Source organism: Arthrobacter sp. Leaf337, assembly GCF_001423745.1.
GTDB lineage: Bacteria > Actinomycetota > Actinomycetes > Actinomycetales > Micrococcaceae > Arthrobacter.
This window is the reverse complement of record NZ_LMPC01000004.1, coordinates 1-114,333: the sequence shown is the minus strand read 5'-3', so window position 1 is coordinate 114,333 and position 114,333 is coordinate 1. Positions and strand designations below refer to the sequence as shown.

The 114,333-nt window shown below is 66.4% G+C and carries 110 protein-coding genes and 1 pseudogene (1 of these 111 only partly in view); 85 read left to right on the top strand and 26 right to left on the bottom strand.

What is annotated here, in order from left to right:
* The 6 genes from ispG to ASF98_RS05265 all read left to right on the top strand — a co-directional run.
* Window positions 1-280 carry the end of a flavodoxin-dependent (E)-4-hydroxy-3-methylbut-2-enyl-diphosphate synthase gene (ispG, locus tag ASF98_RS05290; RefSeq protein WP_028272164.1) on the top strand. It extends 887 nt beyond the left edge of the window, so 280 of the gene's 1,167 nt are visible here — the last part of the coding sequence; the start codon falls outside the window, past its left edge; the stop codon is at window positions 278-280.
* Window positions 243-1,130 (top strand): GNAT family N-acetyltransferase, encoded by an 888-nt coding sequence (locus ASF98_RS05285; protein ID WP_055798483.1) that lies wholly within the window; start codon window positions 243-245, stop codon window positions 1,128-1,130. Before ispG ends, ASF98_RS05285 begins: the two co-directional genes overlap by 38 nt.
* A 41-nt stretch (window positions 1,131-1,171) precedes the next feature.
* The gene (locus ASF98_RS05280) at window positions 1,172-1,921 is read left to right on the top strand and encodes a hypothetical protein (protein WP_156372288.1); all 750 of its coding nucleotides are present in this window, start codon (window positions 1,172-1,174) and stop codon (window positions 1,919-1,921) included.
* 406 nt (window positions 1,922-2,327) lie between these two features.
* Window positions 2,328-4,139, top strand: coding sequence for a proline--tRNA ligase (locus ASF98_RS05275; protein WP_055798476.1), 1,812 nt, complete (start codon window positions 2,328-2,330; stop codon window positions 4,137-4,139).
* Window positions 4,140-4,156: 17 nt separating this feature from the next.
* Window positions 4,157-4,951 (top strand): sulfite exporter TauE/SafE family protein, encoded by a 795-nt coding sequence (locus tag ASF98_RS05270; protein ID WP_055798474.1) that lies wholly within the window; start codon window positions 4,157-4,159, stop codon window positions 4,949-4,951.
* A gap of 65 nt (window positions 4,952-5,016) precedes the next feature.
* Complete coding sequence (locus ASF98_RS05265) at window positions 5,017-6,441, top strand: pyridoxal phosphate-dependent decarboxylase family protein (protein WP_055798470.1); 1,425 nt, start codon at window positions 5,017-5,019, stop codon at window positions 6,439-6,441.
* Between the two features lie 27 nt (window positions 6,442-6,468).
* Here the strand turns inward: ASF98_RS05265 and ASF98_RS05260 are convergent, their stop codons facing one another.
* The 3 genes from ASF98_RS05260 to ASF98_RS05250 all read right to left on the bottom strand — a co-directional run bounded on the left by ASF98_RS05260 (window position 6,469) and on the right by ASF98_RS05250 (window position 9,504).
* A complete protein-coding gene (locus ASF98_RS05260; protein ID WP_055798467.1) occupies window positions 6,469-7,476 on the bottom strand; it encodes an aminoglycoside phosphotransferase family protein in 1,008 nt (335 codons plus the stop codon).
* A 43-nt stretch (window positions 7,477-7,519) separates the two neighbouring features.
* On the bottom strand, window positions 7,520-8,251 hold the full coding sequence (locus ASF98_RS05255; RefSeq protein ID WP_055798464.1) for a VIT1/CCC1 transporter family protein: 732 nt from the start codon (window positions 8,249-8,251) through the stop codon (window positions 7,520-7,522).
* 83 nt (window positions 8,252-8,334) lie between these two features.
* Window positions 8,335-9,504: a ferritin-like domain-containing protein gene (locus ASF98_RS05250; RefSeq protein ID WP_055798461.1), complete on the bottom strand. Its 1,170-nt coding sequence runs from the start codon at window positions 9,502-9,504 to the stop codon at window positions 8,335-8,337.
* Between the two features lie 105 nt (window positions 9,505-9,609).
* Here ASF98_RS05250 and rimP point away from each other — a divergent pair, with 105 nt between their 5' ends.
* The 5 genes from rimP to rbfA all read left to right on the top strand — a co-directional run bounded on the left by rimP (window position 9,610) and on the right by rbfA (window position 15,582).
* Window positions 9,610-10,227: a ribosome maturation factor RimP gene (gene rimP / locus ASF98_RS05245; protein WP_055798458.1), complete on the top strand. Its 618-nt coding sequence runs from the start codon at window positions 9,610-9,612 to the stop codon at window positions 10,225-10,227.
* The gene (nusA, locus tag ASF98_RS05240; RefSeq protein ID WP_028272174.1) at window positions 10,227-11,207 is read left to right on the top strand and encodes a transcription termination factor NusA; all 981 of its coding nucleotides are present in this window, start codon (window positions 10,227-10,229) and stop codon (window positions 11,205-11,207) included. Before rimP ends, nusA begins: the two co-directional genes overlap by 1 nt.
* Before the next feature lie 217 nt (window positions 11,208-11,424).
* Window positions 11,425-11,766, top strand: a complete 342-nt coding sequence (locus ASF98_RS05235; protein WP_055798455.1) for a YlxR family protein — start codon at window positions 11,425-11,427, stop codon at window positions 11,764-11,766.
* 152 nt (window positions 11,767-11,918) lie between these two features.
* A complete protein-coding gene (infB, locus tag ASF98_RS05230; protein WP_055798451.1) occupies window positions 11,919-14,825 on the top strand; it encodes a translation initiation factor IF-2 in 2,907 nt (968 codons plus the stop codon).
* A 247-nt stretch (window positions 14,826-15,072) separates the two neighbouring features.
* Window positions 15,073-15,582 carry a 30S ribosome-binding factor RbfA gene (gene rbfA / locus ASF98_RS05225; protein WP_055798448.1) on the top strand — a complete coding sequence of 170 codons (510 nt, stop codon included), beginning with the start codon at window positions 15,073-15,075 and terminating at the stop codon, window positions 15,580-15,582.
* Window positions 15,583-15,649: 67 nt separating this feature from the next.
* Here the strand turns inward: rbfA and ASF98_RS05220 are convergent, their stop codons facing one another.
* Complete coding sequence (locus tag ASF98_RS05220) at window positions 15,650-16,765, bottom strand: ScyD/ScyE family protein (protein ID WP_055798445.1); 1,116 nt, start codon at window positions 16,763-16,765, stop codon at window positions 15,650-15,652.
* Between the two features lie 180 nt (window positions 16,766-16,945).
* Between ASF98_RS05220 and ASF98_RS05215 the strand changes: the two genes are divergently transcribed.
* From ASF98_RS05215 to ASF98_RS05205, 3 genes are all read left to right on the top strand, one after another.
* The gene (locus ASF98_RS05215; protein WP_055798442.1) at window positions 16,946-17,431 is read left to right on the top strand and encodes a nucleoside deaminase; all 486 of its coding nucleotides are present in this window, start codon (window positions 16,946-16,948) and stop codon (window positions 17,429-17,431) included.
* 83 nt (window positions 17,432-17,514) lie between these two features.
* Window positions 17,515-17,988, top strand: coding sequence for a thioredoxin (trxA, locus tag ASF98_RS05210; RefSeq protein WP_055798439.1), 474 nt, complete (start codon window positions 17,515-17,517; stop codon window positions 17,986-17,988).
* Window positions 17,989-18,071: 83 nt separating this feature from the next.
* A complete protein-coding gene (locus ASF98_RS05205) occupies window positions 18,072-18,410 on the top strand; it encodes a CU044_2847 family protein (protein ID WP_055798436.1) in 339 nt (112 codons plus the stop codon).
* 74 nt (window positions 18,411-18,484) lie between these two features.
* Here ASF98_RS05205 and ASF98_RS05200 read toward each other — a convergent pair whose 3' ends face one another.
* Window positions 18,485-18,694 (bottom strand): hypothetical protein, encoded by a 210-nt coding sequence (locus ASF98_RS05200; protein WP_028272182.1) that lies wholly within the window; start codon window positions 18,692-18,694, stop codon window positions 18,485-18,487.
* A gap of 146 nt (window positions 18,695-18,840) precedes the next feature.
* A complete protein-coding gene (locus tag ASF98_RS05195) occupies window positions 18,841-19,995 on the bottom strand; it encodes a pyridoxal phosphate-dependent aminotransferase (protein ID WP_200939309.1) in 1,155 nt (384 codons plus the stop codon).
* 131 nt (window positions 19,996-20,126) lie between these two features.
* Here ASF98_RS05195 and truB point away from each other — a divergent pair, with 131 nt between their 5' ends.
* The 5 genes from truB (at window position 20,127) to ASF98_RS05170 (ending at window position 24,564) form a co-directional block, all read left to right on the top strand.
* Window positions 20,127-21,047 carry a tRNA pseudouridine(55) synthase TruB gene (gene truB, locus ASF98_RS05190; protein ID WP_082506723.1) on the top strand — a complete coding sequence of 307 codons (921 nt, stop codon included), beginning with the start codon at window positions 20,127-20,129 and terminating at the stop codon, window positions 21,045-21,047.
* Between the two features lies 1 nt (window position 21,048).
* Window positions 21,049-21,402, top strand: coding sequence for a hypothetical protein (locus ASF98_RS05185; protein ID WP_055798430.1), 354 nt, complete (start codon window positions 21,049-21,051; stop codon window positions 21,400-21,402).
* A gap of 18 nt (window positions 21,403-21,420) precedes the next feature.
* Window positions 21,421-21,891 (top strand): hypothetical protein, encoded by a 471-nt coding sequence (locus ASF98_RS05180; protein WP_055798743.1) that lies wholly within the window; start codon window positions 21,421-21,423, stop codon window positions 21,889-21,891.
* Between the two features lie 281 nt (window positions 21,892-22,172).
* A partial coding sequence (locus ASF98_RS05175; protein WP_235505613.1) for an HNH endonuclease signature motif containing protein occupies window positions 22,173-23,792 on the top strand: 1,620 nt, incomplete at its 5' end.
* A 187-nt stretch (window positions 23,793-23,979) separates the two neighbouring features.
* Entirely contained in the window at window positions 23,980-24,564 is a 585-nt protein-coding gene (locus tag ASF98_RS05170) for an adenylate kinase (protein WP_082506717.1), read from the top strand.
* Between the two features lie 62 nt (window positions 24,565-24,626).
* Here the strand turns inward: ASF98_RS05170 and ASF98_RS05165 are convergent, their stop codons facing one another.
* Window positions 24,627-25,460 (bottom strand): DUF937 domain-containing protein, encoded by an 834-nt coding sequence (locus ASF98_RS05165; RefSeq protein ID WP_055798423.1) that lies wholly within the window; start codon window positions 25,458-25,460, stop codon window positions 24,627-24,629.
* On the opposite strand from ASF98_RS05165, the gene ASF98_RS24680 reads away from it, so the two are divergent.
* The 8 genes from ASF98_RS24680 (at window position 25,450) to ASF98_RS05130 (ending at window position 33,850) form a co-directional block, all read left to right on the top strand.
* Entirely contained in the window at window positions 25,450-25,617 is a 168-nt protein-coding gene (locus ASF98_RS24680) for a hypothetical protein (RefSeq protein WP_235505612.1), read from the top strand. The two genes, ASF98_RS05165 and ASF98_RS24680, sit on opposite strands and share 11 nt — an antisense overlap.
* Before the next feature lie 87 nt (window positions 25,618-25,704).
* On the top strand, window positions 25,705-26,688 hold the full coding sequence (locus tag ASF98_RS05160) for a bifunctional riboflavin kinase/FAD synthetase (protein WP_055798420.1): 984 nt from the start codon (window positions 25,705-25,707) through the stop codon (window positions 26,686-26,688).
* A 30-nt stretch (window positions 26,689-26,718) separates the two neighbouring features.
* The gene (gene kynA / locus ASF98_RS05155; protein ID WP_055798418.1) at window positions 26,719-27,573 is read left to right on the top strand and encodes a tryptophan 2,3-dioxygenase; all 855 of its coding nucleotides are present in this window, start codon (window positions 26,719-26,721) and stop codon (window positions 27,571-27,573) included.
* Entirely contained in the window at window positions 27,570-28,814 is a 1,245-nt protein-coding gene (gene kynU, locus ASF98_RS05150) for a kynureninase (RefSeq protein WP_055798413.1), read from the top strand. Before kynA ends, kynU begins: the two co-directional genes overlap by 4 nt.
* A 189-nt stretch (window positions 28,815-29,003) precedes the next feature.
* Window positions 29,004-29,273 (top strand): 30S ribosomal protein S15, encoded by a 270-nt coding sequence (gene rpsO, locus ASF98_RS05145; RefSeq protein WP_028271969.1) that lies wholly within the window; start codon window positions 29,004-29,006, stop codon window positions 29,271-29,273.
* Window positions 29,274-29,519: 246 nt separating this feature from the next.
* Window positions 29,520-31,760 carry a polyribonucleotide nucleotidyltransferase gene (locus ASF98_RS05140; protein WP_055798739.1) on the top strand — a complete coding sequence of 747 codons (2,241 nt, stop codon included), beginning with the start codon at window positions 29,520-29,522 and terminating at the stop codon, window positions 31,758-31,760.
* Window positions 31,761-31,948: 188 nt separating this feature from the next.
* A complete protein-coding gene (locus ASF98_RS05135; RefSeq protein ID WP_055798410.1) occupies window positions 31,949-33,292 on the top strand; it encodes a M16 family metallopeptidase in 1,344 nt (447 codons plus the stop codon).
* A gap of 72 nt (window positions 33,293-33,364) precedes the next feature.
* Window positions 33,365-33,850 (top strand): DUF1579 family protein, encoded by a 486-nt coding sequence (locus tag ASF98_RS05130; protein ID WP_055798406.1) that lies wholly within the window; start codon window positions 33,365-33,367, stop codon window positions 33,848-33,850.
* A 74-nt stretch (window positions 33,851-33,924) separates the two neighbouring features.
* Here the strand turns inward: ASF98_RS05130 and ASF98_RS05125 are convergent, their stop codons facing one another.
* A complete protein-coding gene (locus ASF98_RS05125) occupies window positions 33,925-34,206 on the bottom strand; it encodes a hypothetical protein (protein WP_055798403.1) in 282 nt (93 codons plus the stop codon).
* A 116-nt stretch (window positions 34,207-34,322) separates the two neighbouring features.
* On the opposite strand from ASF98_RS05125, the gene ASF98_RS05120 reads away from it, so the two are divergent.
* Window positions 34,323-35,441, top strand: coding sequence for a helix-turn-helix transcriptional regulator (locus ASF98_RS05120; protein WP_055798400.1), 1,119 nt, complete (start codon window positions 34,323-34,325; stop codon window positions 35,439-35,441).
* Here the strand turns inward: ASF98_RS05120 and ASF98_RS05115 are convergent.
* Together ASF98_RS05115 and moaA are read right to left on the bottom strand one after the other, a co-directional pair.
* On the bottom strand, window positions 35,438-35,704 hold the full coding sequence (locus ASF98_RS05115) for a MoaD/ThiS family protein (protein WP_055798396.1): 267 nt from the start codon (window positions 35,702-35,704) through the stop codon (window positions 35,438-35,440). The two genes, ASF98_RS05120 and ASF98_RS05115, sit on opposite strands and share 4 nt — an antisense overlap.
* A 4-nt stretch (window positions 35,705-35,708) precedes the next feature.
* Complete coding sequence (moaA, locus tag ASF98_RS05110) at window positions 35,709-36,830, bottom strand: GTP 3',8-cyclase MoaA (RefSeq protein WP_200939308.1); 1,122 nt, start codon at window positions 36,828-36,830, stop codon at window positions 35,709-35,711.
* Between the two features lie 288 nt (window positions 36,831-37,118).
* On the opposite strand from moaA, the gene ASF98_RS05105 reads away from it, so the two are divergent.
* From ASF98_RS05105 to ASF98_RS05075, 7 genes are read left to right on the top strand one after another with little or no spacing between them, the layout of a single operon-like run.
* A complete protein-coding gene (locus tag ASF98_RS05105; RefSeq protein WP_235505615.1) occupies window positions 37,119-38,570 on the top strand; it encodes a molybdopterin-dependent oxidoreductase in 1,452 nt (483 codons plus the stop codon).
* A 37-nt stretch (window positions 38,571-38,607) separates the two neighbouring features.
* Complete coding sequence (locus ASF98_RS05100) at window positions 38,608-39,837, top strand: molybdopterin molybdotransferase MoeA (protein WP_055798390.1); 1,230 nt, start codon at window positions 38,608-38,610, stop codon at window positions 39,835-39,837.
* A complete protein-coding gene (moaC, locus tag ASF98_RS05095; protein ID WP_055798386.1) occupies window positions 39,825-40,319 on the top strand; it encodes a cyclic pyranopterin monophosphate synthase MoaC in 495 nt (164 codons plus the stop codon). The genes ASF98_RS05100 and moaC overlap by 13 nt, the downstream gene beginning before the upstream one ends.
* Window positions 40,316-40,840: a MogA/MoaB family molybdenum cofactor biosynthesis protein gene (locus tag ASF98_RS05090; RefSeq protein ID WP_055798383.1), complete on the top strand. Its 525-nt coding sequence runs from the start codon at window positions 40,316-40,318 to the stop codon at window positions 40,838-40,840. The genes moaC and ASF98_RS05090 overlap by 4 nt, the downstream gene beginning before the upstream one ends.
* On the top strand, window positions 40,830-41,285 hold the full coding sequence (locus ASF98_RS05085) for a molybdenum cofactor biosynthesis protein MoaE (protein WP_055798381.1): 456 nt from the start codon (window positions 40,830-40,832) through the stop codon (window positions 41,283-41,285). The genes ASF98_RS05090 and ASF98_RS05085 overlap by 11 nt, the downstream gene beginning before the upstream one ends.
* A 54-nt stretch (window positions 41,286-41,339) precedes the next feature.
* Window positions 41,340-42,098, top strand: a complete 759-nt coding sequence (gene dapB / locus ASF98_RS05080) for a 4-hydroxy-tetrahydrodipicolinate reductase (protein WP_055798377.1) — start codon at window positions 41,340-41,342, stop codon at window positions 42,096-42,098.
* A 5-nt stretch (window positions 42,099-42,103) separates the two neighbouring features.
* Entirely contained in the window at window positions 42,104-42,586 is a 483-nt protein-coding gene (locus ASF98_RS05075) for a hypothetical protein (RefSeq protein WP_055798375.1), read from the top strand.
* Here the strand turns inward: ASF98_RS05075 and ASF98_RS05070 are convergent.
* Window positions 42,583-43,818, bottom strand: coding sequence for a heparan-alpha-glucosaminide N-acetyltransferase domain-containing protein (locus ASF98_RS05070; protein WP_055798372.1), 1,236 nt, complete (start codon window positions 43,816-43,818; stop codon window positions 42,583-42,585). The two genes, ASF98_RS05075 and ASF98_RS05070, sit on opposite strands and share 4 nt — an antisense overlap.
* Window positions 43,819-43,887: 69 nt before the next feature.
* On the opposite strand from ASF98_RS05070, the gene ASF98_RS05065 reads away from it, so the two are divergent.
* From ASF98_RS05065 to ASF98_RS05035, 7 genes are all read left to right on the top strand, one after another.
* Window positions 43,888-44,328 carry a hypothetical protein gene (locus ASF98_RS05065; RefSeq protein WP_235505611.1) on the top strand — a complete coding sequence of 147 codons (441 nt, stop codon included), beginning with the start codon at window positions 43,888-43,890 and terminating at the stop codon, window positions 44,326-44,328.
* Window positions 44,329-44,407: 79 nt separating this feature from the next.
* Complete coding sequence (gene dapA / locus ASF98_RS05060) at window positions 44,408-45,316, top strand: 4-hydroxy-tetrahydrodipicolinate synthase (RefSeq protein ID WP_055798365.1); 909 nt, start codon at window positions 44,408-44,410, stop codon at window positions 45,314-45,316.
* Between the two features lie 43 nt (window positions 45,317-45,359).
* Complete coding sequence (locus ASF98_RS05055) at window positions 45,360-47,051, top strand: ribonuclease J (protein WP_055798363.1); 1,692 nt, start codon at window positions 45,360-45,362, stop codon at window positions 47,049-47,051.
* Window positions 47,052-47,251: 200 nt separating this feature from the next.
* On the top strand, window positions 47,252-50,182 hold the full coding sequence (locus ASF98_RS05050; protein WP_055798360.1) for an FtsK/SpoIIIE family DNA translocase: 2,931 nt from the start codon (window positions 47,252-47,254) through the stop codon (window positions 50,180-50,182).
* A 9-nt stretch (window positions 50,183-50,191) separates the two neighbouring features.
* Window positions 50,192-50,833 (top strand): CDP-diacylglycerol--glycerol-3-phosphate 3-phosphatidyltransferase, encoded by a 642-nt coding sequence (pgsA, locus tag ASF98_RS05045; protein WP_055798356.1) that lies wholly within the window; start codon window positions 50,192-50,194, stop codon window positions 50,831-50,833.
* The gene (locus tag ASF98_RS05040; protein ID WP_055798352.1) at window positions 50,830-51,324 is read left to right on the top strand and encodes a CinA family protein; all 495 of its coding nucleotides are present in this window, start codon (window positions 50,830-50,832) and stop codon (window positions 51,322-51,324) included. The genes pgsA and ASF98_RS05040 overlap by 4 nt, the downstream gene beginning before the upstream one ends.
* Window positions 51,325-51,464: 140 nt before the next feature.
* A complete protein-coding gene (locus ASF98_RS05035) occupies window positions 51,465-51,917 on the top strand; it encodes a helix-turn-helix domain-containing protein (RefSeq protein WP_055798349.1) in 453 nt (150 codons plus the stop codon).
* Between the two features lie 73 nt (window positions 51,918-51,990).
* On the opposite strand, the gene ASF98_RS05030 is transcribed toward ASF98_RS05035, so the two are convergent.
* Window positions 51,991-52,500, bottom strand: a complete 510-nt coding sequence (locus ASF98_RS05030; RefSeq protein ID WP_055798346.1) for a MarR family winged helix-turn-helix transcriptional regulator — start codon at window positions 52,498-52,500, stop codon at window positions 51,991-51,993.
* A 41-nt stretch (window positions 52,501-52,541) separates the two neighbouring features.
* Between ASF98_RS05030 and ASF98_RS05025 the strand changes: the two genes are divergently transcribed.
* The 6 genes from ASF98_RS05025 (at window position 52,542) to dapF (ending at window position 58,237) form a co-directional block, all read left to right on the top strand.
* Window positions 52,542-52,766, top strand: a complete 225-nt coding sequence (locus ASF98_RS05025; RefSeq protein ID WP_055798343.1) for a DUF3046 domain-containing protein — start codon at window positions 52,542-52,544, stop codon at window positions 52,764-52,766.
* Window positions 52,767-52,978: 212 nt separating this feature from the next.
* Entirely contained in the window at window positions 52,979-54,034 is a 1,056-nt protein-coding gene (recA, locus tag ASF98_RS05020) for a recombinase RecA (RefSeq protein WP_055798340.1), read from the top strand.
* Between the two features lie 151 nt (window positions 54,035-54,185).
* The gene (locus ASF98_RS05015) at window positions 54,186-54,677 is read left to right on the top strand and encodes a regulatory protein RecX (RefSeq protein WP_082506722.1); all 492 of its coding nucleotides are present in this window, start codon (window positions 54,186-54,188) and stop codon (window positions 54,675-54,677) included.
* A gap of 17 nt (window positions 54,678-54,694) precedes the next feature.
* Entirely contained in the window at window positions 54,695-56,263 is a 1,569-nt protein-coding gene (gene miaB / locus ASF98_RS05010) for a tRNA (N6-isopentenyl adenosine(37)-C2)-methylthiotransferase MiaB (RefSeq protein WP_200939307.1), read from the top strand.
* A gap of 3 nt (window positions 56,264-56,266) precedes the next feature.
* Complete coding sequence (gene miaA, locus ASF98_RS05005; protein WP_235505610.1) at window positions 56,267-57,283, top strand: tRNA (adenosine(37)-N6)-dimethylallyltransferase MiaA; 1,017 nt, start codon at window positions 56,267-56,269, stop codon at window positions 57,281-57,283.
* 9 nt (window positions 57,284-57,292) lie between these two features.
* A complete protein-coding gene (gene dapF, locus ASF98_RS05000; RefSeq protein ID WP_055798337.1) occupies window positions 57,293-58,237 on the top strand; it encodes a diaminopimelate epimerase in 945 nt (314 codons plus the stop codon).
* Here the strand turns inward: dapF and ASF98_RS04995 are convergent.
* The gene (locus tag ASF98_RS04995) at window positions 58,218-58,832 is read right to left on the bottom strand and encodes a class I SAM-dependent methyltransferase (protein WP_055798336.1); all 615 of its coding nucleotides are present in this window, start codon (window positions 58,830-58,832) and stop codon (window positions 58,218-58,220) included. The two genes, dapF and ASF98_RS04995, sit on opposite strands and share 20 nt — an antisense overlap.
* A 447-nt stretch (window positions 58,833-59,279) precedes the next feature.
* Here ASF98_RS04995 and hflX point away from each other — a divergent pair, with 447 nt between their 5' ends.
* Window positions 59,280-60,848 (top strand): GTPase HflX, encoded by a 1,569-nt coding sequence (gene hflX, locus ASF98_RS04990; protein WP_055798333.1) that lies wholly within the window; start codon window positions 59,280-59,282, stop codon window positions 60,846-60,848.
* Window positions 60,841-62,913: an ATP-dependent DNA helicase gene (locus ASF98_RS04985; protein WP_055798330.1), complete on the top strand. Its 2,073-nt coding sequence runs from the start codon at window positions 60,841-60,843 to the stop codon at window positions 62,911-62,913. The genes hflX and ASF98_RS04985 overlap by 8 nt, the downstream gene beginning before the upstream one ends.
* Before the next feature lie 83 nt (window positions 62,914-62,996).
* On the opposite strand, the gene lexA is transcribed toward ASF98_RS04985, so the two are convergent.
* Window positions 62,997-63,746, bottom strand: coding sequence for a transcriptional repressor LexA (gene lexA, locus ASF98_RS04980; RefSeq protein WP_055798725.1), 750 nt, complete (start codon window positions 63,744-63,746; stop codon window positions 62,997-62,999).
* 410 nt (window positions 63,747-64,156) lie between these two features.
* Here lexA and ASF98_RS04975 point away from each other — a divergent pair, with 410 nt between their 5' ends.
* From ASF98_RS04975 to ASF98_RS04945, 8 genes are all read left to right on the top strand, one after another.
* Window positions 64,157-64,531, top strand: coding sequence for a LysM peptidoglycan-binding domain-containing protein (locus ASF98_RS04975; RefSeq protein WP_055798328.1), 375 nt, complete (start codon window positions 64,157-64,159; stop codon window positions 64,529-64,531).
* Between the two features lie 77 nt (window positions 64,532-64,608).
* Window positions 64,609-65,727, top strand: a complete 1,119-nt coding sequence (locus ASF98_RS04970) for a histidinol-phosphate transaminase (RefSeq protein WP_055798325.1) — start codon at window positions 64,609-64,611, stop codon at window positions 65,725-65,727.
* 88 nt (window positions 65,728-65,815) lie between these two features.
* A complete protein-coding gene (gene hisB / locus ASF98_RS04965) occupies window positions 65,816-66,442 on the top strand; it encodes an imidazoleglycerol-phosphate dehydratase HisB (protein WP_028271935.1) in 627 nt (208 codons plus the stop codon).
* On the top strand, window positions 66,439-67,200 hold the full coding sequence (gene hisH / locus ASF98_RS04960) for an imidazole glycerol phosphate synthase subunit HisH (protein WP_055798323.1): 762 nt from the start codon (window positions 66,439-66,441) through the stop codon (window positions 67,198-67,200). The genes hisB and hisH overlap by 4 nt, the downstream gene beginning before the upstream one ends.
* The gene (locus ASF98_RS24510) at window positions 67,201-67,359 is read left to right on the top strand and encodes a hypothetical protein (RefSeq protein ID WP_200939306.1); all 159 of its coding nucleotides are present in this window, start codon (window positions 67,201-67,203) and stop codon (window positions 67,357-67,359) included.
* 56 nt (window positions 67,360-67,415) lie between these two features.
* Window positions 67,416-68,162 (top strand): bifunctional 1-(5-phosphoribosyl)-5-((5-phosphoribosylamino)methylideneamino)imidazole-4-carboxamide isomerase/phosphoribosylanthranilate isomerase PriA, encoded by a 747-nt coding sequence (gene priA / locus ASF98_RS04955; RefSeq protein WP_055798320.1) that lies wholly within the window; start codon window positions 67,416-67,418, stop codon window positions 68,160-68,162.
* A gap of 13 nt (window positions 68,163-68,175) precedes the next feature.
* Entirely contained in the window at window positions 68,176-69,075 is a 900-nt protein-coding gene (locus tag ASF98_RS04950) for an SseB family protein (protein ID WP_055798318.1), read from the top strand.
* 57 nt (window positions 69,076-69,132) lie between these two features.
* The gene (locus ASF98_RS04945; protein WP_055798317.1) at window positions 69,133-70,434 is read left to right on the top strand and encodes an MFS transporter; all 1,302 of its coding nucleotides are present in this window, start codon (window positions 69,133-69,135) and stop codon (window positions 70,432-70,434) included.
* Window positions 70,435-70,611: 177 nt separating this feature from the next.
* Here ASF98_RS04945 and ASF98_RS04940 read toward each other — a convergent pair whose 3' ends face one another.
* Window positions 70,612-71,010, bottom strand: coding sequence for a DUF1844 domain-containing protein (locus tag ASF98_RS04940; RefSeq protein ID WP_055798310.1), 399 nt, complete (start codon window positions 71,008-71,010; stop codon window positions 70,612-70,614).
* 276 nt (window positions 71,011-71,286) lie between these two features.
* On the opposite strand from ASF98_RS04940, the gene infC reads away from it, so the two are divergent.
* From infC to ASF98_RS04920, 4 genes are all read left to right on the top strand, one after another.
* Window positions 71,287-72,462, top strand: a complete 1,176-nt coding sequence (gene infC, locus ASF98_RS04935) for a translation initiation factor IF-3 (protein WP_082506715.1) — start codon at window positions 71,287-71,289, stop codon at window positions 72,460-72,462.
* A 116-nt stretch (window positions 72,463-72,578) separates the two neighbouring features.
* Window positions 72,579-72,773 carry a 50S ribosomal protein L35 gene (gene rpmI, locus ASF98_RS04930; RefSeq protein WP_009358635.1) on the top strand — a complete coding sequence of 65 codons (195 nt, stop codon included), beginning with the start codon at window positions 72,579-72,581 and terminating at the stop codon, window positions 72,771-72,773.
* Window positions 72,774-72,891: 118 nt separating this feature from the next.
* Window positions 72,892-73,350 (top strand): 50S ribosomal protein L20, encoded by a 459-nt coding sequence (gene rplT / locus ASF98_RS04925; protein WP_028271928.1) that lies wholly within the window; start codon window positions 72,892-72,894, stop codon window positions 73,348-73,350.
* 47 nt (window positions 73,351-73,397) lie between these two features.
* Entirely contained in the window at window positions 73,398-74,294 is an 897-nt protein-coding gene (locus ASF98_RS04920) for a TrmH family RNA methyltransferase (RefSeq protein WP_055798305.1), read from the top strand.
* A 90-nt stretch (window positions 74,295-74,384) separates the two neighbouring features.
* On the opposite strand, the gene ASF98_RS04915 is transcribed toward ASF98_RS04920, so the two are convergent.
* A complete protein-coding gene (locus tag ASF98_RS04915; protein WP_043480193.1) occupies window positions 74,385-74,651 on the bottom strand; it encodes a GlsB/YeaQ/YmgE family stress response membrane protein in 267 nt (88 codons plus the stop codon).
* 230 nt (window positions 74,652-74,881) lie between these two features.
* Here ASF98_RS04915 and ASF98_RS04910 point away from each other — a divergent pair, with 230 nt between their 5' ends.
* Window positions 74,882-75,799: a cation diffusion facilitator family transporter gene (locus ASF98_RS04910; RefSeq protein WP_055798300.1), complete on the top strand. Its 918-nt coding sequence runs from the start codon at window positions 74,882-74,884 to the stop codon at window positions 75,797-75,799.
* A gap of 62 nt (window positions 75,800-75,861) precedes the next feature.
* Here ASF98_RS04910 and ASF98_RS04905 read toward each other — a convergent pair whose 3' ends face one another.
* Window positions 75,862-77,073: an MFS transporter gene (locus ASF98_RS04905; protein WP_055798297.1), complete on the bottom strand. Its 1,212-nt coding sequence runs from the start codon at window positions 77,071-77,073 to the stop codon at window positions 75,862-75,864.
* 180 nt (window positions 77,074-77,253) lie between these two features.
* On the opposite strand from ASF98_RS04905, the gene ASF98_RS04900 reads away from it, so the two are divergent.
* The 4 genes from ASF98_RS04900 (at window position 77,254) to ASF98_RS04885 (ending at window position 80,433) form a co-directional block, all read left to right on the top strand.
* Window positions 77,254-77,706 carry a (deoxy)nucleoside triphosphate pyrophosphohydrolase gene (locus tag ASF98_RS04900; protein WP_055798293.1) on the top strand — a complete coding sequence of 151 codons (453 nt, stop codon included), beginning with the start codon at window positions 77,254-77,256 and terminating at the stop codon, window positions 77,704-77,706.
* 158 nt (window positions 77,707-77,864) lie between these two features.
* Entirely contained in the window at window positions 77,865-78,845 is a 981-nt protein-coding gene (locus ASF98_RS04895) for a methionine ABC transporter ATP-binding protein (RefSeq protein ID WP_055798290.1), read from the top strand.
* Window positions 78,842-79,543, top strand: coding sequence for a methionine ABC transporter permease (locus ASF98_RS04890; RefSeq protein ID WP_055798287.1), 702 nt, complete (start codon window positions 78,842-78,844; stop codon window positions 79,541-79,543). Before ASF98_RS04895 ends, ASF98_RS04890 begins: the two co-directional genes overlap by 4 nt.
* Before the next feature lie 86 nt (window positions 79,544-79,629).
* A complete protein-coding gene (locus tag ASF98_RS04885) occupies window positions 79,630-80,433 on the top strand; it encodes a MetQ/NlpA family ABC transporter substrate-binding protein (RefSeq protein ID WP_055798284.1) in 804 nt (267 codons plus the stop codon).
* Window positions 80,434-80,554: 121 nt separating this feature from the next.
* On the opposite strand, the gene ASF98_RS04880 is transcribed toward ASF98_RS04885, so the two are convergent.
* Window positions 80,555-81,688 carry an Rv2578c family radical SAM protein gene (locus ASF98_RS04880; protein ID WP_055798283.1) on the bottom strand — a complete coding sequence of 378 codons (1,134 nt, stop codon included), beginning with the start codon at window positions 81,686-81,688 and terminating at the stop codon, window positions 80,555-80,557.
* Window positions 81,689-81,766: 78 nt separating this feature from the next.
* On the opposite strand from ASF98_RS04880, the gene pcp reads away from it, so the two are divergent.
* Entirely contained in the window at window positions 81,767-82,417 is a 651-nt protein-coding gene (gene pcp / locus ASF98_RS04875) for a pyroglutamyl-peptidase I (RefSeq protein ID WP_055798282.1), read from the top strand.
* A 63-nt stretch (window positions 82,418-82,480) separates the two neighbouring features.
* Here the strand turns inward: pcp and ASF98_RS04870 are convergent, their stop codons facing one another.
* On the bottom strand, window positions 82,481-83,125 hold the full coding sequence (locus ASF98_RS04870) for an SIMPL domain-containing protein (RefSeq protein ID WP_082506714.1): 645 nt from the start codon (window positions 83,123-83,125) through the stop codon (window positions 82,481-82,483).
* Between the two features lie 163 nt (window positions 83,126-83,288).
* A pseudogene (locus ASF98_RS04865) lies at window positions 83,289-83,687 on the bottom strand (eCIS core domain-containing protein); the annotation flags it as partial.
* 277 nt (window positions 83,688-83,964) lie between these two features.
* Here ASF98_RS04865 and pheS point away from each other — a divergent pair.
* The 3 genes from pheS to ASF98_RS04850 are packed head-to-tail and all read left to right on the top strand — an operon-like array spanning window position 83,965 to window position 88,293.
* On the top strand, window positions 83,965-85,026 hold the full coding sequence (gene pheS / locus ASF98_RS04860; protein ID WP_028271917.1) for a phenylalanine--tRNA ligase subunit alpha: 1,062 nt from the start codon (window positions 83,965-83,967) through the stop codon (window positions 85,024-85,026).
* A gap of 2 nt (window positions 85,027-85,028) precedes the next feature.
* Window positions 85,029-87,572 (top strand): phenylalanine--tRNA ligase subunit beta, encoded by a 2,544-nt coding sequence (gene pheT, locus ASF98_RS04855; RefSeq protein ID WP_055798275.1) that lies wholly within the window; start codon window positions 85,029-85,031, stop codon window positions 87,570-87,572.
* Window positions 87,573-87,612: 40 nt separating this feature from the next.
* A complete protein-coding gene (locus ASF98_RS04850) occupies window positions 87,613-88,293 on the top strand; it encodes a 4'-phosphopantetheinyl transferase family protein (RefSeq protein WP_055798273.1) in 681 nt (226 codons plus the stop codon).
* Between the two features lie 10 nt (window positions 88,294-88,303).
* On the opposite strand, the gene ASF98_RS04845 is transcribed toward ASF98_RS04850, so the two are convergent.
* The 4 genes from ASF98_RS04845 to ASF98_RS04830 form a co-directional block, all read right to left on the bottom strand.
* Window positions 88,304-89,671: a M1 family metallopeptidase gene (locus ASF98_RS04845; protein ID WP_055798270.1), complete on the bottom strand. Its 1,368-nt coding sequence runs from the start codon at window positions 89,669-89,671 to the stop codon at window positions 88,304-88,306.
* 51 nt (window positions 89,672-89,722) lie between these two features.
* Window positions 89,723-93,661 carry a Pls/PosA family non-ribosomal peptide synthetase gene (locus ASF98_RS04840; RefSeq protein ID WP_055798721.1) on the bottom strand — a complete coding sequence of 1,313 codons (3,939 nt, stop codon included), beginning with the start codon at window positions 93,659-93,661 and terminating at the stop codon, window positions 89,723-89,725.
* A gap of 144 nt (window positions 93,662-93,805) precedes the next feature.
* Complete coding sequence (locus ASF98_RS04835) at window positions 93,806-94,771, bottom strand: quinone oxidoreductase family protein (RefSeq protein ID WP_055798267.1); 966 nt, start codon at window positions 94,769-94,771, stop codon at window positions 93,806-93,808.
* Window positions 94,772-94,916: 145 nt separating this feature from the next.
* On the bottom strand, window positions 94,917-96,005 hold the full coding sequence (locus ASF98_RS04830) for a fatty acid desaturase family protein (RefSeq protein ID WP_028271911.1): 1,089 nt from the start codon (window positions 96,003-96,005) through the stop codon (window positions 94,917-94,919).
* Between the two features lie 202 nt (window positions 96,006-96,207).
* On the opposite strand from ASF98_RS04830, the gene argC reads away from it, so the two are divergent.
* The 10 genes from argC to ASF98_RS04780 all read left to right on the top strand — a co-directional run bounded on the left by argC (window position 96,208) and on the right by ASF98_RS04780 (window position 106,329).
* Window positions 96,208-97,239: an N-acetyl-gamma-glutamyl-phosphate reductase gene (gene argC, locus ASF98_RS04825; RefSeq protein ID WP_055798264.1), complete on the top strand. Its 1,032-nt coding sequence runs from the start codon at window positions 96,208-96,210 to the stop codon at window positions 97,237-97,239.
* The gene (argJ, locus tag ASF98_RS04820) at window positions 97,236-98,402 is read left to right on the top strand and encodes a bifunctional glutamate N-acetyltransferase/amino-acid acetyltransferase ArgJ (RefSeq protein WP_055798261.1); all 1,167 of its coding nucleotides are present in this window, start codon (window positions 97,236-97,238) and stop codon (window positions 98,400-98,402) included. Before argC ends, argJ begins: the two co-directional genes overlap by 4 nt.
* Window positions 98,403-98,437: 35 nt before the next feature.
* Window positions 98,438-99,370, top strand: a complete 933-nt coding sequence (gene argB, locus ASF98_RS04815) for an acetylglutamate kinase (protein ID WP_055798258.1) — start codon at window positions 98,438-98,440, stop codon at window positions 99,368-99,370.
* Window positions 99,367-100,647: an acetylornithine transaminase gene (locus ASF98_RS04810; protein ID WP_055798255.1), complete on the top strand. Its 1,281-nt coding sequence runs from the start codon at window positions 99,367-99,369 to the stop codon at window positions 100,645-100,647. The genes argB and ASF98_RS04810 overlap by 4 nt, the downstream gene beginning before the upstream one ends.
* A complete protein-coding gene (gene argF, locus ASF98_RS04805; RefSeq protein ID WP_055798252.1) occupies window positions 100,644-101,651 on the top strand; it encodes an ornithine carbamoyltransferase in 1,008 nt (335 codons plus the stop codon). Before ASF98_RS04810 ends, argF begins: the two co-directional genes overlap by 4 nt.
* Window positions 101,651-102,211 carry an arginine repressor gene (locus tag ASF98_RS04800; RefSeq protein WP_055798249.1) on the top strand — a complete coding sequence of 187 codons (561 nt, stop codon included), beginning with the start codon at window positions 101,651-101,653 and terminating at the stop codon, window positions 102,209-102,211. Before argF ends, ASF98_RS04800 begins: the two co-directional genes overlap by 1 nt.
* A 12-nt stretch (window positions 102,212-102,223) precedes the next feature.
* A complete protein-coding gene (locus ASF98_RS04795; RefSeq protein WP_028271904.1) occupies window positions 102,224-103,429 on the top strand; it encodes an argininosuccinate synthase in 1,206 nt (401 codons plus the stop codon).
* A gap of 5 nt (window positions 103,430-103,434) precedes the next feature.
* Complete coding sequence (argH, locus tag ASF98_RS04790) at window positions 103,435-104,862, top strand: argininosuccinate lyase (protein ID WP_055798246.1); 1,428 nt, start codon at window positions 103,435-103,437, stop codon at window positions 104,860-104,862.
* A gap of 128 nt (window positions 104,863-104,990) precedes the next feature.
* Window positions 104,991-105,560, top strand: a complete 570-nt coding sequence (locus tag ASF98_RS04785) for a pyridoxamine 5'-phosphate oxidase family protein (protein WP_055798242.1) — start codon at window positions 104,991-104,993, stop codon at window positions 105,558-105,560.
* Between the two features lie 31 nt (window positions 105,561-105,591).
* Window positions 105,592-106,329, top strand: a complete 738-nt coding sequence (locus ASF98_RS04780) for a maleylpyruvate isomerase family mycothiol-dependent enzyme (protein ID WP_055798239.1) — start codon at window positions 105,592-105,594, stop codon at window positions 106,327-106,329.
* A gap of 78 nt (window positions 106,330-106,407) precedes the next feature.
* On the opposite strand, the gene ASF98_RS04775 is transcribed toward ASF98_RS04780, so the two are convergent.
* Together ASF98_RS04775 and ASF98_RS04770 are read right to left on the bottom strand one after the other, a co-directional pair.
* Entirely contained in the window at window positions 106,408-106,902 is a 495-nt protein-coding gene (locus tag ASF98_RS04775; RefSeq protein WP_055798238.1) for a methylated-DNA--[protein]-cysteine S-methyltransferase, read from the bottom strand.
* 62 nt (window positions 106,903-106,964) lie between these two features.
* Window positions 106,965-108,569 (bottom strand): DNA-3-methyladenine glycosylase 2 family protein, encoded by a 1,605-nt coding sequence (locus ASF98_RS04770; protein ID WP_055798235.1) that lies wholly within the window; start codon window positions 108,567-108,569, stop codon window positions 106,965-106,967.
* Window positions 108,570-108,664: 95 nt separating this feature from the next.
* Between ASF98_RS04770 and ASF98_RS04765 the strand changes: the two genes are divergently transcribed.
* From ASF98_RS04765 to tyrS, 4 genes are all read left to right on the top strand, one after another.
* Window positions 108,665-109,342 carry a DNA-3-methyladenine glycosylase gene (locus tag ASF98_RS04765; protein ID WP_055798232.1) on the top strand — a complete coding sequence of 226 codons (678 nt, stop codon included), beginning with the start codon at window positions 108,665-108,667 and terminating at the stop codon, window positions 109,340-109,342.
* Between the two features lie 31 nt (window positions 109,343-109,373).
* Window positions 109,374-109,931 (top strand): adenine phosphoribosyltransferase, encoded by a 558-nt coding sequence (locus ASF98_RS04760; RefSeq protein ID WP_055798229.1) that lies wholly within the window; start codon window positions 109,374-109,376, stop codon window positions 109,929-109,931.
* A 152-nt stretch (window positions 109,932-110,083) separates the two neighbouring features.
* Window positions 110,084-112,312, top strand: coding sequence for a HelD family protein (locus ASF98_RS04755; protein ID WP_055798226.1), 2,229 nt, complete (start codon window positions 110,084-110,086; stop codon window positions 112,310-112,312).
* A 153-nt stretch (window positions 112,313-112,465) separates the two neighbouring features.
* Window positions 112,466-113,779 (top strand): tyrosine--tRNA ligase, encoded by a 1,314-nt coding sequence (tyrS, locus tag ASF98_RS04750; RefSeq protein ID WP_055798223.1) that lies wholly within the window; start codon window positions 112,466-112,468, stop codon window positions 113,777-113,779.
* The last annotated feature ends 554 nt before the right edge of the window (window positions 113,780-114,333 follow it).

The following is a 114,333-nucleotide window of genomic DNA, read 5'->3' as shown; positions in this document are numbered from 1 at the left end:
GCAGGTCACGGCCGGCCTGGAAGGGATGGAGATCCCGCTGCGTGTTGCCGTGATGGGCTGCGTCGTCAACGGACCGGGCGAGGCACGCGAAGCTGACCTGGGCGTGGCCTCGGGCAACGGCAAGGGACAGATTTTTGTGAAGGGCGAGGTCATCAAGACTGTCCCCGAGAGCGAAATTGTTGAGACACTGATCGAAGAGGCCATGCGAATCGCTGAAGAGATGGGGGAGGCCGATGGCGAAGATGCTGTCAAGGGTAGCCCCGTGGTTAGCGTCTCGTAGGGAGACCGCAGGATCCGGCATCTCAATCCGGGTCCTGTCCGGTCCGGACACTGCCATGCTGCGGGAGCTGGCCAGGACGGACGCTGTAGCCAACGTCTTCATCCTGTCCCACCTGGCGGCAACGGGAACGGCCGCGCCCACCACGGGCGGGGCCAGCATCTTTGGAGTGTTCGACGGCGACACCCTGGTGGGCGCGTGCTGGGCCGGGGCAAACCTCGTTCCCGTGCAGCTGGACCCGGAACTTGCCGGGCTAGTGGCCGAGCATGCGCAACGCTCCGGCCGCCGGTTCGCCTCCATCTTCGGCCCCGCCGATACGGTTCTGGCCATGCACGAACAACTGGAGCAGCTGGGGCAGCCGGCCCACGAGGTCCGTGCGGACCAGCCGCTGATGACCATCGCCGGGCCGCCCGCCGTGCCCGCGAACACGGAACTGGGTGTCGGCCAGCTCGCCGACTTCGACAGGATCCTGCCCGCCTGCGCCGCCATGTTCGAAGAAGAAGTGGGATATTCTCCGTTCCTGGGCGGCCGCGAGTTCTACAGCAGGCGCGTGGAAGGCCTCATCAGGCAGGGCCATTCCCTTGTTCACCTCGATGAGGACGGCCAGGTCATGTTCAAGGCCGAACTCGGCGCCGTCACCCCCGAGGTGACCCAGGTCCAGGGCGTCTGGATGAACCCCTCCTTCCGCGGCCTCGGACTCAGTGCCGGCTACATGGCCGCCGTTGTCATGCTGGCGCAGAAGCTCGCGCCCGTCACCAGCCTGTATGTCAACGACTACAACGCCCGGGCGAGGGCCACCTACGAGCGGGTGGGCTTCCACCAGGTGGGCACGTTCGCTACAGTTCTGTTCTAGCTGGCCGCAACCGGCCGGCGTTCGAACTTATTGGGGGATAAATGAATACGTCCGTTGTGCGCTTTTTCGGGGCCTCTGCCCTCCTGGTGCTTGGCCTGTCCGCCTGCGGCGGTCCAGCCGCCCCTGCCGACGCAGGGGCTTCCCCGGCAGCGTCCGCCGCATCTGACACCCCCAGCCCCACGCCGACGGAAGCTGCCTTCACCATGCTGACGTCCGACGAACTTGCGGAGATCGCCGGAGCCGTGAAGGACTCAGACAGTGTGGCACTCTCCGTGCTGCCTGCGGAGAAGGTCTCGCAGGCGCTGGAACAGATGATGTCCCTCATGACCGAGGTGCAGGTGGAGCCGGCCGAGTGCAATTCCATCGCCACCGGAACCGCAATCAAGCCGGACAGCAACACCACCATGGCGGTGGGTGCCTCCACCTCTTCAACGGCAGAACTCACCCAGACGCTCTCCCTGGTGTCAGGCGTGGAGAAGGAACAACTGGACCAGACGCTTGCCAGGCGCAGTAGCGAGATCGCAGACTGCAGCAGCATCAGCATGAACATCAAGGGAATGTCCATGACAGCCGAGACCATCCGGCTTGACAGCGGCGCCGGCACCGAAGGTGCGATTGCCATGCAAACGGACGTCACCCTGCCTACAGGTGGCACGCAGAGCACCGTGATGGCCTTCGCGGTCAAAGGCGGAGTACTGATCTCGGCGCAGGCGACAGGCTCCGGCGTGACGTCGTCCGACCTTGCCGCTGCGGAAGCCATGCTGGACCAGGCTGCCGCCCTTATCGACTAGCCGGGCGGCCTCCAGGGAGCATGCGGTAACACAGAGTCAACTGCCGAAAACTGCGTGACGACTCTTGTAATGGTGCCGTGAATCACATAGGTTCTTCCTAGCCGCGCCGATGGGGTGCGTGCGGTCTCAGGGGGAAATCAGCAGATGGCACTGGACGTTGACCTTCCCAGCAGGCACGCCTAGCGCTTCCTCCGGACTTCTGGGTCCGACGGGCCGTAAGAGCCACGCCAAAACAGGATGACCAGCCGGAAACGGCCAGGGGCTTCCTTTCAGTTCTGGCGTGGCTCTTCTCCGTCCCGGGCGGCCGGGAACCCGGCACCCGCCGCGCCACGGTAGATTAGTACCCAGACGAATTTGCCCAGCCCGTCATCTGAACAGGCACCTCCCAAGAAACGGATTCCTACCCGTGGTCCTTCGACTATCCAAGCTTTTCCTGCGCACCCTGCGTGAAGATCCCGCCGATGCCGAGGTGGCGAGCCACCGGCTCCTGGTCCGTGCCGGGTATATCCGCAGGGCAGCGCCGGGCATCTACACCTGGCTGCCGCTTGGCCTGAGCGTGCTGCGGAAAGTGGAGAAGATCATCCGCGAGGAAATGACCGCGATCGGCGCCCAGGAAGTCCATTTCCCGGCTCTCCTGCCCAAGGAGCCCTACGAGGCCACCAACCGGTGGACCGAGTACGGCGAGGGCATCTTCCGGCTCAAGGACCGCAAGGGCGGGGACTACCTCCTGGCGCCCACGCACGAGGAAATGTTCACCCTGCTGGTCAAGGACCTGTACTCCTCGTACAAGGATCTTCCGCTGAGCATCTACCAGATCCAGAACAAGTACCGCGATGAGGCCCGGCCGCGTGCGGGCCTGCTGCGCGGCCGCGAGTTCATCATGAAGGACTCCTACTCGTTCGACGTCGACGACGCCGGCCTGGACGCGAGCTACAACGCGCACCGCGCCGCCTACCTGAAAATCTTCGAGCGCCTCGGCCTCGAGGTGGTTCCGGTGGCTGCCACGGCAGGTGCCATGGGCGGCTCCCGGAGCGAGGAGTTCCTGCACCCGACCGAGATCGGCGAAGACACGTTCGTGCGGTCCGCCGGCGGCTATGCGGCCAACGTGGAGGCCGTGACCACCGTGGTGCCCGCGGACATCGACTTCACCAACGCGCCTGCCGCCGAGATCCGGGACACCCCGAACACTCCCACCATCGACACGCTCGTGGACGCAGCCAACGAGCTGGTTCCCCGCGGGGAGAACGACGGCGGCGCCTGGACGGCCGCTGACACGCTGAAGAACGTCGTCCTCGCCATCACCCTGCCCACCGGCGAGCGGCAGATCGTCGTCATCGGCGTGCCCGGTGACCGCGGCGTGGACCTGAAGCGGGTTGAGGCCAACATCGGCGCCTACCTGCCGGTCGCCGGCGAGATCACCGTGGAGGCCGCCGGCGAGGAAGACCTTGCCCGCAACCCTCTGATCGTCCGCGGCTACCTGGGCCCCGGCATGTCACTGAGCGCGCCGCTCCTCGGACTCGAAGGTGCCGCCAAGCTCCTGTACCTGGTGGATCCCCGCGTTGTCAGCGGCACCGCCTGGGTCACCGGAGCCAACATGGCCGGAAAGCATGTCTTCGGCCTCGTGGCCGGCCGGGACTTCGGCTGGGACGGTGTGATCGAGTGCACCGAAGTGCGCGCCGGTGACGAGGCCCCGGACGGATCCGGTCCCCTGGAGACCGCCCGCGGCATTGAGATGGGCCACATCTTCCAGCTCGGCCGCAAGTACGCCGAGGCCCTTGAACTGAAGGTCCTGGACCAGAACGGCAAGCAGGTAGTGGTCACCATGGGGTCCTACGGCGTCGGCGTTACCCGTGCTGTCGCGGCCCTGGCCGAGTCCAACCACGATGCCAAGGGCCTGGTCTGGCCCCGCGCAGTGGCTCCCGCCGATGTCCACGTCGTGGCTGTGGGCCGGGGCGAGGAAATCTTCGCGGCGGCCGAGAAGCTCTCACTCGAGCTCGAAGCCGCAGGCCTCGAGGTCATCTACGACGACCGCCCCAAGGTGTCCCCGGGCGTCAAGTTCGGCGATGCGGAGCTCGTTGGCGTGCCCACGATCCTGGCCGTTGGCCGCGGGCTGGCGGACGGCGTCGTGGAAATCAAGGACCGCCGCAGCGGCGAGGCGGAGAACGTGGCCGTGGAGAAGGCTGTTGACTATGTGGTCAACGCCGTCCGCAGCAAGTAACCCGCTCGGCTGAAGGAGTGATCTCGGGATTCGAGTCGCTGGAGCCCGCCACGCTGATCCTCATCATCGTGGCGGGCTTCGCCGCAGGGTGGATTGACGCAGTGGTGGGCGGCGGGGGACTGATCCAGCTCCCGGCGCTGCTGCTGGTGCCGGGCATCAGCCCGGTCCAGGCTCTTGCCACCAACAAGATGGGTTCCATTTTCGGGACCACCACCAGTGCCGTGACGTACTACCGGCGGGTCAGGCCGGACCTGCGGACCGCCATACCCATGGCCGTCATTGCGCTGGCCGGGAGCTTCGGCGGCGCGGTCCTGGCTGCCACCCTGCCTGCGAGCGTCTTCAAACCCATCATCGTGGCGGCGCTGGTCGCCGTCGCTCTTTTTACGGCGTTCAAGCCCAACATCGGCGACCTGACTTCGCTCCGCCACGACGGCCGGACCCACTATGTGGTGGCCTGCCTCATCGGAGCGGCCATCGGGTTCTACGACGGGCTGATCGGACCAGGGACGGGTTCGTTCCTGATCATCGCCCTGGTGTCCGCGATGGGTTATGCGTTCCTCGAAGCCAGTGCCAAGGCAAAGATCGTGAACATGGCCACCAATGCCGGCGCCCTGATCTTCTTCCTGCCGCACGGCTCACTGCTCTGGGGCGTGGGGCTGGTGCTGGGGCTCGCCAACATGGCCGGCGGCTACCTCGGGGCGCGGACCGCGGTGAAGCAGGGCAGCACCTTCATCCGTAACGTTTTCCTCGCCGTCGTCGGCGCCCTCATCCTCAAACTCGGCTACGACATCTGGCAGGACACCTTCGCCTAGCAGGCGGGCCGAAGGGATTGCGAAAGACCCTCCCGGCCGGGAGGGTGCGGGCGTACCATGCTCCTATGTCAACAGGGGACGAGCCCTTCCGGGACGCCTTGGACGCAGCAGCCGGGCACGCCCGTGAATGGCTGGCAAGCCAGCAGACCCGCCGTGTAGGGCCCCGGGCCACGGCAGGGGAGCTGGAGGCCGTCTTCGGCGGTCCGATGCCCCAGGCCGGCATGCCGGCGGGCGAAGTGATCGACTATCTCGCGGCCGAGGCGGAACCGGGCCTGATGGCCATGCCGTCGGGCCGTTTTTTCGGCTGGGTTATCGGCGGCACCGTGCCCGCCGCCCTGGCGGCGGACTGGCTGGTCAGTGCCTGGGACCAGAACTCCTTCCTACGGGCTGCCACGCCCGCCACGGCGGCCCTCGAGGCAGCAGCCGGGCGGTGGTTCCTGGAGCTGCTGGGCTTGCCGGAAACGGCCGACGTCGGTTTCGTCACCGGCGCGACCATGGCCAACTTCGCCGGCCTGTCCGCCGCCCGCTGGCGCGTCCTGGAGAGGACCGGCTGGGACGTGAACACCGGTGGTCTTGCCGGCGCACCGGCACTCCGTTGCATAGTCGGCCAGGAACGCCACGACTCGATCGATCTCGCCTTGCGGTACCTGGGCCTGGGCCGCCCCATCGTGGTGCCATCGGACCCGCAGGGCCGCATGGATCCGGCAGAGCTGGACTGCGCCCTGGACCGTGCCCTGGCCAAGGCATCGGACGAAACCGGGGGATCAGCCGCTGCGCCGCCGGTTGTGTGCCTGCAGGCCGGGAACGTGCATTCCGGCGCGTTCGATCCGTTCCTCCAAGCGATCACCGTCGCGAAAGCACATGGCGCCTGGGTGCACGTTGACGGGGCTTTCGGACTCTGGGCGGCTGCGGTGCCGGAACTTGCCGCCCTGACCGCCGGACTCCACCTTGCTGACTCGTGGGCAACCGATGCGCACAAGACACTCAACGTGCCCTACGACTGCGGCATCGTGGCTGTGCGGGACACGGAGGCGCTCGAGGCCGCCATGAGCGTCAGCCCCAGTTACATCATCCGGGATGCCGGCGCGGCAGCAGACCCCTTCCAGACCGTCCCGGAACTCTCCCGCCGTGCCCGCGGCGTTCCCGTGTGGGCAGCGCTGAAGTCCCTCGGCCGGGACGGCGTTGCGGCGCAGGTACGCAATCTGGCGAGCCGCGCTGCGCAGTTGGCGGAGCAACTGTCGGTGCTGGACGGCGTGGAAGTACTCAACGACGTCGTCTACACCCAGGTCTCGCTGGCCTTCGGCGATGACGCGACCACGCGGGCCGTGACGGCCCGGATCATCGGTGACGGGCTGGTGTGGATGTCCGGTTCCCACTGGCGGGGGCGGGAGGTCCTGCGTCTTTCGGTGAGCAACTGGACAACGGACGACGCCGACGTCGAGGCGGCCGTCGAAGCGGTGCGGAAAGCCCTGGCAGCAGTTCGCGGCTAGGCCCGGCCGCTTGCTTTCCAGCCAGCTTCACTCAGGCCCTGCTTCACCCGGTGCCGGGAGGTCATGCGCAGCGGGCAATCCGTCGAGGGTGCGTCCGGCCAGCGTGCTGGCCACCCAGAGGGAACGGGCCAGGTCGCCGCCATGGTGGGGGCGCGAGGCATAGGATAGGGCGTTTTCAACTTCGCGGGCGAGGCTCCACTGCCGGGCCGCTTCGGCATCCAGCCCCGCCGCGTTGCTGAAGTCCCTGCATCTCTCCAGCAGTCCCCGCCGGGGATCAGACCGGGAGAGGTCCCGGATGCGGTTCCACAGGAGCGGGGCCACCGAGAACTCGGCTTCGCCGATCATTGGCTGCGGGTCGATTGCCGCAAAACCGCCCTGCGGCCGGGCCAGGATGTTCAGGTAATGGAAGTCCGTGTTGACCAGGACGTCGGTCCCGGCACGGCGGCCCACCGCTCCGCGCGTTTGGCAAACTTCCAGGGCAGCCTCCAGCAGCCAGCGCGGAAATGGCCTGCCGAGCTGCTCCCAGTCCGCCGGAAGATCATCACTCCACTGCTCGGCGCGGGCTGCCACGTGGTCGAATTCGTGCCACTCCGGGCGATGGTCCGGCCTCAGGCTCAACTGCCGTGTCAGCCCGCCCCAGACGCCTACGGCCGTATCGAGCGGAACGTCCTGGAGGGAGCGGCAAGCGTCGAGCCTTTCCAGCAGCATGGAACACGTCCCGGCGTCGGACTCCAGGAGCCGCACCGCACCGTGGCCGTCCCAGAGCCGGAGGGCGAAACGCTCCACCCGGGCTTCGTCGTGCGGGTAGGCAACCTTGAGGACTGCAGGAACGCCCTTGCGGGTTACCGGGACAACCACGGCTCCATGGCCGTTCCATGGCAGCTCACCGGGCGCCAGATCCACCTCAAGGTCCCACCGCTCCAGGCGTCCGCGAATCAGCCTCTGGAGGGAACCCAGCCAGGCACGTCCGCCGCTTGTCCTGCCGTACCGGCGGCTCAGGTCAGGCGGGATGGGGACATCTGCGGGTGCTTTCATCGGATCCAGCGTAACTGCCGGCCCGCCGGCAGGACGCGGAAGGTCAGGCGACCACGCCGCTGGCACCCAGCAGGTTGCCGATCCCGAAGGTCGCGATGAGTGCCAGGGCACCGCCGAGCACCACCCTGAACGCAGCCTTCGACTTCGAGCCTCCGCCGATCCATGCTCCGAGGGCTCCGGTCAGTGCCAGGGCCACCAGCACTGCCACGAAGGTCAGGGGAACCCGGATCTCCTCCGGGGGCAGCAGGATTGCCAGCATGGGCAGGATCGCTCCGATCAGGAACGCTATGGCTGACGCGAAGGCCGCGTGCCACGGGCTGACGATGTCGGTCTCATCGATGTGGAGTTCGGCGGAAAGATGCGCGCCAAGGGCGTCGTGGGCGGTGAGTTCCTCAGCCACCGTGCGGGCCGTGGCGGCGCTGAGGCCCTTGCCCTGGTAGATGGCGGCGAGCTCCTCGAGCTCCTCCTCGGGCTGCTCAGCCAGTTCGCGTCTTTCCTTCTCGATGAGCGCCTGCTGGCTGTCCTTCTGGCTGCTGACGGACACGTACTCGCCCAGCGCCATCGAAATGGCACCACCCACGACGCCGGCCGCACCGGCGATCAGGATAGGGCCGGAATCCGTGGTGACGCCTGCCACGCCCACCACGATTGCCGCGACGGACACGATGCCGTCGTTGGCACCCAGAACTCCGGCGCGCAGCCAGTTCAGCCGATGGGCGATGTCGTTGTGGTGCGGTTCGTTTTCATGCTGTGTTGCTGCTCCCGCGATGTCCATGGGAATAGCAAACCATCGGCTACCGCCGCCTGCCAGTAATACAAGGCTAAGAAAGGTAAGCCACGCCAAGGGCGAGGCAGGGTCTATCCGGCGTCCGACGGCGCCGGCGAAGCCCCCGGCGCGGTCGATTCCTGCGACGGGCTGTCCTGCGGGAGCTCCGGAAGCTGCGCAGTATCCACCACGATGCCCGGCAGGGGACCGGGGTCGGAGCCCCACAGCACGGCGCGGTTGGCAGCTGCCAGAAGGCCCGAAATGGCCCATTGCCGGGTGCTCCCGCCGCTCAACGCGACCAGGTCCCCGTATACCGGGAGGGTTCCTGCTTCAAGACTGCCCAGGCCGGCGGCCGGGGAAGCGAGGAACGACGGGCCGAGGGTGTACCCGGCCTCCCGCGGCGGAATGTCCACGCACAGGGCGCGGCTGAGGGCTTCGGCTTCGGCAAGGACCGACTCATGCCGTGCCAGCAGCTGTGACGCCGAGCCGGCCGCCGCTCCGTCGAGGCGGGCAAGCGCTACCTGGTAGCCGTAGACCGTTTCGGCCTCCGTCTTGACGGTCATCGCCAGGGCTGTTGCCGGGGTGGCCGATCCTTCAGCCGGTCCGGACTCGGTGGTGGCCGGCGGACAGGAACCGTCTGCTGCCGCCGATGCTGTTGCCGATGACGCGGCTGTCGGCGAGGCTGGGGGCGGCGTGGCCGGAGACCCGGGCGCCGCGGGGGCGGCTTCCCCCAACGCAGGTGCAAGTGAGGATGCCTGAAGAACCTGGGCGGTACCGACGGCGGCAAGCAGCCGCGCCATCCCGCCGTCGGATGCTGCCGCATCCTCGAGGCGCCGGCTGCCGCTCGCGGACAGCGCGGCGACGAGGGCGGCGGGGGAGTCCGTTCCCTCGGCCTGCGCCGTCGCGGAAGCGGTTGCTGATCCGGATGCGGAGGCGGCACCCGTGGCCGACGCGGACGGCTTCGGATCGGGCCCGGTCAGCGCCCTCGCCTGGGTTGTCAGCAAAGTCACAGTGCGCAGCAGGGCCTGGCGCTCGGCACCGGAAAAGGAGTCAGCCATTTTTCTGCCGGCCAGGCGCAGCTGCATCGTTTCGGCAAGCGCAGCGGCCCGTGCCCGTTCGGAAAACGCGGGTTCCGGCACCTCCTGCGGAGGGCCGGGAGTCAGCGCCAGCCCCAGGCTGATGACCAGGACCGCCAACGACGCCAGGATGCCGTACCGGAAATAGCGGGCCGGCCGTGGTTTTTCCTTGGTGTCGTCTTTCACAACAGACCATGTTGTCATGCCCGGCAGCAAGCGAGTGCACCACGGCGCCCATAAAATGGCTACGCTAGTACACACAACATCATCTAGCGGGAGGCGGCCGGCATCGTGAGTAATGCAGAAGCCACGACTTCATCAGACCGGACCGGGACGGGCAAGGCTGAGGCCGGATCCGTGCACAACCCGGAAGCCGAGCGCGTCCGGGCGCTGCTGGAACCCTCGGTCCAGGCAAACCGGCTTTACCTGGAGGACGTATCCATTCAGGTTGCCGGTGCAAACCGTGTGGTCCACGTAGTGGTGGACCTGCCGCAGGAAGAGACCGGCGGAGTTAGCCTTGACGTTATTGCGGAGATTTCCAAGGAACTCTCCGGCATCCTGGACAGCGACCCCAGCTACGACAGCCGCCCCTACGACCTCGAGGTTTCCTCGCCCGGCGTGGGACGGCCCCTGACCGAACCGCGCCACTGGCACCGTGCCCGGGGCCGCATGGTCAAGGTGAATGTCATTCAGGGCGAGAACCTGACCGGCAGGATCCAGGCCGTTGATGACGACGGCGTGACGCTGATTCCGGAGATCGCTGCCAAGAAGGGCATGAAGCCCAAGCAGGGCGAGCCGGAGAAGATTCCTTTCGACAGGATCCGCAATGGAAAAGTCGAGATAGAGTTCAGCCACCTCGATGAGGTCGGTCTGGAAGATGAACACAATGGACCTTCTGAGGAGGCCTGATGGATATTGACATGAGCGCACTGAGACTTCTGGAGCGTGAGCGTGAAATCCCGCTGGACCTCCTGATTCCCACCATCGAGCAGGCACTGCTGGTGGCGTACCACAAGTCTCCGGGAGCCTTCGAGAAGGCCCGCGCAGAGCTGGACCGCAAGAGCGGCCACGTGACCATCTGGGCCACCGAAATCGACGACGACGGCGCCCCCATCGGGGAGTTCGAGGACACTCCGGCCGGGTTTGGCCGCATCGCTGCCAGCACGGCACGCCAGATCATCCTGCAGCGGTTGCGCGACGTTGAGGACGACAACGTCCTGGGCGAGTTCAAGGGCCGCGAAGGCGAGCTTGTTGCCGGCACCATCCAGCAGGGCAACAACCCGCACATGATCCAGGTGAACCTCGGAACCGTGGAGGCGCTCCTGCCCCCGCCCGAGCAGGTGCCCGGCGAGAAGTACATCCACGGCAACAGGCTTCGCGCCTTCGTGATCGACGTGCACCGCGGCACCAAGGGTCCGTCCATCACGTTGTCCCGTTCGCACCCCGGACTGGTCCGGAAACTCTTCGAACTGGAAGTTCCGGAGATCGCCGACCGTTCCGTGGAGATCGTGGCACTCGCCCGCGAAGCCGGTCACCGCACCAAGATCGCCGTCAAGGCCAACATCCCCGGCATCAATGCCAAGGGTGCCTGCATCGGTGAAATGGGTTCGCGTGTCCGGGCCGTCATGACCGAGCTCAACGACGAAAAGATCGACATCGTTGACTTCAGCGAGGATCCGGCCAGTTTCATTGCCAGCGCATTGTCTCCGTCGAGGGTGAATTCCGTCACCATCACGGATGAAGCGACGCGCTCCGCCCGTGTTGTGGTGCCGGACTACCAGCTGTCGCTTGCCATCGGCAAGGAGGGCCAGAACGCCCGCCTGGCCGCCAAGCTCACCGGCTGGCGGATCGACATCGTCTCCGACGCCGCGGTTCAGCGCGAAAACTAAACCGCCGTGGCGGACGGCCCCTCGGCCTGTCCCGTCCCGTTTCGACCCGTCGTTTCGGGGCCGGGGCACCTGAGGGGCTAGAATAGACATTGACCGTGCCTCATGGCCGGTATCCGTGCGCCTTGAGCGTGCCCGCAGAATCTGCGTTTCTTTGGAGCGCAGCCCCAAGCGGGCGGGTTCGGGGCGGCAGATTTGTAAGGGCAGGAAGATACTCACCGTGGCGCACACGCAACACCTTGAGGATCAACCGCAGCGTACCTGCATCGGATGCCGGAAGAAGGGTCCGCGGTCTGAGTTACTCCGGCTCGTCGCCGAAGGCAGCGGTTCCACCGCTGTTGTGGTGGACGAACGACGCCGGATGGCTGGCCGGGGTGCTTGGCTGCACTCCAGCGAAACGTGCCTGGCGCTGGCTATCAAGCGGCGTGCGTTCGGACGTGCCCTCCCGGGCACCACCGGAACTGCCGCCGTCGAACGCCGGATAACGGCAGGCACGCAAGCCGTGGACACTCCGGTGGCCGCAGCAACAACCGTCCAACCTGAAAGCGGGTCAGAAAACTGATGGAAACCCGATGAGTTCCCAGCGATGAGTGCGCAACGATGACAACTTTGTTGCGCTCTGCAATGGACCTTTCAGCTGCACTCGCGGCGGAGGTCCGCAGTAAGAAGTAGACGGTTCGTGCCTGGCTCGGTGCGGACCGAGACAGGAGAAATGTGGCCAAGGTCCGCGTACATGAGCTCGCTAAAGAGCTCGGTATTACTTCCAAAGATGCAGTAACCAAACTGCAGGAACTGGGCGAATTCGTTCGCTCCGCCTCTTCCACCATTGAGGCCCCCGTTGTGAGGAAACTCCGCAACGCCTACCCCGCCGCCGGCGCTTCGAAGTCCGAAGCTCCCGCTGCAGCGCCCAAGGCGCCCGCCAGCCCCTCGGCTTCCCGTCCGGCCCCCGCGCCGGGCCCGGCAGCTCCCAAGGCTCCGGAACCCAAGGCTGAAGCTCCGGCAGCAGCCCCGGCCCCGTCTGCGCCCGCTCCGGCAGCAGCCCCTGCCCCCGCGGCCCCGGCTGCAGCAGCAGCTGCGCCGGCAGCCCCGGCGGCACCGTCCACCGGTGCAAAGCCCGGCGCACGCCCGGCCCCCAAGGCTGAAGCTCCTGCAGCCCCGTCCCGCTCCGGCGGACAGGGCAGTTCGGCACCCCGTCCGGGCGGCCCCCGCCCCGGCAACAACCCCTTCGCCACGTCCCAGGGCATGCCCCGGGGCCGCGGCGGCGACAACGAACGTCCGCCGCGTCCGGGCAACAACCCCTTCGCTCCTTCCCAGGGCATGCCCCGTCCGGGCGGAAGCCGCACCGAGGGCGAACGCCCCGGCGGCCCGCGTCCGGCAGCCGGCGCAGGAGGACCCCGTCCGGGTGCTCCGCGTCCCGGCGGCACCCAGGGTGCACGTCCCGGCGCTCCGCGTCCGGCAGGTGCTCCCGGTGCACGTCCCGGTGCAGGTGGCGGAAACCGTCCTACTCCGGGCATGATGCCTAACCGCACCGAACGTCCCGCACCCGCTGGTGCAGGCCGTCCCGGCGGCGGTGGACGCGGTCCCGGACGCCCGGGCGGCGCACCGGGTACCGGTGGCGCTCCCGGTGCCGGTGGCGGTGCTCCGGCCGGCGGTGGCTTTGGCAAGGGCGGCCGCGGTCGCGGTGGCACCCAGGGTGCCTTCGGTAAGGGCGGCGCAGGCCGTGGCAAGCAGCGCAAGTCGAAGCGTGCCAAGCGTCAGGAACTCGAGCAGATGAGTGCTCCGTCGCTGGGTGGCGTAAGCGTGCCCCGCGGCGACGGCAACACCGTTGTCCGGCTCCGTCGCGGCTCGTCCATCACGGACTTTGCCGACAAGATCGAGGCGAACCCCGCTGCACTGGTGACCGTGCTCTTCCACCTCGGCGAAATGGCCACGGCCACGCAGTCCCTGGATGAAGAGACCTTCGCCCTGCTCGGCGAGGAGCTTGGCTACAAGCTCCAGGTCGTGTCCCCGGAGGACGAGGAGCGCGAGCTGCTCTCCGGTTTCGACATCGACTTCGACGCCGAGCTGGAAGCCGAAGGCGACGAGGAACTCGAGGCACGTCCTCCTGTTGTCACCGTCATGGGTCACGTTGACCACGGTAAGACCCGACTGCTGGATGCCATCCGTAACTCCGACGTTGTCGCGGGTGAACACGGCGGCATCACGCAGCACATCGGTGCTTACCAGATCACCACGGCGCACGAAGGTCTCGACCGCAAGATCACCTTCATCGATACTCCGGGCCACGAGGCGTTCACCGCCATGCGTGCCCGTGGTGCGAAGGTCACCGACATCGCCATCCTGGTGGTCGCAGCGGACGACGGCGTTATGCCGCAGACCGTTGAAGCCCTCAACCACGCGCAGGCAGCCAACGTGCCGATCGTCGTGGCCGTGAACAAGATCGACAAGGAAGGCGCCAACCCGGACAAGGTCCGCGGCCAGCTGACCGAGTACGGACTGGTTCCCGAGGAATACGGTGGCGACACCATGTTCGTCGAGGTCTCTGCCCGCCAGAACCTCAACATCGACGAGCTGCTCGAGGCCGTCCTGCTCACCGCAGACGCAGCCCTGGACATGCGCGCCAACCCGAACAAGGACGCCCGCGGTATTGCGATCGAAGCCAACCTGGACAAGGGCCGCGGTGCGGTTGCCACCGTTCTGGTCCAGTCCGGTACGCTGCACGTCGGTGACACTATCGTGGCAGGCACGGCCCACGGCCGCGTCCGTGCGATGTTCGACGACGACGGCAGCGTCCTGACCGAGGCCGGCCCGTCCCGCCCCGTGCAGGTGCTGGGTCTGTCCAACGTCCCGCGTGCAGGCGACACCTTCTTCGTGACCGCTGACGAGCGCACCGCCCGCCAGATCGCTGAGAAGCGTGAAGCAGCCGACCGCAACGCAGCCCTGGCCAAGCGCCGCAAGCGCATCAGCCTGGAAGACTTCGACCAGGCCGTCGCCGAAGGCAAGATCGACACCCTCAACCTCATCCTCAAGGGTGACGTGTCCGGTGCCGTGGAAGCCCTCGAAGACGCGCTGCTCAAGATCGACGTCGGCGAAGGTGTCCAGCTCCGCGTTATCCACCGCGGTGTCGGTGCGATCACGCAGAACGACGTCAACCTGGCAACGGTCGACAGCGCCGTCATCATCGGCTTCAACGTCAAGCCCGCCGAGCGTGTTGCCGAACTGGCAGACCGCGAAGGCGTGGACATGCGCTTCTACTCCGTCATCTACGCAGCAATCGATGACATCGAGCTGGCCCTCAAGGGCATGCTCAAGCCGGAGTACGAAGAGGTCCAGCTTGGCACCGCCGAGGTCCGCGAGGTGTTCCGTTCCTCCAAGTTCGGCAACATTGCCGGTTCCATCGTTCGCTCGGGTGTTATCCGACGCAACACGAAGGCCCGCATCAGCCGCGACGGCAAGATCATCGGCGACAACCTCACCGTTGAGACGCTCAAGCGCTTCAAGGACGACGCAACCGAGGTCCGCACGGACTTCGAGTGTGGTATCGGTCTTGGCTCGTTCAACGACATCACCGAGGGCGACATCATCGAGACCTTCGAGATGCGCGAGAAGCCGCGCGTTTAGGGTGTCCTAGCGTTACAGGTGCGGGGTCGTTGGATTCTTTCCGGCGGCCCCGCCCCTTCGCCGGACGGTATTCGATCTTCGATCGCAAACCGCCCGGCTCCGACAGGCCCGATGCCACTCCCGGGCCGCCGGAAAAAATCCAACGCGGGTCCGTCGTAGACTCGCCTTAGGTGCGTGGCAATTAACCGAACCTTTTGTACGCAAGCCGCTAACGCGCCGTCGTACATCCAAATATTTAGGAGTGGAAATGGCTGATCCGGCACGCGCTGCCAAGTTGGCGCAGCGGATTAAGGTTGTTGTTGCAGAGGCTTTGGGCCGGAAGGTCAAGGATCCGCGGCTTGAAGGTATTACTGTTACCGACGCCCGCGTGACCAATGACCTGCAACACGCCACGATCTACTACACCGTGTTCGGGGACCAGGTGGTGCAGGCTGATGCTGCCAAGGGCCTGGAGAAGGCCAAGGGCGTTCTCCGGCAGGAAGTGGGCCGCAACATCACGGTCCGGCTGACTCCCACCCTCGAATTCGTGGCTGACCAGATTCCGGTCAACGCCTCCAACCTCGAAGAGCTGCTCCGCGCCGCCAAGAAGCGGGACGCCGAGGTTGCCGCCCTGGCTGCCAGCGCCAAGCACGCCGGCGACGCCGATCCCTACAAGAGCGACATTCCTGAGGATGTCGAAATCGACGAGGACGACTTCGACGAAGAGGACGAAGACCTCATCGACGACGAAGAAATCAACGAAGACGGCAACAAGTAGCACGTCGCAGGCATGAGTGTGGCCGGACCCGCAAGGGTCCGGCCATTTTTTTGCCCAAGGAGTGGCGTCAGTGGCGGGCGTGCCTGTCAAGGTCAAGGGAAACCAGTTTGCCGTCGGGTGCCTGGTTCGGCGCGGGGAGGGCATCAGTGGTCGCGTACAGCGTGGAATCCCCGATGGTGACGTCGGCGGTGAGCTTGCCTGTCAGGACTGTCCGCTGTCCTTCGTCGCCGTTGATCCTGAGCACGCCGTCGCCGAACAGCGACGCGACGTAGATGTCGCCGTCGTCGTCAAGTGCCAGTCCGGTGGGGGAGAGCACTTCGTCAGCGAACAGCCTGACCCTGCCGTTGTCCGGGTTGACCTTATAGACGGACCCGCGTGCGCCCAGCCGCGGATCTTCCGGTCCGCCGGGGAGCGTGGTGACGTAGAGCCAACCGTCGGAACCTACCGCCACGTCCGTGGGCACTGGTTCAAATGCATAGGTCCGTCCCACAACGCAGTCCGGCAGCTGCAGTGTCGCCGCAACGTCGGCAGTGATCCGGTATGGCTGGGGCGGGAGGAGGGCGACGGTTTCGGTGTCACCTGAACGGAGGTCCACGGAAACCACGCTGTTGGCTCCCGCATCTGCCACGTAGGCCGTGCGGCCGGACAGGGCAATCGAGTATGGATGGGAATCCACGTCGCCTGTGTACGAGGCAGGCGGCATGCCTGCGGGCAGCTGGGCGGCGCACTCATCCGGCAGGTTGCGGAAGCCGTAGCGGGTGTCGCCGTCGGCGTTTTCTTCCGACTCCAGGGAAGCGAAGTCCCCGAGTGTCCACTGCGTACCGTCGTCGCTGATGGCCCTGATGTGGCCTGCCAATCGCCTGTCGTCCATCGGGCCGGCGCCCTGGCTTTCCAGGAGATACAGTGTGGACCGGCGCTCCGCGGTGCCCGCCACGTCCCAATCAGGAGCCGAGTAGACGGTGGACTTGCTGCCGTCGGCCTGAACCCTCGTCAGGCGGCCGGCGAATTCCTCGCTAACGATCACCGAGCCGTCCTGGTCAGCGTTGACGTGCAGGGGACCCACGAGTCCGCTCGCAAGGACTACGGGTGTTTGCTCCGCTGGCGCGGCACTGGCCGTAGCTGCGGGGGCCAGGAGCACGGCGATAGCTGCCGCGGACGCAAGCACCCGACGTTGATTTCTCATGGTTCTCTCCAATGCCCTTTGATGAATGTCAAGAGCCTTGAGACCACGGATTGGCTACCGTAAGAAACGGCTGCCCCCACTGCCCATATTGTAATTCCCGGTCGTCGGCATCGTCGATGGTCACGCAAACTGCCGGGCCCGGCTCACCGGAACTACGGGCCGGCTGGCTATGATCGGAGCATGGATGCCCAACCTTCAGCCGCCGCTATCCAGGACTTCCTGGGGCAGGCCATTAACCTCGCCGTTCAGAATGTGGCCGACGGCGGCGGACCGTTCGGTGCGCTGGTGGTCACCGAGGACGGAAAACGCCATTTTGGCGTCAACAGGGTAACGCGGGATAACGACCCCACCGCACATGCCGAAGTTGTGGCCATCCGCACCGCTGCGGCAGAATCCGCCAACTTCGACCTCAGCGGAGCTGTGCTCTACGCAAGCTGCGAACCCTGTCCGTTGTGCCTGGCGGCCGCGTTGTGGGCGCGGATCGGTCGTGTGTATTTTGCCGCGGACAGGCACGGCGCCGCGGCTGCCGGGTTCGACGACGCCCTGTTCTACGAATATTTTGACGGCACCCGCCCGGAGCTTATGCCGGTCAGCCAAACCGATATCCCGACGTCGAACGTCCCCTTTGACGCGTGGCGGGACAACCCGGACCGCACGGAATACTGACCTCCGCCTCGGGGTTCCGGCCTGCCGGACCGGCGGGACCTTCGACTCTATCCGGCAATGGTTGGCAGGCGTCCGATTAAGCCATGACCTCAGGTGCGGCTGGAAGGCAGCGCGGAGCAGTGGAACCGCGACTTATCAGGTGCCCCGGCTGCGGGAAGACGAACAGGATCCCGGCAGCTGCTCCCGGCCGTCCGCGCTGCGGCAACTGCCGCCACGACCTGCCGTGGATTGTCGACGCCGGAGATGCTGACTTCAAGCACATCGCCGAGCAGTCCACCGTGCCTGCCCTGATCGACTTCTGGGCCGAGTGGTGCGGCCCCTGCAAGTTGGTCAGCCCGGTCCTGGACCAGCTGGCAACGGAGAAGGCAGGTCGGATCAAACTGGTCAAAGTCGACGTGGACAAGGCCCCCGGGCTCTCTGCGAGGTTTGCAGTCCAGGCCATCCCCACGTTGATGGTGATTGTCAGCGGAATGGTGATTGCCCGGCAGGCGGGAGCCGCGCCGGCGCCGGCCTTGCGGACCTGGCTGGAGCACGCGCTGTCCTCCACTCTGAGCTGAGCACCACTCCGGCCTCGGCCCCAGTCGTTTTCAGCAATCTGCAGCACATTCCCGGCACAAGAATTCGGCATACGGAGGAAGCCATGACAGAGATACTGCGCTACGAAGTCGGATCCGGCATGGTCCTGGTCGAAGCAGAGGAGAGCAGCTTCGGGGTGGAACACCCCTCGCGGGACGACCAGGGGATCCAGGACACCGGGCGCAGGCTAGAAGATGCCCTCGCGGCCATCCGGCCGGCAGCAAGAGCCGCCGCGGACGTCCTGGGGGACCTGGCGCCGAAACATCTGGAACTTCAGTTCGGCGTGAAATTGGCCGGCACGGCAGGGGCCATCATCGCGAGGAATGTTGCCGAGGCCCATTTCATCGTCAGGATGTCATGGTCGCCCGAGCAGGCGCCGCCCGAGGAGGAGATCGAGTACTAGAGGCTCAGCCGGGAGGTGCACTGCGCTATGTTCGCCGCACCGCCATGTTCGCCGCACCGGGTTGGTTCGCGGCACTATGTCCGCGACCGGCGGCCGCCGCGCGCCCCCAGCCCGCCGAGAAGCGGCGATCCCATGCCCAGCAGGAAGCCGAAGTCGTACCAATTGCCGGCCCTCGCGTTGTTGTAGAAGGGGAACTCAGCCCACGCGCCGAAAACGTGCGCGATGAGCACGATCCACGCCGTAAAACCGTTCCAGAAGCCCCACAGCAGGTCTTGCCACCACATGATGTTCCTCTCCGGTGCCGCCCCTCTGGTCAGGTTAAGGCGCGGGCGGCTTTCGCACTAGGGACTCTTTGCCCCACCTGGGAGTTGTTCCCCCGCCGTGCGGGGCGCCCCCAGAACGTGCGGCGTCAGTCCCGGGACGTGTGGCGTCAGCCGCGGTACGGCAAACGGCCAAGGCCTTCCACTAGTTCAGCCTGGACGCCGCAGAGTGCAATGCGGATCCAGCCTTCGCCGATGGAACCGAAGGCCGTGCCGGGCGCGAAAGAAACCCCGGCATCAGCGAGGAACTTACGGACCCAGGTTCGCACATCGCCGCCGCTGACGTGGGAAACATCGGCCCAAAGGTAGAACGCCCCCTGCGCCGAAAGGAAGGGAATGCCCTTGGACGCCAGCACTGCCGAAGCTGCGTCCCGGTTGGCCCGGTAGTGGGCATGGGCATGGCTGACGCAGTCCTGCGGCCCCTCAAGTGCGGCGAGCGCGGCGTACTGGGACGGTGAGGCGACGCACGAAACGATCGACTCCATCACATTGTTCATCTTCCGCTCCAGCCCCGGCGGGCAAATCAGCGCGCCGATCCGCAGCCCTGTCAGTCCATAGGTCTTGGAAAGCGTCAACGAAGTGAAGACCCTGGCCTCCCCGGGGACGTCGCTGTCGAACCTGGCGGGGCTGACGTGGGGGACGTCGTAGGTGAATGCCTCGTAGCATTCGTCGGAGATGATCCACAGGTCGTGGCGCCGGGCCAGTTCGACGAGGCCGCGGGTGAGGTCGCCGCCCAGCACCGCGCCCAGCGGATTGGACGGCGAGTTCAGGATCAGCACTTTGGTCTGCGGCGTGATGAGGGCTTCGATGTCCTCGATCCGGGGCTGGAAGTCGTGCTCGGGGTACAGCGGGTATCGCACGGGCACTGCGTGCAGCAGCCGGCTGGTCATGGCGAAGGTGGGGTAGCCCGGATTGGGGATCAGGATTTCGTCGCCGGGGGAGAGCAGCAGGCTCATGGCGAAGTGGAGGCCCTGCTGGGCGCCGTCCACCACGTAGACCCGTTCGGACCCGACCTCGACGCCGTTGTGTTCACGGAACCTCGCTGCGAAGGCCTCGCGGAGGGCAGGGATTCCGGCATTCGGCGTGTAATTGGTCTCGTCGCGGTCCAGGCATGCCATTCCGGCCTCAAGGACATGGCGGGGGACGGCGAAGCCTGGTTCGCCGATGCTCAGCACGATGGCTCCGGGGGTGGCCCAGGCTGCTTCGGTGATCTCGCGGATCTGGTTGACGGGAAAGTCGCGGACATGGGCGGCAAGCTCGGGCATGTCTGCCATCCTAACCGCCCGCCGTCGGGCCGCCGCGGGACCCGGCCGCCCGCCGTCGTGCTGGCCGCGGGACCCGGCCGCCCGCCGTCGTGCGAAATGGGAGCGCCGTGGGCGCGGATATACTGGGAGGCGTGCTTTCTGGACTGGTAATAGTGGACAAGCCGCAAGGATGGACCAGCCACGATGTGGTTGGACGGATGCGGCGGCTGGCCGGTACCCGGAAAGTGGGGCATGCCGGAACGCTGGATCCGATGGCCACGGGTGTGCTGGTTCTTGGGATCAACAAGGCCACACGGCTTCTGACGTACATCGTGGGCACGTCCAAGACGTACACAGCCACCATCCGTCTCGGCGAATCCACAGTGACGGACGACGCCGAAGGCGAGGTGGTCAGCAGCCAATCTGCCGCTGCGGTCACCGAAGAAGCCATCCGGGCCGGCGTCGCAGCACTCACCGGCGAGATCCAGCAGGTCCCCAGCAGCGTGAGCGCCATCAAAGTCAACGGCGAACGCGCGTACGCCCGCGTCCGGTCCGGCGAAGACGTGAAGCTTGCTGCACGGCCCGTAACCATCCACCGTTTCGATGTCCATTCGCTCCGCCCCGAGCGCGACGGCGAAGTCCTTGACGTGGACGTCACTGTGGAGTGCTCGTCCGGAACATATATCCGGGCCCTGGCACGCGACCTTGGCGAGGCGCTGGGAACAGGAGGCCACCTGACGGCGCTTCGGCGGACCCAGGTTGGCCCCTACACGCTGGACCAGGCCCGGACGCTCGAGCAGCTGGCGGAGGAACTGGAAGTTCTGGAGATGTCCCAGGCGGCGCGGGCGCTCATGCCGAACCGGGAGCTCAGCGAGGATGAAGCCACTGAAATCTCCTTCGGCCGGCGCATAGCCGCAGGCGCGGCAGCCGGAACCCCGGAGGCTGCCACCGCAGACAATCCGGCCGCAGCGTTCGCGCCCGACGGCTCGCTCGTTGCCCTGCTGGCCGACGCCGGTGGCTATGCCAAGCCTGTGCTCGTTTTTGCCCCCAGCAACGAACAGCCGGGCAAATAGCATGGACGCGTACTTTTACATCATTCTGGCCGTCGGACTGCTCTCCACCATCATCTGCGCCGTGGCGGGGATCATGAATAAAGCCCCGAACGACGCCACCATCCTGTCCGTGGCCGCCGTCGAACTGGCACTGCTGGTTTACCTCGTGGGCTCCATCGTCCGCGTTTCGTCGGGAGAACAGATAGCCGGGGAATCATGGGAATTCTGGGGCTACCTGATCACGGCCCTGATCCTGCCCGTTGGCGCCGTGTACTGGTCCATCCTGGAACGAACCCGGTGGAGCAACTTTGTCCTGGCTGCCGTGGGCGTCACCGCCCTTGTCATGGCCGCCCGCATGAACCAGATCTGGTACTGAGTGGAAGAAGCACAAGACGTGACTCCGCAAACCCCCGTCAACAAGACCGACGCGGCGCCGAAGGCCCTGTCCAAGGACACCCGGAACACCGGGCCCGGGCGGCTGCTGATCGCGGTCTACGCAGTTTTCGCCATCTCTGCCACGGCCCGGGCCGGCTATCAGATTCTCACCAAGTTCTCCGAGGCGCCGCTCGCATACCTGCTCTCGGCGTTCGCGGCACTCGTTTACGCCGTCGCCACGGTCTCCCTGGCGAGGCCCGGCAGGACGTGGTTCAAAGTGTCAGTGGCCGCCGTTCTCGTGGAACTCGTGGGCGTGGTGGTGGTCGGGGCGCTGAGCATCTTCGACTCCGTCAACTTCCCGCACGAAACGGTCTGGTCGCTTTTCGGCCGCGGCTACGCGTTTATCCCGCTGCTGCTTCCCATTCTTGGACTTGCGTGGCTGTACCGGCGCCGCCCGTCAGTAAATTCAGCAGGGTCACAGTCGTCCTGACTCGGCGGCCCTAAATTGTCGTAGGTCGCTGGCAGAGTTGTCCCATGGAGGTCTTGGGGGAACTCGCTGCAGGAGGGGCGTTGCGGTGGGCGGCATTGCCCGCCGCCGCTTCTGCTGTTCGATTTGCCTCCGTTCCGGGCCTGCGCAGTGTCCCCGCCGGTCTGCAGACTTCTCAGGCGTTGGCGTCCGACGGCGGCGGGGCCGGTGATCTTCCCCGGAGCCTTGCGCTGCTCAAACGTGCCAGTTCGACGGCGGTCGAGGACGCCGGTCTGATGGGCTTNCTGCAGACTTCTCAGGCGTTGGCGTCCGACGGCGGCGGGGCCGGTGATCTTCCCCGGAGCCTTGCGCTGCTCAAACGTGCCAGTTCGACGGCGGTCGAGGACGCCGGTCTGATGGGCTTCCGGGAGGCTGCCGACTTCGCGGCGAACGTTGAGGAMATCGCCCGGACCATGGAATACCTGCAGGTGGTCGCCGCCGGGGCTGTGGACCGGACCCGGCGCCAGGCCTCGGCTGCTGCGGGTTCTGCGAGGGCCGGCTCGGGTGCCGCGGTTGGCTGGACCACCGGGTGGGGCGAAGCGACAGCCGTGCACGGGCCCATCGGCTGGGCCACCAGCCCGGCGGATGCAGGGAGTGACCCGGCTGCAAGCGGTCCGGCTGCCGAGGCGCCCGCGGGAACTGCAGCTCCTGCGACCCGGGAACCGGATCCGGCCGATGACGGGTGCCGGAACACCACAGAGTTCCTCCGCGCGAGGTTGCGGATCGGTGCCGGCGAAGCCCGCCGCCGGCTGGCACTGGCCGAGGCGGTCCTGCCGAGGCCCGGGATCACCGGCCACCCCCAGGAACCCGAACGGCCCGAGCTCGCCGAGGCCGTGGCGTCCGGGTCCGTGGGCACTAGGTCCGCGACCATCATCACCCTGGCGTTGGACCGGGTCCGCCACCACTCCACCGAAAACACCACCGCCAGGATGGAACACGCCCTGACCCGCGCCGCGGCAGAGCAGGACACCGACTTCGTCGCCCGGGTCGCCCGGCAGTGGACGGACGCGATCGACCAGGACGGCACCGAACCCACCGAAACCGAACTCCGGCACCGCCAGGGCGTGTTCCTCCGCCAGCCCCGCCACGGACTCCAGCGGATGGAAATCCTGGCCACCACGGAGCTAACGGAACAGCTGCTTACGGCGATGAATACGGCCGCCAACCCCCGCATCCGCACAGGCGCCGGCGCCGACAGCGGCGCAGAGCAGGACTTGGAACCGGAACTGGATCAGCGGACCCGCCCGCAGCAGCTCCTGGACGGCCTCGTCGGCGCCTGCAAAACAGCCCTGACCACCGGTGCGCTCCCGGCTGCGGGCGGGCTCCGGCCGCAGGTCATGGTGACCATCGACTACCGCGACCTCCTCGACCGGCTGGAGAACCTCGAGCACGCCACCTCGGCCTCAGGCACCATCGAGAGGACCGGCACCGCGGGCATCCCTGGCACGGGCTCGTTCACGTTCACCGGCCCCGTCACCGCCGCCACCGTCCGCAAGATCGCCTGCGACGCGGACATCATCCCCGTCCTCCTCGGCAGCCAGGGACGGATCCTGGACATCGGCCGCACCACCCGGGTGTTCCCGCCGCACATCCGCAAAGCCCTCACCGCCCGCGACCAGGGCTGCGCGTTCCCCGGCTGCACCATCCCCGCCCCGTGGTGCGAAGCCCACCACATCACCTACTGGTCCCACGGCGGAACCACCGGCACCGACAACGGCGCCCTGCTCTGCAGCCATCACCACCACCTGATCCACAAGGAACAGTGGCAGATCCAGGTCCGAACCGGGGTGCCCTGGTTCATCCCGCCACCCCACATCGACCCACGACAGGTCCCGCGACGAAACACCTACTTCCGACTCGAGTGAGACGGCAGCAGTTGAACCGAGACGTCCCGGGAACCGCGAAACGGGCAGCGTCCTCGGCGGCACCGAGCTGAAATCCGTGCCGTCTGGCGAGCGCCGGCCTTGAACGCAGGGTGCTATTGTGTCAAATCGCGGTGCGCCAGGCTTCAAGGGACGCCAGCGTGCCGAGCGAAACAGGGGGGAGCCACCCGTGAAATCCATTCCGCCAAATCCAGCCCGGGTCCTGTTCTACGGCGTCACGGGCAGCGGCAAGTCTTCGGCCGCCCACGCGTATGCTGCTGCTTCCGGGCTCCCGGAGTTTTCCGCCGACGACGACATCGGCTGGCTTCCCGGCTGGCAGCAGCGCAGCGTCGAACAACAACGCGAGATCGCAGCGGACGTGGCGGCCCGCGATTTCTGGGTCCTGGACAGCGCCTATGGCGTCTGGCGCGACATTGTTGTACCCCGGGCGGAACTAGTTGTTGCGCTGGATTACCCCCGGTGGCTGTCGCTTGCCAGGCTGACCCGCCGCTCGGTCCGCCGAGTCATCACCAGACAGCCCGTTTGTAACGGAAACGTGGAAACGCTGGCGAGGCTTTTTGCCAGGGACTCGATCTTCTACTGGCACTTCAACTCGTTTGCCAGGAAAAAGCGGGTCTTCAGGGAATGGCAGGCCGATCCGGACATGCCACCGGTGCTGGTGTTTCGCAAGCCCAAGGAACTGGACCACTGGCTGATGCACATCGCAACCGCCACAGGCCCGGTGGATGCCACCGGAGAATCCGGCCGGCCCTAAATGTGAACCAGACGCGTTGATGCTCCCGTACCAGGAAGGTGCGGGAGCATCAGACAGCCACGCTATTTCTTCCCGAAGAGCCCGCCCAACAGCCCGCCGAGGCCGCCGTCGTCGTTCTTTCGGTCCTCGACGCGCTCCTCGGCCCGGTCTTCGGTGCGCTCACCGGGGAGGTCGACGTCGATCAACTCGCCCGGAACGGGAGCGCCGCCCTGCTGCATCGGCTGACCCAGCGGACCGGTGGGGCGCTGCGGCGCCGAATCCTTGACGGTCTCCGGTACTACATCATTACGGGACTGCTGCCCGCCTTGCGTGCCCCCACCGAAAATGCCGCCAAGGATGTCGCCGAGGCCGCCCTGGCCCCCGGCGCCGCCCTGCGAACCGCCGCCAAGAATGCCGCCCAGGATGCCGCCGAGATCGATGCCCCCGGGACCGCCGGCGCTGCTCGAAGAGTCGCCGCCGGCCACCCCGCCGCCTGCTGGCGCGTTCCGGCCGCCGAGGATCTTGTTGGCGAGGTAGGACATCACGATCGGCGCAAGAATGGGCAGGAGCTTCCGGACGAGGTCTCCGCCAACGCCGCCCAGGTTGGCCGTCCCTGCGAGCTGGCTGGCCACTTGGTCCTGCTGGCCGCCGAAAACATGGCTGACAATCTTCTCGCCGTCGGACGTGTCCACCTGCGAGACGTCCACACCGCCGTCAATGAGCCCGTCCTGGTGCTGGGCGAGTGCCGACTCCAGGGAGGCTGCACCATCCGGCGCCTGTGCGTTGCTCTGCATGCCTGCAAGGAGGGTGGGCACCGCGGCCTCGACAGCGGCCTGGGCGGACGCCCTGTCCGTGCCAAGCAAGCCGGCAATCTGGTCAACAGGAATCTGTTCCAAAATCTCGCGGATGTCAGTCATAGGACTCTCCTTCGGCCCGGCGGGCAGCGCGGGCATCGTTGGCTGCGGCGCGCAGCTGCGTCGCCGGATGCTGCCCTTGCATCCTAGTCCGGGGCGGGAGGCCGGGGAAGGAAAGGACGGGGCAGCGGGAGCCGGGGCCGGCCACGGCGTCGGTTAGCACAGGCAATTGCGGGTAATCTAGGAGAGTTCCGGGCCCGGCGCGGTTTTCGGACGAGTCAATGGCAGGCAGTAAAAGGCGAGGTTGATGGTCCACATCTGGAACGATCCGTCCGAGGTCCCCGCGGACTTCGGCCCTACCGTTGTCACGTTTGGCAATTTCGACGGCGTACACCGCGGGCACCAGCAGGTACTTTCCCAGCTGATCCGCACGGCCCGCCTCAACGGCGCGCGCGCTGTGGCGGTGACATTTGACCCGCACCCGGCACAGGTGCACCGGCCCGAGTCCGCACCGGAGCTCATCATGGGCCTTGAGGACAAGCTCGTTGCCCTCGGCGAGCTGGGTCTGGATGCCGTCCTGGTGATGAAGTACTCGCTGGAGCTCGCCAGCCTGACGCCCGAAGAATTCGTCGCCGGGGTCCTTGTCGACAGCCTCAAGGCCAGCCACGTGGTGATCGGCCATGACGCCCGCTTTGGCCGCGGCAACTCCGGTGACCTGTCCACCATGCAGGAGCTGGGGGAGAAGTTCGGCTTTACCGTGCAGGTCATCAGTGAGTTCGGCTCCGAAGGATTTCCCATCCACGACGACGGCGGCCAGGACCGCCGTTGCTCGTCCACCTGGGTGCGTGAGGCCTTGCGGGACGGCGACGTCACCACGGCGGCTGCCGTGCTGGGCCGCCCGCACCGGATGCGCGGCGAGGTGGTCCACGGTGCTGCCCGCGGCCGTGCACTGGGTTTCCCCACTGCCAATCTGGCCTCCGAAGCCAGCGGCTACATCCCGGCCGACGGCATTTACGCCGGCTGGCTCGTGGACCAGGCCGGCACGAGGTGGCCGGCGGCCATCTCGGTGGGTTCCAACCCCACGTTTGACGGCGTCAGCCGGCAGGTTGAGGCACACGTCATCGACCGCCCGGAAGAGCCCGTTGAGAACTTCGATCTGTACGGCCAGACAGTAGTGGTGGAGTTCGCGGCGCGGTTGCGGGGCATGGTGGCGTACCGTGGGCCGGAGGCGCTCGTCGAACAGATGCGCCTGGACGTCGTCCAGGCCCACGACATCCTGTTCCGGCGCTGACTCCCAGTCACTGGCAAGGAAGGCACCGCTGTGTCCGTTGAGAAGAACACGAGGAAACTGGAAAAGGACATCGTCCGGGATTTCAGTTCGCGGATGAGCTACGCGTCGTACCTGCAGCTCCCTACGCTGCTGAGTGCGCAGCAACCGGTCAGCGATCCGGAACACCACGACGAACTGCTCTTCATCATCCAGCACCAGACCACCGAACTGTGGCTGAAGCTGGTCCTTCACGAGCTGCGCAGCGCCGCGGCCTGGCTCCGCAGCGACGACCTCGGCTCCGCCTTGAAGGCGATTGCTCGCGTCAAGCACATCCAGAAGACCCTGACTGAGCAATGGTCCGTGCTGGCCACGCTGACACCCACCGAGTATTCGCAGTTCCGGGGTTTCCTGGGCAACTCCTCCGGGTTCCAGTCCAGCCAGTACCGTGCGGTGGAGTTCGTGCTGGGCAACAAGAACCGCAAGATGCTTCCCGTGTTCGAATCCGATCCCGAGGCCCACGAGCAACTGCGCCGCGTCCTTGAAGCGCCCAGCATCTATGACGAATTCCTGGCGTACCTCAACCGGCAGGGCTTCGCTATTCCTGCCTCCCTGCTGGAACGCGACGTCACCAAAGCCCACGAGTTCTGCCCCGAACTGGTTCCGGTGTTCAAGCACATCTACGAAAACGCGGCGGACAACTGGGGCGCCTATGAGGCCTGCGAGGAACTCGTGGACCTGGAAGACAACTTCCAGCTGTGGCGGTTCCGGCATCTGCGGACGGTGCAACGGACCATCGGCATGAAGGCGGGCACCGGCGGATCCAGTGGCGCTGCATTCCTGCAGAAGGCCCTGGAACTGACCTTCTTCCCCGAACTTTTCGCCGTCCGGACGGAGATCGGCCAATGAGCACGGTTCACGGGACTCAAGACGCCCTGCTGCAGCGCGCCGTCGAACTTGACGCCGCCGACCCGCTGGCCGGCTACCGCGACCACTTCGTCGGAACCGACACTGACCTGTCCTACCTGGACGGAAACTCACTGGGCCGCCCGCTCAAGCGGACCGTCACCGACATCAGCGCCTTCATCCAGGAGAACTGGGGCGGCCGGCTGATCCGCGGCTGGGACGAGGAATGGCTCGCCCTGCCGGAAGCCATCGGAGACCAGCTGGGCCGGGCAGTGCTCGGAGCGGCTCCCGGGCAGACCATCATCGCCGACTCCACCACCGTTGTCCTCTACAAGCTGGTCCGCGCAGCCCTCGCCGCCGTCAAGGACCCCGCCAGGACCGAAATCGTGCTGGACACGGACAACTTCCCTACGGACCGCTACCTCCTGGAAGGCATCGCCCGCGAAGAAGGACTGACGCTGCGGTGGATCGAAGCCGATCCGGCCGCCGGCGTGAGCGTTGAACAGGTGCGGGAGGCCGCGGGGCCGTCCACCGCCGTCGTTGTCCTGAGCCAGATCGCCTACCGCTCGGGCTACCTCGCCGACCTGCCGGCAATCACCGCTGCAGTGCACGACGCCGGTGCGCTGGTGGTGTGGGACCTGTGCCATTCCGCCGGGTCAGTGGAGATCGACCTCGACGCCGCTGACGTCGACTTCGCCGCCGGCTGCACCTACAAGTACCTCAACGGCGGGCCGGGCTCCCCGGCCTTCGCGTACATCAACTCCCGCCACCTCCCAGCGTTGAGCCAGCCAATCTGGGGATGGATGGGCCGCAAGGACGCCTTCGAAATGGCCGCCGGCTACGAACCGGCCCCGGGGGTCCGCGGCTTCCTCAGCGGAACGCCGGCAATTTTCGGCATGATCGCGATGCGCGGCACGCTGGACCTGATCGAAGAAGCCGGCATGTCCGCTTTGCGGGAAAAATCCCTGAAACTGACGGCGTATGCCCTCGAACTCCATGATGCGTGGCTGGCGCCTGCCGGTGTGCAGCTGGCAACACCGCGGGACGCAGAGCGGCGGGGGAGCCACATCACTGTGGACCACCCGGATTTCCGTGAAATGACCGCAGAGCTCTGGGACCAGGACGTCATCCCGGACTTCCGGGCACCGCAAGGCATCCGCATCGGGCTGTCGCCGCTCAGTACGTCATTCACGGAGGTCTACCGCGGCGTCGCCGCGATCCGTGATCTGCTTGCGCGCCCGTAGGTGGTTGCGGGGTAGGTTTCGACAAGATTGCGGCCGGGCCGGTAAACTAAACGTTGGATCCGGCTGCAGTCCGTGGTGGCTGGTTCTTGTTATGTGAAGGAATCCCCGAATTTGCGGGGATCTCCGGCGCAGGCACACCCGGCAGTGAGTTACTGATTCGGGCCTCACGGCACATCTCTAGGAGTTATTGTGGCACTTGACGCCGCTGTAAAGCAGTCCATCATCAAGGATTTCGCAACGTCCGAAGGCGACACCGGTTCACCGGAGGTCCAGGTTGCAGTCCTGACTCAGCGGATCAAGGATCTCACTGAGCACATGAAGGAGCACAAGCACGACTTCCACACCCAGCGCGGTCTGCTGGCCATGGTTGGTCGTCGCAAGCGTATGCTCACCTACCTCAAGAACACTGACATTGCACGCTACCGTGCGCTCATCGAGCGCCTCGGCCTGCGCCGCTAGTCAGCTCTAAGGGGCGGCCCATCCCACCCGGAAGGGCCGCCTCCTGCAGTACCAAAACTAAACAGGAGGATCAACCGCATCACGCATTCGCGGTCCTCGGTAGTGATTCCCGGGAACGGCTTCGACGAGTGAAGCCCGGCCCGTGGGTCTCGATCGATGACCGGGTGCAGTGCAGGCCAGTAGACAGATGCTGGGCTGGGTTGATGCGGCTGGACTTCCGTTAACCAAGAAACGGAGGTGACTCTCTTGGAGGGTCCCGAAATCCAGTTCTCAGAAGCCGTCATTGACAATGGCCGCTTTGGCAAGCGTGTAATCCGCTTCGAAACCGGCCGTCTTGCCAAGCAGGCAGCCGGCGCAGCCATGGTGTACATCGACGAGGACACCGCTCTGCTGTCCGCAACCACCGCCGGCAAGCACCCGCGTGAAGGCTTCGACTTCTTCCCGCTGACCGTTGACGTCGAAGAGCGTATGTACGCCGCCGGCCGCATCCCGGGTTCGTTCTTCCGCCGCGAAGGCCGCCCGTCCACCGAAGCCATCCTGGCTTGCCGCCTCATGGACCGTCCGCTGCGTCCTGCCTTCATCAAGGGCTTGCGCAACGAGGTCCAGATCGTCGTCACCGTCCTGGCGATCAACCCGGACGAGCTCTACGACGTCGTGGCCATCAACGCCTCGTCCATGTCCACCCAGCTCTCCGGCCTGCCGTTCTCCGGCCCCATCGGCGGCGTGCGCGTTGCCCTCGTGGCTGACGAGCAGGGTTCGCAGTGGGTTGCATTCCCGAAGCACTCGCAGCTCGAGAACTCCGTGTTCAACATGGTCGTTGCCGGCCGCGTTGCAGGTGACGACGTCGCCATCATGATGGTCGAAGCCGAAGCCACGGACAACTCCTGGAACCTCATCAAGGAACAGGGCGCCACCGCTCCCACCGAAGAGGTTGTTTCCGAGGGCCTCGAGGCTGCCAAGCCGTTCATCAAGGCACTTTGCGACGCCCAGGCCGACCTGGCTGCCCGCGCTGCCAAGCCGACCGTCGAATTCCCGGTCTTCCTCGACTACGAGGACGACGTCTACGCCGCTGTTGAGGCTGCCGCTGCCGAGAAGCTTGCTGCTGTCTTCCAGATCGCTGACAAGCAGGAGCGCGACACCGCTTCGGACGAGCTCAAGGACGAAGTCACTTCTTCGCTCGCCGGCCAGTTCGAGGGACGCGAGAAGGAGCTGTCCGCAGCGTTCCGCTCGGTGACCAAGCACGTTGTGCGCCAGCGCATCCTGAAGGACCAGATCCGCATCGACGGCCGCGGCCTGACGGACATCCGCCAGCTCACCGCAGAGGTCGAGGTTCTGCCCCGCGTCCACGGTTCGGCTATCTTCGAGCGCGGCGAGACCCAGATCATGGGTGTCACCACGCTGAACATGCTGAAGATGGAACAGCAGATCGACTCGCTGTCGCCGGTAACGCGCAAGCGCTACATGCACAACTACAACTTCCCGCCGTACTCCACCGGTGAGACCGGCCGCGTGGGCTCGCCCAAGCGCCGCGAAATCGGTCACGGCGCCCTGGCCGAGCGCGCGCTCGTGCCCGTGCTGCCGTCCCGCGAGGAATTCCCCTACGCCATCCGCCAGGTGTCTGAGGCCCTCAGCTCCAACGGTTCGACGTCGATGGGTTCCGTCTGCGCCTCCACGCTGTCGATGCTCAACGCCGGTGTGCCGCTGAAGGCTGCCGTTGCCGGCATCGCCATGGGCCTGGTCTCCGACCAGGTTGACGGCCAGACCCGCTACGCGGCCCTCACGGACATCCTCGGCGCCGAAGATGCTTTCGGCGACATGGACTTCAAGGTTGCCGGTACGTCCGAATTCGTCACGGCCATCCAGCTGGACACGAAGCTCGACGGCATCCCGGCCTCCGTCCTCGCTGCCGCCCTGAAGCAGGCACGCGAAGCCCGCCTGCACATCCTCGAGGTCATCAACTCCGCGATCGACACCCCGGACGAGCTCTCCGAGTTCGCTCCACGCGTCATCGCGGTCAAGATCCCCGTGGACAAGATCGGCGAGGTCATTGGGCCCAAGGGCAAGATGATCAACCAGATCCAGGAAGACACCGGCGCGGACATCTCCATCGAGGACGACGGCACCGTTTACATCGGCGCCACCAACGGCCCGTCCGCCGACGCCGCACGCTCCGCGATCAACGCCATCGCCAACCCGCAGGTTCCGGAAATCGGAGAGCGCTACCTGGGTACGGTCGTCAAGACCACCACCTTCGGTGCCTTCATTTCCCTCACCCCGGGCAAGGACGGCCTGCTGCACATCTCCGAGCTGCGCAAGATCGCCGGCGGCAAGCGCGTGGACAACGTCGAGGACGTCGTCTCCGTGGGCCAGAAGATCCAGGTTGAAATCACCAAGATCGACGACCGCGGAAAGCTGTCCCTGTCCCCGGTTATCGCCGAGGAAGAAGGCGCTGAAAGCGCTGAGACCGTCGAGGCAGCCGCAGAGTAGTCTGCAGCGCACTTCGTAGTCCAAGCACGACGGGGCCGGTGGATCATCCACCGGCCCCGCCGTCGCTAAGCCGCCCCGCCGTCGCTAAACCGTGGCCGTCCGCACAGCGCCCCTCCGTGAGGTTCCGGGGGAGTGCTCCGCTGGTACGATGGCAGGCAGATTTGGCACCGTTTTCCTGAAAGGCCTTGATGACTGTCGTACCCCTGCCGCTAGTGCAGAACCATCCCGGAGACACCTTGATCCACGGAGCCGACGGCGGGTCCGTTGTCCGGCGGTCCGTGCTCCCCGGCGGTGTGCGTGTACTGACGGAGGCAATGCCTGGCCAGCGTTCTGCGACCATCGGTTTCTGGGTGGGCGTGGGTTCGCGGGACGAAGCCCACGGCCAGCACGGATCCACGCATTTCCTGGAGCACTTGCTGTTCAAGGGCACCCGGCGGCGCTCCGCCCTGGAAATCGCTTCGGCCTTCGACGAGGTCGGCGGGGAGTCCAATGCCGCCACAGCGAAGGAAAGCACGTGCTACTTCGCCCGGGTCCTGGACACCGACCTCCCGATGGCCATCGACGTCATCGCGGACATGATCACCGGTGCTGTCCTGGATCCGCAGGAGATGGAGCAGGAGCGGGACGTCATCCTGGAGGAAATCGCAATGGACAGCGACGACCCCACAGACGTCGCCCACGAACATTTCGTCGCAGCGGTGTTGGGAACCCACCCGCTCGGCCGCCCGATTGGCGGGACCCCCGAGGCCATCCGGGCCGTTGCCCGCGATTCCGTCTGGGACCACTACCGCCGCTACTACCGTCCGGACGAGCTGGTCATCACCGCCGCCGGCGGACTGGACCACGACGTCGTCTGCGGACTTGTGGTGGACGCGCTCCAGCAGGCGGGCTGGGCGCTGGAGCCCGGTGCCGCTCCCGTGGAAAGGCGCTCCACTGAGCGGGCCGAAATTACCGGCACTGCCGGACTCCATGTGGTGAAGCGGCCCGTTGAGCAAGCGAACATCATTATGGGTTGCCCCACGATCGTTGCCACGGACGGCCGCCGCTATGTCATGAGCGTGCTTAATGCCGTGCTGGGCGGCGGCATGTCCTCCCGGCTCTTCCAGGAGGTTCGCGAAAAGCGCGGCCTGGTGTATTCCACCTACTCCTTTGCATCGTCATACGCCGACGCCGGTTACTTCGGCATGTATGCGGGATGCACGCCGTCGAAGGTCCGCCAGGTCATTGAGCTGCTGGGTGCCGAGCTGGACAAGCTGGCAGAGCACGGCATTTCTGACGACGAACTCAAGAAGGCCGTGGGCCAGCTCTGCGGCGGGATCGTCCTGGCGCTCGAGGACACCGGATCACGGATGTCCAGGCTGGGCCGGGCCGAGCTGGTGTCCGGTGAATACCAGGACATCGAGGAAACGCTTCGGCAGATCAAGGGCGTCACCTTGGAACAGGTGCGCGAGCTGGCGCGGGAACTGGCTGCAGCGCCTCGGACGGTAACCGTAGTGGGTCCGTTCGAGGAAGGCGAAACCTTCGGCCTCTAGCTCGTACCCCTGAAGCTGGACAACTCCACCCGCGGAGCGTGATGATGAAGCCGGGGCCACACTGGAGGAGCTATGGACCGTCTGCACCCGGGGACTGCGCGGCAAGAGCTGCACGCTTTCCTCGGGCATTGGACAGGGACCACACGCATCGAGGCGACGCCGCGCCGGCCTGCGAGGACAGCAGCTGCTGAACTGACCTTCGCCACGGCTGCCGGCGGGTACGCGGTGCTGCAAAGCTACCGCCATTCGGAAAATGACGGGATCCGTTTCGAGCGGCATGGCATGTTCACCATGGACGCTGACCATCCGGACACGGTCTGGTATCACGTGGACAGTGTGGGACTGCCGCGGGAAGCCCCGACGCGGTGCACCCTGCACAACGGAGTACTCACCGTGGAGCGCCGCAACGGCCGGGACACGTCCCGGCACACCTTCCGGGTGGACGACGGCGTGCTGACGCACACTTCCGAAGTCCGTCTTGCGGACTCCGCGGCCTTCACGCCTTTCATGACCTCCGTCTGCCGCCGCGTGGCCGAGGACTCCGCCGCCCGTCCTTGAGCTTCGACTGGCCCGTGCTGCCCCGCAGGGCACCTCCGCGACGCAGCCGTCAGCAACCTGTCCGTCGCGGCGCATCAGGGGGCGGACTCCAGGATCCGGGCCTTCGGAGCGCCTTGGAGGGCAGGGGCCGCCACGGGGGAGTTCCACACATTTTGCTGAAGGCTGGCCAGCAAGGCCTCGGCCTGCTCCCGGCTCCCCAGATCAAGCTCAACCACCACGTAGCGCGGATCGTCCACCGGCCGGCTGATCCGGTGTGCGGTTACGCCCGAAGCCGCGCGGTTCACCGGATCCCGGTCGAAGGCCGTCTTCCACAGGTCAAAATCCTTGATCCCGTGCTCTATCTGCAGGGTGAACATCACAGACTCTCCTTCCGGCTGGCTGTTCCGTTGTTGCGGATACTTCACGCTATGCCCGGCCGGTCGGAGCGCGGTATCCCAGAAATCTGGGCGGGTCCCCGGGCCATACTGATTCCATGACCACGAATTGGGCGGTGAGCCGGAGCCTGGACAGGATCGGAGAAATCTGCCGTGAGTCCTTGGAGGACCACGAATTGCGGGCAGCGCTTTTGGTCGAGCTGGGCCGCGTCGTTCCGTTCAGGTGGTTTGCGTGGCCCCTGACCGACCCAGCATCCTGCACCGGCATTTCACCGATGGCCCGCATTCCTTGCCCGCAGGAACTGCCCGCACTGATCAGGCTGAAGTACGTGACGGTGCCAGGCCGCTGGACGTCGCTGCTTGCCAGCGGCCGGATTGCGGTGACCCTGCGAACGGCCACCGGGGGAGACCCGGCGCGAAGTCCGCTGTGGAACGGTGTCCTCCGTCGGTATGGCGTAGCGGACGTCCTGTCCGCAGTGTTCGCCGACGGCCACGGCTGCTGGGGCTGGCTCGATCTGTGGCGGACGACGGACGACGGACCATTCACCGAACGCGATAGGACGCACCTGGCAGCAGCCGCCCCTGTCATTGCGGCGGGCCTGCGGCGAAGCAGGGCGGCGCAGATGAGGCGGGATGCGCAGCCACGCCGTGACCCGCTGCCGACGTCCGGGCTGCCCCAACAAGCGGTGCTGACGCTGGACACCGAGCTGAACATAACAAGCCGCAGTCCCTCGGCCGGCGACTGGCTTGGCCTGCTGCAGCCCGGGCCAAGCCCTTATGAGGCCATACCGGCCGAGGTCTACAACGTGGCCGCACAACTCCTGGCCATCGAGGCCGGAGCGGATTCCCACCCGGCATCCGCCAGGGTCCCGATCGGCCTGGGCCGATGGGCCGTCCTCAGGTCATTCCGCATGGACGCCGGGGAGGACCCGGCAGTGAGGCTGGCGGTGACCATCCAGGAGTGCCCGGCAGGGGAAAGGCTCGACGTATTCGCCCGGTGCTTCGGCCTGACGCCGCGGCAGCGCAGCCTGCTTGAGCTCGCCGCGGGCGGACTGGACACCGCGGCGTTGGCGGCAGCCCTGGGCATCAGCCCGTATACGGTGCAGGACCAGTTCAAACTGATTTTTGCGGCATGCGGGGTAAGGAGCAGGAACTCCTTGCTGGCCTTGGCCCTCGGCACCGAACGCGGCCGTCGTGATGGCCCGCTGAAACCCTAGCCGCCGGCAAACGGAGGCAGCACGTCCACCACGTCGTCCGGTCCCAGGACCACGGACCGGTCGCGGACAGCCACTTCGTTGAGCAGGAAACTGCTTCGCGAGAGAAGCCTGCCGAGGGGAGGCGTGCCGGCGGGCGGAGCCGGCCGGTCGACGTCGAGCACGGCGCTTAACAGCGATTCCATGGTGGAGCCTGCCGGAAGCTCAAAGCGTTCCTCTTCCACCCCTGCCGCGGCGCGCGCGGCAGCGAAGTAACGTACGTTCAATGCTTCAGCCTCCGATGGCGCTCATGCTGCGGTCCGGCTGGACAAAGTCCGGGGCATCCAGTCCGACGTGGTCCATGCCGTGCGCCTTTGGCTTCATCCACATGGCGTCCTGCCAGCGTTCGGCGAGCTGCTGGTCAGTGGCGCCTTCGCGCAGCAGCCCCAGCAGATCGAATTCTTCGCGTGAGAACAGGCAGCTCATGATCTTGCCCTCGGCCGTGATCCGGGTGCGCTTGCAGTCCGAACAGAACGGCTCGGTCACGGAGGCGATGATTCCGACCGTGCCCAGCACGGGGCCGGTGGCGTCGGCGGATCCCGGCGTCCGGCGTCGTACCTCGAAGCGTTCGGCGGGGGCGCCGTCGCGGTCGCGCGGATCGGCGCTGAGCACGTAGTCGACGGACAGGAGTTCGCGGATTTCGGCCGCGGTGACCATGTCCCGGCGGGTCCACCCGTGGTCGGCGTCGAGCGGCATTTGTTCAATGAAGCGGAGTTCGTACCCGCGGTCCAGGGCCCAGGCCAGCAGGGACGGGGATTCGGCGTCGTTGATTCCCCGCATCAGGACGGCGTTGAGTTTCACGGGACCGAGTCCGGCCGCCCACGCGGCATCCACGCCGGCGAGGACCTTATCCAGGAAAGGCCTGCGGGTCAGTTTGGTGAACGTTTCCTCGTGCAGGGAGTCCAAGGAGACGTTGATCCGGGAAAGCCCGGCGGCCTTCAGTCCTGCTGCCTTCTTGTCGAGGCCGACGGCGTTCGTGGTCATGGAGATCGGGAGCTGCGGGTGGGCCTGGCGCAGGGCGGAAATGATGTCGAGCAGGTCCGCCCGGACCAGGGGTTCGCCGCCGGTGAGGCGCAGTTCGCGCACGCCCAGCAGGTCGACGCCGATCCGCACGATCCGCACGATTTCCTCGGCGGACATCACAGCCTGCTTGGCCAGCCATTCCAGGCCTTCGGCCGGCATGCAGTAGGTGCAGCGCAGGTTGCATTTGTCCGTCAGGGACAGCCTCATGTCCGTGGCGCGGCGTCCGTAGCGGTCCATTAGGCCCGCAGGCGTGCCCGCCGGCCGCGACGGCACTACCGGATCGGAACCTGCCCCCTCCCGGGGTTGCGGCATACCAAGCTGAACACTCATAAATTCAGGCTACGCCACCTTGGGGCCAACCATCACGCCTGTGACACCCGTGGATCCCACGGAGTTCCAACGGATCGCCACAGAAGCCGGCAAAGACGCCCCGCATCCGTGCCCCGAACCTATGCTGGAGTAGTGAACAAGTCCCAGTCGGCCACGGGCCAGGTCCCGGCGGGCTTGCCGGCAACAGTCGCGGCCAGGTGGGCGGCTGCCGCGGGTGTTGTGGCCGTGGCCGCGGGAGTGGTCGTCGGCGAACTCGTCGCGGCCCTCGTCAGCCCGGCGCTGTCGCCCATGACGGCCGTTGGCGGCGCCGTGATCGACGCCGTTCCGCCAGCCGTCAAAGACTGGGCCGTCTCAGCGTTCGGCACCGCGGACAAGTTGGCGCTGCTCGTCGGCATGGGGCTTGCCATTGCCGCGCTGGCCGCACTGGCTGGCCTCCTGGAATGGCGCCGCCGCTTCGCCGGGTTTGCGGTCATCGCCACCTTTGGAGTGGTGGGCCTCGTGGCTGTACTGGGCCGAGCCCAGGCAACCGGCAACGCCATCGCGCTGCCCCTGCTTGCCGCCGGAGCCGCAATCGTGGTGCTGCGCTGGCTGATGTCGCGCCTGCGCGAATGGAAAGAGGCTCCGGCCGCCGTGCCAGCGGCCGCCGCCGGCGCGGCTCCACCCTCGGAAGCTGGCCGGCGCCGGTTTATGCAAGCACTTGGCGGAGGGGCCGTCGTAGCGACAGTGGGCGGAGGGCTTGCCGCAGCACTCCGCGGAGCCGCTGCCGGAGTCAGCGAAGTCCGCAACAAGCTCGCCCTGCCGGCAGCCGCGTCTCCCGCTCCGCCGGTTCCGGCGGGCGCTGTACTAAACCTTGACGGCATCAGTCCGCTCGTGACTCCCAACCGGGACTTCTACCGGATCGACACCGCCCTCACGGTTCCGGCGGTGGATCCGGACTCCTGGGTCCTCAAGGTCACGGGCATGGTGGAGCGGGAGATTGAGCTGGACTTCGCCGCGCTGCTGTCCAAGCCCATGACCGAACGCCATGTGACCATCGCCTGCGTGTCCAACGAAGTGGGCGGGGACCTGATCGGCAATGCGCTGTGGCTGGGCTGGCCGGTCCGCGAACTGCTGGCCATGGCAGGGCCGCAGACCGGGGCGGACATGGTGCTGTCCCGCAGTAAGGACGGGTGGACGGCCGGCACGCCGCTGGAGGTCCTCACCGATGACCGCGATGCCCTGATCGCCGTCGGAATGAACGGCGAGCCGCTGCCGCTCGAGCACGGCTTCCCGGTGCGGCTTGTCGTGCCGGGCCTGTACGGCTATGTTTCCGCCACCAAGTGGCTCACTGAACTCAAGGTGACCCGGTTCGCGGACGACGTCGGCTATTGGACGCCCCGCGGCTGGAGCGAACGCGGTCCCATCAAGACGTCCTCGCGCATCGACGTTCCGCGCTCCGGCCGCCCGGTTCGTGCCGGAACGGTGGCCTTCGGCGGCGTCGCATGGGCCCAGCACACCGGGATCGGCAAGGTGGAACTTCGCGTCAACCGCGGCCCCTGGCAGAGGGCGGAGCTTGCGCCGGGCATATCCCGGGACACGTGGTACCAGTGGCAGTTGTCGGTGCCCCTGACGCCCGGGCAGTACGAGGTCCAGGTCCGGGCCACGGACCTGAAGGGTGCTCCGCAGATCGAAAACCGTGCCCGGGTGGCTCCCGACGGCGCTACCGGATTCCACACCATTAGAGTTGACGTGACGCCGTAGCGGGCGCCCAGGATGCCCGGACCAAGGTAAGGAACGCATGCACAGCACCGACGACAGGCATCAGGCCCGCACTGTGGAGGCCCACCGCGACGCCGTGCGGGATTTGCTGGCCGACCTCCCCGGACCCGGCCGAACCGAAGAGCTGCCGCTCCTGGCGGCGCTGGGGCGCGGGCTGGCTGCGGATATCCCTGCTCCAGTGGACCTGCCGCCGTTCGCCAACTCCCAGATGGACGGCTTTGCCGTCCGCAGCAGGGACGTTGCCGACGGCGGGGTGACCCTTACGGTGGTGGCGCCCATCCCGGCCGGTGCCACCGCGGCCGCGCTTGAGCCGGGCACGGCCGCTCCCATCATGACCGGCGCCATGATTCCCCTGGGAGCCGACGCCGTCGTGCCCATTGAAATGGCTGTTCCCGATTCCTTCCCGGACCCCGGAACGGCAGCCACAGTCCGGCTGCCGGCAACAGAGCCTGGCACCTACGTCCGGAACGCAGGCAGTGACATCCGCTCAGGGGAGCTGGCGCTCGCCGGCGGAACCTTCCTCGGCCCGGGCCAGCTGGGGCTTCTGGCCGCACTGGGCATCACCCGGGTCAGCGTGCACCGGAAGCTGAAAGTGCTCCTCGCCACCACGGGCGACGAAGTGGTGGAACCCGGCAGCCCACTGGCACCCGGCAAGATCTACGACGCCAACGGCACGCTCCTGGAAGCGGCCATGGGCCAGGCCGGGCTGGATGTCCTGCGGGCGGCGATCTCAACGGACAGTCCGGAGGAACTCACCGCCATGCTGCGGGAGCAAGCCCCGCAGGTGGACCTGATCGTCACCACGGGCGGCGTCAGCAAGGGCGCCTACGAAGTGGTCCGGCAGGCCACCGCGGAACAGGACGTGCAATTCCTGCATGTGGCGATGCAGCCCGGCGGCCCGCAGGGAATCGGCCGGTTCGACGGCGTTCCGTTCATCGGTTTCCCGGGTAACCCGGTCAGCTGCCTGGTCTCCTTCGAGATGTTCCTCCGCCCGGTCCTCAGCTCATTGTTCGGGGCACCGGCACCGCGGCCTGCCGTTCGGGCCCGTCTGGCGGAGCCGGTGGAATCACCCGCGGGCAAGCACCAGGTCCGGCGCGGGACCCTCCTTCCGGACGGCACGGTCCGGCTGGAAGGCGGCGCAGGCTCGCACCTGGTCCATGCCCTCGCCAGCTCCAACGCCCTGATCCATGTCCCGGTGGGGACTTCTGCGCTCGCCGAGGGCGCAGAAGTGGAAGTATGGACGCTGTGAATACTGAAGACAATGCTGCCGGGCTGACACATCTGCGCCGGGACGGAACAGCGCAGATGGTTGATGTTTCCGGCAAAGCCGAGACCACGCGGGAGGCCACAGCCACCGCCACGGTCCGCACCACCGCGGAGGTGCTCGCCCTCCTGGGTGCGGGCGACCTGCCGAAGGGCGACGCTTTGGCGGTGGCCCGCGTGGCCGGAATCATGGCCGCGAAGAAGACTCCCGAGCTCATCCCGCTGTGCCACCCGCTGCCCATCTCCAAGGTCACCATTGACTTCGAACTGGGCCGCGATGCCGTTCTGGTGCTGGCCACTGTCAAGACCCGTGGCGTCACCGGTGTCGAAATGGAAGCCCTCACCGCAGCATCGGTGGCGGCACTGAGCGTGTACGACATGATCAAGGCAGTGGACAAGCACGCCGTCTTGACCGATATCAGGGTGCTCGCCAAAAGTGGCGGCAAGAGCGGGGACTGGACAGCATGAGCAGCTTTGGACAGCAGCCCGAACCGCACCGCCACGGAGAGGCTACCGGCCGGAAGGCCGGCGTCGTGATTGCCTCCAACCGGGCCGCTGCGGGCATCTACCGGGACGAAACCGGTCCGGTGATCACCGATTGGCTGACGGAGCACGGCTTCGAAACGTTCCCGGCCATGGTGGTGCCTGACGGCGAGCCCGTGGGCGCCGCGCTCCGCGCCCTGCTGACCCAGCATCCTGCCGTGATCATCACTAGCGGCGGAACCGGACTCAGTCCCGATGACCTCACCCCGGAGATGACTGTCCCCCTGCTGGACCGCGAGATTCCGGGGATCATGGAGGGTATCCGGCAGGCCGGCCTGGCCAAGACGCCCATGGCGATGCTGAGCCGTGGACACGCGGGCGCGGCCGGTCGGACGTTCATTGTCAATCTCCCCGGATCACCCAAGGGCGTCATGGACGGCCTGGGCGTGCTTGATCCGGTCATCACCCACCTTTGCGACCAACTGGAAGGCAGCCATGAGCACTGAAACCGGATTCGAAATCGTGAATGCCGTGCTGAGCGCGGAGCCCATCTCCGTGGCGCAGGCTATCGCCGCCGTGGAATCGGACACGGCGGGCGCCGTGGTCAGCTTCAGCGGCGTAGTCAGGAACCACGACGGCGGCAAGCCCGTTGAGCGGCTCAGCTACAGTGCGCATCCCACGGCCCACCAGGTGATGGCCGACGTCGTCGCCCGGCTCGTGGCCGAACATGCGGGCGACGGCGGTGAAACAGTGCGGATCTGGGCCGCGCACCGGGTGGGCATGCTGGAAATCGGCGACCCCGCATTGGTGTGCGCCGTGTCCGCCTCGCACCGCGGCCAGGCGTTCGACGTGTGCTCGGAGCTCGTTGACCGGATCAAGGCGGAGGTGCCCATCTGGAAGGAACAGTTCTTCAGCGACGGGACCGTCGAATGGGTCGGGTCCGGGGCCTAGTAACCTCCCGTCCCGGTTCATCCGGGCGGCGGGCCCGACGGTAGGGTTAAGTCCATGACCGAACAACTTGCCGTCGCCGTCCTGGGCGCGAACGGGCGCATGGGCGCCGAGGCCGTGAAAGCCGTGGAAGCGGCCCCCGACATGAAGCTCGTAGCGGCCCTCGGACGCGGTGATTCCCTGGAGCAACTGGTCAACGCCGGTGCCCGGATCGTGGTGGACCTGACGGTCCCGGAAAGCACCGAAGCGAACGTCCGCTTCGCTGTCGAACACGGCATGCACGCCGTCGTCGGCACCACCGGCTGGGACGCCGGCAGGCTCGGCGAACTTGAGGAACTGCTGGGCCGGAACGCCGGGGTGGGCGTCCTCATTGCCCCGAACTTCGCGCTCGGTTCCGTGCTGGCGTCGGCCTTTGCCGCCAAGGCTGCCAAATACTTCGAATCGGTGGAAGTCATTGAGCTGCACCACCCGGACAAGGTTGATGCACCTTCCGGCACTGCGGTCCGCACAGCACAGCTGATCGCAGCCGAACGCGCTGCCGCCGGCATCGGCGCCAGCCCGGACGCCACCACCACCGAACTGGCCGGTGCCCGCGGCTGCGAGGTGGACGGCATCCGCGTCCACAGCGTGCGCCTCCGCGGCCTGGTGGCCCACCAGGAAGTCCTCCTCGGCGGACCGGGGGAGCAGCTGACCCTGCGCCACGACTCCTTCGACCGGGCTTCGTTCATGCCTGGCGTGCTGCTGGGCGTGCGGAACATCGCCGGCCACCCCGGACTGACCGTGGGCCTGGACGGCTACCTGGACCTCGGGGTCTGACGGCAATGGGCAACGTCCTCACCGGACTGAAGAAGAACCGCACCAAGATCTGGGTCGGCGCGGTGACGCTCCTGCTGGTCTTCTATTTGGTGGTGTCCTTCCAGCGGTCCGTGCTGCTCCTCACCGACCCCAACCCCGTGGCCAAAGCCATTGGCGCCGCCTACCTGGTCCTGCCGGTCATCGGAGCCTGGGCGCTGGTCCGTGAGCTCCTGTTCGGCGCCCGGACAGAACAGATGGCCAAGGTCCTCGAGGCCGAAGGGGGGCTGCCGGTCGACAACCTGCAGCGCACGCCCGCCGGAAGGATCGTGCGGGAATCGGCAGACGCGGAGTTTGAGAAGTACCGCACCGAAGCCGAGGAAGCGCCGGACGACTGGCGCTCCTGGTTCCGGCTGAGCTGTGCGTATGACGCCGCCGGAGACCGCAAACGCGCCCGGGCGTCCATGCGTGATGCACTGAAGCTGTTCCGCGGGGGCAACAAGCCCGCCTAGCGGATTCCCGCCCGCTGGTACCGGCCCACCTCGCTGGCGGCGTGGGCTACCCACTCCAGCGGGCCCCTCCAGTTCAGTGCCGCCAGCGACCCTCCGATGAGGACGGCGGTCAGCGCCTGCGCGGCATATACACCTTCTGCGGTCCATCCCGCCGGCAGTGGCTGCAGGTACATGGCAGCCACCAGGCACACATGCGCCGTGTACAGGCTGAGGGTCATGGCCCCTGCACCGCGCAGGGGGAGCAGCAGGTCCAGTGCGAGCCATTCGCCCAGCCTGCCCAGCAGCAGGCAGGCGCCCACCACGGCGGCGGCTACGGCTGACGTGTGGAGCAGGTCCAGCGTTGTGCCCGAGTGCGGTGCGCTGCTTGCCAGCCACCACCAGGAGCCCGATTGCTCCACCCCGGCAAGGTTCACCTGCAGGAGGCTGTCCAGCGGGTAGCGGGGATCCGCTAGCCGGGCCTGCAGCGCCTCCTTGCCGCCCCACGCATCCATCGTCAGCACGCCCAGCCATTTGGCCAGTACAGCCACCACGGTGCCGCCGGCCAGCAGCATCACCTGGACGGCCATCCTGGTCAGTGCCAGCCGGCCGATCACCAGCCCGATCAGCAGGTAGCTCAGCCATTGCAGGACGGGGTAGTAGCCGGTCAGGAAGATGTCCCCCAGCAGGCGCCCGGGAGTGGTGAGATCGTCCCAGTTGGGGTTGTGGCCCAGCCGGAGCGGCGGGGAAGGGGCCAGCAGCCACGGCCGCAGCAGGTAGGCCAGCACGGGCGAACCCAGCACCCAGCCGGCAGCGAATGCGCAGAGCGGCTTGATGCTGAGGCCGATGAAGGGGAGCACGCACAGGAACAGTACGGCGTAGTGGACCAGGATCACGGCGACGTTCACGTCCAGCCCGCCCAGGAAGAGTCCGACGACGGCGATCACCAGGGCGCGCAACGCTATGCCGCGGCGTGCGCCGCTCAGCTCCTGGCCCTGCGGCGGACGCTGTTTTCCGGTGGACAGGGCGAGGCCAATCCCGGCCAGGACGGCAAACAAGGCAGCGGCCCGCCCCGAGAAAGTCAGGCCGATCCACGTGGGTGTCAGCTGCGCATCGGCTTCGAACGTGGGAAGCAGGTGCGTGGCCATCATGCCGAGCAAAGCCAGCCCCCGGGCCGCGTCGATTCCGGTGAGTCTCGTTGTCTGGGTGGTGCCTTTGGCGGTCCGCGAGGGTGAAGCAGTGCCACGGGAGGTCATGAGCCGATCGTCTCATATCCGGCTGACAGCCCCCTTGTATTCGAATATATGTTCGAATAGCATCGTTCCATGAACAATGCACCAGAACGCCGGTTGCCGGACTATCGGGCACCGGAAGGCAATGCGCCGGAAGGCAGGGCGCCGGAACGCCGGGCACCAGAACCCAAGGCACCGCAACGCCGGACTCATCACGAATCTGCTGCGGGCCCACTCAAGGCGATGAGCCCGGGGGTGGTGGATTATCTGTTTCGCCAGCTTGTGGCCGGAGAACCCGCCGAGGATGTTCAGTGGGGCAGTGAGGGTGTCGCCCTGTCGGCCCAGCCGCCCGGCGCCGAATTGGCCCGCAGGCTCTCCGAGTGCGACGTTGATGCCCTCACGCCTACGGAGCTCTTCCACTACGTCCGGGCCGCCCAGCGGCTGGCTGCATGGGCAGAGTCGCTCCGGGAAGACGCCGTGGGCCGCTACTGCGGCGCTCCCCGGCAGGGACCCGCCCGCAGCCCTCAAGAGTGATGCCCCGAGGGCCGAATTTGACGCTCGTCACGCCGCCCCCATTGTCCTAACAAGGCGGGGACAGGGTAACGTTTTTCCTATGGCTGAGACTTCCGCGAATAACCCTGCATTTGGCACCCTCCTGACCGCTATGGTCACGCCGTTCACCGAGGACGGCAAAGTGGACTACCAGCAGGCGGCGGAACTGGCTGTGAAGCTTGTCGACGACGGCTGCGACGGACTGGTCGTCACGGGAACCACGGGCGAAACTTCCACCCTCACCGACGAGGAGAACGTGGGCATGTTCCGTGCGGTCAAGGATGCTGTCGGCGGCCGCGCCGCGATCATCGCCGGCACCGGAACCAACGACACCGCACACTCCGTTCACCTTTCCAAGCAGGCGGCCGAGGTCGGCGTCGACGGTCTGTTGATCGTCACCCCGTACTACAACAAGCCCAGCCAGGCCGGTGTGCGCGCCCACTTTGAGACGATCGCCTCCGCCACCGACGTTCCCGTGATGCTCTACGACATCCCCGGCCGTTCCTCAATCCAGATTGCTCCGGAGACGATGATCCGCCTCGCCGAGCACCCGAACATCGTTGCGGTCAAAGATGCCAAGGCCGATTTCGCCGCAGCCACCCGCGTCATGGCGAACACTGACCTCCTCTTCTACTCCGGGGACGACGGACTGACCCTGCAGTGGATGGCGCTGGGCGCCGTCGGGCTCGTGGGAGTCACCACCCACGTTGCCACCCGCCGGTTCCGCGAGCTGATCGACGCCGTTAACGCGAACGACCTCGGCACCGCCCGCAAGATCAATTTTGAACTTGAACCTGTTATCCGGGCCACGATGACCCGCGTGCAGGGGGCCGTAGCGGCCAAGCAGATTCTTAAATGGCAGGGAGTCCTGCCCAACTCGGTTGTCCGTTTGCCCCTCGTGGAGCCGGACGAAGCCGAGATCGCAATCATCCGCGAGGATTTGGCGGAAGCAGGCATGGTCTTTTCCTGATCGGCAAAGACGATTCCTGCTTTCGCCCGGAAAGTAGAGCACTATGACCCAAACCGCCCTTCCCGGCCTTGTTACGCCGCCGAAACTGCCCAAGGACACCCTGCGGATCGTTCCGCTCGGCGGCCTGGGGGAGATCGGCCGCAACATGACCGTCTTCGAAATCGACGGCAAGCTGCTGATCGTCGACTGCGGCGTCCTCTTCCCGGAGGAAACCCAGCCCGGCGTCGACCTGATCCTGCCCGATTTCTCCTACATAGAGAACCGCCTCAATGACATCGTGGCCGTCGTCCTGACCCACGGTCACGAGGACCACATTGGCGCCGTTCCCTACCTGCTGCGCCTGCGCGCCGACATTCCGCTGATTGGCTCCCAGCTGACGCTGGCTCTCATCGAAGCGAAGCTGCAGGAACACCGGATCAAGCCGGTCACCCAGATCGTCACCGAGGGACAGGTGCAGAAGTTCGGCCCCTTCGAATGCGAATTCGTGGCCGTCAACCACTCGATCCCTGACGCCCTTGCCGTGTTTCTCCGTACCTCCGGCGGCACCGTGCTGCACACCGGCGACTTCAAGATGGACCAGCTGCCGCTGGATGGCCGCATCACCGACCTCCGCCACTTCGCCAAGCTGGGCGAAGAAGGCGTGGACCTCTTCATGTCGGACTCCACAAATGCCGACGTGCCGGGCTTCACCACCGCCGAGAAGGAAATCGGCCCCACCCTGGACCGCCTGTTCGGCCAGGCTTCCAAGCGCCTGATCGTCGCCTCCTTCTCCTCGCACGTGCACCGGGTCCAGCAGGTCCTCGACGCCGCAGCCAACCACAACCGCAAGGTTGCCTTCGTCGGCCGCTCGATGGTCCGCAACATGGCCATCGCCGAGAAGCTTGGCTACCTCGACGTGCCGCCGGGCATCCTGGTCGACATCAAGAACATCGACAACCTGCCGGACAACCGCGTGGTGCTGATGTCCACCGGGTCCCAGGGCGAGCCGATGGCGGCCCTGTCCCGCATGGCCAACGGTGACCACCGCGTCGTCGTCGGCCAAGGCGACACCGTGATCCTCGCCTCAAGCCTGATCCCGGGCAACGAGAACGCCGTCTTCCGGATCATCAACGGCCTGCTCAAGCTGGGCGCCGATGTCATCCACAAGGGCAACGCCAAGGTCCACGTCTCCGGCCATGCCGCTGCCGGGGAACTGCTGTACTGCTACAACATCCTCGAACCGCTGAACGCCATGCCGGTGCACGGCGAGACGCGGCACCTGATTGCCAACGGTAAGATCGCCCTCGAGTCCGGCGTGCCGGACGAAAGCATCCTGCTGGCGGACAACGGCACCGTCATCGACCTCCGGGACCACCAGGCCGACGTCGTAGGCCAGGTCGAAGTGGGCTTCGTCTACGTTGACGGCTCCAGCGTTGGCGAAGTCACCGAAGCTGACCTGAAGGACCGTCAGACCCTCGGCGATGAAGGCTTCATCTCCATCATCACCGTGATCCACCGCGCCACCGGCAAGGTGGTCTCGGGACCGGAAATCCACGCCCGCGGCGTTGCTGAGGATGATTCCGTCTTTGACGAAATCATTCCCAAGATCAATGCTGCGCTGGAAGAGGCCGTGCTCAACCACACGGACCACACCACGCACCAGCTCCAGCAGGTTGTCCGCCGCGTCGTCGGCACCTGGGTCAACCGCAAGCTTCGCCGCAAGCCCATGATCATTCCGGTGGTGCTTGAGGCGTAAGGGCCCGGGATTGTTCGACGGGGCCCTCCCCGCAGGAAAGCGAGCCTTCGGGCCGCCGCCTGCAGGGGAGGGCCTCGTCGTTTAAGCCGGTTAAGTCCAGCCCGGAGACGCCTTGCTGCCGTCCTCCCCTCCGCAACATGCATCCTGGAACGCCCCGGAAATCCGCGGTTTTTGGCCCGGCTTCGGGTACCGTGGCGAGTATGGCGACACGTACCTCCTCCGCGCCTAGAGGCAACTCAAGCGGCAAATCAGGCAGCTCAGCGGGCAGGGGCTCCGGCTCCGCTGCGTCCAAAACCAGCCGGACCGGAGGATCGTCGGGCACGGCACGCACCCGCCAGATGGCAGCCGTCGAACCCCGTCAGCCGTGGCTCGTGCGCGTTGCCGCAGGTGCCTGGCTCGGCATCGGGCACGTCGTCGGCGGCGGCGTCCGGCGGATTGGCCACGACGTCAGCGACCTCGCCCCCGAGGACCGCAGGGACGGAGCGGCCCTCTTTAACCTTGCCCTGGGCGTGTTCGTTGCGACCTTCGCCTGGTGGGGCTTCAAGGGATGGTTCCCGGACACTGTGTTTGCGATCGTCAACGGCACGTTCGGCTGGATGTCCCTGCTTCTGCCGCTCATGCTTTTCGTCTGCGCCTTCCGGTTGTTCCGCCAGCCTTCGGACGGGCGCGGCAACAACAGGATCGGCATCGGCTTCCTCATCATGACCTTCGCCGGCTGCGGCCTGGCCCACGTCATTGGCGGCCAGCCCACCGTCACGGACGGCTTCGACGGCCTGCGCCAGGCCGGCGGCATGCTCGGTTTCCTGGCCGCCTCGCCGCTGGCAGCCCTGCACACGGCCGTGCCGGTGGCCGTCTACAGCCTGCTCGCCTTCACGTCCCTCCTGATTGTGACCGCCACCCCGTTCGGCGCGATTCCCCGCCGGATCAAGGGGGCCTATGAGCATTTGATGGGCATCGACCTGCAGGAACCCGGCGAGGACCACGACCGCAGCTACCTCTACGAAAACGCGGGCCAGGCAGCGCCGAAGAAGAAGCGGCGCAGCCGGCTGTTTGGCAAGGACCCCGAGACTGACCCGCGCCTCGAAGGGTATGTGGGCGACGAGGCCTTCGAACATGCCGTCATTGACGACGACGAAGCGGCCGACACCGCCAGCGGCACCAAGGCAGGCGGCAAGGGTCCCCGCCCGGCACCCGGCGTGCGCCGGCCCACGCAGGCTGAAATCGCCGTCGAAAAGATCAAGGCCGCGCAGGGGCTGGGCACCAAGGATGCAAACGGCGAGCACGCCACCGAAGCCATCCCGCTCGTCACCCCGGGCATGGTCGCCGCCGGGTCCCTCAATCCCGCCGCACCGGCCGGCGCCGCGGCCGTTGCCGCCGCCGCGCAGGTCCCCTCCCGCCCTGTCGCCCCCGCGCCCCTGCCAACGCCGATCCCGCAGCGTACGGAGCAGCTCTCGCTGGCCGGCGACGTCACCTACACCCTGCCGTCGTCGGACGTGCTGACTCCGGGCTCCATCCCCAAGGAGCGCACCGAGGCCAACGATGCCATCGTGGCGTCGCTGACCGAAACGCTCAACCAGTTCAATGTGGACGCACAGGTCACGGGCTTCAGCCGAGGCCCAACCGTCACGCGTTACGAAATTGAGCTTTCCCCGGGCACCAAGGTGGAGCGCGTCACCGCGCTGTCCAAGAACATCTCCTACGCCGTCGCCTCCAGCGACGTCCGCATCCTTAGCCCCATCCCAGGCAAGTCCGCCATCGGCATCGAAATTCCCAACACGGACCGCGAGACGGTCTCCCTTGGCGATGTACTGCGCAGCCAGAATGCCCGCCGGACCGACCACCCCATGGTGATGGGCGTGGGCAAGGACGTCGAGGGCGGCTACGTCGTGGCGAACCTCGCCAAGATGCCCCACCTGCTCGTTGCCGGTGCCACCGGTGCCGGTAAGTCGTCGTTCGTGAACTCCATGATCACGTCCATCCTGATGCGTGCCACCCCGGACGAGGTCCGAATGGTCATGGTGGACCCCAAGCGCGTGGAACTCACGGCGTACGAAGGCGTGCCGCACCTGATCACGCCAATCATCACCAACCCGAAGAAGGCAGCGGAGGCGCTGCAGTGGGTTGTCCGCGAGATGGATGCCCGCTACGACGACCTCGCCAATTACGGCTTCAAGCACATCGACGACTTCAACAAGGCCGTCCGTGCCGGGAAGGTGCACCCGCCGGTCGACTCCAAGCGCGTCATCCGTCCCTACCCGTACCTGCTGGTGATCGTGGACGAGCTTGCCGACCTCATGATGGTGGCCCCGCGCGACGTCGAAGATTCCATCGTCCGCATCACCCAGCTGGCCCGTGCCGCAGGCATCCACCTGGTCCTGGCCACCCAGCGGCCCTCCGTGGACGTCGTCACCGGCCTGATTAAGGCCAACGTGCCGTCCCGGATGGCGTTCGCCACCTCCTCCGTCACCGACTCCCGCGTGGTGCTGGACCAGCCCGGCGCGGAAAAACTCATCGGCCAGGGTGACGCGCTCTTCCTGCCGATGGGCGCCTCCAAGGCCATGCGTGTGCAGGGTGCCTGGGTCACGGAATCGGAAATCCACAAGGTCGTGGAGCACGTCAAGGGCCAGCTCAAGGCTGTCTACCGCGACGACGTCGCTCCCGAGGCGCAGAAAAAGCAGATCGACGACGACATCGGAGACGACCTCGAGGTGCTGCTGCAGGCCACCGAACTTGTTGTCACCACCCAGTTCGGCTCCACCTCCATGCTGCAGCGCAAGCTGCGCGTCGGGTTCGCCAAGGCCGGCCGCCTGATGGACCTGCTCGAATCCAGGGGAGTGGTTGGCCCCTCGGAAGGCTCCAAGGCCCGCGACGTCCTGGTCAAACCGGACGACCTCGCCGCCGTCCTCGCCGCCATGAAGGGCCAGGACGGGCCGGTCGCCGCCGATTCGCAGACGGCCGCGCTGAGCGACAACGCCAACGCCAACATCGCCCAGGGAGGCTACGCCGAGGACCTCGTGGCGGCTGATCTGGACAACCGCACCCAGAAAGTTGAGTACTACGACGGCGCCGACAGCAACTCCGGTGACGACGAAGACGGCTCCGAGGACGCCTGGTCGCTCACCGGACGGTAGCCTAGGAGGGTGACTAGCACTGAAGCCAACAGCTCAGGCTCCGCCTCCGGGATCTGGAACCTTCCGAACATCCTGACGATGCTTCGGATTGTCCTGGTGCCGTTCTTCGTGTGGTTCCTCATCGCGGACGCGCCCGGGCTCGACAGCCAGAACGGCCTCTGGCGCTGGGCCGCGGCCCTGACGTTCGCGGTTGCCATTTACACGGACAAGCTCGACGGCGACATCGCCCGCAGCAGGGGCCTGATCACCGATTTCGGTAAGATCGCCGATCCGATCGCGGACAAACTGCTCACCGGCTCCGCCCTGGTGATGCTCTCGCTGCTGAACGAGCTGCCGTGGTGGATCACCATCCTGATCCTCGCCCGCGAATGGGGGATCACGGCACTGCGGTTCTTCGTCATCCGGTACGGCGTCATCCCGGCGTCGCGGGGAGGCAAGCTGAAGACTGTGGTGCAGACCGTCGCGATCCTGCTGTACGTGGTCCCGCTCGCCTCACTGGCCCCGTGGCTGGGAGTGGTGGCTTTCCTGGTGATGCTGGCGGCCGTGGCCATCACCGTCTGGACAGGTGGCCAGTATGTTGTCGAAGCGCTCAAGCTGCGCGCGAACGGCCGGCGCGCAGCCAGCCAGCGCGTAAAAGGAGAGCTGCCATGAGTAACCTGCACCGCATCGCCGAACAAGCAGTCAACGGTGCCATTGGCCGCGGACTGACCGTGGCTACCGCCGAATCCCTGACTGCGGGCATGGTGGCGGCGGTCCTCGCCGATACCCCCGGTGCCTCGGGCATGCTCCAGGGCGGCGTGGTTTCCTATCAGAACTCAGTCAAGTCGGACGTCCTTGGCGTACCCGCCGAACTGCTCGACGCCGTCGGATCAGTCGACGGTGACGTCGCGAAGGCGATGGCGGCAGGGGCCCGACGGGTCTGCGGAGCGGACATCGGAGTGTCCACCACGGGTGTCGCCGGACCGGAACCGCACGGCGGCAAGGACGTGGGGACAGTGTTCGTCGGCGTCGCCACGGCGGACGGCGCAACGTCGTTCGGCTACGTGTTTGAAGGCAACCGCGCCGATATCCGCGGCCAGGCGTGCGCGGCTGCTTTGGAGCGGCTGCTTGAAGCCCTATCTTCCGAGGCTTACCCGGCGTAAAGTTGCCGGGAACAAAATTAGATTCCTAATAGTTGTTACATTGTGTCGCTTCCGAATATGGGAGGCGCCTAGGATGAGTAAATAATTATGGTTCGCCTGATGAGGGCGGACCTGACGTACGAGGGAGCAAGGCGATACAGATGGTAAAGCAGCCCGTATCCGTAAACGGCGTTGTCCGCTGGAAGGATGTGGGCCTCGCCGATCAGGCAAAGAGCGAACAGAAGGAGCGCAAGATGGTAGTACTTCGTCACGAAATCGGTGATGTTCTGCGCGACGTTCGCCAGCGTCAGGGCCGAACCCTCCGCGAAGTGTCACACAGTGCCCGGGTATCCCTGGGTTACCTCAGTGAAGTGGAGCGCGGCCAGAAGGAAGCCTCTTCGGAGTTGCTGTCTTCGATCTGCTCGGCCCTGGACGTCCCGTTGTCCAGCATGCTCCGCGAAGTCAGCGACCGCGTTGCCGTTGCTGAAGGCGTTGCCGTTCCGGACACCGTCCCGCAGGAATTCTCGCAGCGCTACGGCCGCGATCTTGACCGCGAACTCAATACCGACCTCTCTGACGAACTGGCCAAGGGACTGCTCTCGGGCGCCCGCTGACCGGCACACGTCAGAACCTAGTCTCTGCGCTTGACACGAAGGGCCTCCGGCTAAGCCGGAGGCCCTTCGTTGTCTACTTCGCCTCGTCCTTCGGGAAGCCGTCCCGCTCATACGTCGCGTTGAGCTTTGCCATGTAGGCGGCGAGGGTCTGCAGGTCCTCCACGGGCCATTCCCCCAGCCGCTCACGGAAAACTTCGCGCCGGGCATCCTGGACCTGGTGCATCTTCTCCTCGCCCTTGGGCGTCAGCCGGATGGTCTGGGCACGGCCGTCGAGCGGGTCCGCTTCCTTGGACACGAGGCCGATGCTCTCGAGGAATGCGATCTGCCGGCTAACGGAGGGCTTGCCCACTCCGATACATGAAGCGAGTTCAGTGAGCCTAATGGGGCCTTCCCTGCGGATGACGGTGAGGAGGCCATAGGCTGCCGGCTCCATGTCCGGGTGGACCTGCCGGGAAAGTTGCTGGGAGATGGAGCGTCCGCGGCGCCAGAACAGGCTGATCTGGTGCTCCACGGTCCGCAGGGCCGCGTCGACGCTGTTTTCGGTGGCCCCGGAAGCATCGGGTTCCACAGCTGGGTTGCTCATGGCAACCATTCTATTGGCCGCAGGCGTGAGAGACTTTATCGGTGCGAATCAGCGACTTTTGGCGGCTAATGGACGATGAGTTCGGCGCGGGGTACTCCCGGGTCCTCAGCAGCTCACTGGTGCTGGCAGGTGTCGGCAGCCGGACGGCGGACCAGGCGCTGGCGGCGGGAGTCCCGCCTCGGCAGGTCTGGCTCGCGATCTGCGACGTGCAGGACGTCCCTGCTGATCGGCGGCTCGGCCGGGACATCAAGCCGTCCCGGAACTGATCCGCGGCGCTGCCTGAGGCTGGATGGCTCCGCCCTGACACGCCGCGCAATTGTTCGAATATCTGTTCGGGTCGGGCTATGCTTTTTGCAGAGCGTTTTCCACATACGCAATGTCATCCGGCAGGAATGTCGGTGGGTGCCGTTAGCGTCGGTGATGACAGATAAAGGGCCGCTCAGGCCACTCCACAGCGAGAAAACTAGAGGTGTGAACCATGGCGGCAGCCCCGGATCGTCAGAAGGCGCTCGATGCAGCGCTTGCCCAGATCGACAAGCAGTTCGGCAAAGGCTCCGTCATGCGGCTGGGCGACGAAGTGCGTGCGCCCATTGAAGTAATCCCCACCGGCTCCATTGCCTTGGACGTTGCCCTGGGAATTGGCGGCCTGCCGCGCGGCCGCGTTGTGGAAATCTACGGCCCGGAATCGTCGGGTAAGACCACCGTGGCCCTGCATGCCGTCGCGAATGCCCAGCGCCTGGGCGGTATCGCTGCGTTCATCGACGCCGAGCACGCCCTGGACCCGGAATACGCCGCCAAGCTGGGTGTCGATACCGACGCGCTGCTGGTATCCCAACCGGACACCGGCGAGCAGGCCCTGGAAATCATGGACATGCTGATTGGCTCGGGGTCCCTCGACGTGATCGTCATTGACTCCGTGGCCGCCCTTGTGCCCCGCGCGGAAATTGAAGGCGACATGGGCGACAGCCACGTCGGCCTGCAGGCCCGCCTGATGAGCCAGGCGCTCCGTAAGATCACCGGACGTTTGAGCCAGACCAAGACCACCGCCATCTTCATTAACCAGCTGCGTGAGAAGATCGGCGTCTTCTTCGGCTCGCCGGAAACCACCACCGGTGGTAAGGCGCTGAAGTTCTACGCGTCAATCCGCATCGACGTCCGCCGCATCCAGACGCTGAAGGAAGGCGCTGATTCGGTGGGCAACCGCACCAAGGCGAAAATCGTCAAGAACAAGATGGCCCCGCCCTTCAAAATCGCCGAATTCGACATCATCTACGGCCAGGGGATCTCCCGCGAGGGCGGCATCATCGACATGGGCGTGGAGCACGGCCTGATCAAGAAGTCCGGTTCCTGGTTCACCTACGACGGTGACCAGCTGGGCCAGGGCATGGAGAACTCGCGACGCTTCCTCCGCGACAACCCGGAGCTTGCGGCGGAGCTGGAGCGCCTCATCAAGGAGAAGCTGGGCGTCGGCGTCAAACCCGCCGAGGCTGAAAAGGAAGCGTCTCCGAAGCTCAAGGCCGTTGACGGTTTCTAGGGGAACCCGGCGGAGCGGGCCAGGATTCCGATCCCGGAAACCTGGCCCGGCCGGATTCGGCGACGCGGGACCGGACGGGGCTTTGGCCGCCGAGCACGGGTTCGCGCCGGAGCTGGAAGAGGACCACGATGCTGAGCCTGATCCGGCCTCCGTGGCGCGGGCCATCGTGCTGCGGCAGCTGACCACCTCGCCGAAAAGCAGGTTGCAGCTGGCCCGCAAGCTGGCCGAGCGCAATGTTCCGGAGGACGTGGCCGAGGCCGTGCTGGACAGGTTCGAGGAAGTCCGGCTCGTGGATGACGCCGAGTTTGCGGACATGTGGGTCCGGAGCAGGTCCCAGACCCGGAAGCTCGCCAAGGGCGCGTTGCGACGCGAGCTTGCGGACAAGGGTATAGAGGCCGACATTGCGGCCCGGGCCCTGGAGCAGCTCAGCGACGAAGCGGAGGAATCTGCCGCCCGTGAGCTCGTCCAACGCAAGCTCAAAGGCACTGCAGACCTCACGGACCGCGCCGAGCGGGACAAAGTCACGCGCCGGCTCGCGTCGATGCTGGCCCGGAAGGGATACCAGCCGTCGCAGGCCTTCCGGATCGTGGGGGAGGTCCTCGACGCCGCAGCCGGTGAGCGTGCGGAAACGGAATTCCTATGAACCGGTACCCTTAACAGGTGAGTTTGACCATTCCCTCCCCAGCGTCCGGCACCAGCACTTCCGCCAGCATCGAGGCAGCACCCGCGGCTGCCCAGCCGCGCACCTATCAAGTGCGCACTTTCGGCTGCCAAATGAACGTGCACGACTCCGAGCGCATGGCCGGAATGCTCGAAGGCGCCGGCTACGTGCCCGCGTCGGGTGAGCATGCGGATGTGGTGGTGTTCAACACCTGCGCCGTCCGTGAAAACGCCGACAACAAGCTTTATGGCAACCTGGGGATGCTCGCGCCGGTCAAGGCGGCCAACCCCGGCATGCAGATCGCGGTGGGCGGCTGCCTGGCCCAGAAGGACCGCGAAACCATCCTGAAGAAGGCCCCCTGGGTAGACGCGGTCTTCGGTACCCACAACGTTGGCGCACTGCCCGCGCTGTTGGACCGCGCCCGGCACAACAATGAAGCGCAGCTCGAGATCCTGGAATCACTCGACGTTTTCCCCTCCACCCTCCCCACCAAGCGGGACTCCGTGTACTCGGGCTGGGTGTCGATTTCGGTGGGCTGCAACAACACGTGCACCTTCTGCATCGTTCCTGCCCTGCGCGGCAAGGAGAAGGACCGCCGCCCGGGCGACATCCTCGCCGAGATTCAGGCGCTGGTGGATGACGGAGCCATCGAAGTGACGCTCCTGGGCCAGAACGTGAACTCCTACGGGGTGGAATTCGGTGACCGTCAGGCATTCTCCAAACTGCTCCGTGCCTGCGGTGAAATCGAAGGCCTCGAACGGGTCCGGTTCACCAGCCCGCACCCGGCAGCCTTCACGGACGACGTCATTGACGCCATGGCTGAAACGGCCAACGTGATGCCGCAGCTGCACATGCCGCTGCAGTCCGGCTCCGACAAAGTCCTCAAGGACATGAAGCGCTCGTACCGCTCCACTAAGTTCCTCGGCATCCTGGAAAAGGTGCGGGAGCGGATTCCGCACGCGGCCATTTCCACCGACATCATCGTGGGCTTCCCCGGCGAAACCGAAGAAGACTTCCAGGCCACGCTTGACGTCGTCGAGAAATCACGGTTCGCCACGGCGTTCACCTTCCAGTACTCCAAACGCCCCGGCACTCCCGCGGCGGACTTGCCGGACCAGCTCCCGAAGGCAGTGGTGCAGGAGCGCTTTGAGCGCCTGACAGCGTTGCAGGACCGGATAGCGGCCGAGGAGAACGCCCGCCAGCTGGGCCGCCGGGTCGAGGTCATGGTCACGGCGCAGTCCGGCCGCAAGGCGGAGGAAACCCATCGCTTGTCGGGCCGGTCGCAGGACCAGCGCCTCGTGCACTTCTCGGTCCCGGAAGGTGCTGAGAAACCGCGCCCCGGCGACCTCGTGACGGTCACCATAACCGAAGCCGCGGCCTTCCACCTGGTCGCGGATCCGGCGTCGGCGGCGGACTACACCCTGCGCCGTTCGCGCGCGGGCGACGCCTGGGACAGGTCCCAGGCCGACTCCTGCGGCGTGCCGGTTCCCGGCAGCGGTTCCGGCGCGAACGGCGCCAAGAGCGGCGTGTCCCTCGGCATGCCGGCGGTCCCCGTCCGCCGCGGCTAGGCAATGGCCAATCCTCCAGCCGACGAGCGCCACGAAGCGGACGCCCGCCCAGCAGCGATCGCCGACGCTGACCTACCCTCGGCGGCGGACCGCAATACCGGTGACCCCCGTCCTACCGTAATCGCGGTGGTTGGCCCCACCGGGTCCGGCAAATCTGACCTCGCCGTTGCGCTGGCACTGGCCCTCGACGGCGAGGTCATCAACGCGGACGCCATGCAGTTCTACCGCGGCATGGACATCGGCACTGCCAAGATCACGGCCGTGGAGCGCAAGGGAGTTCCGCACCATCTCCTGGACACCCTCGACGTCACCGAAGAAGCCAGCGTTTCGGACTTCCAGCGCGAAGCGCGGGCCGCCATCGCAGAGATCCACGGCCGCGGCAAGCGGGCCATCCTGGTGGGCGGTTCGGGCCTCTACGTGCGGGCCGCACTCGACGTGCTCGAATTTCCCGGCACGGATCCGGCTATCCGCGGCCGCCTGGAAGCAGAGCTGGCGGACACCGGTCTGGCCACGCTGCGCACCCGGCTGGAAGCGGTCGACCCGGTGTCAGCCGGCCGTCTGGGCGACGCCCGCAGGGTGGTCCGGGCCTTGGAGGTCTTCGAGCTGACAGGGCGTCCTTTCAGCTCCTTTATGCCCGTTCGGGAGTACTTCCAGCCGGCGGTGCAGATCGGACTCGAAGTGGACCGTGAGCTCCTGAAGGACAGGCTGGCCCAGCGCGTCCACGTCATGGTTGCAGGCGGACTCCAGGCCGAGGTGCAGCGGCTGGACGCTGCAGGGCTCCGAAACGGCAAGACGGCGTCCCGTGCCCTGGGCTATGCCCAGTTCCTGAAAGTCCTCGACGGCGAATGGGATGCCGGCCAGGCCACGGAAGACACCATCACGGCCACGCGGAAATTCGCCCGGCGGCAACTCACGTGGTTCAGGGCGGATCCGCGCATCAACTGGCTTGACTGGCAAGACCCGGACCTCGTGGCCAAGGCCGTGGCCATGTCGCTCAAGACGCCCACCCTGAACCGGTAACCTTGATCCATGGACGAAACCCTTGCACCCGCCCCTGACCGCACTCTCCAGGGGCTGAGCGGCCTGGCCTTCTCCAAGGGCCATGGCACCGGCAACGATTTCGTGCTCGTTGCCGACCCCGAGGGTACCTGGCCGATTGCGCCCGAACAGGTCGCGGAACTCTGCGACCGCCACCGCGGCATCGGCGGTGACGGCCTGATCCGGGCCGTGCCTTCGCGATTCCTCCCGGAGGGGCGCGAGCTGCAGGCAGTCCACCCGGATGCCGAATGGTTCATGGACTACCGCAATGGTGACGGATCCCTGTCGGAAATGTGCGGCAACGGCGTCCGCGTGTTTGTCCACTTCCTCATCGCCGAAGGCCTTGTCCGGCTCGGCACCGGCGATGCCCTGACCATCGGCACGCGCGGTGGCGTCAAGACAGTGGTGCGGACCGATAACGGCTACGCCGTGGACATGGGGCCGTGGGAATTCATCTTCCCGGGCGAAGCCACGGCACGTGCCATGGACTCGCTGGTGACCGCGGACGGCCTGGAAGTACCGCGCCCGGCGCTGTCCGTCAGCATGGGGAACCCGCATACTGTGGTGGCCCTGGCCGAACTCAGCGAACTTGAGGCAACACAGCTCTTCAAGGCACCGCACGTTGATCCGAAGCCGGCGAACGGCACCAACGTCGAGTTTGTCGTCCCTTCCGAGCCGCTGGTCCACGACGGCGTCGGCACAGTCACCATGCGCGTCCACGAGCGCGGCGTGGGGGAGACCCAGTCCTGCGGCACCGGCGCCTGCGCAGCAGCTGTCGCCATCCGGCACTGGGCCGGGCAGGGCGCTCCGGACGCCTGGAATGTGAACGTGCCCGGCGGCGTCGTCGGCGTTAAATTCTTTGCGGGGCCGGAAGGCCACGAACATGTGGAACTGAGCGGTCCCGCCGTGATCGTGGCTAGCGGGACGCTTTCCTGACCCGAAGGATCCTGAAGGACTTCGAGGTGCTTTCCCGGGTGACGGTGAAGCTGCTGTCCAGTTCAGCGGCCAGCCAGCGCTGAAGCGAGTCGGAACCAAGGTTCTTCTGGACCACCAGCCAGGCGGATCCGCCTGCGGCCAGCCGGGGCAGCCACAGCAGCAGCAGTGAGTGAAGCTCGTCTTTGCCGATCCGGATCGGGGGATTGGACCAGATCGTGTCGAACCGGAGGCCGGGATCAACGGCGTCGGGCAGGCTGGCGGTCACGTTGTTCAGTCCCAGCAGGCCGGCGTTCTCGTTGGTCAGGGCGACGCAGCGCTCGTTGACGTCCACGGCGTAGACCTGCGCGTGGGGTGCCCGCAGGGCCATGGTCAGTGCGATCGGACCCCAGCCGCAGCCGATGTCCAGCAGGTTGCCCTGGGGTGACGGGGCCGGCACATCGGCCAGCAGGACGGCAGTTCCCTTGTCAATGCCGTCGGGGCTGAAGATGCCGCTGGACGTCTGCAGCCTGCGCGTTTCACCGGCAAGTTCCACGGTTAGCGGTTTGCGGGTGAAGGGCCCGGCAGGCTGGGCGCTGAAATAGTGTGCAGACTCCATAACTCGCCAGATTAGTTGCCCGGCGCGCCGATGGGAAACGAGGAGGGGAACGGGGCACGGAAACCCGTCTGCTAATGTTTAATCCATGTTCTTGATCTTTGAGTAGCCGGCACGGGCACAGCCCGTCCCGCAGCGACGCAGGTATTCACCTTCCGCTCAGTGCGCCGTCAAGCCGTGATTGCCCGGCAGAACGTCCCGCCCGTACTACTTGGAGTCCAGCAATGCTGATCGTCTGACCATGCGCTCTTCTGAACAAGCGCACCCTCCGCAACGTCGCCAGCCCCGCGCATCGTCGCCCCACATACCGTCCGTACCGCCGCCCGCTGCGCCGCAGCCGCCGGCACTCCAGGAGCCCGAATGACCAATAGTCGTCAGCCCAGCGCGAATACCGCCCCGCAGACAAACAATCAGCATTATTCTGAAGGTGTCGAATCTTCAAAGGAGAACATGACCAACCAGCCCAACACCGGATCAGATGCAGCCTCCCAGGACATGAGTCCTGAGGAAATCCAGGCCGTCATCGACCGGATTCTGTCCAAGGATGTCCCGGCACGTGCCGCCCACCCCGCATCGGAAAATTCGCGCGGAGTTTTGGGATCGGCACAGGCGATATCCCGCCAGGACAGCGAACACAGCATCTTCGACGGTGACCAGCAGGACCTTGAGGAACGCCGGGCCCTGCGCCGTACGGCCGGCCTGTCCACCGAACTCGAAGACGTCACCGAAGTTGAATACCGGCAGTTGCGCCTCGAACGTGTTGTCCTCGCCGGCCTGTGGACAGAAGGCACGCTTGCGGACGCCGAGAATTCCCTCCGCGAACTTGCCGCCCTGGCGGAAACTGCGGGCTCGGAAGTTCTGGACGGCATTGTCCAGCGCCGTGCCAAGCCCGACCCCGGCACGTTCCTCGGCTCCGGCAAGGCCCAGGAGCTCAAGGACATCGTCATGTCCACCGGTGCGGACACCGTGGTGGTGGATGCCGAGCTGGCACCTTCACAGCGGCGCGGACTCGAGGACATCGTGAAGGTCAAGGTCATCGACCGCACGGCCCTGATCCTGGACATCTTCGCCCAGCACGCCAAGAGCCGTGAAGGCAAGGCCCAGGTGGAGCTGGCGCAGCTTGAATACCTGCTCCCGCGCCTGCGCGGCTGGGGCGAATCCATGTCCCGCCAGGCCGGCGGCCAGGTGGGCGGCGCAGGTGCCGGCATGGGTTCCCGTGGTCCCGGCGAAACCAAGATCGAACTGGACCGTCGCCGGATCCGCACCAGGATGGCCAAGCTGCGGCGTGAAATCGCCGCGATGAAGCCGGCACGGGAGACCAAGCGGGCCAACCGCCGTCGTAATTCCGTGCCGTCCGTAGCCATCGCAGGGTACACAAACGCCGGAAAGTCCTCGCTCCTGAACCGGCTGACCGACGCCGGCGTCCTGGTGGAGAACGCCCTGTTCGCCACCCTGGATCCCACCGTCCGCAAGGCGGAAACGGCAGACGGCCTGGGCTACACCCTGGCCGATACCGTGGGCTTCGTCCGGTCCCTGCCGACCCAACTGGTGGAAGCCTTCCGTTCCACCCTGGAGGAAGTGGCCGATTCGGACCTCATCCTGCACGTGGTGGACGTCTCGCATCCCGATCCGGAAGGCCAGATCGCCGCGGTCCGGGCAGTGTTCAGCGAAGTGGACGCCCGCAAGGTGCCCGAGATCATCGTGCTGAACAAGGCCGACGCCGCGGATCCGTTCGTGGTGGAACGCCTAAAGCAGCGGGAACCCCGCCACGTGGTGGTGTCCGCGCGCACCGGGCAGGGCATCGCCGAGCTCCTGAAGGCGATCAGCGAATCCATTCCGCGGCCCAGCGTCAAGATGGAACTGCTGATCCCGTACAACCGCGGTGACTTGATCAGCAAGCTCCACGAAACGGACGCCGAAATCCTTCGCCTGGACCATGAAGAGCAGGGCACACGCGCCCTGGTCATGGTGCGCGAAGGGCTCGCCGCTGAACTGGAATCCTTCATCAGCAATGTCTGATCCCGGGGCCGGAGAAACCAGCGGCTCCGCCGGCGAGCAGTTCGTCATTGAACTGCTCGACCGGGCGGTGTCCGGCATGGGCGGACAGAGCCGCGATGGCCAGCACGAGATGGCCCGGCAGGTGGCACGCGCCATAGACAGCGGCGACCACCTGCTGGTCCAGGCCGGAACCGGCACCGGAAAGTCGCTCGCGTACCTGATTCCGCTGATCGCCCATTCACAGGTCAGCGAGAAACCCACCCTGGTGTCCACAGCTACCTTGGCCCTGCAGACCCAGATCGTGGGCAGGGATCTTCCGCGGCTGCTGGAAACCATCACTCCCGCCTTGGAGCGTCCCGTCAAGGTGGCCCTCGTCAAGGGCCGGGCCAACTACGTCTGCCGGCACAAGCTCGACGGCGGGTTCCCCTCCGAGGAGCCGTCAGAGGGCCAGCTCTTCTCCCTGGGGGAGGACACCAGCGTCCCGCACTTCGCCGCCTCCCTGGGCGGTCCGGCGTCGCAGCTGGGCAAGGAAGTGGTCAGGCTCCGCGAATGGGCGGAGAAGACCGCCACGGGGGACCGGGACGAACTGATGCCCGGTGTGACGGACCGCGCCTGGCGGCAGGTGTCCGTCACGTCGATGGAATGCCTGGGAGCGCAGAAATGTCCCATGGCTGCCGAGTGCTTCAGTGAACTTGCCCGGCATGACGCAGCCGAGGCCGACGTTGTGGTCACCAACCATGCAATGCTGGCTGTCAGCGCCTTCGAGGGCCTGGCCGTGCTGCCGGAGTACGACGTCGTGGTGGTTGACGAGGCGCACGAGCTCCAGGACCGCGTGACGGGAGCCGTCTCCGGCCAGTTATCCGTGGCCATGGTCCATGCCGCCGCCTCGGGCGCCCGCAAAAACACCGGGATCACTGTTGATGCGCTCAACAACGCGGCCGCCAACCTTGAGCTGGCCATCGCCGGAGTCCCCAGCGGCCTGCTGCCCAACGGCCTCAACGATGAACAACTCGACTGTGTGGACCAGTTGCGGGAAGCCTGCCGCGCGGCCCTTTCCGACTCCAAGGGGGACAGTGCCAACACGGCCGACGGCGGACGCCAGCTCGCGCGGTCACGCCTGATGGTCATCCTTGAGCTCTGCGAACGGCTGATTGCCGCACAGGAAAACCGCGAAGTGGTCTGGTTTTCGCGGAACAGCACCTTCGACCCGCAGCAGGGCTACTCGCAGCCGGACGATGCCGCGCCTGCCCTGATCAACATTGCACCGCTGAGTGTGGCTGGAAAGCTCCGAGACGGTCTCTTTGCCGGCCATACGGTGATCCTGACCTCTGCCACCCTCGCCATAGGATCGGCCTTCGAACCGGCCGCCGGCGGGCTCGGGCTCGTGGGACAAGGCGCACCCAGCTGGACCGGAGTGGACGTCGGATCCCCGTTTGACTATCCCAAGCAGGGAATCCTCTACGTCGCCAGCCATCTGCCGAAGCCCGGCCGCGGGACGTCGCCTGAAGCACTCGACGAGCTCGAGAAGCTGATCAGGGCCTCGGGCGGCGGGGCACTGTGCCTCTTTTCGTCGCGGCGGGCCGCCGAGGAAGCGGCAGAAGCCATGCGCCCGCGCCTGGATGTCAGCATCCTATGCCAGGGCGAATCGACCATGACCGCGCTGGTGCGGCAGTTTGCCGACGAACCGGATACCTGCCTTTTCGGCACCATGTCCCTCTGGCAGGGCGTTGACGTTCCCGGCGGGTCATGCCGGCTGGTGGTCATCGACCGGATTCCGTTCCCGCGGCCGGATGATCCGCTGATGACGGCACGGTCCCGGGCCGTGGCCCAGGCGGGCGGCAACGGCTTTATGTCGGTTTCGGCCACGCACGCCGCGATCCGGCTTGCCCAGGGTGCCGGCCGGCTGATCCGCTCCACGGGCGACAAGGGTGTTGTGGCCGTCCTCGACTCCCGGCTGTCCACGGAACGATACGGAGGCTTCCTCCGTGCTGCCCTGCCACCGTTCTGGCCCACCACAGATCCTGCGATCGCTGTGGCTGCGCTGAGCCGGCTGGCCAAGGCTCCGGCGGAGGCCGCTTCTGCCTGACGGGGCGGGGCCCCTGACGGGCTCGAGCCGCCTGATGGGGTTCGAGCCGGCGCCGGGTGACCGGCGGCGGCTACGGCGGGCTGCTAAAGCGAGCGAAGGACTGAGACGACCTTGCCCATGATGGTTGCGTGGTCGCCCAGGATGGGCTCGTACTGCGTGTTCTGCGGCAGCAACCAGGTGTGGCCGTCCCGCTGGCGGAACGTTTTGACCGTTGCTTCATCATCGAGGAGGGCGGCAACGATGTCGCCGTTGGCGGCGTCGCTCTGCTGGCGCACCACAACCCAGTCACCGTCGCAGATCGCTGCGTCGATCATGGAATCGCCGGACACCTTCAGCATGAAAAGCTCACCGTGGCCCACCAGCTGCCGTGGCAGCGGCATGAGGTCCTCGACGACCTGGTCAGCCAGGATCGGCCCGCCGGCAGCGATCCGCCCGACAAGGGGGACCATGGCCGTATCCGTTGCCGTGGCAAGTTCGGAAACAGCCAATCCGCCTACTGTGCGCAGCTTGGCAGGCTTTTCCACGCCGGTGATTTTGGCTGTCCCCTCGTCCAGGGTCAGCGGCATCAGGACCTCCATGGCACGCGGCCGCTTGGGATCGCGGCGGAGGTAGCCCAGCTTCTCAAGCTGCGAGAGCTGGTGGGTGACGCTGGACAGGCTGGCCAGTCCCACGGTGTCGCCGATTTCACGCATGGACGGCGGGTAGCCGTTGTCGTTGACGGAGCGCTGGATCGTTTCCAGAATTTTCTTCTGACGTACTGTGAGGCCCTTCGGCTTCGGTGATGACTGCTGGCTCCGCTGCGTAGCCCTGCCGCCGGTGGCTTGTGCTGCCATGTTCGCCAACGCCTTTCCGTTCTCCCCGGCCTCCGTCGCTGCAGGTGCCGGGAACTTCCGGTCTGAAAATGTCAGACCCTGCTGATCAACTGCAGAAGTGGTTGTTCTGTAGCTCAAACGTAGGCCAGCCCCACAGGTTTTTCAAACATTTGTTCTAGTGAGTCTCGACAATGTTCGTTAATAAGTGCTAGAACAGAACCAGTAAAGTTCGAATATGTGTTCTAGTAGTGAAGTTCTTTCGGTTCTATGTTCGAAAACCGGAACGGGCGGACGTCAGCTTCAGGAACACAGCGGGCAGCACAGTCAGGTCCAGGAGGGCTCAGTTCATGTCAGTTACAAGCGCTTTTCACGGTTCGCGTCATGATGGTTCGGCCAAGCAGGGTTTGGGGCACCACGGCGCGGAATCTCCCATGCAAGGCTTCAACTGGGAGGAACGTCCGGCCGCTAGGACGGCGAAGGCCAGGTCCTCGCAGCCGCCCCTCCGACTGACCCGCCGCGGGCGCATCGTCCTCGTCGGGATTCCGCTGATCCTGCTGTCCGTGCTGCTGATCTCGCTCGCCGGGTTCCTGAACTCGCCGGCGAAGGCGGCGGATTCCGCGTCCGAGCTGTCCTTGACCCCCACCGTGTCGGTGACGGTCCAGCCGGGGCAGTCCCTCTGGGAGATCGCAGGATCCGTGGCCCCCGAACGCGACCCCCGGGATGTCGTGGCCGACATCGTCCAGCTCAACAACCTCGACGGCGGCAGGGTCATGCCGGGCCAGCAGATCTTTGTCCCCTCAAACTAGGGCGCCAAAACCTGCTCCCGGCCGGCCGGCGGCGTCACAGTTTCGGCGGCCCGGCCACCCTCACTTAAACTGTTGAAGTGACTGACCAGCTAGAGCGACTGAACCGACTTCCCCTCCGGACCAACCTTCGGGGCCTGAGCCCGTACGGTGCGCCGCAGCTGGATGTTCCCATCCTGCTCAACGTCAACGAAAACACCCATGGCGTTCCGGCCGACGTCCTCGCCGCCATCTCCGAGGCTGTGACCGCTGCCGCGGCGGGACTGAACCGCTACCCGGACCGGGAGTTCACCGAACTGCGTGAGCGGCTGGCGGAGTACCTTGGCCACGGCCTGGCCGCTGAGAATATCTGGGCCGCCAACGGGTCCAATGAAGTGCTGCAGCAGATACTGCAGGCGTTTGGCGGGCCGGGGCGTACCGCCCTCGGGTTCCCGCCCACGTATTCCATGTACCCCTTGCTGGCCAGCGGCACCGATACGGGTTACATCGTTGGCCAGCGTGCGGACGACTATGGCCTCAGTGCGGAGTCGGCGGCCCGTCAGGTCCGGGAACTCCAGCCCAACATCGTTTTCCTGTGTTCACCGAACAACCCCACCGGCACGGGCCTGGGACTGGATGTGGTCGAAGCCGTCTATGCCGCGGGCGAGGCCAGCCAGACCGTCGTGATCGTCGATGAGGCGTACCACGAGTTTGCGCACGACGGCACGCCCAGCGCCCTCACTCTCCTGCCGGGCCGTGAGCGCCTGATCGTGTCCCGGACCATGAGCAAGGCCTTTGCCTTGGCCGGTGCAAGGCTCGGCTACATGGCGGCCGCCCCCGAGGTTACGGACGCACTGCGGCTCGTTCGGCTGCCGTACCACCTGTCCGCCATCACTCAGGCGACCGGCCTGGCCGCCCTGACACACCGCGAGGCCCTCATGGCCGACGTCGAAGACATCAAGCGGCAGCGCGACCGGATCGTCACGGAGCTAACCCGGATGGGACTCAAGCCCGCCGCATCCGACTCGAACTACGTCTTCTTTGGCGGCCTCGAGGACCCCCGCGGAGTATGGCAGGGATTGCTCGACGCCGGCGTCCTGATCCGCGATGTCGGAATCCCCGGCCACCTGCGCGTCACGGCAGGCACTGAGACGGAAACCACAGCCTTCCTGGAAGCCCTGGAACTGATCCTGACCGGGCAGCCCAGCGTCCCGGCCTAAACTGGAGTCAGACCCCGGTTCCCCAGGGAACCAGTTCCCAGACTTCCACCCCGACGGTATTTCTCCTTACATCCAAAGGACACAACACATGAGCACCACCGGATCCATTGCTGCCGAGGCCCGGACCGCACGCATGGAGCGTTCCACGAGCGAATCGTCCGTGCTCGTCGAGATCAACCTTGATGGCACGGGCATCTCGGACATCAGCACCTCGGTTCCGTTCTACGACCACATGCTGACCGCATTGTGCAAGCACTCGCTCATCGACATGACCGTCAAGGCGACCGGTGACATCCACATCGACGTCCACCATACGGTGGAGGACGTCGCCATCACCTTTGGCGAGGTGCTTCGTACCGCCCTGGGCAACAAGGCCGGGATCCGCCGTTTCGGCGAAGCCACGGTTCCCCTGGACGAGGCCCTTGCCCACGCCGTCGTTGACGTCTCCGGGCGTCCCTACCTGGTGCACGGAGGAGAGCCCGCCGGGCAGGAATACCACCTGATCGGCGGCCACTTCACCGGTTCGCTGACCCGTCACGTCTTCGAGGCGATCACCTTGCACGCCGGCATCTGCCTGCACATGAACGTCATCGCCGGCCGGGACCCTCACCACATTGTGGAAGCCCAGTTCAAAGCCTTCGCGCGTGCTCTGCGCGCAGCCGTGGAGCCGGACCCCCGCGTAGAGGGCATCCCCTCCACCAAGGGTGCGCTGTGACCGGCCCGATCCTCCGGGACGGGGCAATCCTGGATCCTGCCGGAAGCGCGAAGCCTGCGTCACCCGAGGGCAAACCCACCGTCACAGTCCTGGACTACGGCTCCGGCAATGTCCGCTCAGCCGTCCGTGCGCTTGAGCGTGCGGGCGCCGAAGTCATCCTCAGCGCCAAGCCCGAGGACGTCCTGAATGCCGACGGACTGCTGGTTCCCGGCGTCGGCGCCTTCGAAACGGTCATGCGCGAGCTCAAGGCAGTGGACGCCATCCGGATGATCGGCCGGCGTGTTGCCGGCGGCCGTCCCGTCCTCGGCATCTGCGTGGGACTCCAGGTACTTTTCGAGGCCGGCGTCGAGCACGGCACCGAAGCCGAAGGCATGGGGGAGTGGCCCGGCAAGGTGGAACTGCTTCCTGCCGAGGTTGTACCCCACATGGGCTGGAATACCGTGAAGGTTCCGGAAGGATCCCGGCTCTTCGAGGGCGTTGAAAACGAGCGCTTCTACTTCGTCCACTCCTACGGTGTGCAGCACTGGGACTTCGACGTCATCCAGCCCCGCATGGCTGCCCCGCTGGTCACCTGGTCCGAGCACGGCGCACCGTTCATCGCCGCCGTGGAGAACGGGCCGCTGTGCGCCACCCAGTTCCACCCGGAAAAGTCCGGCGACGCCGGAGCCCGGCTCCTCCGCAACTGGGTCAACAGCCTGCGCCCCGGCAAAGCGGCAGCAACAGCAGCCACTCCCGCCAGTACCGGACCGGCCGCCTAGATGTGGTCGATAGTCCTGACGGGCGTCGCCGGCCTGCTGGTTGGCGGGGCGCTGTCCTTCAGGCAGCAACACAAGCCGCTCTGGACCCAGGTCGTTTTCTACGTTCTGGCCGGAATGTCGCTGCTGGCCGCGTACCTTCTTACCCTGCCGGCCAACTAGCCGCGCCCGCACCCTGCCTGCCCACCACAGCTTCACTACAACCTGAGGACCTGAAGATGACCACCGAAACGCCGCTGCCCGTCCTGGAACTGCTCCCCGCCGTCGACGTCGTGAACGGCCAGGCGGTCCGCCTGGTCCAGGGCGAGGCCGGCAGCGAGACGAGTTACGGCACGCCGCTGGAAGCTGCGCTCAACTGGCAGCAGCAGGGTGCCGAGTGGGTACACCTGGTGGACCTGGACGCAGCCTTTGGCCGCGGCTCCAACGCCGAACTGCTCCGCGAAGTGGTGGGCCGGCTGGACATCAACGTTGAACTGTCCGGCGGCCTGCGCGACGACGAATCACTCGAGAAGGCCCTGGACCTGGGCGTCGCCCGGGTGAACCTGGGCACGGCGGCCCTTGAGAACCCGGAGTGGACTGCACGCGCCATCGACCGCTTTGGCGACAAGATCGCTGTCGGGCTCGACGTCCGCGGAACAACTTTGGCGGGCCGCGGCTGGACGAAGGAAGGCGGCGACCTGTGGGACGTGCTGGCACGGCTCGAAGAAGCCGGCTGCGCCCGCTACGTGGTCACGGACGTCACCAAGGACGGCACCCTGCAGGGCCCCAACGTTGAGCTGCTCCGCCAGATGGTGGAGAAGACCGGCAAGCCGGTGGTGGCCTCCGGCGGTATCTCCAGCCTGGAGGACCTCAAGGTGCTGCGCTCCCTCGTGCCGCTGGGCGTTGAAGGTGCCATCGTGGGCAAGGCCCTGTACGCCGGTGCCTTCACGCTGCCGGAAGCGCTTGACGTAGCAGGCCGCCGCTAGCCCGGCAACCACCATGGATCAGCGACCTCCAGCGGAACAGCGACCCCCGGCACCCCGGCAGCTGCCCGGCCACATCGCCGCTGCGCTTGCCGGCTCAGGCGGGGCCACGGATTCCGCCGGCCAGCCCTGGGCCGGCCGCAGCCTCGCCGGCGAGGATGCGAAGATCCACAACTTCGAGGACGACGACGGCACGGCCGATGCCGGTTACCTCGCCGCGGTTGACGCCCTGCGCTCCGCTGCCGGCGACGAGGCTGCCGTGGTGGCATCCCTGGCCACTGCCCGGGTGTTTGTTCCGATCGTTGCCCGGCTGGCCGAAGAAAGCGACCACGGGACGCACGCCGACCCGCTTCACGGGGATAAGCAGGCGGACATGGCGCTCGTAACGCTGAAAGCACCGGACGGACGGACCGCCCTTCCCGTCTTCACGTCGGCAACGGCGTTGGAAGCGTGGCACCCGCAGGCCCGGCCCGTGGCTGTGTATGCCGCGAGGGCCGCACTGTCCGCGGTGGCCGAAGGCGCCGAACTCCTGGTGCTGGATCCCGGTTCCGAGTACACGTTCGTTGTCCGTCGGCCGGCCGTCTGGGCTCTCGCCCAGCAGCAGGAGTGGCGGCCGTCCTACGCAGACCCGGAGCTTGCACGCGCAATGGCGGAAGCAACGGCAGGCTATCCGCCGGTAAGGCGCGTGGAACTCGAGCCGGGCGGCGGCGTCGCGTCGTCAACAGCCGGCGGTGCCGTTGTCCCCGGCGGCGGTCCGGGGCCGGAGCTCCGTGTCGTGCTGTACCTGACCGACGGCCTGGATGCTGCCGGTGTCCAGGCAGTTGTGTCCGGACTCAATGCCGAGTGGTCCCGGAATGCGGTCTTCGCCGAGCGGGTTGACTCGATAGAGGTAAAGTTGCTGCGCGCAGCCGAGTAGCTGACGGTAGACGGGACACATCCCGTCCTGTCGTCGGCAGGATGAAGGACATAGCCCGTGAATTTCGCTCTTTACAAGGAGCTCCTTGCAGTCAGGCCCATCAGGCTACTGCTGACCGTCGGAATGATAGCCCGCATACCGCATTCGGCGGCCGGGGTACTGCTGACCCTGCACATCGTCCTCACGCTGGGCGAGGGGTATGCCGCCGCCGGTGCAGCGGCAGCGGTAATGACCATTGGCATCGCCGTCGGGGCCCCCTGGCGCGGTCGCCGGGTGGATACCGTCGGTCTTCGCAAGGCGCTGATTCCTTCCGTCGTTTCCGAGACCGTCATCTGGTCCGTGGTGCCGCACGTCTCCTATGAGTGGCTGCTGGCGCTGGTGTTCGTCGGGGGACTCCTCACGCTGCCAATCTTCAGCGTGGTGCGCCAGTCGCTGGGCGTGCTGGCAAGCGGCGAGCAGCGGCGGACGGCCTTCGCGCTGGATGCGATCGCCACGGAGCTGGTCTTCATGCTCGGCCCTGCAGCCGGCGCCATTGTGGCCACCGCCGGTTACTCGGTTGCCGGACTGACGGTTGTGGGTGTGTGCACGTCCGTGGCCGGCCTGTTCCTGATGTGGTTCAACCCGCCCACGCGCAGCGCAGTGCCGGATGACGAGTACGAAACGGACCAGCAGGAAGGCGCGGAAGTGGCGGTCGTCGCGGCGGCTCCGGCACACCTGCAGGAGGCTGCTGCCGAACTTGCTCCGGTGGCGGCCAGTGAGCTCCGCCGCTTGGGGCTGCGTCACAGGGTGGCACACAACTTTGCCTGGTTCACCGCCGCGGTGGCAGCGGTCTTCGCTGTGGCCGCCGGGGCCGGAATGGTCCTCAGCGGCACTGACGTGGGAATTGTTGCCGCTTTGGAAACCGGCGGGCACCAGGCGGAGATCGGCCTGGTCTTTGTCTTCTGGTGCGCGGCTTCCGTGGTCGGCGGGCTCATGTACGGCGCCATGCACCGGCCGGTTTCCCCGATTATCCTGTTGCTTGGCATGGCCGCCCTCACCATCCCGATGGGCTTCGCCCGGGACACGCTGACACTGTGCCTGCTTTCGCTGCTGCCCGGGCTGCTGTGCGCGCCGGTCCTTTCCTCTGCCTCGGAAAAAGTGGCCGAGCTCGTGGAGGAGCGCCGCCGCGGAGAGGCCATGGGCTGGTACGGATCTGCGCTGACTGCCGGGGTGGCCCTCGGCGCTCCGCTGGCCGGTGTTTTCATTGACGGAATCGGGCCGTCCGCCGGTTTTGTCTCGGTGGGTGCGGCGGGCGTTGTCCTGTGCCTGTTCGGCCTGGTGCTGCTGCGCCATCGCCGCCGGCGCGGCCTGGTCGCCTAGCGCGGGGCGGGAGCCCGTCTGATCCGGCGACAGGATTGAGGCCACCGGTCAGATACGACAACGCGGTTCTCTTACGACGGTTCTCTTACGACGGGACTCAAACGACGACGGCGGCGGGCAGACCCGATTGGTCCGCACGCCGCCGTCGATATGCCGGTGAAAAGCCTAAATTAGCGCCTAGTTGACCGGGCCGGTGTACTTTTCCCCCGGGCCCTTCCCGGGGGCGTCAGGAATGATCGACTCTTCGCGGAAGGCCAGCTGCAGGGAGCGCAGTCCGTCGCGCAACGGACCGGCGTGCTGGGAACCAATTTCCGGCGCGGCAGCAGTCACGAGTCCGGCCAGCGCGGTGATCAGCTTGCGGGCCTCGTCCAGGTCCTTGAGCTCCTCGGCATTGTCCTCGGCGGCAAGGCCGAGCTTGACGGCCGACGCGCTCATCAGGTGCACAGCGGCGGTGGTGATGACCTCGATGGCGGGAACCTCGGAGATGTCCCGGATCTGCTGCGAGACCTGTTCCTGGCCGTCCCGCTGACCGGAGGCGGGCTCGAAAACGTGTGAATTACTGTCTGAAGTGCTCATACTGGTAAGCTTGTCACAGACCGACTGAATGTCGTTATTTTGCTATGTGAAACTCGTAACTGCCAATGTGCAGTTTTTGGGGTTCCTTCGGTAGGATTGACTTTCAGTTTGCAAGCGGAGTTCTCTCCCACCCGCGTCAGCCGTTTTCCCGGAAGCAATTTCCCGCGGAAGCAAGGTTGCCGGGTACCTGGTCGGGCGGTCCACAGCAGCGTCAGTTGCGTGGAACGCGTACAGCCTCCCCGGAGGCGGTGTACATCCGATCTTCGAGGCCTTCGATTGCTCCGGCAATTGGGGGCCTTCTCTATTTGCCGGTGGAGTACTCATCTCAACCACAGGAGTTCTAACATTAGCGAGCCAAGAATCAATGAGCGTATCCGCGTCCCCGAGGTGCGGCTGGTCGGCCCTGCAGGTGAACAGGTAGGAATCGTCCGTATTGAGGACGCCCTGCGTTTGGCTGCCGAGTCCGACCTTGATCTCGTTGAAGTTGCACCGCAGGCCAAGCCTCCGGTGTGCAAGCTGATGGACTTCGGCAAGTACAAGTACGAAGCCGCCGTCAAGGCACGCGAGGCCCGGAAGAACCAGACCAACACGGTTCTGAAGGAAATCCGTTTCCGGCTGAAGATCGACACCCACGACTACGAGACCAAGCGCGGCCACGCCCTCCGCTTCCTCGGCGCCGGGGACAAGGTCAAGGCCATGATCCAGTTCCGCGGCCGCGAGCAGCAGCGTCCGGAAATGGGCATCCGCCTGCTCCAGCGCTTCGCCGACGATGTCGCCGAAGTTGGCGTTGTCGAGTCCAGCCCCCGCATCGACGGCCGCAACATGGTCATGGTTGTTGGTCCGCTGAAGAACAAGGCTGAGGCCAAGGCCGAAGCTCGCCGTGCGACGCAGCGCGCAGAGGCCAAGGCCCAGAACGAAGCCAAGGCCACCGGCCGGGTGGACGTCAGCCGCGACCAGCCCGCCATGACGCAGTCCCTTGCGGACCTGCTTCCGGAGGGTTTTGCCGTGACGACTGAAGAAGCAGCACCCGAGGCGAGCACTGAGGCTGCGGCTTCAACCAGCGCCGAGGCACCTGCAGAAACGGTTGCGGCCCCGGAGGCCGAAGCGCCGGTCAAGGAAGAGCCGAAGCAGGAAGTTCCGGCTGAGGAAGCTCCGAAGCAGGAAGCCCCGAAGCAGGAAGCTCCGAAGCAGGCAGCGCCCGTCAAGGAAGCCCCGAAGCAGGAAGCACCGAAGCGCGAAGCCCCCAAGGCAGCGGCAGCACCGCGTCCTGCGGTAAGCAGGCCCGCTGTTGCCAAGGCACCGGTTGCACCGAAGCCCGCAGAGGCTGCCCCTGTGGCGCCGAAGCCGGCCGGAGTTCCCGCGCCGCCGCCTAAGCCGGTAGCACGGCCTGCGGCACCCAAGCCTGCAGCACGGCCTGCTGCTCCCAAGCCGGGAAGCAAGAAGACTAACTAGTTCAAAGCTGTGCGAAGCATCGCCTGAGCACAGCAAGCAACCAGCACGCCGCCCGCAGGGGTGGCTGCACGAAAGACTGCAGACTTGTCTGCGGATACGTAAGGAGATCGGTTCCCATGCCGAAGATGAAGACCCACAGTGGTGCTAAGAAGCGCTTCAAGCTGACCGGCAGCGGCAAGCTGCGCCGCCAGCAGGCCAACCGCCGCCACTACCTCGAGCACAAGTCCTCCAGGCTGACCCGTCGCCTCGCCGGCGACAAGATCGTCTTCAAGGGCGACGCCAAGGTCATCCGGAAGATGCTCGGCATCTAAGTTCCAAGTTCTCTGACTGTTGCCACCTGGCAGCGGTCAACTACCAAAAAGGCTTCTCAGGCCAGCCGGTTGTTCCGGCAGTAGATGCTTGGGATCAGATTTTCGAAGGAGTACGCACGTGGCACGTGTGAAGAGGGCGGTCAACGCCCACAAGAAGCGCCGGGTTATCCTTGAGCGCGCAAAGGGCTACCGTGGACAGCGTTCACGCCTGTACCGCAAGGCCAAAGAGCAGCTGCTGCACTCGTTTGTGTACAGCTACGGCGACCGCAAAAAGAAGAAGGGCGACTTCCGCCGCCTGTGGATCCAGCGTATCAACGCTGCATCCCGCGCCAACGGCCTGACCTACAACCGTCTGATCCAGGGCCTGAAGGCCGCTGAGGTCGAGGTTGACCGCCGTATGCTGGCCGAACTTGCTGTTTCTGACGCCAACGCCTTTGCTGCGCTGGTACAGATCGCCAAGGACTCGCTGCCTGCTGACACTTCCGCGCCGGCCGTCTCGGACGATGCCGCCCCGAAGGCAAAGGCTCCCAAGGCGAAGGCTGCAAAGAAGCCGGCCGCCGAAAAGGCTGCCAAGTAGCATTCCTCCGTTCAAGGACCGGTGGCAATAGCCACTAAAGTTCTTATATGAACGAAACCGGGCGCCCGCAAGACTTTCCACTCTCCAACCCCCGAGCTGATCGGGTGCGGGATGTGGCAAAGCTTGCAGGGCGCCCGGCCCGTTTAAAGCGCGGGCAATTCCTGGCCGAGGGCCCGCAGGCTGTCCGGGAGGCCCTGGTGCTCCACCAGAAGAGGACTGCCGCGGGGGAGCCTGGTGTGGTCCAGGAAGTGTTCGCGAGCGAGAGCTGCCTGGACCGCTATCCCGAGTTTGATGAACTTGCCGAGGGCGTCAACGCCCGGCTCGCTACCGACGAGGTACTTGCTGCGATGGCGGATACCGTCAATCCCCAGGGCATCATCGCTGTCTGCGCCTTTGTGGATGTGGACCTTAACGCAGTGCTCGACGCCGGTCCCCGGCTGATCGCCGTACTGTGCCAGGTGCGGGACCCCGGAAATGCGGGCACAGTACTGCGGGCAGCCGATGCCGCCGGAGCCGACGCCGTAGTCCTGACAGCCTCCAGCGTGGACATTTACAACCCCAAGGCTGTCCGCTCCACCGCGGGCTCGCTGTTCCACCTCCCCGTGGTGCTGGGAACGGACCTCGCCGACCTGGCCACGGCCTGCCGCGAACGCGGCATCGGCATCCTGGCCGCCGACGGATACGGCCAGCTGGACCTTGACCAGCTCCAGGACGAAAACGCGGCCCGACGGCTGGGCGCCTCCGGCACGGCCTCCGCGTACGAGCTCGAGCGTCCCACCGCCTGGTTGTTCGGCAACGAAGCCCAGGGACTGTCCGAGGCTGAACTCGCGCTGGCGGACCACCGTGTGGCCGTCCCGGTCTACGGGGCCGCGGAAAGCCTCAACGTCGGCACCGCGGCCACCGTGTGCCTTTACGCAAGTGCGCGTTCGCAGAAGCGGGCCTGAACGAAAAAGCGGGGCCCGCCTTCCGGTGGGCCCCGCCGTCGTAATCTTCACTGCCAGGCACCTGCGTGCCCTCAGCGGTGGTGGGTGAAATTATGTGGTCTTGCTGCGGCCGGTGATGAATCCGTAGATGCCGGCTACTACGAGGCCGCCGACGATGGCGAGAAGCCAGGAACCGAGGTTCCAGAATTCCATTTTGCCGCCGCCGAACAACAGGTCGCCGATCCAGCCGCCGACGATGGCGCCGACAACACCAAGCACGAGGCTGGTGACCCAGCCGCCGCCGACCTTACCAGGCATGATTGCCTTGACGATTGCTCCTACAATGAGTCCGAGAATGATCCAGCCAAGAAAGCCCATGTCTCCTCCTACATAATCGTCGGAACTCACTACGGGTCCCGATTATGTTCAAGCTAACACAGGTGTGTTTCCTTGTCAGCAGGCTTAGTTTCAATGTTTCTGGTGTCATCCGCTGTGACCCGTGGTGTGTCCGGGAGCGGCGGGAAGGTAGCGTATTCCTTGCGGGCATCAGCATTGCGCGGTGATCGCACCTGCAATTTTCCGGCAATTCCTGAAGAGGTGAAGCTCACTTGGCTGCAAATGGCGGTACCAAGGCGATCGTCGCGGCTCTGGCTGCAAACCTGACCATCGCTGTACTGAAGTTCGTCGCTTTCATCCTGACGCTGTCGTCGTCCATGCTGGCCGAAGCCATCCACTCCGTCGCCGACTCCGGCAACCAGATCCTCCTGCTGGTGGGCGGCAAGCGCGCCAAGCGTGCCGCAAGCCCCGAGCACCCCTTTGGCTACGGACGCGAGCGCTACATCTATGCGTTCATCGTCTCGATTGTGCTGTTCAGTGTGGGCGGCCTGTTTGCACTGTACGAGGCGTGGGGGAAGATTCAGCACCCGCATGCCATCGAGGGCGACTTCTGGTGGGTTCCGCTGGCCGTGCTGATCGGGGCGATCATCGCCGAGTCGTTCTCGTTCCGGACGGCAATCATTGAGTCAAACCACATCCGCGGCAAGCAGAGCTGGGTGCACTTCGTCCGCAACGCCAAGCAGCCGGAGCTCCCCGTCATCCTGTTGGAGGACCTGGGTGCGCTGCTGGGCCTGGTGTTCGCGCTGTTCGGTGTGGGCCTGACGCTGGTTACCGGCGACGGCATCTGGGACGCCCTGGGAACCGCGATGATCGGTTTCCTGCTGGTTGCCATCGCGATCGTTCTTGCCCTGGAAACCAAGTCGCTGCTGCTCGGGGAATCGGCCACCAAGGCGGACGTCGCCAGGATCAGTACCGCGCTGGAGGCCGACGGAACCAGGATCATCCACCTGAAGACCCTGCACCTGGGTCCGGAAGAACTGTTGGTGGCGGCCAAGATCAGCGTCGGCGCCGCCGCCACCGGCGCGGAGATCGCCACGGTGATCGACGACGCCGAGAGCCGGATCCGCGAAGCCGTGCCCATTGCGCGGGTCATCTACCTCGAACCCGACGTGGAGCGAGCTCACGTCTGATCTGCTCTGCGGGGTTTGCACACCCGCACGGGGCCGCTGGACCGAAACCTGCCTGGGGCAGGCTAGGAGACCAGCGGCCTTTTGCGTTCCAGCAGGCCGCTGATTACGGCAACGCCAAGTCCCAGAACGGCCAGCACGGCGCCGACGAGTGCCGGTGCGACATAGCCCCATCCCCAGGCGATGACCAGGCCGCCGAGGAAGGCGCCGAGCGCGTTGGCAACGTTCAGGGCTGCGTGGTTCAGCGAGGATGCCAGGGACGGGGCGTCGGGGGAGGCATCGAGCAGCCGGGTCTGCAGGGCGGGCACCAGCAGTGAGCCGGCACCGCCCACCACAAACACCATCACAAAAGCGGACCACGGCCAGTGGACGGCCACGGCATACACCACCAGGGCGACGGCGATTCCGGGCAGGACCCAATAGATGGTGCCCATCACTGACTTGTCCGCGATGCGGCCGCCCACGATGTTGCCGGCGACCATGCCCAGTCCGTAGAGGGCCACCACCAGGGGGAGGAACGACGCCGGGATTCCCGCCACGGACGTCATGGTGTGCGCGATGTAGGTGTACGTGGCGAAGAACCCGCCGAAACCCACAATGCCGATGAGGATGGCGAGCCACACCTGGAGCCGCTTCAGGGCGCCAAGTTCCCGCCGGATGCTGGCGTCCGGGTGCGCTTCCTGGAACGGGACGAACTTCCAGAGCATGGCAAGGGTAGCCAGCCCGATCACACCGACGAGCACAAACAGCAGGCGCCAGCCGAACGCCTGGCCGAGCCAGGTGGCGAATGGAACCCCGACGACGTTTGAGATGGTCAATCCGGCCATCACCATGGAAATCGCCCATCCCCGCTTCGTCGGCGCAACCAGTGAAGCGGCAATGACGGCCGCCACACCGAAGAACGCTCCGTGAGGCAGTCCGGCCGCGAACCGGGACACGAGCATGGTGCCGTAGTCCGGAGCAATGAACGAGGTGAGATTGGCGAGGCTGAAGAACAGCATGAGGCCCAGGGCGAGGTGTTTGCGGGGAAGCTTGGCACCGACGGCTGCCAGGAGCGGCGCTCCGATCACGACGCCGAGCGCGTAGGCCGAGATGAGGTGGCCGGCTTCGGGAGTGCCGATGTTCAGGCCCTGTTCCACCTCCTTGAGCAGCCCCATCATGGTGAATTCAGTGACGCCGATGCCGAAACCACCCATCGCGAGGGACACGATGGCCAAGGCGAGGTGGCGGGTTACGGCCTTCGGCTTGGCGGGGCTGAGGGTGGGCGTGGAGGTCATTGGCCTGCTTTTCGAAAGGTTCTGGTTCATGGGGGATTTAATCAGCGCGAAGCATTAAATCTGATTACTGCAACGATGGGGGAGGGGGCCGTATTCCGGGTCGCCGTATTTGGGTGACTGCCGTTCGGGGACGACGCCGGCGGAACCGGCCACCACCATTGTCCCCCATAGACTGTTGCGGTGACTGGACTGATCAATGTTGTTGGCGGAGCTGTTGTGGATTCCCTGAGCGCCCCGGCCCGGCTCCTGGTGGCGCGCCGGACGGCGCCTCCCCAGTTCGCCGGGATGTGGGAGTTCCCGGGCGGCAAGGTGGAGCCGCTCGAAGCTGCCGAAGACGCCCTGCACCGCGAGCTCCGGGAAGAACTGGGCATTGGCGTCCGGCTGGGCGCTGAGTTGCTGGCGGAATCCGCTGCGGGCTGGCCGCTCAACTCCAAAGCCGCAATGCGCGTCTGGTTTGCCGAGATCGCGGACGGCGAACCCCGCCCGCTTGAAGACCACGACGAACTGCGCTGGATCAGCCTGGCGGAAAGTGACGAAGCTCTCACCCTCCCTTGGATCCCGGCGGATTTCCCGATTGTCCGGGCCCTGCTGGCCGCGGTTGCCGGTTCAGAGCGGCTTCCGCTGGATTCGTGAAATTATCCGAGTGCTGAAACCCGTTTCGGCGGAATAAATTCGGATTGGGCGCGTTCTATGGCTTCTTGGCAGAATTCTTAGGTTGGGTGGGGACGTTGTCCGCACCCGCTTTTGCGGACAATCGTTCCGCGAGGATTTGAGCCATCACAGGGAGCCCCATGATTTCCGTAGAACGGGTGTCGAAGAGCTACGGCTCCGGTGAGACGGCGGTCCGTGCGCTCGACGACGTTTCGCTGACAGTCGGGCGCGGTGAGATCTTCGGCGTCGTCGGCCAAAGCGGTGCCGGCAAGAGCACCCTGATCCGCACCATCAATTCGCTGGAGCGCCCGGATTCCGGATCTGTCGTGGTGGACGGCCGCGACGTCACCTCCCTGACCGGTGCCGGGCTGCGCAGCGCGCGGCACAACATCGGCATGATCTTCCAGCATTTCAACCTGCTCAGCAGCCGGACCGTGCAGGCCAACGTGGAGCTGTCCCTCGAAATTACCGGAGCGGGGCGCGCCGCGCGGCGGTCACAGGCTTTGGAAATACTCGAGCGGGTGGGACTCCACGGCAAAGCGGCCGCGTATCCGGCACAGCTGTCCGGCGGCCAAAAGCAGCGGGTCGGGATTGCCCGCGCGTTGGCATCCAAGCCATCCGTTCTGCTCAGCGACGAGGCAACTTCCGCGCTGGACCCCGAAACCACCACCCAGATCCTGGACCTCATCCGGCAGCTCAGCAAGGACATGGGCCTCACGGTCCTGCTCATCACGCACGAAATGGACGTGGTCAAGCGCATCTGCGACGCGGCCGCCGTCATGAGCGAGGGCAGGGTCCTGGAACAGGGGCCTGTGGAGCAGTTGCTGACCACCGAGAAGTCCTTGCTGGGTCACGCGCTCTTCCCGCTCGGCGACATACCGGAAACGGACAACACCATCATCGAAATCACCTTCACCGGAGCCACCTCCGACAGTCCGGTCATTGCGCGGCTCGCCCGCCGGCACGGCATCGACGTCGGGATCCTCGGCGCGGCCGTGGAAACCATCCATGGCCGGCAGACCGGCCGCACCCGGCTGGAACTGCCGGGCGAAGCATCGGCGGTTGCCGCTGCAGTGGCCGACCTTCGCACCCAGGGACTCTTTGTGGAGGTCATTAAATGATCGACCGCGACGACCCGTACTTCTGGCGGGACCTGTTCGAGACGATACTCAAGGGCACAGGCGAGACGTTCTACACGGTGGGCTTCAGCCTGCTGTTCACGGTGGTGTTCGGCCTGGCCGCCGGTGTCCTCCTCGTGACCACCGAGCCCGGCGGGCTCCTCGCCAAGCCGTTCGGCAGCAGGATCCTCGGCACGGTCATCAACCGCCTGCTGGACGTGGCAGTGAACATTGGCCGGTCCATCCCGTTCATCATCCTGATGATCCTGCTGATTCCCTTCACCCGACTGCTGGTGGGCTCCTTCATCGGCGCAACAGCCGCCATCGTGCCGCTGACCATCGCCGGCATCCCCTTCTTCGCTCGCCTCGTGGAGATCGGCATCCGCGAAGTTCCCCGGGGGCTGATCGAAGCCGCCGAATCGTTGGGTGCCACCCGGTGGACCATCCTGACCAGGGTGATGGTGGCCGAGGCCGTTCCTGCCCTGGCGCTCGGGCTGTCCACCACTGTCGTCGGACTGATCGGATACTCCGCCATGGTGGGCGCCGTTGGCGGCGGCGGACTGGGCGACGTTGCCTTCCGCTACGGCTATCAGCGTTACAGCCCCGAGTACATGTTCGGTGTAGTGATCCTGCTGATCCTGCTGGTGCAGGTCTTCCAGTCGCTCGGCAACTTCGCCGCACGCCGCCTGTCGCACCGATAGCGGCTCTTCACCCGGCGGTAAGAACCGCGACGGTGCTCCCTCCTGCTTCATTTCCCTCACATGATCCATTCCGCGAAAGAGTTCCAATGTTCCGATCACACGTCCTGAAAGCCGCCGCAACCGGAGTAGCCGCCATACTCGCTTTGTCTGCCTGCGGCGCCGGCAGCTCCGCCGGATCCGCCGAAACCATCAAGGTGGGTGCCCTTGCGGTGCCGGCCGGCGACATGCTCAAGCACGTCCAGCGTGAACTCGCCCCCAAGGAAGGCCTCACGGTGGAGTACAAGGAGTTCAGCGACTACAACACGCCGAACCCCGCTGTAAGCGACGGCGACATTGACGCCAACCTGTTCCAGAATTCGACCTTCCTGGAAACCTACAACAAGGCTTCCGGCAAGAACCTCGTGAGTGTCGGCAAGGTCTATCTGCCCCCGATGGCCCTTTACTCCAACGACATCGCCAGCCTGGATGCCCTTCCCGACGGCGCTTCGGTGGCCATCCCCAACGACCCCACCAACGAGTCCCGCGCCCTCAAACTGCTGGCGTCGAAGGGGCTCATTGAAGTCACCGAAAACCCGATCACGCTCAAGGACGTCAAGGCGAACCCGAAAAACCTGGAGTTCACCGAGATCGAGAACGCCAGCCTTCCGCAGGCTCTCAATGACAAGGACGCCGCGATCGTTACGCTGGCCTTCGCCCTGCCCGCCGGGCTGAGCGCCGACAAGCAGTTACTCGTGGAGGGCAAGGACAGTGCGTACTACAACGTCCTGGCGGTCAAGGCTGAAATGAAGGACGACCCGCGCGTGCAGAAGCTCTTCAAGATCCTGACCTCGCAGGAGATGAAGGACTTCATCAACACGAAGTTCAAGGGCCTGGTCATCCCGGCCAGCTAACCGTCAGCCATTCCGGCCACGCAACCCGTCCTGGACACTCAGGAACGCACTCCGGCTCCGGCCCTGCCCATGGCAGCACCGGAGCCGGAAGCGTTTAAACCCGCAGGGTTGGAACGCACGGTCAGAACAGCGTGGGCTGCGCGGATCCCACAACGGAATTCGCGCCCGGGCCGGTACGGGCTTCGGGCATGCTGCCGGCGGGATACTGTGCTTCTTCGTCCCTGGCGTCCTGGGCCAGGTCGCGGTGGCTGAAGCCGTGCGAACCGGAAAAGCCGTGCCGGGCCTTGAAGTAGCGGATCCGTCCTGCGAGCCATTCGCGGTACTCCTTGGATGCGTAGGACCCTGTGCCGTACAGCCTGCGGTAACGGCCCGCCAGTTCGGGGTGTCGGGCCGCGATCCATTGCATGAACCACTCACGCGTACCCGGCTTTAGGTAAAGGGCGCCGGCCGTGACACCCGTAGCGCCTGCCGCGGCGAGTGAACCAAAAAGTGAGTCCAGGGCGTCGTCGCTGTCGGAAAGCCACGGCAGGATGGGCATCGCCATGACGCCGCACGGCAAGCCGGCTTCGCGCAACCTCGAGACCAGCTTGAGCCGCGCCCTGGGTCCCGGCGTGCCGGGCTCGACTGCCTCGGACAGCTGCTCGTCCGTCATGGCCAGCGAAATCCCGATCCCGACCGGCACCTGTGCGGCGGCGTGCTTCAGCAGCGGGATGTCCCTGGCCAGCAGGGTCCCCTTGGTGAGGATGGACAGCGGCGTTCCTGAATCGGCAAGCGCGCGGATGATGCCGGGCATCAGCTGATAGCGGCCCTCGGCGCGCTGGTATGGATCCGTGTTGGTGCCCAAGGCCACGTGGTGATGACCCCAGGAAGGCTTGGCAAGTTCCTTCCGCAGGACGTCGGCAGCGTTGATCTTGACCACCACTTGGCTGTCAAAATCCAGGCCGGCATCAAAGTCCAGATAGGTGTGGCTCTTGCGGGCAAAACAATAGACGCAGGCATGGCTGCAGCCGCGATAGGGATTCACGGTCCATTCAAAGGGCATGCGGGAACCGGCCGCCACTTTGTTGAGCACCGATTTGGCGGTGACCTCATGGAAAGTGACCCCGGCAAATTCGGGGGTTGAGACGGAACGCACGAGCCCGGCCAGCGGCAGCAACGCTTCAACGGCTGGGGCGGCTGCTGTCGCGTTGCTTGCGCTGTTGTCTGCGTTGTTGCCCGCAGGCGCCGGCCGGAGTGCTTGTGCGTCCCATCTCATGGTTACTATTCGAAGGTATGTTCGAATATAAGTCAAGGCCCGGGCCACCCGTGTGGGGGTCTTGCTACGCTGGGGCCCATGATTCTCCTGACCGGGTTCGAACCGTTCGGCGGCGAAACCACCAACCCGTCCTGGACCGCCGCAGCGGCAGCTTCGGAAATCCTGAAGGCGGAGGGCCACGCCGTCGCTGCCCTGGAACTGCCGTGCGTGTTCGGGCAATCCGTCACGGTGCTGGAGGATGCCCTGCGGCGCCATAGCCCTGATCTTGTGGTCTGCGTCGGCCAGGCCGGCGGACGTCCGCGGATCTCCCTGGAGCGCGTCGCCATCAACTGCGACGACGCCCGTATCCCGGACAATGCCGGAAACCGCCCCGTGGACGAGGAAGTGGTCCCCGGCGGCCCGGCAGCCTATTTCAGCTCACTGCCCGTGAAGGCTGCGCTGGGGGCACTTCGAACCGCCGGGATCCCGGCCGAGGTTTCCCAAAGCGCCGGCACCTACGTCTGCAACCATATTTTTTACGCCCTGATGCACTCGCTGAACGCCGGAACCGGCGCCTCCGCAACGCGGGGCGGCTTCGTTCATGTCCCGTATGAGACCGGGCAGGTGCCCAAGGGCAGCGGTACTCCGTCGCTGCCCGCAGCCGTGATGGCGGAGGCGCTCGCCGTCGTCGTCCGTACCGCCCTGGCCACGACGGCGGACCTCAAGCTGTCCGCAGGCACAGTCCACTAACCGGCACAGTCCACTAACCCGGCACAGTCCGCTAACCTGCCGCGGCGCTCGCCGGCCGCGGCGCTAGCTGCGGTCGCGAAGTTCCCAGACGACGCCCACTGTCGCCGACACGCTCGACTGCCCGGCCTCGATCCCCACGGAGTCTGTGGCCATGGCGCGCTGCATCTTCGCCACCGGAATCGGAGCCGACGCCGCAGGCTGCTGGGTGACGGAAACAACCGGTCCGAGTGCGGTGCCGGCCAGCGACGCAAACTGTGTGGCTGTGGCGAGGGCATCCTGCCAGGCGGCTTCGCGTGCCCGCGCCGTGACTGCGGCCGGATCTGCGAACCCGAGCTCCAATCCGTTCAGCCGGACATCGTTGCCGCCCGCGGCCACGGCCGCTGAGATGACGTCCGAGGAACCGGGAACATCGCGGAGCCGCACCGCCAGGACGCTTGATGCAACGTACCCCGTCACCGTCTGGCCCTGGCCCTCTTTCCACACCACGTCCGCCCGGACGTTGAGGCCCGAGGTGCTGATGTCCGCGTCCGGGACGCCGTGCTCACGCAGGACCGCCGAAATCGCGGCCGAGGCCCTGCCTGCTGCCGCATACGCAGCGCCCACGTCCTCCTGGCGGCACTCCACGCCGATGGAGACGGTCAGTAGGTCCGGCACAGCTTCGGCAGTTCCGGAGCCGGTTACTGTGACGGTCCTGGCGATGTCGGTCATCTCAAGCCTCAATTCCATCGGGAGCGGTGTTGCCCTTGCGGCGTTTGCCTGGTCTGCCTTTGCCTAACGGACGGTTGCCCAGCGAGCGGTTGCCCAACGGACGGTGAACCGCCCGGCGGCCGTCCGTTTTGGTGTCCGGTGCATTGCCCGCTTCGCGGACGTGCCGGTCCATGTAACCGCCGGCCTCCAGCCCGGCGAGGCGTTCAAAGACGTTGGCGGACCCCGGGTTGCCCGTCCGCAGCTGCGACCACCCGGCCGCGATGAAATACAGCGGCAGGAACGGCAGGCCCAGGCACCAGGCGTACTGGCTGCTGTGCCGCTCCTCGTGGCCCAGCAGAAGCTTGTTGGACAGCGCCTCCGGCGCCTCCGCCCGGAACAGCACCACGTTGCCCACCGTGAACGCCTGGGCGAAGGGGAGCCGCCACTGGTAGCCCGTGGCGATCAGCAGGCCGCCCGGACCGGGGCGCACAGCCGTCCCGGCGCACCTGGCCAGCAACAGGCCCAGGAGAGTCGTTGCATTCAGCACGTTGGCGATCTGCCGAAGCCGCTGTCCGGAGGTCATGAGGCCATGGTAGCGGGAGGCGGTAATCCCCGTCCCTCCTACCACCCGCCTGCGGGGGCGTCACGTCCGTGCTCTGGCGCGTTCAGCGTTGCGCCTTCAACTAGACTGGGGGAGAGTGCCCGCCGGACGAATACCGGCGAGCCCTGCCCTTTGTCACTTCACGCGGCCCCTGAAGGGCCGTGCGGAACGACAAGCCAGTGACGGACACGCTGCCGGTGGACCCGAATGCAGCTGGACAGCTCGCTGGCGAGACCCGACTCGTAGCTAAGAACAGTAGATGACTGAAACTTTGCCGGGCGCCGCCATCCCGAACCCTCTGGATGAAGCCGCCATTACTGCCGCCGTAGACCACGCCGTTGCCGCCATTGCCGCTGCCTCCACCCTTGACGAGCTCAAGGCCGTGAGGCTGGCGCACACGGGCGAGAAGGCACCGCTGAGCCTTGCCAACCGCGAAATCGGCGGCCTGGCAAAGGACCAGAAGGCCGCCGCCGGAAAGCTCATGGGCGCCTCCCGCGGACGCGTCAACAAGGCGCTCGCGGACCGTACAGCCGAGCTCGAAGCTGAAAACGACGCACGGATCCTCGTCGAAGAGACCGTCGACGTCACGGCCGCTCCGCGCCGCCGCCGAGCCGGTGCGCGCCACCCGCTCTCCACGCTGCAGGACCGTGTGGCGGACATCTTCGTGGGCATGGGCTGGGAGATTGCCGAAGGCCCCGAGGTCGAATCCGAGTGGTTCAACTTTGATGCCTTGAACTTCAAGCCGGACCACCCTGCCCGCGAAATGCAGGACACCTTCTTTGTGGAGCCCCCCGAGGCCCACCTGCTGATGCGCACGCACACCTCGCCGGTGCAGGTCCGCTCCATGCTGGAGCGCGAAGTGCCCATCTACGTGCTGTGCCCGGGCAAGGTGTTCCGCACCGATGAACTCGACGCCACACACACGCCCGTGTTCCACCAGTTCGAGGGCCTGGCCATCGACAAGAAGCTGAGCATGGCGGACCTCCGCGGCACGCTGGAGCACTTTGCCCGGCAGATGTTCGGCGACGAGGCCCAGATCCGCCTCCGCCCCAACTACTTCCCGTTCACCGAGCCGTCCGCGGAACTGGACATCTGGCACCCGGGCGCCAAAGGCGGTCCGCGCTGGATCGAGTGGGGCGGCTGCGGCATGGTCAACCCCAACGTCCTCCGGGCCGCCGGCATCGATCCGGACGTCTATTCAGGTTTTGCCTTCGGCATGGGCATCGAGCGGACCCTCATGTTCCGCAACGAGGTGGGCGACATGCGCGACATGATCGAAGGCGATGTACGTTTCAGCGAGCACTTCGGGATGGAGATCTAACAGTGCGTATCCCACTTTCCTGGCTGCGTGAGTTCGCGCAGGTACCGGCCGGAGCAACGGCCGAAGACGTCATGGCAGAACTGGTCAAGGTCGGTTTTGAAGAAGAAGCGGTCCACCGCCCCACGGACGCGCTCCGCGGTCCCGTGGTGGTGGGCCAGGTCCTGAGCCTGGTCAAGGAACCGCAGACCAACGGCAAAACCATTAACTGGTGCCAGGTCCGCGTGGTCCCCGAAGGCCAGGAGCAGACCCTCACCGGCCAGGGCATCGACCCCTCCGGTGTCCAGGGCATCATCTGCGGCGCCCACAACTTCGTGGAAGGTGACAAGGTCGTCGTCACCCTTCCCGGCGCCGTGCTGCCCGGAGACTTCCACATCTCAGCGCGGAAGACGTACGGCCACCTGTCCGCCGGCATGATCGCCTCCGTCCGCGAGCTGGGCATCGGCGAGGACCACGACGGCATCCTGGTGCTGTCCCGCATCGGCCTGGACCCGGAAATCGGGACCGACGCCATGGAACTCCTGGGCCTCTACGACCAGGCCGCCGAGATCAACGTGACCCCGGACCGCGGCTACGCGTTCTCCATCCGCGGCGTCGCCCGCGAATACGCCCACGCCACCGGCACCTCCTTCACGGACCCGGCGTCAAAGGTGCAGGCACCGGCTGAACTGGCCGGCGGCTACGGCGTCAAGCTCAACGACGACGCTCCCATCTATGGCAAGCCGGGCTGCGACCGCTTCGTGGCCCGCACCGTCCGCGGCGTCGATGCCACCAGGCCGACGCCCCCGTGGATGGTCTCGCGCCTGAGGCTGGCGGGCATCCGCTCCATCTCGCTGCCGGTGGACATCTCCAACTACGTCATGCTGGAACTCGGCCAGCCCACGCACTGCTATGACCTGGACAAGCTGTCCGGCGACATCGTGGTCCGGCGCGCCGTGGCGGGGGAGAAGATCACTACCCTGGACGACAAGGAGCGCAAGCTCGACGTCGAGGACCTCCTCATCACCGACAGTTCCGGAGCGATCGGCATCGCCGGCGTTATGGGCGGCGCTGCCACCGAGGTCAGCGATTCGACGTCGAACGTCCTGGTTGAGGCGGCGCACTTTGACGAGGTGTCCATTGGCCGTTCCCGCCGCCGGCACAAGCTGCCCTCCGAAGCGTCCAAGCGTTTCGAACGCGGCGTCGACTGGCAGGTTGCCGGCATCGCCGCGCAGCGCGTGGTTGACCTCCTGGTGGAGCTGGCCGGCGGCACTGCCGACGACGCCGGCACCGATGTCGGCACGGCGCCTGACGCCGTCACCATTGAACTGCCGGCGGCTTTCGCGGCAGCGCGGATCGGCATCGATTTCACCGAAGAGCAGATCGTCACCTCGCTCGAGGACCTCGGCGCTGCCGTGGTGAAGAACGACGCCGGCTGGACGGTCACGGCCCCGAGCTGGCGGAACGACCTGGAAACCAAGGAAGACCTCTCCGAGGAGATCGCCCGGCTGGTGGGTTACGACCAGATTCCGGCGACTCTCCCCGTGGCACCTCCCGGACGCGGGCTGACCCGCGTCCAGCAGCAGCGCCGCCGGCTGGTCCAGGCACTGGCCGATGCCGGGCTCACCGAGGTCCTGGCCTACCCGTTCGTGTCCAAGGCTGCCAACGACACCTTCGGCGTGGCAGAGCAGGGCGCTGAACGCAAGGCCGTGAAGCTGGCCAACCCGATCAGCGAGGAACAGGGCTACCTGCGGACGTCCGTGCTCCCCGGCCTGATCGAGGTGGCAAAGCGGAACCACTCGCGCGGCTTCCGCGACCTGGCGGTCTTCGAAGCCGGATTGGTGTTCCTGCCGGGTGACACGGTGGGCACGCCGTCCATCCCGCCGCTCGGCGTCAAGCCCTCCGATGAGGTGCTGGATGCCCTGTACGACGGCGTCCCGGACCAGCCGCTGCATATCGCAGCGGTCCTGACGGGCCACGACTCGCCCGCTGCCGCCGCCCACACGCCGCGTGCCTGGGACTGGGCCGACGCCGTGGACATTGCGCGCCTCGCCGGAGATGTCCTCGGCGTCGAAATCGTGGTCAGCCAGGGTCACCACCAGGCCTACCACCCGGGACGCACAGCCCAACTCTCGCTGCGCTCCGGTGACGTTGTGGGCTACGCCGGCGAACTGCACCCCAAGCTGCTGGCCGCGCACGACATGCCGGCACGTTCGGTGGCGCTCGAGTTCAACGCCGACGCATTGTTCGAAGCGGCAGCCGACGTCATCGTCGCGAAGCACATTTCCGGCTTCCCGGTGGCCACCCAGGACGTTGCCCTGGTGGTTCCGAAAGAGATCCCGGCTGACGACGTCCTGGCCGCCCTCCGCGAGGGTGCCGGCGAGCTGCTGGAAGACGTGGCACTCTTTGACGTGTACGCAGGAAAGGGCATCGAGGACGGCAAGAAGTCGCTGGCCTTCGGCCTCCGCTTCCGTGCCGCGGACCGGACGCTCACGGCGGACGAAGCATCAGCCGCCCGGGAAAGCGCTGTTGCCGTGGCAGCCGAGCGCTTCGGGGCCGTTCAGCGCTAGAACCGCTCAGCGTTCAAGGCTAAGACCGGAAGGGCGGGCCATGGCATCACACCTCGTTGTGCGTGCCTGCCCGCCCTTTCGCGTCCCCGGGCAGCACACAGCACCGCCGGCAGCCGAGCTGGAACGCGATGCCCTGCGGTTCCTGGACCCGCCCGAGCTGGAGCGTGCCCGCGCCATGATGCCCGTGCCACGGCAGGACTTCCTCGCGGCCCGGGTGGCCCAGCGACGGTTCGCCGCGGAACTGCTGGGCGTGCGTGCCCAGGATCTGACCGTCCGTTACAGTTGCCCGCGGTGCGGCAGCGGTCCCCGTGTCACCCACGGGAGGCCCGGCTACGAACTGGACGGAGCGCCGGCGCCCCTGCTGCTGAGCCTGTCCCGGGCGGCCGGCTGGACCCTGCTGGCGGCCGTGGCGGAACCCGGGCCGGGGCAGCGGCTGGGCGTTGACGCCGAGGATCCGCGGCGGTTGGACTTTGACGGCTTCGATGCTGTGGCGCTGACCCCGGCGGAGTACCGGGCCCTGGCCCCGCTGCAGGGGAGCGCCCTGCTGCGTGAGCGGGCCCGGCTGTGGGCGCGCAAGGAGGCTTTCCTGAAGATGACCGGGGAGGGCCTGGGACGGCCGCCGGAGACTCTTGACGTGCTCGACCGGGCAGGTGTCCGGGACCTGGCCTCCGCCGAGTCGGGGCTGCCGGACGGGCTGGCGGCCGCCGTCGCCCTCGGATGAAGTGGCGGCCCTACCGCACAGGCAGGGCAGGCAGCGGCTCTTCGAACAGCCAGGGGTGGAGCAGGGCTTCTGAATCGATTCCGGCCACACGGTCCGCGGTCTGGATGAACCCGGCGGTGGAGACGGATCCGTGGCGGTTGCTTGCTGCCCAGTCGTGCAGCAGCGCAAAGAAGGCGAGGTCGCCGCACCGGATCCGGAGCGCGTGCAGTGCGAGGGCGCCGCGCTTGTACACCCGGTCATCGAACATCAGCTCGGGTCCGGGGTCACCGACCGTGAGGTCCTGGCTCCCGGCGTCGAGCTTCCGCCAGGCGGCCGCGGCGCGGTCCGCAACGCTCATGACTCCGGCCGCCTCGGACCAGATCCACTCCGCGTAGCATGCGAACCCTTCGTGCAGCCAGATGTCCCGCCAGGACGCGACGGTCAGGGAATTGCCGAACCACTGGTGCGACAGTTCGTGGGCGATCAGCCGCTGCGCGTTCCAGTCCGGGGTGAGATGGTTGGGGCCCACGATGGACAGTGTCTGGGCTTCGAGCGGAATTTCGAGCTCGTCCTCTGCCACCACCACCGTGTACTCCTGGAAGGGGTAGGGGCCGAAGCTGTTGACGAAGGTGCGCATCATCTCCGGCTGGCGTGCCAGTCCCCGGCGGGCGGCGTCGGCCAGGGCGGCGGGCACTGCCACATGCTGGGGGACGCTGCCCGGAACCGACGTCGTATCCAGGGTCAGGAGGTCATACCGGCCGATCTGCACAGTGGCGAGGTATGTGGCCATCGGTTCGGCCTGCTCGTAGGTCCAGGTTTCACGGCTGGAGCCTGATTTTCGGGAAATCAGCAGGCCGTTGCAGACTGCCCGGTAATTGGCGTCCGTGGTGACGGCGACCCTGTAGCTGGCCTTGTGCTGCGGATGGTCGTTGCAGGGAAACCAGGAGGCGGCGCCGTTGGGCTGGCCCGCCACCAGCACTCCGTCGGTGAGTTCCTCCCAGCCCACTTCACCCCAGAGTCCCCGCCGTGGAGAAGGATTTCCTTCATACCGGATGTCGAGGGTGAAGCGGTCGCCCGGGAGCAGGGCCGCGTCGGGAACGATCACCAGCTGCTCGGCCCGCTGGCTGAACCTGCGCACGCGTTTGCCGTTCAGCGACACCTTGACGGCGCGCAGCCCCGCGAGGTCCAGGACAACGGCCGACGCCGCCCGGTCCGCCTCCGCGTGCAGGACGGCGCGGCCGTTCAGCCGGTTGCTGGCCAGCTTGTAGTCCAGGTCCAGCTCGTACCGCGTGACCCGGTAGGCGTTCGTGCCGTGCCCGGGGATGTAGGGATCAGGGGAGCCGGAGGGCTCGTCCGGCCGGCGTGTGCCGCCGTGGCCGGCTGGTGCTGCAAAACTCATGAACTGGCCTTCGTATTGCGGATGGTCGGAGCCGGGTTGGCCGTGCTGGAGCTACTTGAGCCGCCGTGCCGGCACTGCCGGGCCCGCCCAGGGGCTGACCGGATTGCCCATCCAATACGTCGCTGCCGGAACTGTTTCCCCGCGCATGACCAAGGATGCCGGGCCCACCGTGCCGCCCTTCGCGATGCGTGCCCGCGGGAGGATGACGCCATGTGGTCCCATGGTGGCTCCGTCTTCGAGCGTAACAGTGTCAATGCTCATGATCCGGTCGTGGAAAAGGTGGGTCTGGACGACGCACCCGCGGTTGACCGTTGAACTTTCGCCCAGCGTGACAAGGTCCGCTTCCGGCAGCCAGTAGCTTTCGCACCACGTGCCGCGGCCGATCTTCGCGCCGAGTCCGCGCAGCCACCACACGAGGGCCGGAGTACCCGAGGCCGAGCGGGCGAACCACGGTGCGCTCACCATTTCGATGAAGGTGTCCACCACTTCGTTCCGCCAAATGAAGGAACTCCACAAGGCATGCTCGCCGGGCTTGATCCTGCCGACCAGCAGCCACTTGGCGGCCACCGCGCTGGCAGCGGCTGTGGCACCTGCGATGAGGACCACGATGCCGCCCAGAAGCGCCGCGATACCGTAGCCCCACGCCGAAGCGAGCCCGTCGAACGCGAGCATGACACCGGCGGCCAGGCCGACGGTGAGCACGACGGGAACGAACCGGCAGAGCTCCCATAGGGCGCGTGCCAGCTTCAGCCGCAGCGGCGGCTGGAAAGTCAGGGTGTTGTCGGTGGCGATGGCCGTGCGGCGCAGCCGGACCGGGGGGCTGCCCAGCCAGGAGGTGCCTGATTTGGCTTTGGCAGGAGTGGCGGACAGGACGGCCACCAGCGAGTTCTTGGGCACGCTTCGTCCCGCACCCGTCATCCCGGAGTTGCCCAGGAAGGAGCGTTTTCCGATCTTGGCGGGGGCAATCCTCATCCAGCCGCCGCCCAGTTCGTAGGAGGCCACCATGGTGTCGTCCGCGAGGAAGGCGCCTTCGCCGACGGTTGTCATTTTGGGGAGCAGGAGGACGGTGGAGGCCTCCACGTTCTTGCCCACCTTGGCTCCCAGCAGGCGGAGCCAGACCGGGGTGAAAAGGCTGGCGTAGATGGGAAACAGGACATCCCGGGCAAGGTCCAGGACGCGTTCAGTAGCCCAGACCTGCCAGCCGATCCGGCTTCGCACCCTGTAGTAGCCTTCCTTGAGTCCGACGCCCAGCAGGCGGGTGGTGGCAAGGATCAGCAGGAGGTTGGTGGCGAACCAGATGAGCGCCGCCAGTGGCAGCGAGGCAAGGACCAGGGGGAGGGCGGCCACCAGCGATTCGCTGCCGCGGATGAACAGGAACACCACGAATGCCCCGGCGGCAGCGGACAGGTAGGGGATGGTGGCCAGCACGGCTGAGGCTGCAGCGAACGCCGCGAACCATAGCCGTCCGATCAGCGCATGCGACGGGGGCGTGTCCGGCCATGCCTGTTTGGCCTTGCCGATCCGTTCGGCGGGGGATCCGGACACCAGTTGCCCGGCCTTGACCTTTCCGAGGACCGCCGATCCCGGCTCGACCTGCGCCCCGGCGCCGATACTGGCTCCGGGCATGAGCGTGCTGCGGGCGCCCACAGTCGCGCCCGCTCCAACGTGCACCTGGCCGATGTGGACTGTATCACCGTCGATCCACCAGCCGGAGAGGTCCACTTCCGGCTCGATGTTGCTGCCGCGCCCCAGCGACAGCATGCCGGTGACCGGCGGCAGCGAGTGCAGCTGGACATCATTGCCGATCTTCGCTCCGAGGGCCTTCGCATAGTAGGGCACCCAGGGGGCACTTGCCAGGCTGATGGCGCCGGACAGGTCCTGGATCTGCTCCGCCAGCCACAGCCGCAGGTGTACCTTGCCGGACCTGGGGTAGGTCCCCGGAACCACGCGCCGGAGCAGGGTCCTGGCGGCCAGGACCGAGAGGGCCATCCGCCCGGCCGGGCTCACGAACACCAGCCACGACGCTGCCACCCACCACCAGGAAACAACCGGGGCCGCCGTGAAGCCGGCAAAGGCCGCCAGGAGGTTGTTGGCCACCATCACGTAAGTCAGCCAGCGCATGCCCACCAGGATGTGCAACGGGACACCCAACAGCGTCTGGAAGACCTGCGATTTCAGTGCCGTGGGGCGGACGTTCCGTTCCGGCGCCGGCCCGGCAGCCCCCTCGGGCAAGGACTGCCGGGCGGCATCGATGAGCGCGCCCACCCGGGGTGTTGCGTAAATGTCGGCCACCGTGACGGTGGGGTAGCGGACGCGGAGGGCGGACACGAGCTGTGCAGCGGCCAGGGATCCTCCGCCGTGGGCAAAGAAGTCCGCATCCAGGCTCGACGCCGGGGTTCCCAGCACGCTGCCCCACTGCTCCACGATCCAGCGGGCGTCGTCCGGCAGGTTCAGCGGGGCGTTGTCCGCGTCGGCCGCCCCGGCTCCTGCCAACGGCCAGGGAAGGGAGTGGCGGTCAACTTTTCCGCTTGTCTTGGTGGGCAGGGACTCAACCACGGTCAGGAGGGGGATGAGCGCCGCCGGAAGGCTGGTCCCAAGCCGTTCACGGGCGGCGGCGAGGTCGATTTCCGCGGTGCCGGCAGGCGCAAGGTAACCGACGAGGATCTGGTTCCCGGCCGCCGTCGTGCGGACCGCCGCCGCTGCGCCGGCAACGTCAGGCAGTGCCTGCAGCGCGGCGTCGATCTCGCCGAGTTCGATGCGCCGGCCGCCGAGTTTCACCTGTTCATCCGCGCGCCCCATGAACACCAGGCCGGCCGCTTCGTAGCGTACGAGGTCTCCGGACCGGTACGCCCGGGCCCAGCCGAGGGACGGCATCGGCGCGTACTTTTCCGCGTCCTTGGCGGCGTCGAGGTACCGGGCCAGCCCCACGCCGCCGATGATGAGCTCGCCCACTTCGCCCTCTGCCACCGGAACGCCGCCGGTATCAACCACGGCAAGGTCCCAGCCGTCCAGCGGCAGGCCGATCCGGACGGGCCCCGTGCCCAGCGGCGCCGCGCAGGCCACCACGGTGGCTTCGGTTGGTCCGTAGGTGTTCCACACTTCCCGGCCGTCGACGGCGAGCCGCTCAGCGAGTTCAGGAGGGCAGGCCTCGCCGCCGAAAATCAGCAACCGCACGTTCTCCAGAGCTTCGGCCGGCCACAGTGCGGCGAGGGTGGGCACCGTGGACACCACGGTGATGCCGTGGCTGATCAGCCACGGGCCGAGGTCCATTCCGGTCCGGACCAGCGACCGGGGGGCGGGGACGAGGCAGGCTCCGTAGCGCCAGGCCAGCCACATCTCTTCGCAGGAAGCGTCGAACGCCACGGATAGTCCGGCCAGGACCCGGTCGTGGAAGCCGATGGGTTCGTCCTGCAGGAAGATCCGGGCCTCAGCGTCCACGAACGCAGCCGAAGACCTGTGCTGAACCGCGACACCCTTGGGCGTACCTGTGGAGCCGGACGTGAAGATCACCCATGAGTCGTCGTCGGCCTGCGGCTTCCGCGGATCCGGGAACGGCCGGGGACGCTTGGTGTCCGCGACGATCTCGCCGTCCGCCCGGAGGATGGCGGCGACCCGGGCCTCGCTGAACACCAGCTTGGCGCGCTCATCGGGGTCGTCGGCATCCACGGGAACGTACGCCGCCCCGATCAGCAGGATGGCCAGGATCGACACGTAGAGCCGGTTGGTGCCGGAGGGAATCCGGACGCCGATCTTGTCACCGGCGCCGAGGCCCGCGAGATGGAGCTCACGCGCAGTGGCCCTGACTTCCGCCATCAGCTGGACGTAACTCAGGCGCCGGCGGCCGTCGTCCAGGGCCGAGGCCTCCGGATACGTGCGGGCGGTGGCCTCGAGGATGTCGATCAGCGTCCGCTCGGGCGGCGCCGCGGCGCCGCCCGGCAGCTGCGGCAGATACACGTTCCGGACGTCGGGACGTGCTGCGCGTCCTTCCAGGGGGCCGGTCTCTGGCGCCGGCGCTGTTCCGGGAACTTGCGGTAGGTCAGTCACAGGGTGATTCTTGCCGCACAAGATGAACAGAAGGTGTCGCAGTTCGCCGGAGGTTCACGTCCTGTTTACCGGGTCAGGAGACTGGCCGGATCAAGGGACGAGGATGATCTTGCCGGTGGTCCGGCGCTGTTCCAGGTCGTCGTGTGCCCGGGCAGCGTGGGCCAGGTCATAGCGGCCGCCGATCCGGACCTTGAGGCTCCCGTCTGCGGCCGCCGCGAAGATCTCGTCGGAGCGCCAGCGGCGTTCCTGGGCGTTGCGGAGGAAGTGGTTGATGGTGGGCCGGGTCAGGTACAGGGAGCCGCCGGCGTTAAGCCGCTGCGGATCGAACGGCGGAACGGGGCCAGAGGCGGCACCGAAAAGAACCAGGGTGCCGCGGACGCGCAGCGCGGAGAGGGAGCCGTCGAACGTGTCCTTTCCGACGCCGTCGTACACCGCATCCGCTCCGGTGCCGTCGGTCAGCTCCCGGACTTTGGCGGAGAAGCCGTCGTAGGGGATGACATGATCGGCACCGGCTTCCCGGGTGAGCTTCGCCTTGTCGTCGGTGGAGACGGTGGTGATGACGCGGGCACCCTTCGCCTTGAGCAGTTGAATGGCCAGCAGGCCCACGCCGCCGGCTCCGGCATGGAGCAGGATGGTGTGGCCGGGTTCCACCCGGAACGAGGAATTGACCAGGTAGTGCGCGGTAATCCCCTGGAGCGGAAGGGCGGCAGCGGTGAAATCGTCCACGCCGCGGGGGACCGGCAGCGCCTTGTCCTCGTCCACCAGGATGTAGCCGGCGTAGCAGTTGGCGCCTTCGGCGGTGGCCACGCGGTCGCCGGGGGAGAACACGGTGACGCCGTCGCCGATTTCCTCCACGGTGCCGGCTGCCTCGGAACCCGGGGTAAACGGATAGGCCACTTTGTACGTGCCGCTGCGCTTGTAGGTGTCAATGAAGTTCACGCCGGTGGCGGACACCTTGACCAGCAGCTGGCGGGGACCCGGTACCGGACGCTCCACCTCGGCCAGTTCCAGGACGTCGGGCCCGCCCGCCTGGCGGGCCACAATTGCGTGCATCATGTGTCTCCTTCCCTGGGCTGGGATTTCCAGGCCCGGATACAGGAACCATCCTAGGGACACGGCCGCCAACGACGAAGTGACGGCCGGTAACCGGCCGTCACTTCGGGTCAAACGTGGATCAGGGGCTTGCCCGGGGGAGGCGCCCCTAGTAGCGGCGGGTGACCGTGGCCATGGGGCACTCGAAGTGCCGCCCGGCGGAGAGGCCCACGTCGTTGAGGTAGCGGACGATGATGCCGTAGGACTGCAGCAGGGTGGTCTCCGTGTAGGGGACCTGGTGCTTGGCGCAGAACTCGCGGACGATCACGGCGGCCTTGTCCAGCTGCGGGCGGGCCATGTCCGGGAAAAGGTGGTGTTCGGCCTGGCGGTTGAGTCCGCCCATCAGGATGTCCATGAAGCGGCCGCCGGAGATGTTCCTGGAGGTCAGGACCTGGCGGCTGAAGAAGTCCACGCGGCTGTCCGCCGGCAGGACCGGCATACCCTTGTGGTTCGGGGCGAAGGAAGCGCCCATGTAGAAACCGAAGACGGCGAGCTGGACGCCGATGAAGGCCAAAGCCATGCCCCAGGGCAGGAACGTGAACGTGAGGACCGGCAGCAGGCTCAGTCTCGCCAGGAGGATCGGGAGTTCAACCCAGCGGTGCGTGACCTTCGCGCGGCGGAAGACGAACTTGACCGAATCGATCTGCAGGCCGAGGCCCACCAGGAACAGCAGCGGGAAGAAGAACCAGCCCTGCTTCCGGGTAAGAAAAGCGAACCGTCCCTTACGGTCGGCAACCGCTTCGGTGTGGAAGGCGATGGGCCCGGGCGCGATGTCGGGATCCTTGGAAATGACGTTCGGGTGGTTGTGGTGGGCGCCGTGCTTCTGCTCCCACCAGGAGTAGCTCATGCCGGCGACGGACGTGGCCAGCAGCCTGGCAGCCCAGTCGTTGGCGCGGCGGGAGGCGAAGATCTGGCGGTGTCCGGCCTCGTGGGCCAGGAAGCTCAGTTGGGTGCAGAGGATGCCGATGGCGGCGGCGATGAGGAGCTGGAACCAGCTGTCACCGATGAGTGCGAAGCCGAACCAGGCGGCCGTCATCAGGAGCACCAGGACGGAGAACACCGTGATGTAGAAGCCGACGCGACGCTCGAGCAGGCCAGCGGCCTTGACGGTCTTGAGGAGCTCGGAATAGCTCAGGACAACCTGGTTGGGCTGCCGGACACGCGTCTGCGGGCGCTCCGAAGTAGTGGTGGGGGTCATGGACTCGGGGCCTCGTAACTGTTACGGGCAACGCTGCAGCCGACATTCGGACCGCGCGGTCAGGATCACCCTTCTTCAAGCATACGCTCACGTTCGTAACGCGAGCGTGAACGAGCGCGTGAACAGCCCAAGAATGAGCGCAGGTGCGAGCGCATGCATAAATATCGGGTTCTATGCATACTCTTGCTGTATAGTCATTTCCATGACTATTTCTGTTGCCGTTTCCGGTGCCAGCGGTTACGCCGGCGGTGAGGTGCTTCGCCTTCTGGCCGGGCACCCCGACGTCACCATCGGCGCCATCACAGCACACAGCAACGCCGGTTCCAGACTAGGCGAATTGCAGCCGCATCTCCATGGTCTGGCCAGCCGCATCCTTGAAGACACCACGGTGGAGAACCTCTCAGGGCACGACGTGGTGTTCCTGGCGCTCCCGCATGGGGCATCTGCTGAGATCGCGGCCCAGTTGCCCGACGGCACGGTGGTGATCGACGCCGGTGCCGACCACCGCCTGGAAGATCCCGCAGCCTGGGAAAAGTTCTACGGCTCCGCGCACGCCGGCACCTGGCCCTACGGACTACCCGAGCTGCCCGGCCAGCGGGAAAAGCTCAAGGGAGCCAAACGGATCGCCGTACCGGGCTGCTACCCGACGTCGTCCCTGCTGGCCCTTACGCCCGGCTTCGCCGCGGGTCTTCTCCAGCCCGACGACGTCGTGATCGTCTCTGCTTCAGGCACCTCTGGCGCCGGGAAAGCCGCCAAAGTGAATCTCATCGGCTCCGAGGTCATGGGCTCGATGAGCCCCTACGGGGTGGGCGGCGGCCACCGGCACACCCCCGAGATTGAACAGGGCTTGGGCAACGCCGCGGGGGAGGCCGTGACGGTCTCCTTCACGCCCACCCTCGCGCCGATGAGCCGCGGCATCCTCACCACGGCAACGGCCCGGGTGAAGCCCGGCGTCACGGCGGCAGAGCTGCGCACTGCCTGGGAAGAGGCGTACGACGACGAGCCGTTCGTGCACCTGCTCCCCGAGGGCCAGTGGCCCGCCACCAAGTCCGTGCAGGGCTCCAACCACGCCGTGATGCAGCTTGCGTATGACGCGCACACCGGCCGCGTCATTGTCGCCTGCGCCATCGACAACCTGACCAAGGGGACGGCCGGCGGCGCCGTGCAGTCCATGAATATCGCGCTTGGCCTGGCGGAAACCGCCGGCCTCAACCTGCAGGGAGTTGCCCCGTGACCGTTACCGCCCCCAAGGGATTCCGCGCCGCCGGCGTCAAAGCCGGCCTGAAGGCGTCCGGGAATCCAGACCTGGCCCTGGTAGTCAACGACGGCCCGTCCAAAGCCGCAGCGGCGGTGTTCACGTCCAACCGCGTGGCCGCAGCACCGGTGCACTGGTCCCGCGAGGTGGTGAAGGACGGCCGCGTCGACGCCGTCATCCTCAACTCCGGCGGCGCCAACGCGTGCACCGGCCCGCAGGGCTTCCAGAACACCCACACCACGGCCGAAAAGACAGCTGAAGCCCTGGGCGTCTCGGCCACGGACATCTTCGTCTGCTCCACCGGCCTGATCGGCGAGCAGCTGCCCATGGACAAAATCATCCCGGGCATCAGCGCAGCCAACGCCGCCCTCAGCGCTGACGGCGGCCCGGCCGCGGCCACGGCCATCATGACCACCGATTCCGTGTCCAAGGAAGCCGTCTTCACCGGCAAGGACGCAGAAGGCAACGAGTACACCATCGGGGGCATGGCCAAAGGCGCCGGCATGCTGGCTCCCGGGCTGGCCACCATGCTGGTGGTCCTCACCACCGACGCGGAAGTGCAGCCGGAAATGCTCGACGTCGTGCTCCGCGACGCCACCCGGGTCACCTTTGACCGGGCGGACTCGGACGGCTGCATGTCCACCAACGACACCGTGGTGCTGCTTGCCTCGGGCGCCTCGGCTGCCGTGCCCTCGGCCAAGGACTTCGGTGCAGGGCTGACCCAGGTCTGCGCCGAACTGGCCCGCAAGCTGATCGGCGACGCCGAGGGCGCCAGCCATGACATCGCGATCCGCACGTTCAACGCGGCCAGCGAGAAGGACGCCGAGATCGTGAGCCGGGCCGTGGCCCGCTCCAACCTCTTCAAGACGGCCATCTTCGGCAAGGACCCGAACTGGGGCCGCGTGCTGTCCGCCGTGGGCACCACCGACGCCGCGTTCGAGCCGGACCAGCTGAACGTGTCCATGAACGGCGTCCAGATCTGCAGGAACGGCAGCATCGGCGAGGACCGCAGCCTGGTGGACCTGGAGCCGCGGGAGGTCCTCGTTGAGATCGACCTGCAGGCCGGCGACGCCGAAGCCACGATCTGGACCAACGACCTCACGCACGACTACGTCCACGAAAACAGCGCCTACTCCAGCTAGGCGAAGCACCGACCTTCCGGGGAGACAGCAGCAGCATGAACACCCAGACACGCGAGACGACGTCCATGAGTGATGCCCAGGACAAAGCCGGCACGTTGATCGAGGCCCTGCCCTGGATCCAGCGCTTTGCCGGCACCACCATGGTGATCAAGTACGGCGGCAACGCCATGGTCAACGAGGAACTCCGCCGGGCGTTCGCCGAGGATGTCGTGTTCCTGCACCACGTGGGCATCCACCCCGTGGTGGTGCACGGGGGCGGCCCGCAGATCAACTCCATGCTCAGCCGGCTCGGCATCGAGTCCGAGTTCAAGGGCGGGCTGCGCGTCACCACCCCCGAGGCCATGGACGTGGTCCGTATGGTCCTGACCGGCCAGGTGGGCCGCGAACTTGTGGGCCTGATCAACTCCCACGGCCCGTACGCCGTGGGCATGTCCGGTGAAGACGGCGGCCTGCTGCGCGCCGTCCGCACCGGAACCGTCGTGGACGGCGAGGAGGTGGACCTGGGCCTGGTCGGGGAAGTCGTGGGCGTCAACCCGGAGGGCATCGTGGACATTCTCGCTGCCGGCCGGATCCCCGTGATCTCTACCGTGGCACCGGAGATCGCCGACGACGGTTCCACCACCGGACAGGTGCTCAACGTCAACGCGGACACCGCGGCGGCCGCCGTCGCGTCTGCCCTGGGCGCCTCCAAGCTGGTCATCCTGACCGACGTCGAGGGCCTCTATGCGAATTGGCCGGACAAGTCGTCCCTCATTTCGTCCCTGACGGCGTCGGAGCTGCGCGAGATGCTGCCGAGGCTTGAATCCGGCATGATCCCCAAGATGGCCGCCTGCCTGAAGGCGGTTGACGACGGCGTGGAACGCGCCCACATCGTTGACGGCCGGCTGCCGCACTCCATGCTGCTGGAAACATTCACCACCGCGGGCATCGGCACGCAGGTGGTCCCGGACGAGGAAACGAACGCATGAGCCAGGTTGAAAAGTCCCCCGTAGTCGAGCTCGTAGAAACCAAGGGCCACCCGACCGGTGCCGAGTGGCTGAACCGGTATTCCTCGTCCCTCATGGGCGTTTTCGGTACGCCGCAGCGTGTCCTGGTCCGCGGCGCCGGCTGCCTGGTCTGGGACGCCGACGGCAAGGAGTACCTGGACCTGCTGGGCGGCATCGCGGTGAATGCGATGGGCCACGCCCACCCGTTCGTGACGTCGGTGATCTCCAGCCAGTTGGCCACCCTGGGCCACGTCTCCAACTTCTTCACCAGCCCCACGCAGATCGCCCTGGCCGAGAAGCTGCTCGAACTGGCCAAGGCGCCGGCGGGGTCCAAAGTGTTCTTCGCCAACTCCGGCACGGAGGCGGTGGAGGCCGCCTTCAAACTGGCCCGCCGCAACTCCGGTGCGGAGGCGCCGGCCGGCCCCGGCAGCGCCGTCGCGCGGCGGACCAAGATCATCGCGCTCGAAGGTGCCTTCCACGGCCGGACCATGGGTGCTTTGGCATTGACCGCCAAGGCTGCCTACCGCGCGCCGTTCGAACCGCTTCCGGGCGGTGTTGTCCACATCCCGTTCGGGGATATTGATGCCCTGCTCGGGGAAATCGACGAAACCACGGCGGCTGTCTTCCTCGAACCGATCCAGGGCGAAGCAGGCGTCCGGCCACTGCCCGCCGGCTACCTGCAGGCAGCACGCGAGGCCACGACTAAGGCCGGCGCGCTCCTGATCCTCGACGAGGTGCAGACCGGCATCGGGCGCACGGGAAAATGGCTGGCCAGCGAAGACGCCGGGATCGTCCCGGACGCCGTGACCCTGGCCAAGGGACTGGGCGGCGGCTTCCCGATCGGGGCGCTGGTCACCTTCGGCCCTGAAACGTCCTCGCTCCTCACGGCCGGCCAGCACGGCACCACCTTCGGCGGGAACCCGGTGGCAACGGCGGCCGCACTGGCCACCTTGCACGCGATTGAAAGCCAGCGGGTCCTGGACAACGTCCGCACCGTGGGTGAACGCCTCCGCTCGAAGCTCGCCGACGTCGACGGCGTCACGGAAGTGCGAGGCGAAGGCCTCCTGATCGGCTTTGACCTGGACGCGGACATCGCCGCCGCTGTGGTGACCGCCGGACTGGACGCCGGGTTCATCGTCAACAGCCCGGGTCCGCGCACCATCCGCCTTGCCCCGCCGCTGATCCTGACTGCCGATCAGGCCGACAGCTTCATCCAGGCCCTGCCCACGCTCCTCCAGACCGCAAAGGATGCCCAGTGACCAGCTCCGCAACCACCCGTCACTTCCTCAAGGACACCGACCTCACCCCGGCCGAACAGGCCGAGGTCCTGGATCTCGCGGTCCGCATGAAGGCTGCGCCCTACAGCGTCCAGCCCTTTGCCGCCGAAGGCAGCGGACGCAAGACTGTCGCCGTCATCTTCGATAAGACGTCCACCCGTACCCGGGTGTCCTTCGCCACCGGCGTGGCCGACATGGGCGGAAACGCCCTCATCATCAACCCGGGTGAGGCGCAGATCGGCCACAAGGAATCAGTGGAGGACACCGCCAAGGTCCTCGAGCGCATGGTCTCCACCATCGTGTGGCGCACCGGTGCGCACTCCGGGCTGGTGGCCATGGCCGAGAACTCCAAAGTCCCCGTCATCAACGCCCTGTGCGACGACTACCACCCCTGCCAGCTCCTCGCCGACCTCCTGGCCGTCAAGGAACACAAGGGCGAGCTCAAGGGCCTCACCATGAGCTACCTCGGCGACTCCGCCAACAATATGGCCAACTCCTACCTGCTGGCCGGCGTGACCGCAGGGATGCACGTGCGCATTGCAGGCCCGGACGGCTACCTGCCGGCCGCAGACATCGTCGCTGCCGCGGAGGAGCGGGCTGCGGAAACGGGCGGTTCGGTGCTGATCACCACGGACGCCGCGGAAGCTCTCAAGGGTGCCGACGTCGTTGCCACCGACACCTGGGTGTCCATGGGCCAGGAGGCCGAGAAGGAAGCCCGGCTCCAGCTGTTCCGCGACTATTCCGTGGATGAAGCGGCGATGCAGCTCGCGGCGCCGGACGCCGTCGTGCTTCACTGCCTGCCGGCATACCGGGGCTATGAGATCTCCGCGGGGGTCATCGACGGTCCGCAGTCGATCGTCTGGGATGAGGCGGAAAACCGCCTGCACGCCCAGAAGGCGCTAATGGCCTGGCTCATGCACCGGTCGGGGCTGGCCTTCGTCGAGGGTCTGTCGCCCGTTGAAGGAACCGGGGAGAGCACGTTCTAGTGTCCACCAACCCGTCGGTACCGGGCGCGAGCCCGGCCACCAAAACGGCCAGGCTGGCGCGGATCACCGCGATCCTGACCGGTGAGTCCGTCCGTTCGCAGGCAGAGCTTGCCGCGCTGCTGGCGGACGACGGCGTCCAGGTCACCCAGGCCACGCTGTCCCGCGACCTTGTGGAACTCGGCGCAGTCCGGGTCCGCGGCAAGGACGGCGTGCTGGTGTACGCCGTTCCGGGGGAGGGCGGGGAGCGTGCGGCCAAGGCCGGCGTCACCCAGGAGATCCTGGATGCCAGGCTCGCCCGCCTGTGCGGCGAACTGCTGGTGACGGCGGAGGCCTCGGCCAATATCGTGGTGCTGAGGACCCCGCCGGGGGCAGCGAACTTCCTGGCCCTGGCGATCGACCACTCGGTGATGCCGTCCATCCTGGGGACCATTGCCGGCGACGACACCGTGCTGCTGGTCACCCGGGACCCGCTGGGCGGCGCCGAAGTGGCCGCCCGCTTCCTGCAGTTTGCCGAAGAAGCCGGCCATAAGCTTGAAGACAACCAAGAACCAAACAACTAAGGAGCATTTGAAGTGACTGAGCGTATTGTGCTGGCCTACTCCGGTGGCCTGGATACTTCCGTAGCGATCGGCTGGATCGGTGAAGCGACCGGTGCCGAGGTGATCGCCGTCGCCGTCGACGTCGGACAGGGCGGCGAGTCGCTGGAGACCATCCGCCAGCGTGCCCTGGGCTGCGGCGCCGTCGAGGCTTACGTGGCCGACGCCAGCGACGAGTTCGCCAACGAGTACTGCATGCCCACGCTGAAGGCCAACGCGCTCTACCAGGGCCACTACCCGCTGGTTTCCGCGATCTCCCGCCCGGTGATCGTCAAGCACCTGGTCAAGGCCGCCCGCGAATTCGGCGCCACCACGGTGGCCCACGGCTGCACGGGCAAGGGCAACGACCAGGTCCGCTTCGAGGTGGGCATCCAGACCCTCGGCCCGGACCTGAAGTGCATCGCCCCGGTCCGCGACCTCGCCCTGACCCGCGACAAGGCCATCGCCTTCGCCGAGGAAAAGGGATTGCCGATCGAGACCACCAAGAAGAACCCGTACTCGATCGACCAGAACGTCTGGGGCCGCGCCGTCGAAACCGGCTACCTCGAAGACATCTGGAACGCCCCCACCAAGGACATCTACGACTACACCGCCACCCCGGAGTTCCCGCCGGCACCGGATGAAGTCACCATCTCCTTCGAAGCCGGCGTTCCGGTAGCGATCGACGGCGTCAAGGTCACCCCGCTGCAGGCCATCAAGGAACTCAACCGCCGCGCAGGCGCCCAGGGCGTGGGCCGGATCGACGTCGTCGAGGACCGCCTTGTCGGCATCAAGTCCCGCGAGATCTATGAGGCCCCCGGAGCCATGGCGCTGATCACCGCGCACAAGCACCTCGAGGACATCACGGTGGAGCGCGAGCAGGCCCGCTTCAAGGCCACGGTGGGCCAGCGCTGGGCAGAACTGGTCTACGACGGCCAGTGGTTCTCCCCGCTGAAGCGCTCCCTCGACGCCTTCATCGAAGACACCCAGAAGTACGTCTCCGGTGACATCCGCATGACCCTGCACGGCGGCCAGGCGATCGTCAACGGACGCCGCTCCGAGACCTCGCTCTACGACTTCGACCTCGCCACCTACGACACCGGCGACACCTTCGACCAGTCGATGGCACGCGGCTTCATCGAACTGTGGGGCATGTCCGCCAAGGTTGCCTCCGGCCGCGACATCCGCGTCGCAGGAAAGTAGCCCCTGTGGCTGAGCAAAAGTCCGAAGCCACCAACACGGGTGCGCTGTGGGGCGGCCGGTTCGCCGGCGGCCCCGCCGACGCCCTCGCGGCGCTGAGCAAGTCCACGCACTTCGACTGGCGGCTGGCCCGCTACGACATCGCCGGGTCCAAGGCGCACGCCCGCGTGCTGCACAAGGCCGGCCTGCTGGACGACGCCGAACTCGCGGGCATGCTCGACGCCCTGACCCGGCTGGACGACGACGTCGCCTCCGGAGCCTACCTGCCGGCGGAGTCCGATGAGGACGTGCACGGTTCGCTGGAACGCGGACTCATCGAGCGTGCCGGCACCCAGCTGGGCGGCAAGCTCCGCGCAGGCCGGTCCCGCAACGACCAGGTGGCAACCCTCGGCCGGATGTTCCTGCGTGACCACGCGCGGATCGTCGCCCGCGGCGTGCTCGCCACGATTGATGCGCTGATCGGCCAGGCCAAGGAGCACCGCGGCGTGGCCATGCCCGGCCGCACGCACCTCCAGCACGCCCAGCCGGTACTGCTCAGCCACCACCTGCTGGCGCACGCCTGGGCGCTGCTGCGTGACGTGCAGCGGCTGCAGGACTGGGACAAGCGCGCAGGGGTTTCGCCGTACGGTTCGGGAGCCCTCGCGGGCTCCTCGCTGGGCCTGGACCCGGAAGCCGTGGCAGCGGACCTGGGCTTCTTCTCAGCCACGCACAACTCGATCGACGGCACCGCCTCGCGCGACGTCTTCGCCGAGTTCGCCTGGGTTACCGCGATGATCGGGGTTGACCTCTCCCGCGTGTCGGAGGAAGTGATCCTGTGGGCAACGAAGGAGTTCTCCTTCGTCACCCTGCACGACTCCTACTCCACCGGCTCCTCGATCATGCCGCAGAAAAAGAACCCGGACGTTGCCGAGCTCGCCCGCGGCAAGGCCGGCCGGCTGATCGGCAACCTGACCGGGCTGCTGGCCACCCTGAAGGGCCTGCCGCTCGCGTACAACCGCGACCTGCAGGAGGACAAGGAGCCGGTCTTCGACGCCGCCGACACCCTGGAGCTGCTGCTCCCGGCAGTTTCCGGCATGATCGCGACGCTGAAGTTCAACACGGAGCGGATGGAGTCCCTGGCACCCCAGGGCTTTGCGCTGGCCACGGACATTGCCGAATGGCTGGTCCGCCAGGGTGTTCCGTTCCGCGAAGCGCACGAGCTCTCCGGAGCGGCGGTGAAGCAGGCCGAAAGCCGGGATGTTGAGCTGTGGGACCTGACGGACGAGGAATACGCCGCCATCTCGGAGCACCTGACGCCGGAGGTCCGTACTGTCCTGTCCACCGAAGGCTCGCTCAACAGCCGCAACTCCCAGGGCGGAACGGCGCCGGCCGCCGTCGAACGCCAGCTGCTAGCCCTCGAGGGCGAGCTCGCCGGCGTGCGGGAATACGCCGGGTAACAGCCGCACGCTCTCTCACTTGTTGCAACTATTTGGCCGACGCTCTCTCACTTTCCTTGAGAAAGTGAGAGAGCGTTGCCAATATTCATGCAATAACTGAGAGAGCGTTCTGCGTTTAGGGTGGCTGCATGAGCGAATCCTTCCGCCGGTACCTCCGCGCCCTGCCCGACTTCCCCGACGACCTGCCGGATTTTGACCCCGAGGCTGCACCGGAGGACCCGGCCGAGCTGTTCCGGCACTGGCTTGCGGAGGCGCTTGCGGCCGGGGAACTCCAGCCGCATGCGTGCAGCCTGGCCACCGTGGGAGCCAATGCCCAGCCGTCGTCCCGGATGCTGATCCTGAAAGACATTGACGACGACGGCTGGCACATCGCGACGTCCCGCACCTCGCGCAAAGGCCAGGAACTCGCGGCGACACCGAAGGCTGCACTGAATTTCTACTGGCCGCTGCAGGGCCGGCAGGTCCGCGTGGCCGGCGGCGTCGTTGAGCTGTCCGCCGAGGCGTCGGCGGCAGACTGGGCCGCCAGGCCTGCGGCGGACGGCAGCAGCAATCCGGACTGGCAGCTCTACGCCGTGCAGCCGCTCGAGATTGAGTTCTGGCAGGCCCGGCACGACCGCCGCCACGTCCGCCACCGCTACGGAGCCGGTCCGCTCGGTCCAGCCCCGGACAGCCCCGGTCAGGGTACCGGCCTGCGTTAAGGACGATTAACTGTCCGCTACGATGGCGGGTATGACCGCAATCACAACGGAAGCGCTGCTCGCCGAACTCCACAAAGCCGCCGACGTCGTTGCCTCCCAGGCCGGCAAACTCGCCGAAGAAGACGTCCCGGCATCCTCACTGCTGCCGGGCTGGACGCGGGGCCACGTGCTCGCCCACCTGGCCGGTATTTCGAACGCGATGGCCCGTCAACTGGAATTCGCCGCGCGCGGCGAAACCGTGGAACTATACGACGGCGGCCAAGAGGGCCGCACCAAGGCCATCGAAATGGCAGCCGGCCACACCCTGGCGGAACACCGGGCCGATCTGGACTCTGCGCTGGAGCGCGCCATGCGGGCCTTCGATTCCCTGGACGCAGGTGGCTGGCAGGTTCCGATTTCCTACCGCGGGGGTGTGGTGCAGGACGGCGGGTTCGCGCTCTGGCGGGAACTCGTGATCCATGCCTCGGACCTCAAGACCGGCCTCGGCCCGGAAACCTGGAGCCGGCCCTTCTGCGAGCACCTGTTCGATTTCCTGGCAGCCCGGGTGCCGGACGGGCAGCGGTTCGTGCTGCAGCCACTCGGCCTTCCGCCCGTGACCGTCGGCACCGGAAACCGGTCCACAGTCATCAACGGAATGCTGACGGACATCGCGGCCTGGCTCGCGGGGCGCGAACCTTCCCTCGGCAGCCTGCGGGCGTCTGCTGCGGCCGACGGCGTGGATCTTCCGGAGTTGCTGCCCTGGCCCTCGGGAGTTCCGAGCACCAAGTAGGTCCGATCAGCAATTGAACGGGCCGGCAAGCAAGGCGCCCGGCAGGTAATCCGGCCGGTCGCCGCCCCGGGGTTCCCGTCAGCTCTTTTCGCGTCCCAGCAGGCTTTGCTTGACGGCGAGTCCCCACCTGAATCCGCCCAGGGTTCCGTCTGTACGCACCACGCGGTGGCATGGCACGAACAGGGCCGCCGCGTTGAACGCGCAGGCACTCGCCGCCGCCCGGACGGCCCGCGGGTTTCCGGACAGCTCCGCGTATTCGGTGTAGGTGACCGGCCGTCCCGGGCTCACCGTGCGGAGGACATCCCAGGCATGGCTGCGGAAAGGCCCCGATTTCTGCAGTACGGGCACCCGCATGGCCGGTGCCGGATCGCCGGCGTAGAAAGCCGTAACGGCGTCGGAGATTTCGCCCAGGTCCAGGACAGGGACGAATTCATCCGGCAGCAGTTCGGGATGGATCTGCCCGGTCAGCTCCGCAGTCTCGGCAGTCCAGCCGGACGCCAGGACGGCACCATCGCGGGCAATGATCGTGAACGGACCGTCCGGAGTGGACATGGTCAGAAGTTCGGCTTTCATTTCTTCACTTTCCTGGGTTAAAACTACGGGGCTGAGAAATCGGCGGGGTTAACTCATTAGGGTTAAATCTGCGGTACGGCGGACAGCACCGGCGCCTGCTGCGTCTGCTGCGTCTGCCGCGTCTGCCTGGGCTTCGGGCTTATGGCGGCCGCCCGCCAGAGGTGCATGGTGGCATATGAACGCCAGGGGCTCACTTCGGTGAAGTCCGGCGTGAGCTTGCCGGGCAGCCGGCCGTCTTCCAGGCAGCCGGCGGACTCCCGGGAGCCGGCGCCCGCCGGGTCGCCGGCTCTGAGGGCGAGGATACCGTTGCGGACGGCCGCGTCATTGGCCAGGAACACGTCGGGCGCTCCGATCACGCGCATGGCGACGTATCCCACGGTCCACGGACCCATGCCTGGCAAGGGGAGGAGCTTCGATTGCAGCCCGGCGAGGTCGTCTCCATAGCCGAAGTCGAGGTCCCCTGCGGCCATGGCACCGGCGGCGGCCCGAACGGAGTCGATCCGCCGCCGGGGTCCACGCAACAGGCCAAAACCCTGGTCGGCGATCTCGGCCGCTGTGGGGAAGAGCCGGTGCAGCCCATCCGCCGGCACCAGGCTCTCGCTCCCGCAGGCGGACAGTTGGGTGAGTGCGGTCCGGGCGGCCGCGACGGTGATCTGCTGGCCGATCATGGCCCGGATCAGCAATTCCTGCGGATCCACAGCCCCGGGCATCCGCATGCCCGGGAAGGCTTTGACAGCCGGTGCCAGCCGCGGATCTGCTGCCAGTGCGCCGTCGATGGCCACCGGGTCGGCGTCGAGATCCAGGAGCCGACGGACCCGGCTCAGCAGTGACGGCAGGTCCCGGAGATCCACCGCACCGATGGTGAGGACCAAGGGCCGCCCCGGGGCGCCGGCGTCGTACGTTATGCCAAAGCGGGCGTCAGCGTGCGGGAGCCGCAGGGTCCTGGCGTAAGACGATGCGGTGCCGGCCTCGATCCCGGGAATGGCCCGGACCGCGAGGAAATCGAAGACGCCCGGATCGAACGGTTGACGGTAGGGCAGGTTCAGCGTCAGCGCCGTGGTCGCGGCCGGCGCCCGGTGGTGACTGGCGGTCCCCCGAACTGCGCTGCCCCGGACTGCCGTGCCCCGGAGCGCCGTCGGCGTCATGGCGAAGACCTCGCCGATGGTTTCATTGAACTGGCGGACGCTGCTGAACCCCGCTGCGAACGCCACGTCGGCCAGCTTCATCTGCGTGGACACCAGAAGCGTCCGGGCGGTCTGGGCCCTGCCGGCCCGCGCCAGCGATAGGGGACCGGCGCCCAGTTCGTGGGTAAGGATCCGGTTGAGCTGCCGCGACGAGTAGCCGAGCCGCGAAGCGAGCCCTTCCACGCCGTCGCGGTTGATCACGCCGTCGTTGATGAGCCGCATGGCCCGCCCCGCAATGTCGGAACGGATGTTCCATGCCGGCGTGCCCGGAACGGCCTCCGGCAGGCACCGCTTGCAGGCCCGGTACCCCGCGTCGTGGGCCGCAGCGGAGGTTTCGTAGAACGTGACGTTTTCCGCCTTCGGCGTCCTGGCCGGGCACGAGGGGCGGCAATAGATGCCGGTTGTCCGGACAGCGGTGTAGAACTGCCCGTCGAAACGGGTGTCGCGGGCATCGATTGCCCGGTAGCGCTGCCAGAAGTCCATGGCTCCATCCTGTCAGGTCCCCGCAGCGGGGGCTAGCGGAAATCGGACACGGCCGTGGGGACCCTGACGCGGCGACGCTTTGTTAAAGTCAGTGCATGAGCAGCAGCCCGCCGCGCCCCGGACACGAACACTTCGTGCGGCAAGTGCTGTCCGGTGACGCCCGGCACGTGGCGCCCCTGGTGCTTGGCGCCGTCCTGACGCATGACAGCCCGGAGGGTGCCGTTTCCGTACGGATCACCGAGGTGGAGGCTTATCTGGGCCCCCGTGACTCCCCGCACCCGGACCCCGGTTCCCACACCTTCCGCGGACAGACCGGACGCAACACACCCATGTTCGGCCCCGCCGGGCACCTTTATGTCTACTTCACCTACGGCATGCACTATTGCGCCAACATTGTTTGCGGACCGCCCGGAACGGCGTCGGCCCTGCTGCTGCGGGGCGGGGAAATAGTGGGCGGCGAGGACCTTGCCCGGGCCAGGCGCACGACGTCGAAATCCTCCAAAGACCTGGCCAGCGGGCCCGCCCGGCTCGCCACGGCACTGGGGCTGACGACGGCGGACAGCGGGCGGGACGCCCTCGGTGAGCCGTTCAGGCTGGAGCTGCCCGTGGCACGGGCACGTGAGATCAGCACCGGGCCGCGCGTGGGGGTTTCGGGTGCGGGCGGCAGCCATGCGTATCCATGGCGGTTCTGGCTGACCGGGGATCCCACGGTCTCGCGCTACAAGGCTGCGAAGGGCCGCCCGGACCGCCCTGTGGCCGCGCGCGGATCGTGAAGAATGGCGTCCACAGGCATAGGGTGGATGCGTGAATCTAAGCGAGCCGGGCCAAGCCAGACGAAACGTTCCCGTGGACCAGCTGATCAACAGCCTCTGCGCGACGGTGCCGGACTATCCCAAACCCGGAATCATCTTCAAGGACCTGACCCCGGTCTTCGCCAACGGTGCTGCCCTCCACGCCGTCGTGGACGCACTCGTGGAGCCCTTTAAGGGCCAGTTCGACGCCGTCGCCGGAGTGGAAGCACGTGGCTTCCTTCTTGCCGCCGCTGCCGCCTACGCCACCAACACCGGTGTGATTACCGTGCGCAAGGCCGGAAAGCTCCCCCGCAAGGTGATCTCGGAGGACTACGCGCTGGAGTACGGCAGCGCAACGCTGGAACTGCACACCACTGACCTCCCGGCCGGAAGCCGGGTGCTGATTCTCGACGACGTCCTTGCCACCGGCGGCACGCTCGGCGCCGCCACGCGGCTTTTTGAGCGCTGCGGAGTGCATGTTGCCGGGGTGGGCGTGGTCATGGAACTCGGCGAGCTTCGCGGCCGTTCCGCCCTGAGCGGCCACCGCGTCCGCTCGCTCATCCGGCTCTAGCGTGGGCCCGCGACGGCCGTCCAACCGGCGTTGGCGTGGACCCGGTGACCGAAGCGGGAAGCGGAAAACCGGGGAACTGAAATGTTTCAGGCGCGTTCAACAAAATGGTTGTAGAATGGACGGTCTGTCTTTTGCGATAGGGGAAAGTCTCGATGCTCGACGCTGATTTGGCCCATGAACGGGACTATGTTGCGGGACTGTATGCCCGCCTTGATGAGTTGCGCGAGGAAAAGCGCACTCAGCTAGCCCAGGTCCGCCGTGCCGGAGCCGTGGGAACAATGCAGAACGTTTCCGAACGGGACGCGTTCGCGGCCCTTTATGAGGACCGCCTGGCGCAGTTGGACGCCGTGGACGACCGGCTGGTTTTTGGCCGCCTTGACCTGGACTCAGGGGAGGCGCAGTACATCGGCCGTATCGGCCTGACGACTGATGACCTCCAGCGGCTCATGGTTGACTGGCGCGCGCCCGAAGCCGGGCATTTCTACCAGGCCACTGCCTTCGACCGCCAGGGCGTGCGCCGCCGCCGCCACCTGATTCTTCAGGGCCGCGAGGTCAAGGCCATTGAAGACGACGTCCTGGACGCCGACATGCTGGCCGACGACGAATCCCTGCAGGGGGAGGGCGCACTCCTGGCCGCCCTGAACTCCAAGCGCACCGGACGCATGTCCGACATCGTGGGCACCATCCAGTCGGAACAGGACCGGATCATCCGCTCCTCCATCTCCGGCGCCGTCGTCGTCCAGGGCGGACCCGGAACAGGCAAGACCGCCGTCGCCCTGCACCGTGCCGCGTACCTCCTGTACACGCACCGCGACCGGCTCAAGACTGCCGGTGTGCTCCTCGTGGGCCCGTCGTCGTCGTTCATGAAGTACATTGAGCGCGTCCTGCCGTCACTCGGCGAGACGGGTGTGGTCATGGCGAGCGTCGGGCGGCTCATGCCGGGCATCAATGCCGTACCGGAGCAGGAAGCGGATGTCGCGGCCGTCAAGGGACGGCTGGACATGGCCGAGGTCGTGGCCAACGCCGTGTCCAACAGGCAGCGCATCCCGGCCGAGAACCGGATCCTTGAGGTGGACGGCCGCAAGCTGGTCCTGACCCCGCGCCAGGTGCGCCGGGCACGGGAGAAGGCCCGCGCCACCCACAAGCCGCACAACGAGGCGCGCCTGACGTTCGTGAAGATCCTGCTCCGCGAGCTGACCGAACAGATGACCGAGCTCGTCGAGGCCGGCAGCATCGGCAATAACGCCGACCGCTCGTACCTCGCCGAGGACGTCCGCACTGCCCGCGACGTCCGGATCGCGCTGAACCTTTGCTGGATGCCGATGACGCCGGAGAAGCTCATCTCCGAGCTGTTCAGCAAGCCGGCCATCCTTGAAGCCTGCACGCCCCAGCTGACCGACGCTGAGCGCGCGCTGCTGGCCCGCCCGGCCGACAGTCCCTGGACCGAGGCCGATGTTCCGCTGCTGGACGAGGCCGCTGAACTTCTGGGCGAGCTTGATCCCGCAGCGGGCCGGGGCCTGGCCCAGCAGGAGCACGACCGCGCCCGGGACATCGCCAACGCCAAGCAAACGCTGGTGAACATGGAAACCGCCGGGGTGGACGTCCTGATGACGGCCGAGGAACTCGTGGACCAGAACCAGGAGCGCGAAGCGCGGCTCACCGCGGCCGAACGGGCTACCACTGACCGCACGTGGGCATTCGGGCACATTGTTGTAGACGAGGCCCAGGAACTGTCGCCGATGCAGTGGCGCCTGCTCGTCCGGCGCTGCCCGCTGAAGTCGTTCACGATTGTCGGCGACATCGCCCAGACCAGTTCCGTGGCCGGGGCCAAGTCCTGGCAAAGCGCGCTGGAGCCGATGTTCGGCGACCGCTGGCAGCTTGAGGAACTCACCGTCAACTACCGCACGCCGTCGCAGATCGCGGAGGCTGCAGCCCGGATGGCCACTGCCGCCGGACTGGTGATTTCGGCTCCCAAAGCGGTCCGGGAGGGACGCTGGTCGCCGATCATTGACCGCGTGGATGACGGGTCAGTGGTCAGCCGGCTCGTTGAGGTCCTGCCGGATGAGCTGGACGCGCTCGACGGCGGCCTGCTTGCGGTGATTGCCGACGGCGAGCTCCTCCCGCAAGCCACCTCCGCGCTGCGGGCTGCCTACGGCCGCCGCGTCGGTACCGGCGCCGGCAGCTACGAGCAGGACATCGTCGTCATCAGCCCGCGCGAGGCCAAGGGCCTGGAGTTCGACGGTGTGGTGGTGCTCGAGCCGTCCATGATGCTCAACCATGAGCACGGACGGGTGGGGGACCTCTACGTTGCCATGACCCGGCCCACCCAGCGGCTGCGGCTCATCTCCGCCGCTCCGGTACCGGCAGGCATCGAACGCTGATCCTGGCTGGTGCCTTTGGGTACTGCCTGGAACACGGCTGGCGGGAGGACCGGATCGTTCCGGCCTCCCGCCGGTCCCGCGGCACTGTCATGCAACGCTCATTTGGCTCCCGCGCAGCGCTGCGGACCGGGCAATCCTGCTAACTTAGATCACGTGTCCCAACTAAATGATCTCGAGTCCCAGCAGAACGATCCGACCTTTGCCAATATCTGGCAAGAGCTCAACTGGCGCGGCCTGGTCCACGTGTCCACTGATGAAGTGGAACTGGAAAAGCTGCTCGCCGGGGACCCGATCACCTATTACTGCGGATTCGATCCCACCGCGCCAAGCCTGCACCTGGGCAACCTCGTGCAGTTGCTCCTCATGCGCCGCATCCAGCTCGCCGGCCACAGGCCGCTGGGCCTGGTCGGCGGATCGACAGGCCTGATCGGTGACCCGCGCCCGACGGCGGAACGCACCCTGAACACCAAGGACACCGTTTCCGAATGGGTCGGGTACCTCCAGGCACAGGTCCGCCGCTTCCTCAGCTTTGAAGGCGAAAACGCGGCCAGGATGGTTAACAACCTGGACTGGACCGCGCCCCTGAGCGCCATCGACTTCCTGCGCGAGATCGGAAAGCACTTCCGGGTCGGCACCATGCTCCGCAAGGATGCCGTTGCCTCCCGCCTGAGCTCGGATGAAGGCATCAGCTACACCGAATTCAGCTACCAGATCCTGCAGGGCATGGATTACCTCCAGCTCTTCCGTGACTACGGTTGCGTGCTGGAGACCGGCGGCTCTGACCAGTGGGGCAACCTCACCAGCGGCACCGAACTCATCCGCAAGGTTGAGGGCAAGCACGTGCACGCGCTTGGCACGCCGCTCATCACCAATTCGGACGGCACCAAGTTCGGCAAGAGCGAAGGCAACGCCATCTGGCTCGATCCGGAGATGTGCAGCCCGTACGCGTTCTACCAGTTCTGGCTGAACACTGCCGACGCCGACGTTGCCGCGCGGCTGAAGGTATTCACCTTCCTGACGCGAGCCGAGATCGAAGCCCTGGAAGTTTCCATTGCCGAGCGTCCCTTTGCCCGTGAAGGCCAGCGCCGGCTTGCGTTTGAAGTGACCTCCCTGGTCCATGGGGTTGAGGCAACGGAAAAGGTCATCGCTGCTTCCGCGGCGCTTTTCGGCGGCGGGGACCTTTTGGCGCTGGACGAACGGACCCTGACGGCTGCCACCGCCGAACTGCCCTCGGCCCGTGTTGCCGCTGACGGCCTTGGCATTGTGGATCTGCTCGTGGCCTCCGGGCTCTCGGACAGTAAATCGGCCGCCCGCCGGACCGTGGGTGAAGGCGGCGCCTATGTCAACAACACCAAGGTGACCGATCCTGAGGCAGTCATTGCGGGCAGTGAACTTCTGTACGGGCGCTACCTGCTCCTGCGCCGCGGGAAGAAGAACCTGGCAACTGTGGAAGTGGCTGCTTCCTAGGGCTGACAGTTACCAAGACGTCATGTGCACGCTCCTTTCCGGCCGATTTGCGAGGCCGGGAAGGAGCGTGTATTGTTTTCTGAGTCGCCGCCGCTGAGTGGTGACAGACCCCCTACAAATAAAAAGCAATTGTTCATGCGCAAGTCGCAGAAATGAAAAATTGCTTCATATTTTGCTGGGCGGATTCACTCCACCAAGTGAACTTCGGAAGAATAGCCGGATTTGCAAAGTGGAAATGAATGAAATAAGCTAGAAACATCGCAGCGAAGAAATGATAACAAAGAATTCATCAGAATTCAAATATTTGTTTGAAAAGTATTCGAATGTGTCTGTTGTTTGAGAACTCAATAGTGTGCCAAGTTTGTTGATACCAATTTATTTATATGGATTGGTTGAATTGACTGGATCCGCCACCCCGTGGTGTGGTCTGGTTTTTACAGCTGGTTCAAATTTTGCAGCTTTTTTCTTCCGTTTTCCCGGGGGTTTTGAGTTGTGTTCGTTGGCAGCTGGCCGATCCGGTAGTCCTTCAGGTGCACCATGGCGGTGCGCCCGGC

Coding starts and splice junctions, on each gene's coding strand:
- ASF98_RS04775 (WP_055798238.1), bottom strand. CDS start 106,902: ATGAAAGCCGAACTTCTGACCATGTCCACTCCGGACGGTCCGTTCACG.
- ASF98_RS04850 (WP_055798273.1), top strand. CDS start 87,613: ATGGCATCACACCTCGTTGTGCGTGCCTGCCCGCCCTTTCGCGTCCCC.
- rpmI (WP_009358635.1), top strand. CDS start 72,579: ATGCCGAAGATGAAGACCCACAGTGGTGCTAAGAAGCGCTTCAAGCTG.
- ASF98_RS05255 (WP_055798464.1), bottom strand. CDS start 8,251: ATGGACATCGCGGGAGCAGCAACACAGCATGAAAACGAACCGCACCAC.
- ASF98_RS05130 (WP_055798406.1), top strand. CDS start 33,365: ATGGACCGTCTGCACCCGGGGACTGCGCGGCAAGAGCTGCACGCTTTC.
- ASF98_RS05050 (WP_055798360.1), top strand. CDS start 47,252: ATGGCGACACGTACCTCCTCCGCGCCTAGAGGCAACTCAAGCGGCAAA.
- hisB (WP_028271935.1), top strand. CDS start 65,816: ATGAGCACCACCGGATCCATTGCTGCCGAGGCCCGGACCGCACGCATG.
- ASF98_RS24680 (WP_235505612.1), top strand. CDS start 25,450: ATGTCAGTCATAGGACTCTCCTTCGGCCCGGCGGGCAGCGCGGGCATC.
- ASF98_RS05040 (WP_055798352.1), top strand. CDS start 50,830: ATGAGTAACCTGCACCGCATCGCCGAACAAGCAGTCAACGGTGCCATT.
- ASF98_RS04920 (WP_055798305.1), top strand. CDS start 73,398: ATGAACGAAACCGGGCGCCCGCAAGACTTTCCACTCTCCAACCCCCGA.
- ASF98_RS04885 (WP_055798284.1), top strand. CDS start 79,630: ATGTTCCGATCACACGTCCTGAAAGCCGCCGCAACCGGAGTAGCCGCC.
- hflX (WP_055798333.1), top strand. CDS start 59,280: ATGACCAACCAGCCCAACACCGGATCAGATGCAGCCTCCCAGGACATG.
- ASF98_RS05120 (WP_055798400.1), top strand. CDS start 34,323: ATGACCACGAATTGGGCGGTGAGCCGGAGCCTGGACAGGATCGGAGAA.
- lexA (WP_055798725.1), bottom strand. CDS start 63,746: ATGGCAGCACAAGCCACCGGCGGCAGGGCTACGCAGCGGAGCCAGCAG.
- ASF98_RS05220 (WP_055798445.1), bottom strand. CDS start 16,765: ATGAGAAATCAACGTCGGGTGCTTGCGTCCGCGGCAGCTATCGCCGTG.
- argC (WP_055798264.1), top strand. CDS start 96,208: ATGACTATTTCTGTTGCCGTTTCCGGTGCCAGCGGTTACGCCGGCGGT.
- ASF98_RS05100 (WP_055798390.1), top strand. CDS start 38,608: ATGCACAGCACCGACGACAGGCATCAGGCCCGCACTGTGGAGGCCCAC.
- ASF98_RS05085 (WP_055798381.1), top strand. CDS start 40,830: ATGAGCACTGAAACCGGATTCGAAATCGTGAATGCCGTGCTGAGCGCG.
- ASF98_RS05090 (WP_055798383.1), top strand. CDS start 40,316: ATGAGCAGCTTTGGACAGCAGCCCGAACCGCACCGCCACGGAGAGGCT.
- moaA (WP_200939308.1), bottom strand. CDS start 36,830: ATGAGTGTTCAGCTTGGTATGCCGCAACCCCGGGAGGGGGCAGGTTCC.
- ASF98_RS05135 (WP_055798410.1), top strand. CDS start 31,949: ATGACTGTCGTACCCCTGCCGCTAGTGCAGAACCATCCCGGAGACACC.
- ASF98_RS04995 (WP_055798336.1), bottom strand. CDS start 58,832: ATGGAGTCTGCACACTATTTCAGCGCCCAGCCTGCCGGGCCCTTCACC.
- ASF98_RS05105 (WP_235505615.1), top strand. CDS start 37,119: ATGACGGCCGTTGGCGGCGCCGTGATCGACGCCGTTCCGCCAGCCGTC.
- priA (WP_055798320.1), top strand. CDS start 67,416: ATGACCACCGAAACGCCGCTGCCCGTCCTGGAACTGCTCCCCGCCGTC.
- kynU (WP_055798413.1), top strand. CDS start 27,570: ATGAGCACGGTTCACGGGACTCAAGACGCCCTGCTGCAGCGCGCCGTC.
- dapB (WP_055798377.1), top strand. CDS start 41,340: ATGACCGAACAACTTGCCGTCGCCGTCCTGGGCGCGAACGGGCGCATG.
- ASF98_RS24510 (WP_200939306.1), top strand. CDS start 67,201: ATGTGGTCGATAGTCCTGACGGGCGTCGCCGGCCTGCTGGTTGGCGGG.
- ASF98_RS04765 (WP_055798232.1), top strand. CDS start 108,665: ATGAGCAGCAGCCCGCCGCGCCCCGGACACGAACACTTCGTGCGGCAA.
- ASF98_RS04870 (WP_082506714.1), bottom strand. CDS start 83,125: ATGACCGACATCGCCAGGACCGTCACAGTAACCGGCTCCGGAACTGCC.
- ASF98_RS05265 (WP_055798470.1), top strand. CDS start 5,017: ATGTCAACAGGGGACGAGCCCTTCCGGGACGCCTTGGACGCAGCAGCC.
- pcp (WP_055798282.1), top strand. CDS start 81,767: ATGATTCTCCTGACCGGGTTCGAACCGTTCGGCGGCGAAACCACCAAC.
- ASF98_RS05215 (WP_055798442.1), top strand. CDS start 16,946: ATGGATGCCCAACCTTCAGCCGCCGCTATCCAGGACTTCCTGGGGCAG.
- ASF98_RS04785 (WP_055798242.1), top strand. CDS start 104,991: ATGAGCGAATCCTTCCGCCGGTACCTCCGCGCCCTGCCCGACTTCCCC.
- ASF98_RS05125 (WP_055798403.1), bottom strand. CDS start 34,206: ATGTTCACCCTGCAGATAGAGCACGGGATCAAGGATTTTGACCTGTGG.
- ASF98_RS05285 (WP_055798483.1), top strand. CDS start 243: ATGCTGTCAAGGGTAGCCCCGTGGTTAGCGTCTCGTAGGGAGACCGCA.
- ASF98_RS05205 (WP_055798436.1), top strand. CDS start 18,072: ATGACAGAGATACTGCGCTACGAAGTCGGATCCGGCATGGTCCTGGTC.
- ASF98_RS04880 (WP_055798283.1), bottom strand. CDS start 81,688: ATGAGATGGGACGCACAAGCACTCCGGCCGGCGCCTGCGGGCAACAAC.
- ASF98_RS05055 (WP_055798363.1), top strand. CDS start 45,360: ATGACCCAAACCGCCCTTCCCGGCCTTGTTACGCCGCCGAAACTGCCC.
- recA (WP_055798340.1), top strand. CDS start 52,979: ATGGCGGCAGCCCCGGATCGTCAGAAGGCGCTCGATGCAGCGCTTGCC.
- ASF98_RS05035 (WP_055798349.1), top strand. CDS start 51,465: ATGGTAAAGCAGCCCGTATCCGTAAACGGCGTTGTCCGCTGGAAGGAT.
- ASF98_RS05260 (WP_055798467.1), bottom strand. CDS start 7,476: ATGAAAGCACCCGCAGATGTCCCCATCCCGCCTGACCTGAGCCGCCGG.
- ASF98_RS04770 (WP_055798235.1), bottom strand. CDS start 108,569: ATGGACTTCTGGCAGCGCTACCGGGCAATCGATGCCCGCGACACCCGT.
- ASF98_RS05160 (WP_055798420.1), top strand. CDS start 25,705: ATGGTCCACATCTGGAACGATCCGTCCGAGGTCCCCGCGGACTTCGGC.
- ASF98_RS05075 (WP_055798375.1), top strand. CDS start 42,104: ATGGGCAACGTCCTCACCGGACTGAAGAAGAACCGCACCAAGATCTGG.
- moaC (WP_055798386.1), top strand. CDS start 39,825: ATGGACGCTGTGAATACTGAAGACAATGCTGCCGGGCTGACACATCTG.
- ASF98_RS05200 (WP_028272182.1), bottom strand. CDS start 18,694: ATGTGGTGGCAAGACCTGCTGTGGGGCTTCTGGAACGGTTTTACGGCG.
- ASF98_RS04985 (WP_055798330.1), top strand. CDS start 60,841: ATGTCTGATCCCGGGGCCGGAGAAACCAGCGGCTCCGCCGGCGAGCAG.
- nusA (WP_028272174.1), top strand. CDS start 10,227: ATGGATATTGACATGAGCGCACTGAGACTTCTGGAGCGTGAGCGTGAA.
- rbfA (WP_055798448.1), top strand. CDS start 15,073: ATGGCTGATCCGGCACGCGCTGCCAAGTTGGCGCAGCGGATTAAGGTT.
- ASF98_RS05030 (WP_055798346.1), bottom strand. CDS start 52,500: ATGAGCAACCCAGCTGTGGAACCCGATGCTTCCGGGGCCACCGAAAAC.
- ASF98_RS05165 (WP_055798423.1), bottom strand. CDS start 25,460: ATGACTGACATCCGCGAGATTTTGGAACAGATTCCTGTTGACCAGATT.
- ASF98_RS04890 (WP_055798287.1), top strand. CDS start 78,842: ATGATCGACCGCGACGACCCGTACTTCTGGCGGGACCTGTTCGAGACG.
- ASF98_RS04830 (WP_028271911.1), bottom strand. CDS start 96,005: ATGACCCCCACCACTACTTCGGAGCGCCCGCAGACGCGTGTCCGGCAG.
- ASF98_RS04940 (WP_055798310.1), bottom strand. CDS start 71,010: ATGAGCACTTCAGACAGTAATTCACACGTTTTCGAGCCCGCCTCCGGT.
- ASF98_RS04975 (WP_055798328.1), top strand. CDS start 64,157: ATGCAAGGCTTCAACTGGGAGGAACGTCCGGCCGCTAGGACGGCGAAG.
- ASF98_RS04755 (WP_055798226.1), top strand. CDS start 110,084: ATGCTCGACGCTGATTTGGCCCATGAACGGGACTATGTTGCGGGACTG.
- trxA (WP_055798439.1), top strand. CDS start 17,515: ATGACCTCAGGTGCGGCTGGAAGGCAGCGCGGAGCAGTGGAACCGCGA.
- ASF98_RS04810 (WP_055798255.1), top strand. CDS start 99,367: ATGAGCCAGGTTGAAAAGTCCCCCGTAGTCGAGCTCGTAGAAACCAAG.
- ASF98_RS04780 (WP_055798239.1), top strand. CDS start 105,592: ATGACCGCAATCACAACGGAAGCGCTGCTCGCCGAACTCCACAAAGCC.
- ASF98_RS04845 (WP_055798270.1), bottom strand. CDS start 89,671: ATGAGTTTTGCAGCACCAGCCGGCCACGGCGGCACACGCCGGCCGGAC.
- ASF98_RS05280 (WP_156372288.1), top strand. CDS start 1,172: ATGAATACGTCCGTTGTGCGCTTTTTCGGGGCCTCTGCCCTCCTGGTG.
- ASF98_RS05070 (WP_055798372.1), bottom strand. CDS start 43,818: ATGACCTCCCGTGGCACTGCTTCACCCTCGCGGACCGCCAAAGGCACC.
- argB (WP_055798258.1), top strand. CDS start 98,438: ATGAACACCCAGACACGCGAGACGACGTCCATGAGTGATGCCCAGGAC.
- ASF98_RS04950 (WP_055798318.1), top strand. CDS start 68,176: ATGGATCAGCGACCTCCAGCGGAACAGCGACCCCCGGCACCCCGGCAG.
- pheS (WP_028271917.1), top strand. CDS start 83,965: ATGACTGAAACTTTGCCGGGCGCCGCCATCCCGAACCCTCTGGATGAA.
- ASF98_RS05065 (WP_235505611.1), top strand. CDS start 43,888: ATGAACAATGCACCAGAACGCCGGTTGCCGGACTATCGGGCACCGGAA.
- ASF98_RS05195 (WP_200939309.1), bottom strand. CDS start 19,995: ATGCCCGAGCTTGCCGCCCATGTCCGCGACTTTCCCGTCAACCAGATC.
- miaA (WP_235505610.1), top strand. CDS start 56,267: ATGGCCAATCCTCCAGCCGACGAGCGCCACGAAGCGGACGCCCGCCCA.
- ASF98_RS04835 (WP_055798267.1), bottom strand. CDS start 94,771: ATGATGCACGCAATTGTGGCCCGCCAGGCGGGCGGGCCCGACGTCCTG.
- ASF98_RS04905 (WP_055798297.1), bottom strand. CDS start 77,073: ATGACCTCCACGCCCACCCTCAGCCCCGCCAAGCCGAAGGCCGTAACC.
- ASF98_RS04915 (WP_043480193.1), bottom strand. CDS start 74,651: ATGGGCTTTCTTGGCTGGATCATTCTCGGACTCATTGTAGGAGCAATC.
- dapF (WP_055798337.1), top strand. CDS start 57,293: ATGGACGAAACCCTTGCACCCGCCCCTGACCGCACTCTCCAGGGGCTG.
- dapA (WP_055798365.1), top strand. CDS start 44,408: ATGGCTGAGACTTCCGCGAATAACCCTGCATTTGGCACCCTCCTGACC.
- ASF98_RS05185 (WP_055798430.1), top strand. CDS start 21,049: ATGGACGCGTACTTTTACATCATTCTGGCCGTCGGACTGCTCTCCACC.
- ASF98_RS04895 (WP_055798290.1), top strand. CDS start 77,865: ATGATTTCCGTAGAACGGGTGTCGAAGAGCTACGGCTCCGGTGAGACG.